The organism is Aurantiacibacter odishensis, assembly GCF_003605195.1.
In the GTDB taxonomy this organism is placed as follows: Bacteria; Pseudomonadota; Alphaproteobacteria; order Sphingomonadales; family Sphingomonadaceae; genus Alteraurantiacibacter; species Alteraurantiacibacter odishensis.
On record NZ_QYOS01000024.1, the window covers coordinates 327,284 to 437,889 of the forward strand.

Genomic DNA, 110,606 nt, shown 5'->3' on the forward strand with positions numbered 1-110,606 from the left:
CCGGACGCCAATGTGCCGGGTAACACCGCAGACGAAAGCGCCTATTCCGGCATCGCGGAAGACGAGGCGATCAGGCTCGTGGGGACGGAGCCGTTCTGGGGCGGGACTGTCGAGCGAGGCAGCTTCACCTACACGACGCCCGAGAACATCGACGGCATTTCCATCGCTGTCACCCGCTTTGCCGGGCGCGGCGGGCTATCGTTCAGCGGAGAGGTTGATGGAGAGGCTGTCGACCTGGCGATCACGCCGGGCGATTGCTCCGATGGCATGAGTGACCGCATCTATCCCTACAACGCCACGCTGCAGATGGGCGCGGAGCAGCGCTATGGCTGCGCGTTCGTTGAAGGGCACGATCTGGGCGGCGAGGGCGAGCCCTAGGGCCCGCCCGAAACACCCAAATACCTCAGTAGACGCCGGGTGCCTCGTGCTCCAGCACGGTAGAGGCGCGCTTGGGCTGCAACAGGTCACGACCGGTGGACTGCGTCGTGGCAGGCCCGCCGGCGATGGGCGTGCAGGTGCGACCGGCAAGGAAATCGAGCGCGGTCGAAAGCATGTCCTCGCGCGGGTCGCCGAAATTGTACCGCAGATCGTCCTGCGCGCGGCAGGTGTTGGGCACCGTGGTCGCCAGGCCGTTGAAGTATTCGCCGTTGCCGTTGGCGTTTTCCAGCTTGATGGTGACAATGCGCAGCCGGTCGTCGCAAGCCGCAAGGTCGAAAGCTGACTGGCCCACCGGCTTGCCGAAGGTGTTTTCGCCCACGATCGCCAGGTCGTCCCCAATGTAGGGCTGCATCCCGTTGATCAGCGCCTCGCTGGCAGAGGCCGAACCGGACGTGGTGATAAAGGCGATCCGCGTGGGCGCGATCGACTGGGGCTGGGCGTTGAAGCGATAGGTCTCGTTGAACTCGCTCTTGCTGTCGCGGAAAGCGATGGTCTCGAACACCTGCCCGTCGAGGTCGCGGCCCAGCATGTCGCCGAAGAACTCGTTCACGTTGATGCCGCCGCCGCCGTTGTAGCGCAGGTCGATCACCAGTTCGGTGACACCTGCCGCGCGGAAATCGGCGAAAGCATCGCGCAGGTCGTCGATGGCCGGGTTGATGAAATTGGTGAGGCGGATGTAGCCCACCTGCTTGCCGCCATCGTTGATGATCTGCGCACCGTAGCGGGGCACCGGATCGAGAGCGTAGTCGGCTTTCGACACGCTTACCTCGCGCGTTACGCCGCTGGCATCGTTGATGCGGAGCACACGGGTGACGCCCGGATCGGACGGGCCCAGCGCGTTGATCACCGCCTGCGCGCCGCCATTGGCGATCAGGCTGTTCACCGTCTGGATGTTGGAGCTGGTCGTGCCGATGCCGAGCAATTCCGTGCCGCGTTCGATATTCGCGCCGAGCGCCGGGGTGTTGTCGAACGTCTCTGCCACGAACACGCGGCGGGCATCGATGTCATAGGCGAGGCGGAAACCGAAACCCGCGCTGGAGCCCTGGTTGAAGAACGCGTTCTCCTCCTCGATCGAGGTGATGTAGCTGAAGAACCTGTCCTTGTTCTCCGCACGGGCCGGAGCGACCAGTGCGTCGATATAGTCCTGTACGGTGCTGAAACTGGCGGCGTTCACGCCCGTCGCCAGCAGGTTCGGGAACAGATACCATTCGTCCAGCACGTCGAACGCAAACTGCTTGCGGTTTTCCAGCGAGCAGGTTGCGGTGGTGGCCGTTGGAGATGGCGTGGGCGTTGGCGCAGGAGTGGTCGCGACGGGAGATGGAGTTGGCGATCCGCCCCCTCCGCAAGAAACTGTCATGCCGAGGCAAGCAAGCGAAAGGGCGATCTTGGACGTGCGCATGAAAATGTCCCGATATTTGAAGCCATTGGCGCGGACGCGCCCAGTGGTTACAGGGCTAACCTGCCCCGGTGCCGGTGGCAAGCGCCGAGCGACGAAGATCAACCGAAATGCTCGCTTCGCGGTTGTCCGTGCAAACCTTCAACAGCCTGGAGAGAGCGTCAGCTTGAAAAGCCCCCCTTGAAATGCTGGGGCGCATTCTGCACATCGCGGCCCTGCGCCGTTGCAAAAATACCAAGGATTACAAGAATGCTCGAAAACGTCCCCGCATGGCTGGGCAAGGCCTTCCGCAATGTGCGCGCCGGTCACGGCAAGCTGATGGTCGCCAAACTCGGCGACGAAGCGCTGGTGGGCAAGTCGGGCTTCGAATTGAAATCGGCCGCTTTCCGCAACGGCGAAGAACTGGACCCCAGCTTCACCGCCGACGAGGAAGACGCCGTCGCCCCGCCGCTGGAATGGTCCGCGCCGCCTTCCGGCACGCAGGAACTGGTGCTGGTGGTGGAAGACCCGGACGCGCCCGCGCCAGAGCCGTTCTGCCACTGGCTGGTCTGGGGCCTTCCTGGCCAGAAGGGCCAGCTGCTGGAAGGCGAGGTGCCGCCGCGCGTGGGGAAGAACTCGTTCGGCAACTCCGAGTGGCTGCTGCCCGATCCGCCGACGGGTCACGAACCGCACGATTACGTGTTCCAGCTGTTCGCGCTGGACCTGCCGCTGGTGCAGATGCCCGGTGCCAGTCGCGAGGAGCTTGAAGGTGCCATGCGCGATCACGTGCTTGGCGTGGCAATTCTGACCGGAACGTACGCCCGCGAAGAAGGCGGGGATTACGACTGGAATGATGAAGACGAAGCCGAATGAAGGGTGCTAACCCCGTTCGGCTATTTTTGAGTGAAAGGATACCAAGGAAATGGCTGCCAAGAACAACGCGCTGAACAAGCCGGTGAACCTCTCGTCGGACCTGGAAGCGGTGGTCGGCAAGGGTCCGATGACCCGTGCCGAGGTGACCAAGAAGGTGTGGGATCACATCAAGGCTAACAACCTGCAGGATTCCAAGGACAAGCGGATGATCAATCCCGACGCCAAGCTGGGCGCGGTGATCGGCAACGATCAGATCTCCATGTTCAAGATGACCGGTGCCGTCTCCAAGCACATGAGCTGAGCGACACCTGTCCATCGAGACAGAACGGGCGGGCGCGCGGCGAGAGTCGTGCGCCCGTTTTGTTTGCGCGGCGAAAACGACAGATCAAGAGGCCCGATTTCAGATATCCGAACTCTTCGCATTTGCGGATTATTGACTTGCCGCAATGCCGCTACACATGGCACAGTATAACCAACGAACGGCAGGCGGCTGCGTGATCCGCCCGAGAGGAAAGGTTTACTGAACATGGCCCAGATCGTCGGCGGCGTCGCCACTTCGCATACCCCCACCATCGCCTTCGCCAAGGACGCGAAAAAGTTCGACGATCCGGTGTGGAAGCCGATCTTCGAAGGCTACGAGCCGGTGCAGGAGTGGTTTCGCGAGAAGAAGCCCGACGTGCTGGTCTATATCTACAACGATCACATGACCTCGTTCTTCGACCACTACAGCCACTTCGCGCTGGGCGTGGGCGAGGAATTCAGGGCAGCGGACGAAGGCGGCGGCCCGCGCGACATTCCGGCGATCAAGGGCGATCCCAAGTTCGCCGAGCACGTGGCCCGCGTGATGGTGGCCAACGAGTTCGACCTGTCGTACTTCCAGGGCAAGGGGTTGGACCACGGCGCTTTCTCGCCGCTGTCCGTGATGGTCGATTACGATGACGACGATGGCTGGGCCTGCAAGCTGCTGCCCATCGTCTGCGGCGTGTTGACAGTGCCGCTGCCCAGCGCGCGCCGGTTCTACAAGTTCGGCAAGAGCCTGCGCCAGGCGATTCTCTCCTACCCCGAGGATATCAAGGTCGCCATCGCGGGCACCGGCGGCCTGTCCCACCAGGTCCACGGCGAAGGCTGCGGCTTCAACAATCCCGAGTGGGATGCCGAGTTCATGGAGCGGCTGGAGAAGGATCCCGAGAGCCTGCTCGACATGACCATTGCCGACCTTGCCAAGCTGGGCGGCTGGGAAGGCGCAGAAGTCGTCATGTGGCTGATGATGCGCGGTGCGCTGGCGGCCGAGGTCGAATGCACGCACAAGACCTATTTCCTGCCCTCCATGTGCTCCATCGCCACGATGATCCTGGAAGAGAAGGGCGAGCAGGCCCCGGTGGAAGACCCCGCCCTGACCCGCGCCCGCGCCGATCACGATTACGAGGGTGCCGAGGGGATGGCGGGCACCTATCCCTTCACCATCGAACGCAGCGTGAAGGGCTTCCGCCTCAACCACTTCCTCCACTCTCTCACCGATCCCACCGTGCGCGGCAAGTTCCGCACCGACGAGGAAGCGGCGATGGAGGAGGCGGGTCTGACCGACGAGGAAAAGCGCCTTGTCCGCGAACGCGACTGGATCGGCATGATCCACTACGGCGTCATCTTCTTCATGCTGGAAAAGCTCGGCGCGGTCACCGGCATCGGCAACATCGATATCTACGCCGCGATGAAGGGCATGACCGTGCCCGAGTTCCAGAAGACCCGGAACGCGCAGATCAATTATGGCGTAGCGGGCAAGGAAGACTAGCCCCACCGCCGGGAAATTTGCGTAGCCCGCGATTGTCAGCAGGGTTGCCCGATATTATCTGGCGCCCGTGACCGTCCGCATGCCCATTCTCAGCCGATCGCGCGCCATTCTCTTGGCGATGCTGTGTGTGATCGGTCTGCATGCGATCCCGACCGGTCCCTTGCCGGGTTATGTCGAGCGCGGCGGTTCGGCATTCAGTGCCAGTACGAGCGAGGTTTCGCTCGTTACGCGCGAGGATGCCGAGATTGTCCTCAAGGTCTTGCCCGAACCGACGCTCGACAAGCTGCCGGTTTCCCTGCCGCTTGCACCGGCGGCCGCAGCGCCTGCCTTTTCCTGGCCGGGAAAATACCAGACGGCCCCTCCGGTGCCCTGGCCGATGCCGCCGGCTGCCAATCCAAGGGGACCTCCCGTCTTGTCCTGAACCCGTGCCGCCTGCTCGCGGGCGGTAAACATATCGCCGTTTTCAGGACATCTTATGACAGATACATCTGCGGGCCATGCCGGCCCGGTTGATCGTTTCGACCGTGCGTCGACGATCCTTGCCGCCTATCCCGATATCACCGATGACGAACTGCTCGAACTCAAGCGGTGGTTCGCCAAAGCCAGCGCGCTCGAGGTCGCCAGCATCGCCAGTACCGATGCGCTTACGCCGAACTATCTCCGATTCAAGGCGGAGCACCTCGAGAAGTTCACGCTAAAGGACTGGCTTTTCGTCATTGCGACGATCCTGGTGATTTGCGGATCGATCGCAGCGCTGGGCATTCTTGCTCCGGGCTAGGGTTCGAAAGGTGAGCAGGCTCGCGTCGGCGACCGTGTCGATGCGGGGCTGCTCACCCCTTTGCCCGCCGGACCACTGGCCAGTCGGTCGCGCGCCCGGTCCACAACGCCAGCCAGATAAGCAGCGGCTGCGCCACCAAGCGCGGGCCGTGATAGGCCATGCCCCATCCGCCGTCCGGCGATGCCATGTCCATCAGCATGTGGTTCACGTTCGCGGGCCAGACGCACAGGGCATAGAGCGCAAGGCCGACACCGCCCGCCTGCCGCAGCTTGAGCGACCACGGCTGGGCCAAGGCCACGGCTCCGGCGATCTCGGCGATGCCGGTCCACAGGATTACGGTTTCGGGCCAGGGCACCCATTCGGGCGTGATCTGGAGGAAGGGGGCAGGTCCCACGATATGCCGGTATCCGGCGTAGGCGTAGAAAAGGGCCAGCAGGTATGTCAGCGCCGTGCGGATCACGGCAATTCGTCTCCCGGTTGCCAGTCCGGCGGGGCAAGGGTGAAACCTTCGAATTCGAACGCCGGGGAGACGATGCACGACACCAGCGTGTAATCGTGCGGCCCCTCCAGCGATCTGGCGGCCTGCCATTCCTCGGGACGGATGACCTGCTGCACGCGCTCGCCTGCCATGATGTCCGGGCCAAGGCGCACCTCGGCGGTGGCGCTGCCGGTGGGATCGGCTAGCGACAGCTCGAGCGGATTGCCAGCGTGCCATAGCCAGATCTCGGTCGCGTCGACCGTATGCCAGTGGGAACTCTCGCCGGTCTTCAGCAGGAACAGGATGGCTGTGGCGCTGCCACGCTCGTCCTCTGCCGCGTCGGCCCGCCAGGTCTCGCGATACCATCCGCCTTCGGGGTGCTGTTTCAGGCCCAGCCTGGCAATCAGGTCTGTAGCTGTCGTCATCGTCGTTCCTCGTCTTGCCTGCCGGTCCGAAAAGCGCATAGTTGCCGCCATGACAAGGACGATCCTCGCTGCCACCCTGCTGGCCACCGCCGCCCTTTCCCCGCCCCTTTCCGCACAGGACGTCCCCGAAGAGGTGGCGCGCGCCGCGCTGGAAGCAGCGCCGGTGTGGGACGGCCACAACGACGTACCGGGGCGCCTGCGCAGTCGCCATAGCAACGTGCTGGCCGATTTCGATTTCCACGACACGCTGGAAGGGGACGAATGGACGGCGGGCGAGATGCATACAGATCTTGCGCGCCTGCGCGAAGGTATGGTGGGCGCGCAGTGGTGGTCGGTCTACGTGCCGGCTTCGCTGGACGAGCCCGAAGCCGTGCGGATGACCATGGAGCAGATCGACATCACAAAACGGCTGATCGCCGCTTATCCGGAAGAGCTCGCGCTGGCGCTGACTGCTGACGATGTCGAGGCCGCCCTAGCCGAAGGGCGGATCGCTTCGCTGATCGGCATGGAGGGCGGTCATTCCATCGGCTCCAGCCTCGCCGTGCTGCGGCAGATGTACGACCTTGGCGCGCGCTACATGACGCTTACCCACAGCCGCAACACGCCGTGGGCAGACAGCGCGACAGACGATCCCGATCACGACGGCCTGACCGAATTCGGCGTGCTTGTTGTGCGAGAGATGGCGCGCCTGGGAATGCTGGTGGACCTCAGCCACGTATCGCCTGCGACGATGCACGATGCGCTCGACGTGGTCGGCGCGCCGGTGATTTTCAGCCACTCCGGCGCCACCGCGGTGAACGGTCATGCGCGCAACGTGCCCGACGATGTTCTTGCGCGCCTGCCGCAGAACGGTGGGATCGTGATGGCGGTGGGTCTGCCCGGCTATCTCAGCGAGACACAGCGCGTGTGGTACGCCGCGCGGCAGGCCGAGCAGGCGCGGCTTGAAGCATGGTGGCAGGGCAGGCCGGACCTTGTGGAAGCGGGCCTCGCCGAATGGGACGAGGCTAATCCGATGCCGGAAGCGACCATCGCCGACTATGCCGACCATATCGACCATATCCGAAACGTTGCTGGCATCGACTACATCGGCATCGGCGGCGACTACGATGGCATGGCAAGTGGCCCTGTGGGCATGGAGGACGTGAAGGGATACCCCGCCTTGTTCGCCGAACTGGCGCGGCGCGGATATTCGAAAGCCGATCTCGAAAAGATTTCCTACCGCAACATGCTGCGCGTGATGCTAGCGGCAGAGGCTTACGCGGCAGGGCAGGCGGGCGAAACGCCGCTGGAAACGCCGGTCGGCTAGATCAAATCCAGCGTCGCCTTGTCGCGGTCGCCGTTGCACATCTGGTCCAGCGCCTGCGCAAAGGGCTTGGGATCATCGGCCACCGCCTCGAAGAGGGTCATCGAGCTGCGGAACTTCATCGTGTCGATTGGGCCTAGGATCTCGACGGGCTTGCGCTGCCCAGCGTGGGCCAGCATGGCCTGTGTGCATTCCAACAAACGCGGGCCGAGCAATTCGTGATCGAGATAGGCGCGTGCCTCCTCGCGCGAGTGAATGGCGTAGGTTCTGGCGTTTGCGCTCTTGCCGAGCCCCTGCATCTGCGGAAAAATGAACCACATCCAGTGCGTTCTTTTTGCGCCTGCGTGCAGTTCTGCCAACGCCGCCCTGTAGATGCCTGCCTGGGCGCGAACGAAGCGGTCCAGACTGCGGTTTACCGTTCGGAGTGCTTCAGTCATTTTTCAACGGGTCATGGCCCCAGTTCATCAGCGAATAGCGCCAGTCGGTTTCCTTCACGTCGCCATCGGGCCGCTGGGAGAGGTGACGGTGCACGTAGCCAATCACTTTTTCCATGTGATCCCACTGGCTTTCGCTCAGGTCATCCTTCTTGGTGCGCTTTATCTCGACGATGCGGCGTCCCGAACGATGCCCGGTGCTTTCGCCACTGTCGCTATCGCCCACCGATCTGGATTCGTCGGTCTCCAGCCACTCCTCCAGTTCCTTTGGCTGCATGTTCACGCAGTCGTAGAATTCGGAGTAAGTCTCGTCGCGATCACCGGAGGCCATCAATCGTCGCCGTCGACCTTGTCGGGCAGGCCTTCGCGGTCGGTGGAGGCATAATCCTCCAGCTCATCCTCGCTCATGGAATCGTACATCTGTTTCGATGCGCCCTGCAGGTCGGACACCTTGGTCTCGCCGCGCTTGGCGGAAAGTGCCGCGCCTGCGGCTTTCTGCTGTGCTTTGGATTTTGCCGGCATCAGTCCTGCGCCTCCAGCTCGCTACCGCGCTTCAGCACCTTGTCGCCGTCTTCCTGCTTGATGAGGTAGGCGGGATTGTCCTCGTCGCCTTTCTTGGTGATTTCGCTGCCTTGCAGGGTGCGCGTAACCTCGCGCTCGAAACGGTCCTCGATCTGGCCGCAGGCGGTGCCGTTGCCCCAGTCCCACTTCACGTACTGGCCAGTCTGAAAGCTGTTTGAATTGCTCATGACTTTCGGTCTCCTTTTATAGGGGCAAGAACGCGTCTTGCCCCGGTTGTGATCCCGAAAGTTTGGCGATTATTCCTCGCTGTAGACGACGGTGGCTTCTTCTTCCGTGTCGTCCTGAGTCAATGCGCCGGTGATCCAGATGATCGAAAGGATAAGGATGGCCGCCAGCAGGCTGATCAGTAGCACCCAGCGCACCACGCCTTCTTTCGAACCGCCCGATGCCTTCTCGTCATCGATATGGATTTCGCCGTTTTGTTCTTCGCTCATGATATTATGCCTTTGCTCCAGTCAGACCCTTAACCGCTTTACGGGCCGAACCGGCAAAGGTTCCATCCCAAGCGGCTTTACAGACCAAAGCATGTAAGCCCCGATTGGCGAAATAATCAATCGCGCAGAAGTTCGTTAATGCCAGTCTTGGAGCGGGTCTGGGCGTCAACCGTCTTCACGATCACGGCGCAGTAAAGGCTCGGGCCCTGCGATCCGTTGGGCAGCGGTTTGCCGGGAAGGCTGCCGGGTACGACCACAGCGTAGGGCGGAACTTCGCCGCGGTAGACTTCGCCGGTTTCGCGATTCACGATCTTGGTCGATGCGCCAAGGTAGACGCCCATCGACAGCACTGCGCCTTCGCCGACGCGAACGCCTTCGGCCACTTCGGCACGCGCACCGATGAATGCGCCGTCGCCGATGATGACGGGATCGGCCTGCAACGGCTCCAGCACGCCGCCGATGCCCGCGCCGCCGGAGATGTGCACGTTCTTGCCGATCTGCGCGCAACTGCCAACGGTGGCCCAGGTGTCCACCATCGTACCTTCATCGACATAAGCACCGATGTTGACGAAGCTGGGCATCAGCACGGTGTTGCGACCGATGAAGCTGCCGCGGCGGGCGACCGCGCCCGGCACGACGCGAAAACCCGCTTCGGCAAATCGCTGCTCGCCCCAGCCGGCGAACTTGTTGGGCACCTTGTCATAGGCGTTGGCCCCGGCGCTGCCGCCTTCCATCACGCGGTTGTCGTTCAGGCGGAAGGAGAGCAGCACGGCCTTCTTCAGCCACTGGTTCACCGTCCAGCCGCCGTTACCATCGGGCTGCGCGACGCGCGCTTCGCCGGAATCGAGCAGTTGCAGGGCCTGGTCCACCGGCGCGCGCACGTCGCTGCTGGCCGGGGTCACCTCGGCGCGGTTTTCCCATGCCTCTTCGATGGATGCGATAAGGTCGGCGGACATGTGCGGTGGCTCCCTGATGGTGTTCTTGCGTGGTGCTGAATCTGCAAAGGCGGCTAGCCCGATGCTACGGGCGATACAAGCACGATGGCAACGTCATTGCCCTATCGCATGCTGGTGTTGGACACACGGGCGCGTTCAGGGCAAGTTACAGAATAAGCCGCATAAGGTTGTCCTCGTGGGTAAGGATGTGATTTGGCACGGATGAAAACACGGCGCTACTGGCGCGACTTGCGAGCGACAGGCATGGCGGCTTCCCTTGCAATGCTGGCAGCGTGCGGAGGCGGCGGTGGGCCAACCGTCTCGGCCCCGCCTCCCGTGACGCCTACGCCCACACCCACGCCAACACCGTCGCCCGCTCCGACGCCTACTCCTACTCCTACTCCTACTCCTACTCCTACCGCCGCCGCGTTCCCCCTGGTGGCGCCCCCGCAAGCGTTCAACACGCAGGAATTCCGTCGATCAGACGGACCGGGCCAGCACAATGCCGCAAGTGCGTGGGACGATGGTTTTACAGGGGACGGGGTAACGATCGCCGTGGTCGACACGGGCATCGATCCCGACAGTCCCGAGTTCGCGGGCCGCCTCTCGCCCGCTTCGACCGATATCTACGGCAGCCGCGGGATTGAGGGGCCTGACGATCACGGCACACTGGTATCGCTGGTGGCGGCGGCTGCGCGCAACGGCACGGGCGTGGTCGGCATGGCCTTCGATTCTACCATCCTTGCCATTCGCGCGGACGAGCCGGGATCGTGCGGGGGCGACAATCCCGAAGATCCGAGTACCGAGTGCGGCTTCCTCGACAGCGCCATTGCCGATTCCATCGATCATGCCGTGGCCAATGATGCGAAAGTCATCAACATCTCGCTGGGCGGGCCGGGCGGCATTACGCAGGCGCTGCAATCGGCGGTGACGAACGCCGTCAATGCGGGCGTGCTCGTCGTGGTCGCTGCCGGGAACGACGGACGCGGTGAACTCACCGCCTTTGCAGAAATGCTTGGCGATGCCGGGAATGGCGGGGTCATCATCGTGGGCTCGGTGGACGAAGACTACGCTATTTCGGATTTCTCCAATCGCGCAGGGGCGAACCCGCAATACTTCCTCGCCGCGCGGGGAGACAGGATTTGCTGCGTTTACGAGGACGGTGAAATCTTCGTCGACGAGGAGGGCTTCGTCTTCCTCTATTCCGGCACCAGCTTCGCCGCGCCTCAAGTGGCGGGGGCGGCCGCACTGCTGGCGCAGGCTTTTCCGCACCTCACAGGCACCCAGATTGCCGAAATCCTGCTGGAAACGGCCTTCGATGCAGGGGCCGCTGGCGACGATTCCATCTACGGCCGCGGCATCCTGAACGTGGCCCGCGCTTTCCAGCCAGTCGGCACGACCCAGATCGCCGGCGAGACGACGGCCATGGCGCTGGCGGACAGCACCGCCGTCGCTTCGCCAGCGATGGGCGATGCGTTCAGTGCCGCCTCCCTCCAGACGCTGGTGACAGACCGCTACCAGCGAGCCTTCTCCACCGATCTGGCGGGCACGCTGCGCGGGGCGGACATTCCGGAGCGCCTCCACGGGGCCGTGGGGCAGGGTACGCGCCACCTTTCCGGCGGGTCTTCGAAGGCGAGCGCTGCCTTCTCCATCGATGCCAGTGGCAGGCAGCCGCCGCGTGCCGAAATACTGCGCTTGCAGTCGGAAGATGCTGATCAGGCCCGCGTGCTGGCGGCGCGCGTAGCCTTGCGATTGTCGCCGGACACGCAACTTGGCTTCACCTATCGCCAGTCCGCCGACGCGCTCGTTGCAGGTATGCAAGGCCGCGATCGCCCGGCCTTCATGATCGCCGCGAGTGGCACGGACGACGATGGAATGTTGGCGATGGCCGACAGTGCAGTGGCGCTTCGCAGGCAGGTCGGAGACTGGGGCTTTACCGTCAGTGCGCAGACCGGCTCCACCATCAGCGCCGCTGCCGAACGGCGCGCCGCGCAGCTTCGCGGGCAGCGGGTGGAGGAGGACCTCGCGAACTTCGCCCTCGCGCTCGACCGGCAATTCGGCGCTTTCGACGTGGCCGCGGGGCTGACCTGGACGGCCGAGGACAGCACGGTGCTGGGCGCGCGCTTCCACGAAGGCTTTGGCCTCGCAGGCAGCGATACGGTGTTCATCGACACCGACCTTGGCTGGCGCATCGCCGACAACTGGCGAGTGGGCGCGGCATATAGGCAGGGATTCACCCGCCTTCGCAGGGCTCCTCTGCTGACCGATGGCTCCGGCCTTTCGAGCAATGCCTGGTCCGTCGATCTGCAGCGATCAGGGGTCTTTGCAGCAGACGACCGACTAGCCCTCCGCCTCTCGCAACCGCTGCGGGTTGCCTCGGGCGGCCTCGACCTCAACCTGCCAACGTCGTTCAGCTACGACACGCTGACCGCACAATACGGCACCCAGCGGCTGTCACTCACTCCTGAGGGGCGCGAAGTAACCGGCGAACTGTCTTGGATCGGGCAGATCTGGGGCGGCAACGCTGCGGCGAGCCTCTTCCTGCGCCGCGAGCCGGGGCATTACGCGAATGCGCCCGACGATGTGGGGGCCGCGCTACGCTGGTCGCGCCGGTTCTGAAGGTTCCTGCATCAGCCAGCGGGTGAAATCGACAAGGCCCGTCTGGCGCGCGCGGCTCATGCGCTCGGCCTCAAGGATGGTCAGCACCTTGTCATAGCAGCCCGCGATATCGTCGTTGACGACCACGTAGTCGTAGCCGTCCCAGTGGCTGATCTCGAACCGGGCACGGTCCATGCGCGCGGCGATCACCTCGTCGCTGTCCGTCCCGCGCGAGCGTAGCCGGTGTTCCAATTCGGCGATGCTGGGCGGCAGCAGGAATACGCGAACCACGTCCGTTTCCATGCGCTGGTAAAGCTGCTGGGTGCCCTGCCAGTCGATATCGAAGAGGAAGTCCTGCCCGGCCTTCAGTCCCGCTTTGATCTGGGCCTTGGGCGTTCCGTAGCAATTGCCGAACACCTTCGCCCATTCCAGGAACTCACCGTTCTCCACCATGGCGTCGAACGTCGCTTGGTCGACGAAGTGGTAGTCCTGGCCCTCGATCTCTCCCGGTCGCATGGGCCGGGTGGTGACGGAAACCGACATGCCGATGCCATCCACTTCGGCCAGCAGCTTGCGCGCGATGGTCGTCTTGCCTGCGCCCGATGGCGAGGACAGGATGAACATGAGGCCGCGGCGGGCGAGCGGTTGCGAGCTGGAAGGGGAAGATTCGGTCATTCACCGCTAATGCGGCGCGGGCGGGACAGGATCAAGCCTGCGGGGCTCAGCTATCCTCGTTCGCCTGCTTGATAAGCTGCGCGTCGCCTTCGCGTTTCTGCGAACGGCGGGCCTTGGAATGGTCGTAGAGCACCTTGCCGAGGATGCCCGTTCCCACGATGGCCGCGCCGGGCACTGATCGCGTCGCAAACTTGGCCACGGCGATCGAACTCAAGGTCCGCCAGATCGAGCGGTTTTCCTTAATATCCCTGACGGTCTCGTCGTCGTAGCGCTTCTTCAGGAAGGCCTTTTCCACCCCGCCGCGCAGGACATAGGAGCCCATGCGCATAACCACGTCGGCCAGCATCAGGTTGGTTGCAGGGTTTTCCGTCGGGCCGGGCACGTTGCCGGCCTTGCCGCGCCGCGCTCTTACAAGCCGGTGGATTTCATCACGGTCGAGATTGTCGCTCATCACTGCCCCTCGTGGGCCCGCGAAAGCCAGGCCCGGTTATTTCTTCCGGCCGAAATCGACCGTGACGACATTGGAGCCGTCCTCACTCTTGGCAACGTCCTCGATGGAGCGGCGTTCCTCGCCATCGGGCGCATCGTTTTCCGCATCGTCGTGCGCTGCGGGTTCCTCGTCCTCGACAGCCGCCTGGAATTGCAGGCCGAAATCCACGGCGGGATCGACGAAAGCGGTAATGGCCGAGAAGGGAATCACCAGTTTGCTGGGGATCTGGTTGAAGCTGAGGCCCACCGAAAAGCCGCGATCAGTAACTTCAAGGTCCCAGAACTTGTTCTGCAGGACGATGGTCATCTCGTCGGGAAAGCGTTCGGTCAGCGTCCTGGGAATATCCACGCCCGGCGCGCCGGTCTTGAACGTGATGTAGAAGTGGTGGCTGCCCGGAAGGGTGCCGCCATCGCGCTCCACCTGGCCAAGCACACGCCCGACCACGGCACGAAGCGCCTCCTGCACGATCTCGTCGTACGGGATCAGACTGTCGGGTGTATCATCGCTCATAGGGGCCTAGGTGACGCTCGCGGGGAGCAAAATCAAGCCGGAATCGGGCGAACATGCCCGCCAATGCGCTTGCGTGCGCGTTGCATCGGCTTATAGGCTCACCCCCATGCGTACAGGGCGAACAGAGCGTAAAACGAAGGAAACCGACATTCTCGTCGAGGTGAATCTCGACGGGACGGGACAATACGACATTTCCACAGGCATCGGCTTTCTCGATCACATGGTGGAGCAATTCAGCCGCCACTCGCTGATCGACGTGACGCTAAAGGTCGATGGCGATCTCCACGTGGACCAGCACCACACCACGGAAGACAGCGCCATCGCGTTGGGCCAGGCGCTGTCAGATGCGCTGGGCGACAAGGCCGGGATCGGCCGTTACGGCGAGGCGCACTCGCCGATGGACGAAACCATGGCCCGCGTCGTGGTGGACATATCGGGCCGCCCCTACCTCGTCTGGAAAGCGCGTTTCACGCAGGAAAAACTTGGTGAGTGGGATACCGAACTGATCGAGCACTGGTTCCACTCCGTCGCCCAGTCCGCCGGGCTGACGCTGCATTGCCAGGTTCTTTACGGCAGCAACAACCACCACATCTGCGAGGCACTTTACAAGGGTTTCGCCCGCGCCATGCGACAGGCGGTCGAGCTCGACGCGCGCAAGGGCGGGGCGGTGCCTTCGACAAAGGGGCAACTCGGTGGCTGATTGTCTGTTTTTCGCACGCCCATCCGGGCGCGCGTCCTCGTTAGACGGCCTCCGCTGCGTTGCGGCCCCGCTGCGGGCGGGCGGTCGCCCTTGCGGTTGCGAGGCAACCGAGGGCTGCAACCTTGGCTGAAGCGATTGCCTTGATTGATTACGGCGCGGGCAACCTTCACTCGGTCTACAACGCGCTGAAAGCGGCGGGGGCGGAGCATGTTGCCGTGACCGACGATCCGAAGCTGGTGCGCGGCGCGCGCCGCATCGTGCTACCGGGCGTGGGCAGTTTCCGCGCCTGTTACGAGGGGCTGACCGGCATCCCCGGCATGGTCGATGCGCTGGAAGACCGCGTGCTGGGGGACCGCAAGCCGTTCCTCGGCATATGCGTCGGGATGCAGCTTCTTGCCGATCGAGGGCTGGAGCATGGCGAATGCCCCGGCCTCGGCTGGATCCCGGGCGAGGTGAAGCTGATCGAGCGCACCGATCCCGCCATCCGCGTGCCGCACATGGGCTGGAACGATGTCGGCCTCACCCCTCATCACGGCGACCACGAACTGCTGGAAGAGGGCGAGGCCTATTTCCTCCACTCCTACCACTTCGTTCCGGAAGACGGGCTGGACGTTGCCGCGATGACCGATCACGGCGGCGGCATCGTGGCCGCGGTCGCGCGCAACAATATCGTCGGCGTCCAATTCCACCCGGAAAAGAGCCAGACCTTCGGTATCGACCTGATGCGCCGTTTTCTCGACTGGAAGCCCGTATGATCGTTTTCCCCGCCATAGACCTGAAGGGCGGCGAAGTGGTTCGTCTGGCCGAAGGCGACATGGACCGCGCCACCGTTTACGGAGACAATCCGGCAGCGCAGGCCTTGATATTTGCCGAGGCAGGTGCCGAGCATCTCCATGTGGTCGATCTCGACGGCAGCTTCGCGGGCCGGGCCGAGAACCGCGAGGCGGTGGAGGCGATAGTGGAGGCCTTTCCAGGCTACGTGCAGCTTGGCGGCGGCATTCGCGATGCCAAGGCGGTGGAGGGCTGGTTCAACCTCGGCGTGGCGCGCGTGGTAATGGGCTCCGCTGCCCTGAAGGACCCCGATTTCGTCAAGGAAATGGCACGCGAATGGGAGAACGGCATCGTCGTTGCCGTCGATGCGCGCGACGGTATGGTGGCGACCGAAGGCTGGGCCGAGGTTTCCAACGTGCCGGTGGTCGATCTGGCCCGCCGGTTCGAGGACGCGGGCGTTGCCAGCCTGCTATTCACTGATATCGGGCGCGACGGGATGCTGAAGGGCTGCAACGTCGATGCCACCGTGGAACTGGCGCGCAGCGTGGATATTCCCGTGATCGCCAGCGGAGGAGTGAAGGGTCTCGATGACATCCACATCCTCTCGCTCCATGCGGACGAGGGAATCGAAGGCGTCATCACGGGGCGCGCGCTCTACGAAGGGCGGCTGGACCTCGCGACCGCGATAGCCATGGCGAACCGGTGAGGCCGGAGGCCAATCCCTATGTCCTGCCCGGTATCGGCGGCGCGATCGTTTCTGCCGCCGTCCGCTATGTATTCGGCGGCACGCAGGTAGCGCTGATCGGGCTGGTGGTATTCACCGTCGTCTACGGCGCGCTCATCCTGCTTGGGCGCGGCATGAAATGGGATGATGCCCCGATCCAGCACGCCGTCGTCGCCGCCATCGCCACGACGGCGGCCTACCTCCTGACCGATCACCAGTCGGCCATGGCAGTCGCCACCCGATGACCATCGCCGATGTCGCCCTCGTCGCATGTCTTGCCATGCTGGCCACCGCCATAATCGACTGGCACCGCGGCGTTACCGGCCTGGGTAAGCTGCGGCTGACGAAGAAGGACGACCCGAACCGATACTGGATGGCCCTCGTGCTCTATTTCAACATGGCCTTCCTCATGTTCTGGCTGTTCGGGCAGGCCCAGACCAAGCCCGATCAGGGCGAAGAAGTGCTGGAAGTCGCGAGCGAAGAACCTCTAATGATGCTCGATATCGAACAGGCGACCCGAGAATGACAGTCCGTATCCGCGTAATTCCCTGCCTCGACGTGGCCGATGGCCGCGTGGTGAAGGGTGTGAACTTCGTCGACCTGAAAGACGCCGGCGATCCGGTGGAGCAGGCGCAGGCCTACGACGCGGCGGGCGCGGACGAGCTGTGCTTCCTCGATATCTCTGCCAGCCACGAAGGGCGCGGCACTCTGCTTGATATCGTCAAACGCACCGCCGAGGTTTGCTTCATGCCGTTGACCGTGGGTGGCGGTGTCTCCAGCGTCGAGGACGCCCGCGCGCTTCTGCTTGCAGGCGCGGACAAGGTGGCGGTCAATTCTGCCGCCGTGCGCCGCCCGGAAATCATGGCCGATATTGCCGATCGCATGGGCAGCCAGTGTGCCGTGGCATCGGTCGATGCGCGGAAGGTGGAGGCCAGACGCTGGGAGATATTCACCCATGGCGGCAGGCGGGAGACCGGAATCGACGCGGTCGAGCACGCGGTGAAACTGGCCGAGCTCGGCGCGGGCGAATTGCTTGTCACGAGCATGGACGGCGACGGGACGCAGAAAGGCTACGATCTCGAACTTACGCGGGCGATTGCCGATGCCGTGTCGGTGCCCGTCGTCGCCAGCGGCGGAGTGGGTACGCTGGACCATCTGGTGGAAGGCGTAACCAAAGGCCATGCCAGCGCCGTGCTGGCGGCCAGCATCTTCCATTTCGGCACCTACACCATTGCCGAGGCGCACAAGGCACTGCGCGATGCGGGCCTGCCCGCACGCGGTTGAGGGTCCGAAAACGGGACGGTCTTGTTGCAGGTATTGCGTGGTGCCGGTGAAAGGTTTTTGCACCGCCGCATGTGGTCACAAATATCGATCGCCGCCGCGATTCTCTTCACTTCAACCCCGGCCGCCGCACAAACTGCGGCGCAGGTCCCCGAAGCTTCGGCCCTGACGCTGTTCGGCCTCGGCATTGCAGGTGTCCTGATCGGTCGTCGCCTGTCGATGAACGACAGGGACAGGGACTAGCGGCGAAGCGGCTTCACCTCTCCGCTTGACCGAGGCCCCGCACTTCGCCCATTGCCGGCGGCGATGGATACATTCGCACGCCTCGAAGCCACGATCGCGCAACGCCGCGCTGCCTCGCCGGACAGCAGCTATGTGGCAAAGCTGAATGCGAAGGGCCTGCCCAAGATCTGCGAGAAGGTGGGCGAGGAAGCGACCGAGACCGTGATCGCGGCGCTGACCGGCTCCGCCGCGGAACTGACCGGTGAGGCTGCCGACTTGATCTTCCACCTGATGGTATTGCTGGGCGCGAAGGACATTCCCCTTGCCGATGTGCTGGCCGAGCTGGACCGGCGCGAAGGCACTTCGGGCCTCGAGGAAAAAGCTTCAAGGAAACCCGACTGATGGCGATCGATCCGACTGCGCCCTACGATCCCGAAAACATTTTCGCCAAGATCCTGCGCGGTGAAATCCCGTGCAACAAGGTCTACGAGGATGACTGGTCGCTGGCTTTCCACGACATCAACCCGCAGGCGGACGTGCATATCCTTGTCATCCCTAAGGGCGAATATGTCAGCTGGGACGATTTCTCCGCAAAGGCATCGACCGATGAAATCGCGGGGTTCGTGCGCGCAGTAGGGCACGTTGCGCGCGAGCAGGGTCTGGTCGTGCGCGGCTATCGCCTACTGGGGAATGTGGGCCGCAATGGCGGGCAGGAAGTGCCGCACTTGCACGTCCACCTGTTTGGCGGCGGACCGCTCGGTCCGATGCTGGCTCGATAGTGCTGGCTCGGTAAGTCTCAAACCAGACTCAATTCGCCGCCAAACGCTAAATCTTCTGCGGCAGACAGGCTGTAAGCCACCATTCATCTAGGGAGAGACAATTGCAGCCACCCTCCGGCAAAATCGAAGGGGCAACGCACTATTACCCGGTGCGGGTGTTTTTCGAGGATACTGACCTGTCCGGCATCGCCTATCACGCCAACTACCTGAAGTGGTGCGAGCGCGCACGCAGTGACCTGTTGCGCGTGCTGGGCATCAACCAGCGTGAGGCGTTCGAGGCGGGCGAGGGCGTTTACGCCGTTTCCGAAGCGCAGATCAAATGGCGTCGCCCGGCCAAGCTGGACGATGAAATGATCGTGGAGACCCGCGCGCTGGAACTGCGTGCCGCCAGCGCGCGTATGGAGCAGAAGGTGATGCGCGGGGAGGAACTGCTGGCTCAGGTGGACATCGTTGCCGCATTCGTTACGCCCGAGGGCAGACCGCGCCGCCAGCCAGAAGAATGGCGCCGCGCATTCGAACAATTTGTCACGAAAGACGACCAATGACCGTGCTGGACATGCTTGCCGTTTCTGCTCCCACCCGGCTCGACCCGATCGAGCTGTTCCTGCAAGCCGATATCGTGGTGCAGCTGGTGATCGTGGGCCTCATCCTCGCCTCGATCTGGACATGGACCATCATCATCGGATTCTCGATGCGGATGGGCCGCACGCGCCGCAACTGCGATGCTTTCGAGGAGGATTTCTGGACTCACGAGGATGTCGACGGCGTGATGGATGCCCGTCGCCGCAAGGATAATCCCTCGGCCCGCGTAGCCGCCGCCGGGATCGCCGAATTTCGCCGCAGCCACAAATCCGGCCTGAAAGACCCGGTCGCCGCGCGCGGCCGGGTGGCGCAGGCACTGGAAGGGCAGGTTGCGCATGAGGCGGACCGGCAGGCGAACCGCCTCAATTTCCTCGCCACCACCGGTTCCGTCGCGCCCTTCGTTGGTCTGTTCGGCACCGTCTGGGGCATCATGAACAGCTTTTTCCAGATCGGATTGCAGCAGAACTCATCGCTCGCCGTCGTGGCTCCTGGCATTGCGGAGGCGCTGTTCGCCACCGCCATCGGCCTGTTCGCTGCCATTCCTGCGGTGATCGCCTACAACCGCCTGTCGAACACCGTGAACGGCTTTGAGGCGCGCCTGCAACGCTTTGCCGACCGCGTGCACGCGCAGATCAGCCGCGAGATGGAGGTCTAGGCCATGGGCATGGGCGTCATGTCCTCCAGCCGCAGGGGCCGCTCCAGCCGCCGCGCACCGATGGCGGAAATCAACGTCACGCCGTTCGTGGACGTGATGCTGGTGCTGCTCATCATCTTCATGGTCACCGCTCCGCTGCTGGCCAGCGGCGTCCCAGTGGAACTGCCCGAAAGCCGCGCCAACCCGATGGACCAGGACCCCGAGCAGGTGACCATCGCGCTCGACCGCGAAGGCTTCATCTACATCGACGACGTGCTGGTGGAAGCCGGCGCGCTGGAGCAGGCGCTGGATGCCATTTCTGGCCCTGCCGGGGCGGAAAAGCCGCTGATCGCCCTGCGCGCCGACACGGGCCTCGACTATGGCCGGGTGATGGCGGTGATGGGTGAGCTGAATCGTGCAGGTTTCAACTCCATCTCGCTGGTCACCACCAGTTCAGCCGACGCGCCATAGCCTGACCTGCTGATGGCAATGTTCGCCGATCTTTCCCGCGAAGAACGCATCGGTCTGGGTGCCGCCGTCGTCGCGCACGCCGCGCTGGCCGTGGCCCTGGCCGTTCACGCCACGCGCGATCCGCCGCCGTTCGTGCCAACGGAGCGCATCGATGTGAGCCTGGCCACCGAAGTCAGCCTGGAAAGCACTGCGCCCAATCCCAGCGCGGAGCCTGCCGCGGCAATGGCTCCCGAAGTCGCCGACATGCCGCAGGAAGCTCAGGAAATGGTCGAGGCTCCGACGCCCGAGGTGATAGAACGTCCCGTCACCACGCCGCCGCGCCCGACCACGCAGCCGCGCACCCCTGCACCCACTCCCACGCCGCAGCAGACGCGTCGTGCCGAGCCTCGCCCGACGCCTGCGCCAACACCGCGGGCGACAGCCAGCCAGCGCGCACAGGGCAGCCGTCTGAATGACGATTTTCTGCGGGGTACCAGCGACGCAAGCGGCGACAGCGGATCGCCCGCACAAACGGTCGGGCCGGCCCAGCAGGCATCCATCGCCCAGGCTATCATCCGCGCCCTGCGCCCGCACTGGCAGCCGCCTTCTGGCGTAGAGGTCGAATCGCTTGTGACGGTGGTTCGCTTCCGCCTGAACCGTGACGGCACGCTCGCCGGTGCGCCGGAGGTGTTGCGTACCACCGGGCAAACCGATGCAAACCGCACGCAGGTAAGTCGGCACCAGGAACAGGCCGTGCGCGCCGTGCGGCTTGCAGCGCCCTTCGATTTGCCCGAACAGTATTACTCTGGATGGCGTGTCATCACGTCCAACTTCGACAATAGGCTAGCCCAATGATCCGTTTTTCCCTCTTCGCCTCGCTGACTGGTGTCGCCCTTTCGCTTTCGGCCACGCCTGCCCTCGCGCAGAACGATGATCTGATGACGGATCTCGACCCGGCAAGCATCGGCGCGCAGGATGTGGAAGAAACGACAGTGGAGGGCGATGGCGACGGGGAAGGTATTTCCGTCACGGTGACGGCCGATGCCTGGCAGGACCTCGGCATTGCCATAGCCAGCTTCGCCACCAACCGCGACGTATCCACGCCCGCGAACTCGCAGGGGACCGCCGCACTCGGCCTTGAACTGGCGCGCGTGGTTTACAGCGACCTGCGCTTCAACGGCCTGTTCCGCCCGGTCGGCCCCGATGCCCTGCCGCGCCCGAGCTATCCGGAAATCACCGATCCCGCCTGGAACACCTGGCGCGGCCGCAGTGCAGAAATGCTGGTGCACGGCTATGTGCGTGCCAACGACGACGGGCGCCTGACGGTCGGCTGCTACCTCTACGACGTGGCCCTGCAGAGCGAACTGGTACGTGAGGGGTGGGTGGTGAATCCCAGTGAGTGGCGCCGTGCCGCGCACAAATGTGCCGACCTCGTCTATTCCCGTCTTTCGGGGGAAGACCCGTTCTTCGACAGCCGTATCGCCTATATCGCCGAGACCGGCCCCAAGGATAACCGCATCAAGCGCCTTGCGATCATGGACAGCGACGGGGCGAACCACCGCTTCATCACCAATGGCCAATCCACCGCGCTAACGCCGCGCTATTCGCCCGACTATTCCAAGATCGCCTACCTCTCCTACGTGGACGGCAATCCGCGCATCTATGTCTACGATATCGGCAGCGGGCGGCAGACGCTGGTGACGCAGAGCGCCAACCCGACCTTCGCCCCGCGGTGGAGCCCGGATGGCCGCTACATCCTTTATTCGATGGCCGTGGGCGGCAACACCGACATCTACCGCGTTTCCGCGGCAGGCGGCGGCACGCCGCAGCGCCTCACCTCCGGCCCGGCGATCGAAGTGGGCGGTTCCTACTCTCCCGACGGCAGCCAGATCGTGTTCGAAAGCGACCAATCGGGCGCGCAGCAGTGCTACGTGATGAACTCCGACGGTTCGAACCAGCGCCGGATCAGCTTCTTCGGCGGGCGCTGCGCCAGCCCCGAGTGGAGCCCGCGCGGCGACCAGATCGCTTTCACCCACATCGTGGGCGATTTCCATATCGGGGTGATGAACCCGCAGGGCCGCAACATGCGCACCCTGACGAACGGGTGGCAGGACGAGGGCCCGACTTGGGCCCCGAACGGCCGCATCATCCAGTTCTTCCGCACCGAGCGTAATTCCGGCGACACGTCGATCTGGCAGGTGGACCTGACCGGGGAAAACGAGCGTCGGCTGCGTACGCCGGTAGGAGCGTCAGACCCGGCATGGGGACCGGTTTTGCCGTAAGTGCGTTAGTTCCCCAACGGGGTCGCAAAAACAACAAACCCGTTTTCACTACGGTTCAAGGAGAGCCAGAAAATGAATCGCCTGATTATCGCCGTCACTCTTTCCAGCGCGCTGGCACTCGGTGCCTGCAAGAAGGAACCGCCCGTCGTCACGCCCGATGCGCCGCAGGATACTGTGACGCAGCCCACGCCGACGCCTGCGCCCACCTCTACCGCGCCGCAGCCCGGTTCGCAGTCGCACTTCTCCAGCGCGATGGCAGGGGCCGATACCATCTACTTCGATACCGATCGCTACAACATCGATAACGAAGACATGATCGCCCTGCGCCGCCAGGCCGAATATCTGCTGCAGTACACCGGCGCCCGCGCAACCGTGGAAGGCCACGCCGACGAACGCGGCACGCGCGATTACAATCTCGCCCTGGGTGAGCGCCGCGCCAATGCGGCGAAGAACTACCTCGTCAGCCTGGGCGTGCCGGAAAGCCGCCTGCGCACGGTCAGCTATGGTGAGGAACGTCCCGTGGCCACCGGCTCGAACGAGCAGGCCTGGGCCCGCAACCGCCGCGCCGTCACGGTGATGATCGAGCGGTAAGCTAGCCGATCAGCGAAGACAGGGCCGGGAACACCCGGTCCGCAGCGGGCGCGGTGGCATGGGCTGCCGCGCCCGTTTGCATTGCCGCCTCGCTACCGATGCCGGGGCCCGTCGAAGGGCTGGCGAACAGCGCGAATGCCGCCATGGTCATGACGGAAAAGGCAATGGAAATGGCGAGCTGCCTGCTCATGCGGAGTTCTCTAATCTGACGTGTTGTTGACTTTGTCCAACCGCCATACCGGACGGACGGGCTATATTGCAATGCAGCAATTGCACCAAAATGTATCAACTGTGTGAATCGTTCCCGTGCTAATTACCCGCAAAGGGCTCGGTTCACTTGTCGGGCATTGCGCCCTATATGGGCCGGGATGTTGCTTGCGATCACCTTTTCCTGATGGCCCGTTCACGGCGTTCCAACGACTGGGGCTTTCCCCGCTGGCGTGGCTATGACGAGGGCCGCGAAGCCGTGGAGGTGCGCATCTGCGACCGTCACGGCTGCGACCAGCCCGGCGATTGCCCCGCGCCCAAGTCTCCAAACAGCCCCGACCGCTGGTACTTCTGCGAGAAGCACGCGGCGGAATACAACAAGGGGTGGGACTATTTCCAGGGTCTCGACAAGGAAGAAGCGGCAGAACGCGCCAAAGCCGAGCAGGCGGAAAGCGCGGGTTATGCCGAAAGCCAGCACTACGGCTGGAGCGGCAGCGGCGACGGATCGCGCAGCGCCGACGAGATGCGCGCGCTGGAAGTGCTGGAGTTGGAAGCCGATGCCGATTTCCAGGCCATCAAGCGCGAATGGCGCGCGCGGGCGAAGAAGGTGCATCCGGACGTGAAGCCCGGCGACAAGGAAGCGGCCGAGGAGTTCCAGAAGCTGCAACTAGCTTACGAAGTGCTGAAAGCCGCCGAGGAGCGGCGTGAGTGGAAAGGTTGATCCGGCAGTGACGCGCAAGGTCCTGGCATTCGCCGCCAGCAATTCCTCGGTTTCGATCAATCGTATGCTGGTCGCCTACGCCGCCAGCCTGCTGCATGAGGCCAAGGTCGAGTTCCTCGACATTCACGATTACGAGATGCCGATCTACCGGCACGACCGGGAGCAGGCGGATGGGATCCCGGCACCCGCCCACGCATTTCTTGCCGAGATCGGCTCGGCAGATGCGCTGCTGATCTCGTTTGCCGAACACAACGGTCTCTATTCCGCAGCCTTCAAGAACCTGTTCGACTGGTGCAGCCGGGTTGATCGCAATGTCTGGCAGGGCAAGCCGATGGTGCTGTTGTCCGCCTCGCCCGGACCGGGCGGAGCCGCACGCGTGCTCGCGCTGGCCGAAACGGCGGCACCGCATTTTGGCGGCGAGGTGAGGGCGACGCTGTCCGTTCCCAAATTCGGCGAGGCATTCGACGCGGAAAACGGCGTGCTGCGCGATCCCGAGATGGTAGTCCGGTTGCAGGCCGCGCTGACAAAGCTCTAGGCTCCTACCGCTCCACCGTATCGTTCACCCATTCCGCCGGATCGTCTACCGGCGCGGCATCTTCGCCCACGTAGCGGGGGCTGGTGGTGGTGATGTAGCCGCGGATGGTGGTGTTGCCTTCGTGGCAGCCGTATTCGAACATCTCGTAGCTGTCGTCACGGCTCCAGGGGAAGGCGAGGGTGTAGGGCTGCGTGAGCACCACCGGATCGCGCACTTCCGCTTCGTAGAATATGGTATCCGGCCCCACCATGGTGAGGCGTTCGGTCATCGTCTGCTGGTCGCTTGTGGGGATCGGCTTGTTGCCCGGCCCGACAATGTTCATCGGCGTCTCGCCCGTCAGGTTGGTCGTCTCGATCACCAGCGTATCGCCGTCCCAATGGCCCACTGAGGTCCCGAGGAACTGGCGGATTTCATCCGGCACCGGCTCCCCGCGGATGGGAATTATGCGGGTTTCGTGGATCATTTCCAACTGGATGACCACGTAGCCGGGGGACTGGAACACGCGCACGCCGTTATTGTATGGAAACGGTGTCATCGAGCTGGGCAGCCCGCGCGACAGGCACCGGTCCAGCGAGTTGAAATCGGAAAGCCTGTCGAACTGCGTCACGTTCCAGCTCGATCGCATGGCCGCGCTCATCGCCTCGCCTTCCTCGGTCAGCGGGGGCAGGCGGCCGTTGGCAGGAGCCATGATGAGGGAGACCTGTTTCAGCGGCGTGCCCCATTCGAACCAGTGACCGCTGCCGATTTCATCGTTCGCGTCCTCCTGCTCGTAGCCTGCCGCGATTTCCTCGCTGCGGGCGAGGGCGGCGGCATATTCCTCTTCCGTGTAATAGGCGCGTGTGCCGAATTCGTGGGCGCGTTCGGTCGAGGTGCGGCCCACCACGTCCAGGGGCCAGATGCCGGTAAGGTCGGGATCGCCCCACGGCGTACGCGGCACCTGCCAGCTTTCGTCCGCCACCTCGGCCCCGGCCAGCCGCGCCAGTTCGCGCGCGGGCAGCGAAAGGTCGGCCTCCTGCGCGGCTGATGGCGCAGCGAACAAGGCCAAGGCAGCGGTGGCAATGGAAAGCTTGCGGATCATGCAGTTCCTCCCCGAACACGTTTGCCGGGAAGGTAACTGTGATATCGGACGGGCCGCAAGCGCCCGCCGACGTTCTATCCTTAACGCCTGCCGATGAAGCTGCCGACGAAGCGGCGATCGTCATCCTCGTCCACATCACCGTCGTCATCGGCATCGGTGGTGCCGGAGATGGAGAACAGGATGAAGATTTCCTCCCGGTTCGGGCCGCTCAGCGCGCCGGCAAAAGTGCCTGCGAACTGATTCGTCTCGTCGGTGAGGATGCCGGAGAAGGAGCTGGCGGAATTGAGAACACCACCGGTTACGGTGCCGGACGAGTCCGTCGTCCGTTCGAACACCAGCGTAGCCACCAGTTCGGGTGTACCGTTGTTGTCGCGATAGATCTCGATCGTGCCGTTCACGCTGTCGTCGGCTTCGGAAATGGTGAAGGTTACGTCCGGGGCCGAAATGGCGCTCGAAAGCGTCTGAGTCGGGTCGCCGCCGACGACCTCGACACTGCCGGTATAATTCAGGTCCGCAGCAATATCCTCATCCGTGGTGACCCGGTTGAAGAACAGCGAGGTCCGCTCGCCGCGCAAGGTGCCATCCGTGGCGTCACGGGTGAAATCGACCTGCGATTCGTAGCTGACACGCAAAACGTGCTCGAACGGCAGTTCCAGCACCAGTTTCTCGTCCCCGCGCGCGTAGGAGCGCACCGTGGCGGAGGCGCCGGTCAGTTCGGTGGCCCCGAACGTCACGGGGTCGTCCATGTCGGGGAAGCCGAACTGCACCTGCTCGGGTGAAAGCGCGAGGCTGATGGTGGCAAGACCGTTCAGGCGAGAGGCACCGCTGAAAGTCTCTGCCCCGCCTGCATCGGGCGTGAAATAGGCGAAGGCGTAGTTCGCATTCGTGCTCTCGGCCGTAAATTCGTCCTGCAGGTCGAAGTCGACGGCCGGAGCCGGCGTGGGCGTCGGTGTCGGGGTGGCCGTTCCGGTGGCAGTCGGCGAGGGCGTCGGTGTGCCGGTATCGTCACCTCCGCAAGAGGTGACCAGGGCGCCAAGAGCGGCGACGCCGACGAAGAGGGCATATTTGCGAAGCACGTGTTTTCCCGTCCGTTCCGAAATGGTTTCCCGCCCTAGGCGGCTCGACCTTTCCCTTAGCTGTCCAATGCCTTGGGGGGCAAGCCGCCTCTGGCAAGGATTACACCGCTTCCAGCGCCTGCTCGAAATCGGCGACCAGGTCGTCCGCATCCTCGATACCGATGGAAATGCGCACGAGGTTGTCCGAAATGCCCAGTTCGGTGCGGCGGCCTTCGGGCACGGAGAGGTGCGTCATGCTGGCCGGGTGGCTGGCCAGCGTCTCTGTGCCGCCGAGACTGACGGCCAGCTTCGCCACTTTCAGCGCATCGAGGAAGCGGAAGCATTCCGCCTCGCCGCCCTTGATGAACACCGAGAAAGTGGAGCCTGCCCCGAGACAGTGCCGGTCGTAGATGTCCTGCTGCCGTTCGTCCTCGATCATGCCGAGATAGCCGAGGCCTTCCACCTTCGGGTGGTTCTTCAGCATGGCGCAGACCTTGGCGGCGTTCTCTCCCGCGCGCTGCATCCGCAGTTCGACCGTCTCGAGGCTGCGCAGCAGCATCCAGGCGGTGTTGGGATCGGCAATGCCGCCCATCGTGTTGCGCAGGGCACGGATGGCATCGATCCACTTCTTGCCGCCCGCCACGCTTCCGGCCACGAGGTCCGAGTGCCCGCCCACGTACTTGGTGAGCGAATAGACCACGAGGTCCGCCCCGTGCTCCAGCGGGCGCTGCCACAGCGGGCCGAGGAAGGTGTTGTCGATGGCGATGGGGCACCGTTCCGGGTCGAAATGCGCATCACGCGCTTCCTTCACCGCCTCGATGTCCACCAGTGCATTGGTGGGGTTGCCGGGGCTTTCGAGGTAGATCAACGGCACTTCGCCGCCCTGTTCCTCCGCCTTGGCCTTTGCCTCGCGCATCACTTCGTCCAGCTTCTCCGGGCTCGCGCCCGCAGGGAAGGCGATGTAGGTGACGCCGTACTTCGCCATCACCTTGGCAACGAAACCTTCCGACGCGGCATAAAGCGGGCCGGAGTGCACGATCACGTCGCCCGCATTGCAGGCGGCGAGGATCAGAACGGCGATCGCGGTCATGCCGCTGGAGAAGCACAAGGCGTCCTCCGCATCGTCCCAGATGGCGAGGCGATCTTCGAGGATTTCCTGGTTAGGTCCGTTGAAGCGGGAATAGACCAGGCCTTCTGCACCGCCTTCGCGCTTGCCGGTAATGCCCTCGAAGTGCCGCTTTCCGGCAGAGGCGCTTTCGAACGCGAACGTGCTGGTGAGGAAGATCGGTGCCTTCAGCGAACCTTCGGAGAGAGCCGGGTCGTATCCATGGCCCATCATCAGGGTGGAAGGCTTCAGCTTCTGCCCATCGATACGGGTGACTTCGGGCTTGGGTTTGCGGCGCGGTGTGGGGGTGTCCACTGCGCCCAGCGGGTCGTCACTGTTGGTATCTTTCGGGTCGGCCATAGGGGAGGCTCCTTCCTGCTCTTACCCCTAGGAAGGCAGGGGCAGGTAAACGGTTCCGGGCCACCCGTTCCTAACCTCCGCAGGAACGCTTCTCCCAGAAATCCGGTTTCATGTGCAATTATCTGGACAAGTGAGGATTCGCAAGGCCAGTCAGGTGACAAGGGGTGCGAGGGCGAAGACCACACCTACGATCAGGAAAATCCCGGCTACATCCAGCGCGAAACCGGCCTTGACCAGCCGGGGAAGGGCGATGCGTCCCGTCGCCCAGGCGATGGCATTGGGTCCTGTGCCCGCAGGCAGGATGAAGCCCCAGCTCGCCGCCAGCGCCACGGGCATCGCCAGCAGCAGCGGGTCGCCGCCCAGCGCCACGGCAAGCGCGGCGACAACGGGCATGATGCCGCTGGCGGTCGCCACGTTGCTGGCGAATTCGGTTATCAGCACCACCATCGCCACAAGCGCCAGCGCGACGACGATCATCGGCACGTCCGAGAGGAACAGCAGCGCCTCGCCGAGCCAGTCGGCGAGGCCGGTGCGCATCATCCCGCCCGCCAGCGCGAGCCCGCCACCGAACATCAGCAGCACGTCCCAGGGCGCGCGGTTCGCCTCGTGCCATTCCAGCAGGCGGCGGCCCGCCCCGTCGGGCAGCACGAACAGGGCGAGGCTGGCGGCGATGGCCACCGTGCCGTCGGTCAGCGAGCCTTCGGGAAAATATGGCGCGACCCAGCCGCGCAGCATCCAGGCGACGAAGGTGAGAACGATGACCGGTACCAGCCGCCGCTCCGCCTGCGTCCAAGGTCCGTGCGGATCGATGGCGTCGCGCGCGGCCTGCATGTCGAAGGGATGGCGCGATACCTCCTGCACCCGGCCGATGATCCACGCGGCGATGGGGATGCCCAGCAGCACGATGGGCACGCCGAATGCCGCCCACATGGCAAAGGTGATCTCCACCCCCGATATGTCGCGCAGCAGGGCAACGCCGATGGCATTCGTGGGCGAGCCGATGATCGTTCCCAGCCCGCCAACGCTTGCGGCAAAGGCCAGCCCCATCGGCAAGGCGCCGTAGATGCCGTCCTGCGGCACCACGCCGCCTTCCTGTACGACTTTTCCGCCCGCCAGCACCGCCAGCGCCATCGGCATCATGATCAGTGTGGTGGAGGTGTTGGAAATGATGTTCGAAAGGATCGCGGCGGCGATCATGAAGCCCAGCAGCAGCCCGAAGGTGCCGCCGCGCCCGCCGATCCGGTCGAGGATGAACGTCGCCAGCCGCTTGTGCAGGCCAGTGCGCTCGATGGCAAGAGCGAGGAACGCGCCGCCCAGCAGCAGGAAGATGATCGGCGAGTAGTAGTCGCCCGCCACCTCGCCCGCCGTACCCCCGCCGCTGAAAGGCAGCACCACGAACGGCAGCAGGCCTGTGACGGTGAGCGGCACGGCCTGCGTCATCCACCATGCGGCCATCCAGCACACGAGGCCTGCCACGCGCCACGCCTCTGCGGTCATGCCTTCGGGCGCGGGCAGCAGCACGGTAAGCGCAAACAACACCGGCCCAAGCCAGAAGCCGATGCCCTTGGCATTCATGCTGTGGTATACTCCCTGCCCATGGGGCAATCGTGGCGCAGCGGCGCGGGCGAGGCAAGGAGGGTTGCATGGCAGAGGGCAAGGTTCTGGGGATTGGCGGGCTGTTCATTCGCTCACCCGATCCGGCGGCGCTGGCGGCATGGTACCGCGACCACCTGGGCATCGCGGCGACCGAGAGCGGCCAGCCTACGCCCGATGGCGAATGGGTGTGGATGCAGCAGACAGGGCCGACGGTGTTCGCAGGCTTTGCGGCAGACAGCGATTACTGGCGGGCAGACCGCCAGGTGATGCTGAACCTGCGCGTGGAAGGGCTGGACGCGCTTCTCGCCCGGCTGGAGGCCGCAGGGGTGCCGATTTCGCACCGCGAAGGCATGGAAGGCGTCGGCAATTTCGCGCGTATTCAAGACCTTGACGGCAACCCCGTGGAGCTGTGGGAACAGGCCTAAAGTTAAATTTGACGGCCCCCTAGAAACCGTGCGTTTTGCGGCCCTCGCGAAGGACCCATCTGCCCGGCTCCATGACCCGTGCATCCGCATCGGGAAAGCCATATCGCAGATACCAGAGGTCCTCCCATGCCCACTTCCCCCATGCGCATTGCCGCGCTCGCCAGCGCCGCTCTCATCGCCACTCTCGCCAGCAATCCCGCGCAGGCGACCGACGGCTATTTCCTCAACGGCGTGGGGGCCAAGGGCAAGGGCATGGGCGGCGCGGGCATCGCCTATCCGCAGGATGGCATGGCCGCGGTCAACAACCCGGCCAGCATCTCCGGCATGGAATCGCGCCTCGATCTTGGCGTGGAGATCTTCGTGCCCGACCGCGGGGCGGAGATTACCGGCAACGGTGCGGGCCTGAACGGTAGCTATGACGGCAATGGATCGAATCCGTTCATCCTGCCGGAATTCGCCTATGTCCGCCCGCTGAGCGACGACCTGACCTTTGCCCTTACGATCAACGGCAACGGCGGGATGAACACCGATTACGAGACCAACCCCTTCGCCAGTTTCGGCGCGCAGGGGGACGCGGGCGTGGACCTGAAACAGGTCTTCATCAGCCCCACGCTGGCCTATGAATTTACCGAAGGGCATTCGGTCGGCGTGTCCGCCATCGGGCTGGTGCAGGGCTTCCGCGCGAGCGGCATCCAGCCCTTCACTGCAGCATCGAGCGATCCCGCCAACTTCACCGATCGCGGCACGGACGCTTCCTTCGGTGCGGGCTTCCGTGTCGGCTACTATGGCGAGCTGAACGATGTCGTCTCGATCGGCGCATTCTACCAGTCGACCATCTGGGCAGGCGAATTCGACAAGTATGCCGGACTGTTCGCCGACCAGGGCGGGTTCGACGTGCCCACCTCCTACGGCGCGGGCATCGCCCTGCACCCGACCGACCGCCTGAGCATCGCCGCCGACGTGAAGCGGATCGAGTATTCCGACGTGGGTTCGGTGGGCAATCCGCTTGCCCCGCTGTTCTCCGGCGTGCCGTTCGGCGCGACCGACGGCCCCGGCTTCGGCTGGGACGATGTGACCGTGTTCAAGGTGGGCGCAGATTATGACGTGAGCGACCGTCTCACCGTGCGCGCCGGTTATGGCCGTTCGGAAAACCCCGTGCCGCAGTCGGAAACCTTTCTCAACATCCTCGCCCCCGGCGTGGTGCAGGACCATTTCACCGTGGGTGCGACCTGGCGCGCAAGCGACAGCATAGAGATCACCGGCTTCGCCATGCGCGCGCCGCGCAACACGGTGGAAGGCAGCGGATCGATCCCCATGAACTACGGCGGCGGGGAAACGGATATCTACCTCGCCGAAACATCCTTCGGTTTCGGTTTCGGACTGGAATTGTAATCCGCATAGCTATGCCCTCTGGTCATGGCGGCACCGCGCGGCCATGAATGGGGGCATGGCTGTGAAAACCGTGGCAATGCTGACCGCCGGGGGCCTTGCGCCCTGCCTCTCCTCCGCCCTGGCGGGGCTGATCGAGCGGTATACCGAGGTTGCGCCCGGCGTGCGCCTGATCGCCTACCGCAACGGCTACGCTGGGCTGCTGACGGGTGACCATGTCGAAGTTTCGGACGCGGTGCGCGCAAGCGCGGGGCAACTCCATGCGTTCGGCGGCAGTCCCATCGGCAACAGCCGGGTGAAGCTGGCCAACGTCGCCGACTGCGTGAAACGCGGCCTGGTGGCGAAGGGCGACGATCCCCTGCGTGTCGCGGCCGAGCAGTTGACGCGGGACGGTGTGGACGTGCTGCACACCATCGGCGGAGACGATACCAACACCGCCGCCGCCGATCTCGCCGCTTTCCTGCGCGCCAACGATTACGACCTGACGGTGGTGGGCCTGCCCAAGACCATCGACAACGACGTGATCCCCATTCGCCAGACGCTGGGCGCCCACACGGCGGCGGAGCAAGGGGCGATCTTCGCGCGCAACATCATCGCTGAACACACGGCCAATCCCCGGATGCTGACGGTGCACGAGGTCATGGGCAGGCACTGCGGCTGGCTGACCGCCGCGACCGCGCGCGAGCATCACGACTGGGTGAAGCAGGCTCGCTTCATCGAGTGGGAAGAGAACGCCGCCGCCCGCTGGGACGTGCACGGCGTCTACGTGCCCGAGCGCAGGTTCGATCCTGCCGCGGAAAGCCGGCGCCTGCGCGCCATCATGGACGAGCATGACGGGGTGAACCTGTTCATCTCCGAAGGGGCCGGTGTCGAGGAAATCGTTTCCGCAATGGAAGCGGCAGGAGAGGACATCCCGCGCGACGCCTTCGGCCACGTGAAGCTGGACGCGATCAACCCCGGCCATTGGTTCGCGAAGAAACTCGCCGCCGATATCGGCGCGGAAAAGGTGCTGGTGCAGAAGAGCGGCTATTTCTCCCGATCCGCTCCTGCCAACGCAGCCGACCTCGCCCTCATCCGCGCCTGCACCCACCACGCGGTCGACGCGGCGCTGCGCGGGACAAGCGGGGTCGTGGGGCAAGACGAGGAGCGCGGCGACGAGTTGCGCGCCATCGAGTTCGAGCGGATCAGGGGCGGCAAGCACTTCGATGTAAGCACGGATTGGTTCGTGGACCTGCTGCGAGATATCGGCCAAGCCTGAACGGCGCGTCGCAGGTAAATTCAGCGTGTTGTCAGCCACAGCTGACTAGTCTGCAACCATGAAACGTCGCAGCTTTCTTCTTTCAGCACCTGCTTTCGGTGCCTTGCTTGCTGCCCCCTCGGTGGCGAATGCCCAGAGCGGTGGCTGGGTGCGCGAATGGCAGATCGGTCCGCTGATCGGGGGACGCAACTACTCGGTCAACATGCCGCCGCACCCCGAATGGAGCCGCGAAGGCTGGTATTTCGATTTTCCCGGCCCGCGCCGCCGCGACGGCCACGTGCACTACCTGACGCGCGCAACCGGCCCACTGGACCGCGCGCGCGGCATTCGCTTGCGCTATCGCATCGATGCACGGCCCGGCGCGCGCTTCGTCTCGCAGCAACACCCGGACCGGCAGCCGCTGCTCTCGCTCTATATCCAGCGCGCGGGCGACGATTGGCGCGCCGATGGCCGTACCCGCTACCACCGCTGGTATTCGCCCAACTCCCGCGTCGCGCCGCTGCGCCCGGGCGAGCACGAGGTGACGATCATGTTTGACGAGAACTGGATTTCGGTCATGGGATCGGACCGCGAACGCTCCCCGCGTGAATTCGCCGCTGCCCTGAGGGATGCTGCGCGCATTGGCTTTACCCTCGGCACGCAGGGAGGCCGCGGGCACGGCGTCTACGCCACGGCCCCGGCGCGTTTCACGGTGCTGGATTTTTCGATCCTGCGCTAGCTTCCAAGCCCGCTTTGCCGCGCGTCGTTCCTGTGCGATGAACCAGGTCCAGATTCACGGAAGGCACTTGATATGACTGGAACAATTCGCCTGCTGCTGTCGGCCAGCGCCCTTGCCATTTCCTTTCCGATGGCCACCGCGCCAGCAACTGCGCAGAATACCGAGGCGGAGGCACCTTCGCGAACCTATTCGGCGGAAGAGTTCTACACCTCCACGACCTTTGGCACCGTTTCGGGGCAGGGCCACGCCTGCTCTCCCGATGGCAGCGCGGTGCTGGTCACCAGTGACGAGAGCGGTGTGCGTAACGCCTACTGGCAGCCGCTGGACGGCGGCGAGCGGATGCAGCTGACTTCGTCCCAAAGCGATGCCTATAACGCCGTCAGCGCCTTTCCCGGCGACGGACGCATCCTGTTCAGTGCCAACAGCGGCGGTAACGAGATCAACCACCTCTTCGTGCGCGAGGAAGACGGCACGATCCGCGACCTGACCCCGGGCGAAGAAACCCGCGCCGGGTTCTCCGGCTGGACCGCCGACGGCTCCGGCTTTTACGTCGAGACGAACGAGCGCGATGCCTCCTCGTCTGACCTCTACCTGTTCGACGCGGGCGACTATTCGCGCGAACCCATATTCCAGAATCCGGGCGGCTACTGGCTCGGCAGCGTATCGCCCAACGGGCGCTGGCTGGTGCTGACCAAGGAAGAAACGAACACCAATTCGGACCTGTATCTGGTGGATTTGCAGGGTGACGGCGAGCCGGTGCTCGTCACGCCGGGCGATGCCGAGGTGACCCACGGCGCGGAAGGGTTCACCCCCGACAGCGCGAAGCTGGTCTACACCACCAACGAATTCGGCGAATTCCGCCAGGCCTGGACCTACGACATTGCCACCGGCGAACGAGACCTGTTGGCCGAGGACGAATGGGACGTGTCCTTCGTCGATTATTCGCCTTCCGGCCGCTATCGCGTAACCGCGTTCAACCGCGACGGGGCGACCGATGTCACCGTGTTCGACACGGTGGAAGGCGAGGAGATCGATGTCGGAATGGAAGTTGCCAACATGGGCGGCTTCCGCTTCTCGCCCGATGAAAGCATGGCGATGTTCGCCGCCAACACCGATACGTCGCCAACCGATATCTACCACCTCGATCTCGCCAGCGAGCAGGTGTCCCGGCTGACCAGCGCGCTCAATCCCGCGATTGTCGAGAGTGACCTCGTCACCTCCACGGTCGCGCGTTTCGCCAGCTACGACGGGGTGGAGATTCCCGGCATTCTCTATCGCCCGAAAGGTGCCGGTGCGGGAAACCCCGCGCCCGCGGTGGTCTATGTCCACGGCGGTCCGGGCGGGCAGAGCAGGCAGGGGTACAGCCCTGTCATCCAGCATCTGGTGAACCACGGCTACGCGGTCTACGCGATCAACAATCGCGGCTCGTCAGGCTATGGCACCACGTTCTTTCATATGGACGACCTGAAGCACGGCGATGCCGATCTGCGCGATGTGGTCGCCTCCAAGGATTTCCTGCAGGGCATGGACTGGATCGCCGACGATCGCATCGCGGTGATGGGCGGTTCCTACGGCGGATACATGACGGCGGCGGCGCTGGCCTTCCATCCGGAAGTGTTCGATGCGGGCATCAACATCTTCGGCGTCACCAACTGGCTACGCACGCTGGAATCGATCCCCGCCTGGTGGGGCCCGCAGCGTGATGCGCTGTTCGACGAGCTGGGCGATCCGGCGACGGACAGCGAACGGCTGCGCGCCATCTCGCCGCTGTTGCATGCCGACCGGATCGTGAAGCCGATGCTGGTGGTGCAGGGTGCCAACGATCCACGCGTGTTGCAGGTGGAAAGCGACGAGCTGGTGGAAGCCGCGCGGGCCAATGGCGCGCCGGTGGAATACGTGCTGTTCCCTGACGAGGGGCACGGTTTCACCCGTCGCGATAACCGTATCACTGCCTCAAAAGCCTACCTCGCCTTCCTGAACGAGCACGTCGGCACGGAGTAACCAGTCGCGCGCCGGGTCAGTGCGTCCAGTCCAGCCTGACCTCTTCGATGTGCCAGCGCAACTGTTCGGCAGTTGCGCTGGCACATCGTTCACGCGCCTCAGCACCGCCTCGCCCTCGTATCGCACGGGGCGGCCTTCGGTATCGTTTGCGGTGATGGTGACGGGCGCGGTGTAATAGGATGATCCTGCCGCGCCTTCCATCTTGCCGGAGGGGACGGAGACGGTAATCTCGTCCAGCCCTGCGAACTGCGATGCAAAATCCGTGCGGCTCCACTTCGCCCCGTCGCTTTCGGAAAGCATGGCCCAGGCCTGGTCGAATTCCTCCAGCTCGATTGCCCGCGCCCAGTTGAGCAGCACGCTGCGCGCGCCGGTTTCGGCGCGCTCGGCCTCTGGCGTGAGGCGCGGAGGGGACATGTCCGGATAACCGTCATTCGGCTCGTCCTGCGCGCCATCGGGGCGCGGCGGGTCCGGCACCGGATTACCGGGCTGCCCTTCCAAGTCTGCGGTGGTGATTTCGTCATCCTGCCCGTCCACGGCGGGCTGGCCGCAGCCGGACAGCAGCAGGATGGCGGAAAGGGAAGGAAGGAGCGGGCGGATCATGTCGCAAGAAACGCGATACGACCCGCTGCCGTTCCTGCCCTACTTGGGCGCCAGCACCATCAGCATCTGACGGCCTTCAAGGCGCGGATAGGCTTCGACCTTGGCATCTTCCTGCATGTCGTCCTGCACGCGCTTGAGCAGGTCCATGCCCAGGTGCTGGTGCGCCATTTCGCGGCCACGGAAGCGCAGGGTGACTTTCACCTTGTCGCCGTTGTCGATGAACTTGTGCATCGCCTTCATCTTCACGTCGTAATCGTGATCGTCGATGTTGGGACGCATCTTGATTTCCTTGATATCCTGCGTCTTCTGCGTCTTGCGCGCCGCATTGGCCTTTTTCTGGGCTTCGTAGCGGTACTTGCCGACATCGAGGAACTTGCACACCGGCGGGTTCGCATTGGGCGAGACTTCCACGAGATTCAGGCCCGCGTCCTGGGCCTGTTCGATCGCTTCGCGGGTGTACATCACGCCGAGATTCTCGCCGTCGCCATCGATGACGCGGACCTTCTCGGCCTGGATAAACTGGTCGTATTTCGGGCCGGATTTGACCGGCGGTGCCATGTTGCGGCGGGGTGGACGAGGTATGTTGTGCTCCTGATTCTGCTTTGGTTGAACCGCCTATGTAATGACGAACGCTTTCGAACGCTAGGGGATAGAAACGGGCGCTCTCAACCGCGCCTTCTCATTCGCGCCACAGCGGGAACCGCGCCAGCCGCTTGCCTGCCGGAACCACCGCGTCGATGGCACTGGCGGGTTGCAGCGCTTTCAGGATCGCCGGATCGGCTGCGTCCATCCCGCCGGTCAGCGCCCCGAAGGCTGGCAGGATCATGCGCCCGCAGGTCGCATCGCCGTTGTGGCTGACGACCGCGCAGGGGCGGCGGATGTGGCGGTGGTGGATCTTCACCTGCACGCGCGGGTGGAAATGGCCGGAAAGCTCGGGCCGCGTCTCCCCCTTCTTCGCCATGTGCCGCAGTACCATGCCGGCGACTTCCAGTTCCTCGGCAATCGTGCCGCCTGACTTCGCCTCCCCCATAGTGCTTCTCAGGGCGGGGTCGTGGTTGCCGGTGATCCACACCCAGTCGGTGGCGCGGGTGAGGGCGGCCAGCATCCCTTCGGCATAAGGCTCCAGCCGCTGCGAGCCGTCCGAATCGTGGAAATTGTCGCCCAGCGTGTAGACCCGTCGCGCGCCCGTCTCGCGCAGCGCCTCCGCCAGCCGCTCCAGCGTCTCGCGGCTGTCGTAAGGCGGCAGCAACTGGCCGTGCTTGGCGTAGAAGCTGGCTTTCTCCAGGTGCAGGTCCGCAACCAGCAGCGCGTTTTCGCGCGGCCAGAAGAGCGCGCGGCCCTTGGTGAGGACGAATTCGTCCCCGCAGAAAGGGAATGCGAACGAAACGGGAACCATGGATGCCACTTGCCGCCTGCCGCGCGCTTTGGCAAGACCGAACCCATGGAGTGGACACAACAGACCCAGCAAGCGCGCGAATGGTTCGAAACCTTGCGCGATCGTATCTGCGCCGAGTTTGAGGCGATCGAGCGCGAGGCGGGCTCTGATGCCAGTTTCGAGTACACGCCGTGGGACCGCGAGACCGAGGACGAATCGGAAGGCGGCGGCGGTGTGCGCGGGGTGATGAAGGGCAAGGTGTTCGAGAAGGTGGGCGTCAACGTCTCCACCGTCTCCGGCGAATTCTCGCCCAAGTTCGCAGGCCAGGTGAACGGCGCGAGCGAGGAGCATCCAGAATTCACCGCCACCGGCATTTCGCTGGTCGCGCACATGGCCAACCCGCACGTGCCCGCCGTGCATATGAACACCCGTTTCCTCACCACGCAGGCGGCGTGGTTCGGCGGCGGTGCGGACCTCAATCCGCCCATCGAATATGCCGAGGATACCGACGCTTTCCACGCCCGCCTGCGCGCGGCTTGCAGTGCCCATAACCCGACCTATTACGACCGTTTCAAGAAGTGGGCGGACGACTATTTCTTCATTCCCCATCGCGGCGTGGCACGCGGGGTGGGCGGCATTTTCTACGACCACCTCGAATGCGACGACCTGCCTGCGTTCGAGCGCAATTTTGCCTTTACTCGCGACGTTGGCGAGGCCTTTCTCGACGCTTTCCCGACCATCGTGCGCAAGCGCATGGGCATGGAATGGAGCGAAGAAGAGAAGGCCGCGCAAAGGGAGTGGCGCGGGCGCTACGTCGAGTTCAACCTCGTCTACGACCGCGGCACCCTGTTCGGCCTGAAGACCGGCGGCAATATCGACGCCATCCTGATGAGCCTGCCGCCCGAGGTGACCTGGAACTAAACGTCTCATCGACGGTATCGTGTCGATGAAATCCCTGCGCGATCCGATCCGGCTGATCCCGGTTCTGTTCCTTGGCGCGATTGCGATCGGCACCGTCTTGCTCTGGTTGCCGCTCGCCACCGCGGATGGCTCGCAGGCCCCACTCTTGACAGCTCTGTTCACGTCGGCGTCGGCTGTCGCGGTCACTGGCCTCATTGTCGTGGACACCGCGACCTACTGGTCCGGCTTCGGGCAGGTGGTGATCCTCCTCCTGTTCCAGATCGGCGGTTTTGGCATCATGACCGCGGCCACGCTGTTCGGACTGATGGCAGGACGCGGCTTCGGCCTGCGCGACCGGATGGCAACGCAGGTGGAGCGAAGCCGCCTTGACGTGGGGGACGCGGGATCGGTGCTACGGCTGGTTTTTGCCATTACCATCGTCGTGGAAGCTGTCGTCGCAACCGTTCTCGCCATGCGGCTTGTGTTCTTTTACGATCATTCGCCCGGAGAAGCCGCGTGGCACGGTTTGTTTCATGCGGTCAGCGCCTTCAACAATGCCGGGTTCTCCAGCTATTCCGACAGCGTGATGGGTTTCCAGTCGGACCCCGTTATGCTCCTGCCGATCATGGCTGCCGTCATCCTGACGGCTCTGGGCTTTCCGGTCATGCAGGATTTGCGCGCTAACGGCCTTTCCTGGCGAAAGTGGACTCTGCATACCAAGATCACGGTTGGAGGCACTTTGGCCCTGCTTGTTGGGGGGTTCGTCGCAATCCTGGCGATGGAGTGGGACAATGCCGCGACGCTCGGCCCCATGGCGATGGGCGACAAGGTGCTGAACGCTGCCTTCCACTCGGTCATGCCGCGAACGGCGGGGTTCAACAGCCTTGATGTCGGTGCCTTCCGCGACGAGACGCTGATGACCAACTACTTCCTGATGTTCATCGGTGGCGGCAGCGCCGGAACGGCCGGCGGTATCAAGATCACCACCTTTGCCGTTCTCGTTGCAGTCGTCCTGTCGGAAGTCCTGCGCCGCCGCGATGCCGGCCTGTTCCATCGCCGGTTCGGCCACGCGATAGAACGGCAGGCGCTGACGGTGATCGTGCTGGCCGGAAGCCTGATCTTCGCCGCCACCACCTATCTTTCCATCATCACCCCCCTGCCGTTCGAGGCCCTGCTTTTCGAGACGATCTCGGCCTTCTCGACCGTGGGCCTTTCCACCGGCATCACCGCCGACCTGCCGCCTGCGGGCCAGCTTGTTATCATCGCCCTGATGTTCGTCGGCCGTGTCGGCACGATTACCGTGGCGACGGCCCTTGCCCTGGGCGGTGAACCGAGGCCCTATCGCTACCCTGAGGAGAACCCCATTGTCGGCTGACAAACGCAACCCCGTGCTGGTTATCGGTCTTGGTCGCTTCGGCGGGGCCGTTGCGCGAACGCTGGAGCGCATGGGTCACGAGGTGCTTGGCGCGGACAAGGACGCGCACACGGTGCAGGAATATGCCCGCGACCTGACGCAGGTTGTCGAGGCGGACGGCACCGATCTCGATTGCCTGCGCAAGCTTGGCGCGGCCAGCTTTTCCTCTGCCGTGGTGGGTATCGGGACGGATATCGAGGCCAGCGTCCTTGCCGTCCTCGCCCTGTCCGACATCGGCGTCGAGAACATCTGGGCCAAGGCGACGAACGACCGCCACGGCCGTATCCTGGAGCGCACGGGCGCGCACCACGTGGTCTTTCCCGAAGAGCGCATGGGCGAACGCGTGGCGCGGCTGCTGAACGGCAAGCTGCTGGATTTCATCAGCTACGACGATGGTTTTGCCATTGCCAAGCTGGAAGCGCCCACGCCCATTGTCGGCATTCCGTTGATGACCAGCGAATGCCGGCGTCACCACGGCGTGACGGTGATCGGGGTGAAGCGGGAAGGCGAGGATTTTATCCACGCCGTGCCTGATACGCTTATCCTTCCCGGCGACCTGCTGGTGGTGTCGGGCAGGGTGGACAGGATCGAGGCCTTCTCCGCGTTCGAGGAAAACTAGCGCGGGCCGTAGACCCGCACCCAGTCCACTTCCATGGCGATGTCGCCTGCCTCGATCCGGTCTGCCGTTTCCTGCGGCATGCCCTTGTACGGCTCCTCGATACCGTTGATCTTGTAGGGGTAGATACCGCCCACGGCGAAGTTCAGCACCACGAACTGCGGGTTGTCGAACACCCATTCGCCGAAGAATTCGGCATTGGTACGCGGGATGCGGAAAGTCAGGCGGTCGTCGACGTAGAATTCGATCACGTCGGGTTTCCATTCGGCGGCGTAGACGTGCCAGTCGGTTACGTCGGTACCCTCGGGGAAATACTGCCGGTCGGCGATGCCCATGTCGCCGGAATAGCCGGGGCCATGGATGGCAACGCCGGTCCAGTCGGCATAGCCCACGTATTCCATGATATCGATTTCACCCTCGCTCGGCCATTCGGCATCGGCCAGCAGCCAGAACGCTGGCCACACGCCCATCGCATCGGGCATGCGGATGCGCGCTTCGGCCCGGCCATAGGTGAATTCGAAATTGCCCTTGGTGTTGACGCGGCCGGAGATGAAATCGGCGTCGCGTTCCTCATTGGTGTCCTGTCCCGGACGATAGACCGGGCGCAGCACCAGTGCGCCGCCGTCTGCGCCTTCCAGGCCCTGCACGAACTGAATCGTGTCGGGCGAATCGAGGTAGGCCTGCTCTTCCTCGTTCACCCAGAAATCCATGCCGACCACGTTCCACTTGGTGGGGTCGAGGGTGTCGCCGGAGAACTCGTCGGAGAAGATCAGCTGGCGGGCGGCGGCTTCTCCGCCGGAGCCGTCGGCCTGCGCCTGCGCGGCATCGACTTCGGCCTCGGTCGGCGGGCCGGTCTCGCCAGATTGCCCGCAAGCGGCAAGGGCGAGCGTGAGTAGAGGGGCGGCGAGGGCTGTTGTGATCGTTCTCATACGGCGCAGCCTAATGCCCTGCGGCGCGCCTGTCACCTAGTCGTCTGCGCCCGGCCGCTGGCGTTCCATCAGGCGGCCCACGTCGCGCAGCGCGACCTGGCTCGGCGTGTTGGCCTGGGCCCGGTAGAGGCTGGTGAGGTAGGCTTCGTCGAAAGAGGTCAGACGGAAGGGCGGAGCCTCCACGTCCGGCTCGAACAGCTCGAGAATCGTGCCCAGCCGGGTTGCCCCTTCGGGCACGCGGGTCTGGGCGAGGGCGCGCATCGTCACGTAATCGGCGATGGCCACGGTATCCATTCCGGCAATCGCGTCGCGCGCGATCAGCACGACCGAGATGCCGATATCCTCGCGCACGCCAAGTTCCAGCCGGCTGATCGCAGTGCTCTCGAACGTCGGCGGACGCCCGTTCGAGCCGATCCCGTCGCGCGACATCGTGGCGGAGACGTTCCACGCGCGCACCGGGCCTTCCTGTTCGCGGACCCGCTTCGCATCCCAGAAGTCGAGGCCGCTTACGGTGTAGTGCCGGGCATCGCGCAAGTGCTCGAACTCGTCCGCCGGGTCATCGACGAAGGCGACGATCACGTTGGCCGCGCACTCTTCCCCGCGGATGACACGGTGGCCGATACGTTCGGTGTTGGAGCGAATGCGGCCGATGATCTCGTAGGCGGTTTGCGTTTCGGCACCGAAGACACCGGGGCAGACAGGCTCCTCCATTCGCGCGAGCGGGGCCTGTACCGATCCGCTGCGCGGCGTGATCTCGCGCACCTGTTCGCGCGCCTGTACGTGGATTTCGCTGCGCTCGCCCGAGACGATGATGTCCTGCCCGCCCTCTACCTGTGTATCGAGCGTTTCTTCCACCTGCGATGCGGCGTCCTGCGCCGCCAGAGGGAAGGGCAGCGCGCTGGAGGCAAGGGCGGCGGCAAGCAGGAGGGTGCGCATGATCGGTCTCTTCAACGGGCGATTTCGTGCGTAACACCAACAGCATGGCAACGACAATTGCCAGCCCGGTTCCATCAAGGGCTGACTCGCCTCGACGATTTGCTATGGTTGCGGGCGAAACGAATACGGGAACCGGCCTGCTCACCCGGCTTTCTGCGATAAACTGGAGAATTCATGCGCTTTCTTGCCTTTGCCTCTTGCCTGGCCCTGCCATTCCTCGCCGCTGCCTGCACGGCAGACGACCTGCCCGACGAGGAGCGCACCGTCGCCCCGATCCTGACGAGCGCGCAGGCGCAGGACGAGTTCACCTATGCCCGCCCGTTGGAAGCGCGCGTCACGCACGTCGCGCTGGACCTCGATCTCGATTTCGAGGGCAAGAGAGTGGAAGGCACGGCCACGCTGGACGTGGACGCGGCGGACGATGCGACCGAGATCGTGCTTGATTCCAACGGCCTCGTCATCGGCGGCATCACCGATGGCAACGGCAACGAACTCGATTACGAGATTGGCGAGGCCGATCCGGACAATGCCGAAAAGGGTGAGCCGATCACCGTGCAGCTTGGCGAAATGACCGGGCCTGCACTGCAACAGATCGTTATCAACTACGCCAGCGGCCCCGAGGCCGAGGCGCTGCAATGGCTGGAGCCGGAGCAGACGGCGGGCGGCGAATACCCGTTCGTTTTCAGCCAGGGGCAGGCGATCCTCAACCGCACCTGGATCCCGACACAGGACAGCCCCGGCATCCGCCAGACTTGGGAAGCGCGTATCACTGCGCCAAAGCCGCTGAACGTGGTGATGAGCGGCATCAGCCGCGGCGATCCCGAAGATGTCGGCGAAAACCGCCGCGCCTTCGAATTCACGATGGAAAACTCCGTGCCGCCCTACCTGATCGCGATTGCCGCCGGGAATATCGAATTCGCCGAACTCGGCCCGCGTTCAGGTGTCTGGGCAGAGCCTGAAGTGCTGGAAGAGGCCGCAGCCGAACTGGTCGATACCGAAGCCATGATCGATGCCGCCGAAGAGATTTACGGCGAATACCGCTGGGGCCGCTACGACATGATCGTGCTGCCGCCTGCCTTCCCCTACGGTGGCATGGAAAACCCGGTGATGACCTTCCTCACGCCCACGTTCATCGCAGGAGACCGCAGCAATACCGGCCTTGTCGCACACGAACTGGCGCACAGCTGGTCGGGCAACCTCGTCACCTATTCCAGCTGGCGCGACGGCTGGCTGAACGAAGGCGTCACTTCCTATTTCGAAAGCCGCATTTCCGAGGCCGTCTTCGGAGAGCAGCGCGCGAACCAGGAATATGCGCTGAGCTACAACAGCCTGGTGGAAGCCATCGAGGAAGAGGGCGCAGACAATCCCAACACCGCCATGCGTACGCCCGACGGCATCAGTCCGTTCGACACCATCGGCCCTGCCATCTACGACAAGGGAACGGTGTTCCTGCGCACGATGGAGACGATCATCGGGCGCGAGCGCTTCGATGAATTCATGCGCGGCTGGTTCGACCGGCACGCCTTCCAGCCCGCCACCAGCGAGATGTTCCTCGCCGAACTGCGCGAATACGTGGTCGACGGGGACGAGGCGCTGGAAGAGGAGCTGATGCTGGACGAATGGGTCTACGGCACCGGCCTGCCGGAAAACGCCGTGGTTCCCGATGCGGAGGCCTTCGCCGAAGTCGACAGTGCTGCCGAGGCCTATGCTGCAGGCGGCACGCTGCCGGCCACCGAGGCGTGGACCGGCTGGACCGGCGCCGAACAGCAACGCTTCCTCCAGGAATTGCCGGAAGAGCTTTCCGCCGACGAGCTGGCCGCGCTGAACGAGCAGCTTGCCCTGTCCGACAGCGGCAACAACGAGGTGCTGTTCCTCTGGCTGGAAGCGGCCCTGCGCAACGAGTACCAGCCCGCCGTGGCGCAGGCCGAGGAATTCCTGGCCGAAGTGGGGCGCAACAAGTTCGTGGCGCCGCTGTTCACCGCGCTTTGGGAAACCGGCAGCTGGGGCCAGCCGATTGCCACGCGCATCTACAACAAGACGCGCGGCGGCTATCACAGCTATACCCGCGGCAACGTGGATCAGATCGTAGGCTACGAAGGCTGATCGCCTTAATCGACGCGCGGCACGGAAATATCTCGCGCCGCGCGCGATACCCCTTGCCCAAAGCCGTGCTGCAACGCACATTCGTTTCACGATGCTGCGCCAGTACGAACTTGTTGAACGGGTAAAGGAATACGACCCCGACGCCGACGAGGCGATGCTGAACCGCGCCTACGTCTACACCGTGCAGAAGCATGGCAGCCAGAAGCGCGCCAGCGGCGATCCCTATTTCAGCCATCCGGTGGAAGTCGCAGGGCTGATGACCGACCTGAAGCTGGACCAGCAGACGATCATCACCGCGCTGCTGCACGATACCGTGGAAGATACCCTCGCCACGATCGAGGACATCGAGGAACGCTTCGGCCCCGACGTCGCCCGGCTGGTGGACGGCGTGACCAAGCTTTCCAAGATCGAGGCCATGCCCGAGAACGAGCGGGCGGCGGAAAACCTGCGCAAGTTCCTGCTGGCGATGAGCGAGGACCTGCGCGTGCTGCTGGTGAAGCTGGCGGACCGGCTGCACAACATGCGCACGCTGCACCACATCAACAATCCGGACAAACGCCGGCGCATCGCGCGCGAGACGATGGATATCTACGCCCCGCTGGCGGAGCGGGTGGGCATGTACGAGTACATGCGCGAGATGCAGCTACTGGCTTTCGAGCAGTTGGAGCCCGAGGCCTACAAGACCATCACCAACCGGCTGGATCAGTTGCGCCAGTCCGACGCGGGACAGGTTGACCGCATCGCCCTCGACATCAAGCACGCGCTGAGCGAAGCGGACCTGGAAGTAGAGGTGTGGGGGCGTGAGAAGCATCCCTATTCGATCTGGCGCAAGATGGCCGAGCGCCACCTGCCGTTCGAGCAGGTGAGCGACATCATGGCCTTCCGCGTGCTGACCGACAACGTGGAGGACTGCTACGCTGCCCTCGGCGTATTGCACCGCACATTCCAGTTCGTGCCGGGCCGGTTCAAGGATTATATCTCCACGCCGAAGAACAACGGCTACCGCTCGCTCCACACCACCGTTTTTTACGACAAGTCGATGCGCGTTGAAGTGCAGATTCGCACGCGCGAGATGCATCGCACCAACGGCTTCGGCCTTGCCGCGCACTGGGCTTACAAGCAGGGTGGACAGGTGGATGGGGAGGTCGGCTGGCTGCGCGACCTCATCGAAATCGTCGATGCCAGCCACGACAGCGAGGAATTGCTCGAGCACACCAAGCTGGCGATCTACCAGGACCGCATCTTCGCCTTCACGCCCAAGGGCGCTCTGTTCCAGTTGCCCAAGGGCGCGACGGCGGTGGACTTCGCCTTCGCCGTGCACACCGATCTCGGTGCGCAGACCGTGGGCGCGAAGATTAACGGGCGGCACATGCCGCTGCGCACCCCGCTGGGCAACGGCGACGTGGTGGAGATCATCAAGGGCAAGAATGCAGAGCCGCAACTGTCGTGGCTCGCCTTCGTCGTCACCGGCAAGGCCCGCGCCTCCATCCGCCGCGCGGTGCGCGCGAAGGAACACGCCGAGATCGCCGAGATCGGCGCGAAGCTGTTCGACGAGATCGCCGAGCGCCTGCCCACCAAGGTCGGCAAGAAGGCGATCAAGCTGGCGGCAGAGCGGCTGGAATTCGAGGATACTGAAGACCTGATGTATGCCATTGGCGCTGGCAAGGTGTCGGACCGGGACGTGATGGAAGCCGTCGTCCCCGGCAGCACGGCCGACATGCCGGAGGAACAGCAGCAGGAACGCGCCATTTCGATCAAGGGGCTGACGGCAGGGGTCGGATTCGACCTTGCCGAATGCTGCCACCCGGTGCCGGGGGACCGGATCGTTGGCCTGCGCCGTCCGGGCAAGACCGTGGAAGTGCACGCCATCGACTGCCTCGAACTGGCGAACGGGGTGGATGCCGACTGGGTGGACCTTTCGTGGGGCGAACGCTCGCAGGGTGCCGTGGGGCGCCTGAATGTCGTGCTTTACAACCGGCCCGGCACGCTGGCGGAAATGGCCGGCATGTTCGCGCGCAACAATGCCAACGTGATGAACCTCGAACTGGTCCAGCGCGACGATGTGTTCCACACGTACGGGGTGGACCTGGAAGTGCAGGACCTGGCGCACCTCACCCGCATCATGAGCGCTCTGCGCGCGACCGATGCCGTGGCGCAGGTGGAGCGGGTCTAGCGCTGCGCTTTCCTACCGGGCGGGATCGGACATAGGGCGAGGGCCGCTCTTTCCTATCGTCGAAGACCCCTTGCGGACGTTTTGTAAGACACCGCGTCACCCGTTCCATGATCTTGCCGACATGATTCCGGAATTGGCTCAAAACTGCCGGTTTCGCGCACTGCCGGGCCAATTTCCGGAAAGTTACAGGTACACCTCCTGTTGGTGCCGGACTACTCGCTCACCCGCCGCACCGGCACCTGCACGCTGCACACGTCCACGCCGCCAGCGGGCACGGTGTAGAAAGCATCGTCGCGATTGGCGCGCACTTCCACGTACCGGGCAAAGCTCTCGCTGTCGGATGCCAGATACTCGTAAGCCGGAGGCTCCGGCAGTTCGCTGGCCAATCGGACCGAGATGATCGGCGTCCTCAGGTCCGCCTCGTCCTGCGTGTAGAAGCCCACTTCACCGGTGCCGCGCGGCAGGCTGGAGAGGTGCTCCATCCCCTCAATCACGCGTCCCACCACGGCCAGGTTGCGATCCATGTGCCGCTGGGGCTGGCCGATGATGGTGTAAAGCTCCGCACCGGTCCCGGTATCCGGCGCGTAATCGCGAGCGACGCCGATATAGCCGTAGCAGTGGATGGGCCAGGCCGTCATGTCGCCCAATGCCAGAGGCCAGCCCCGCACGAACAGTTCCTCCGATGCATAAGCAGAAGGAGATGGATTGGAAATGACAGGTGAAACCATGGCTTCGAGGTTGGCATCGAAATCGGCAACTGCGGCGATACTCAGCGCAAAGCTTGTCGATGGCGAAACCACCCCCTCCGGCAACGCCCTCTCCTCGGTCTCATCGCCCCATTGCGCGACGTAGTTGTCCTGCACCCGGTAAACGCTGGTCCCGTCCCACCAGTGCGCCTCGGCCAGTGCGCGCACGTTATCCACCCACGGCTGGCTGAACGGCGGGGACATGAGCTGGATGACCACGGTTCGCTCGTTCCCGCGAGCATCTGGTGCCAGTTCCATGACCAAGATGTCTTCAGGCGAAATCGTGACCCACTCGTCGGCGCTGGCAGAGGCAACGACGGAGGCCGGCGTGACTGGCTCGCGAGCTTCCTGGGCAGCGGCAGGTAAGGCAAAGGCGAGGGTCGCAATGACGGGAAGATGCTTCATGTGCGGTATCCTGACACCGCCCGGCCAGTTGGCAAGCCCTAGAGGACCTGGTCCTCCAGCGCGTGCATGTCATCATCCGAAAGGCCAAAGTGATGGCCGATCTCGTGCACAAGGACGTGGCCGACCAGGTGCTCGAACGTCTCGTCACCGCGCTCGCACCACTCCAGCAGGATGGGCAGGCGGAACAGGCGGATGCGGTCGGGCATGGTGCCCGAATGCTCGATGCTGCGCTCTGTGAGCGGCAGACCCTCGTAGACGCCGGTGAGTTCGAACGGGCTTTCGATCTCCATGTCGGCCAGCAACTCGTCCTCGGCGAAATCCTGGACCTGGATCACCACGTCGCCCAGGTGCTCGGCAAAGGCCGGCGGGATGCGGGAGAAGGCAGCGCGGGCGGCCGCTTCCATGTCTGCGATGCTGGGCGCAATTCCGAATGTGCGTGTCATGTTGGCCGAATTAGGGAATGTGCATCGCGAAGTCATTACGCAGCTTGTTTTTGCCAGATAGCTTCGCTAGGTGCCCGCCTTCTGCCAGATCAGGCATGCGGAGCGGTGGCCGAGTGGTCGAAGGCGCACGCCTGGAAAGTGTGTATACGGTAACCCCGTATCGAGGGTTCGAATCCCTCCCGCTCCGCCACTCATAAACTATTGATATAGAAGAATTTTTCTTTTCCGCGAAACCCGCGCGGTTCTGCGCGATTTCGTGTTCAGACGGTCTGCCGGAGAGGTTTCCCGGTGCCGCAATACGAGAGATTCTACCCGCTTTCTGTGGGCGACATTTCGCCGAGACCACCTTTCATGTTCGCCACGCAGCATCCGCGAACGGAAAAAGGCGGCGCCGAGGTGCTGCCCCGAAATCATCCGGGATGATGATCCAGTTGATATTGAGCAGTTGTTTCGGCGCTGACCATTCGAGTGGGTGGTCGTCTCACGGCAACGCATCGCTGGGCGCGCTTGGCTATGCGGAGAAGATCTACGCTCGCCCGCAGAGCTGATACCCGCAGGTGTCGGCGGAGTTCTAAGACCTCCTGCTTGGCAAGAACACGAGAGAGCCGCTGCGGCTCCGCTCTGCTGTATCCGACAGTCCATGCCCCTGCGCGCTGATTACATCGTCACGATGACAAAATTCTATTTCGATTTTCGTCAGGTTTGCGGTTGATCGTGAGTAATCAACCTTGCACAGAACAATAAAGATTGCGCGATGACGCGCGGGCACGAGGATTCGGATGGGTCAGTACGATTTCGTTATAGTGGGCGCAGGCTCATCGGGCTGCGTGCTGGCCGCGCGCCTCTCCGAAGATCCCGCCAACTCGGTGCTGCTTCTGGAAGCGGGCAAGCGGGAGCGCGATCCCCTGCTTTCGATCCCTATCGCCTTTCCCATCGTCATGGGAAAACGCCAGTACAACTGGAATTACGAAGGCGAGGAGGAGCCGTTCGCGGACAACCGCCGTATCCGCCAGCCGCGCGGCAAGGCGCTGGGCGGTTCATCCATGATCAACGGGATGCTCTATGCGCGCGGCCATGCGCGCGATTATGATGAATGGCGGCAGCTCGGGCTGGAGGGTTGGGGCTACGACGACGTGCTGCCCTATTTCAAGAAGTCGGAAAACCATTGGGGCGAGGCTGACGAATACCACGCCAAAAGTGGCCCTCTTTCCGTCACCAAGCATGTTCCCGACGATGTCCTGTTCCCGCGCTTCATCGAGGCAGCGCAAAGCCGAGGCTACAAGGTGCAGGATGATCACCACGGCCCGGATCAGGAAGGCTGGGGATCGCCGGATATCTCCATTCACCAGGGCCGGCGCGGATCGACGGCGGCACGCTTTCTCTACCCGGCAATGAAGCGTCCAAATCTCATTGTCGTGTCTGGCGCCCATGCGACCCGGATCGAGGTGGGAGAGGGCCGCGCGGTGGCAGTGCATTATCGGCAGGATGGCGAAGACAAGCGGGTGGAGGCGCGGCGCGAGATCGTGCTGAGCGGCGGCACCTACAACTCACCGCAATTGCTGATGCTTTCCGGGATCGGCCCTGCCAAGGACTTGCGCGAACATGGGATTGAGGTGGTGCACGACCTGCCCGGAGTGGGGCGCAACCTGCAGGACCATCCCTCGGTCGCGATGATCTGGAACGCGAAGCGGGAGGCGACGCTCAATCCCGATCTCAGGATGGACCGGATCGCCCTGCAGGGCATCAAGTGGCTACTCACGGGCAAGGGGCGGCTGGCCAACATGCCGGTCACCGCCAACGGCTGGATAAAGACGCGGCCCGATCTGGAACGTCCCGATGCACAGTGCCTGTTCCAGCCAACCACGATTTTCGCGCGGCCGTGGTTTCCCGGCATCCAGTCGCCCGCTCCGGACGTGGTAGCGATGGCCTGCGTCCTCCTGCGGCCAGAGGGGCGGGGCTGGGTGAAACTGCGCAGCAACGACCCGTTCGATGCTCCGCGCATCCTCAACAACGTCCTGAAGGAGGAGAACGACCGTGCCTTCTTCCATCGCCTGATTCCGCAAATCCGCGAACTGCTGGAGACAGAGCCGCTATGCGAGGTCATTACGGGAGAGGTCGCACCCGGCCCGGATGTGCAGACCAAGGACGAGATTGATGGATGGCTGCGTCAGGCAACCAACACCGCGCTTCATCCCACCAGCACCTGCGCCATGGGCACAGGGCCCGATGCCGTGTGCGATGCGCAATTGCGGGTGCGCGGGATAGAGGGGCTGCGCGTCGCCGATGCCTCGGTCATGCCGCGCATCGTTGGCGGCAACACCAATGCCGCTGCAATCATGATCGGCGAAAAGGCGGCAGACATGATCCTGGGGAAAGCCGCATGACCTATGACTATATCATCGTGGGTGCAGGCTCCGCCGGATGCGTGCTGGCCAACCGTCTGACCGAGGACCCGGAAAACAAGGTCCTGCTGGTCGAGGCGGGCGGGGACCACAGGCATTTCCTCCTCGACATGCCGCTCGGCATGATGCGCGCCCTGTTCAAGCCGGAATTCACCTGGCGCTACATGTCCATGCCGGAGCCGCACCTCAACGGTCGGCGCATCATGCTGCCGCGCGGGCGCGTGCTGGGCGGGTCTTCCAGCATCAACGGTATGTTCTACATGCGCGGTCATTCCACCGATTTCGACGGCTGGGCGCAGCAAGGCTGCTCCGGCTGGAGCTACGACGAGGTGCTACCCTACTTCAAGCGGATGGAAACGCACTGGAGCGATGACACCCGCTGGCACGGCAAGGACGGCCCGCTGCAGGTGGTGCCGGTGCAGACCGAAGGCCGCTTGCATCAGCCGCTGATGGAAACCGCAGAGGCCGCCGGTTTCTCCACCAGCGAAAACCTGAACGCCGAACAGGAGGAAGGTTTTGCCCGAGGGGAGCTGACGATCGACGCGAACGGCCGACGGGCCAGCACCGCGCGGGCTTATCTCGATCCGGCCATGTCGCGCCCCAATCTCACGGTGGTGACAGGTGCGCTTACGCAAAAGGTGGTGTTCGAGGGTAAACGCGCGACCGGCATCGAATACCTGCGCGATGGCGAGCGCCACCGCGTCCATGCGCGTAAGGAGGTGATCCTCAGCGGCGGAAGCTATAATTCGCCGCAACTGCTTATGCTCTCCGGCATCGGACCTGCGGCGCATTTGCAGGACAAGGGTATCTCCGTTCTGCATGACCTGCCCGGCGTGGGGCGCAACCTGTCGGAGCATCCGCGCGTGCCGGTGCACTTCGGACTGCAGAAGCCGGTCAGTTTCCTCAATGAACTGCGAGCGGACAAGGTGGCGAAATCGGTGCTGCAATGGCGGCTATTCGGCACGGGTGCCTTCGCCAGCCAGCTCAACAGTTGTAACATCGTGATCCGTACCCGGCCCGAACTGGCGCGGCCCGATATCCAGTTGTGGTCCAACCCGGTGCGCATGGATGCAAAGGTCTGGTTTCCGTTATTCCGGAAGCGCCAGGAAGACAGGATTACCGCCGACGTCATCCTGCTGCACCCGCATAGCCGCGGCTGGCTGGAACTGGCCTCCGCCGACCCGGCGGACTTCCCGCAGATCACACTCAACAACTTCTCCGACCCCGCCGACCTTCGCACGGCCCGCGACGGCATCCGGCTGGCGCGAAAGATTTACCGAACAGAGCCTCAAGCAAGCCTCACCGGGGAGGAGGTGCTACCCGGCGAAGACTTGCAGAGCGACGAGGAACTCGACAGCCACATCCGCGCAACCGCGGAAGTGACGCAGCATCCCGTCGGCACGTGCAGCATGGGCAGTGGGTCCAGCAGCGTGGTCGATGCGCAGTTGCGCGTCCACGGCGTGGAGGGGCTGCGCGTTGTCGATGCCTCGATCATGCCGACCGTGCCGGGAGGAAACACCAATGCGCCGACGATCATGGTCGCGGAAAAGGCCGCCGACATGATCCTCGGCAAGCCGGCCCTGACGGCCGAACACCACCGAACCGAACAAGCAGCCTGAACAGGAAGAACAGCCATGTCACCGCCCCCCTTGCCCGTCGATACGTCGATCCTGCCCAACCTGAAGCAGGACCTCGCTGCCAAGCCGCGCGAGCTTTTCATTGGCGGCAAGTTCGTTCCCGCCAAGTCCGGCGAGACTTTGGAGGTGATCGATCCGGCCACCGGCAAGGTTTTCGCCCATGCCGCATCGGGTGGAGCGGAGGATATCGACCTTGCAGTGCAGGCCGCGCGGAAGTGCTTCGATACAGGCGCGTGGCCTGCCATGCCGCCCGCACAGCGCGCCCGCATCATGATGAAGCTGGCCGAACTGATCGAGGCGAACGGCAGCCGCATTGCGCTCACCGAAACGCTCGACAACGGCATGCCGTTGATGATGGGCTATTTCGGCGCAGTCATGGCCGCATCCGAAGCGCTGCGATACAACGCCGGTTGGGCCACCAAGATCAATGGCGAGACATTCACGCCGTCGCACCCCGGCGAATTCCATGCGTTCACCCAGCGCGAGCCGGTGGGCGTGGTTGGCGGGATCGTGCCATGGAACTTCCCCTTCGTGATGAGCGTGGCCAAGATGGCGCAGGCACTGGCAGCTGGCTGCACCATCGTGCTCAAACCCGCGGAACAAACGCCGCTGAGCGCCGCGGTCCTGGGTGAACTGGTGGCGGAGGCGGGCTTCCCCGAAGGTGCGGTGAACGTCGTGACAGGCTTCGGCAAGACTGCGGGTGCCGCCCTCGTAGAGCATCCGCTGGTCGACAAGATCTCCTTCACCGGCTCCACCGACACGGGCAAGCAGATCGTCAAGGCGTGCACCGGCAACCTGAAGCGCGTGACGCTGGAACTGGGGGGCAAGTCTCCCGTCATCATCTTCGACGATGCCGACCTTTCGAAGGCCATTCCCAGCGCGGCCATGGGTATCTTCGGCAACGCCGGGCAGGTGTGCGCTGCCGGATCGCGCCTGTTCGTGCACGAGAAGGTGCGGGACCAGGTTCTGGAAGGCGTGACCGCGATGGCCAAGTCGCTCAAGGTCGGCTCCGGCCTCGATCCCGAAACGCGAATGGGCCCGCTGGTCAGCGATACGCAGTTCGCGCGCGTCACTGGCTACATCGAAAGTGCGCTCAGTGAAGGAGCGAAGGTGCACACCGGCGGTGACAAGGCAGACGTCGAGGGTGCGGAAGGCGGCTATTTCGTCCAGCCGACCGTGCTGACCGATACCGTTGCAGGCATGAAAGCGGTGGAGGAGGAAATCTTCGGCCCCGTGCTCGCCACGATGACATTCGGCGACGACGACCTGGAAACCATCGCGGCCGCAGCCAACAACACGCAGTATGGCCTTAACGCATCGGTTTTCACGCAGGACATCACCCGCGGCCTGAAAATGGCGCGCCGGATCAAGTCCGGTATGGTCAACATCAATGGCGCAGGCGGCGGGCCGGACCCGGCAATGCCGCTGGGAGGTTTCAAGCAATCGGGCTGGGGCCGCGAGAACGGCCGGGCCGGGGTGGAAGCTTTCACCGAGATCAAATCGGTGACGGTCAACCTTGGCTGACGGACAACACGGAGAGAGCGCATGACACAGACAGACGCGGTGCAATACGCCGCCGACAAGGCTGCGATCGAGGACCTGATGGCGCGTTACCTGTTCGCGCTGGACTGGAACGATTTCGACACCTTCGCCGCCACGCTTACCGAGGATGCCGTGTTCGAATACGCGCGCGGCACGTTGGTGGGACGCGACAACATCGTTGAGGCGATCAGGGGCTTCAAGGAGCGGATCGTGGAGATCTACTGCGACGTGGATGGCAACCCGGGCGTGCTGCGCCACGTGCTTGGGCAAACGGTGATCCGGGTCGAGGGGGACAGGGCCTGGACCCGTGCCTTCTGGTGGGAGGTGTCGAACGGCGGTCCGCGCAACGAGGCCGGTCGCCTGACGCCGGAGGTCGGCAGCTTCGGCATCTACGAAGACGAACTGGTGAGACAGGATGGCGAGTGGCTGTTTGCCAAGCGCTGCATTCTCAACGAATTCCTGCCGGGGCGCGAATCCAATGCGGAGAATCCGGTTCTCGCAATGGACCGCGCAGCCAGGGACGCTGCGAAGAACTAGGAGGAGAAGCGGGGCGGCAAGACCGTCCCGCCCTTCGCGTTATTCCGGGATGATCGGTGCCAGCAGGTGCGAATCGTAGCGGCCGCCGGTATGGATCACGTGGTGTCCGCTATTGCGCAGGTTCTCGTGGCGCGCGAACGGCAGGTTCGGCTTGCTGTCCGTGTAGATGTCCGATCCCTGCACCACGATGCGAAGAGTCTCTCCGGCGCGGAACCGCGTGGACGAGGGCCAGAGTTCGATATCAACAGGGACCGCCTCTCCCGGCGTCAGCAAGTCCTCTTGCGTATGCGTGTGGACAGGGCGCCAGTCCTCGCTGCGCTGCGGGTCCAGCTGCCGGTGACTGGCGCGCAGCCAGCCCAGCGCGACGGGGCCGTTCTCGTAAAAGGCGTAGAACGTGAAGCCGGTGTGCTGCCCGTCAGCATCCAGTTTTTGCGCCGCTACGAACAGGTCGGCGTCTTCGCCTTCCTCGATTTCTACCCAGAGACGCAGCTTCATGTGCCCGGTGATTTCCGTGTCTTCATCGAAGACGATGTCGAAGGTGGCGCGGCCACTTTCGGACTCGTAGCGGGCCTCGCTTTCACCTGAGGGTTTGTCGCGCGAGAGCGTGCCGCGCCCCGCATCGAGCCAGAGCGGCGTGTACTCGGTCCGCTCCAGCGGCCAATTTCCTTCGGCACGCTCCGTCGCGCTGCCTGCCTGGTCGCGCACCTCGATGCGAACGGGCGGCCACTGGTTCACCTGTGTTGTCTTGCCCTTCAGGTAATGATCGAAAAAGGCGAGGCGCCGCTCCCGGCTTTGATCCATGTAGTAGTGCGCCCACTTCTTCTGGCCATGCACGTCGAGCCACTTCTCGGCCGAACCCATGCGCCGCCATGCCTCGATCGTGCCGCGCAGGTGCAGTCCCTGGTCAGACCAGCTCGCCACGACGTAAGCGGGGATATCGATTTCCTCGAGGGGAATGTCTTTCGACCGCCAGTAGTCGTCTATCAGCGGGTGCGCCTGCACATTTGCCCAGGTGTCCTCGGTGCGACCCAAGGAAAAGCGGATGTTGTCGCTGGCGCGCGGGATGAATCCGGTTTCGGGAATGCCGCCGTGATAGGCGAACTCACGGTACCAGTCCGAAAATGCTTCCCAGGGGTTGATCGCCACCAGCGCTGGCGGCTTGAGCGGAGCCACGTAATACTGGATTGCCGCGAGGTAGGAGACGCCCGTCATCCCGACCTTGCCGTTCGACCACGCCTGGTCGGCGAACCACTGAATCGCGTCGAAACAATCTTCCGCTTCCTGCAACCCGTTGTGATGGAAATCGCCTTCCGATTGCCATGCCCCACGAGGATCGACCACGGCGACAGCATATCCGCGATAACCCCACCAGACCGGGTCCGGCCCTTCGAACGGCGTCAGGGTCGAAAGCAATTCCGGATTGACGCCGGACAGCGGCCAGAAAACCTGGTTGGTAAGCCCATGCTTCCCATACGGTCCCCAGGCCAGCAGCAGAGGCAGATCCGCCTCTCCGGCTGCGCCTTGGGGTCTGTACAGGTCGGCATAGATCGTGGTGCCGTCGCGCAAAGGCACGCCGATATTGCGTTCTATGACTAGACCTTGCTCCTCTCGCCGGTCGTACTTCAGCGGTGGAAGGGGCGGCTTGTTGGGAGCGCTTGCCGGGTCGACGCCTGGACGCATGATCGGCTCGAAGGTCGTAAAGCTGGCCATGTAACCTTGACTAATCAACTAATTTGCCCTTGGCAAGATTCGGCAGCGAGGATAACTTTGGCGAACGGCAAAGGGAGGTTTGAAAAATAGCAAAGATTCCAGAGACCTGGCCTCTTCTCGGCCCGGAGCATATCCCTTATCGACTGGTCCTGCTGTCTCGCTTCATCGACCGTCAAACGAGCCGCCAGTTACGCGAAAGCACAGGTCTTACCGCCGCAGAGTGGCGGGTCCTCGCGCACATCGTGGTGCTGGGGGAGTCGAGTTCAAGCCGTATCGCCGACGCCGCCGCTTCGGACGGGGCGGAGGTCAGTCGCGCTGCCAAGGAACTGGAGCGCAAGGGACTGATCACACGGCGCAAGAACCCTGAAAATCGCACCAAACTCATCCTTGCGATCACGAAAAAGGGGCAAGCTCTTTACGACCGGGCGCGAAATTCCCGGCTCGAGTATTTCCAGTGGCTCCTGCAGGATCTCGATTCCGCTGAAAAGGCGGCGCTCGACGCGGCCTTGCTGAAGCTCGTGCAGCGCGTCGACATTCCCTGAAATCCCGCTTCTCCAGGCGAAAAAACGCGACTCCGCAACAGCTCTTCGCGATCTTCTTGACAAATCAAGAATAGCTACTGACAATCGCACCCAAGTTCAGTTGCCCCGGCATTGTGAGGGTGCCGGGTCGGTATGGGCCAACGCCCCTTCCGGCTCGAACCAGCCAGGGGAGCGACAAGAGAACCTGTGAAAAGCAGGTGGGAGAGGAAAAATGAGAGCCAGTTTCAGCAGCAAGTTCCGGCGCACGACCTGCATGAGCGCAATCGCGCTCGCCATCCTGATGGGCGCCTCGCCTGCCCATGCGCAGGATGCGGATGACGACGATGGCGAGGAAATGACGCTGCCCGGCAATGCGGGCACCACAAACGACCTCAACACCGGCGGCGAACCCATTGTCGTGACCGGCTCTCGCATCGCGCGGGACGGGTTCGCACAGCCTACGCCCGTGACAGTCGTCGGGAACGAGCAGATCGAGCGTCAGGGCGTAAGCAACGTTGCCCAGGTGCTGAACGAAATTCCCGCTTTCAGGCCACAGAGCACCCCGGCCACCACCGCGATCTTCCAGAATAACATCGGCGCGAACACCGCCGACCTTCGCGGGCTTGGCGCCAACCGGACGCTGGTCCTCATCGATGGGCGCCGGGTGGTTCCTGCCACCGTGCAGGGCAGCTCGTTTGCCCCTGCGGGTGCGGTGGACCTCAACATGATCCCCACATCGCTGCTGGAGCGGGTGGAAGTCGTAACCGGCGGCGCTTCTGCTGCCTACGGCTCGGACGCTGTCGCCGGCGTCGTGAATCTTATCATCAACACGGACCTCGAAGGCATTCGCGCCAACGTGCAGTACGGCATTGCCGATGCAGGGGATGACGTGGAGCTTATCTATTCGCTGGCCGGCGGAACAAGTTTCGCAAATGGTCGCGGACATTTCGTGGGCGGGATCGAGTACATTCACGACGAGGGGACAGGAGACTGCTATTCTCGTGATTGGTGTGCACTCAGCTACAACACGGTCAGCAACCCGCTCATCAACCCGGCCGACCCCTCGCTGGGACGCGTGTCGCAGGGTGATCCGGCTGTTCTCGTCCTGCCCGATATCAGCGTGGCGCTGGGCACGTTCAACGGGATATTCATTGCCGGGCCTTTCCGCGGGCTGGAAGTGCTGCCTGGCGGCGAGACGCGCCAGCACGACTACGGCACCTATTTCGGCGCCGGCATCTTCCAGAGCGGCGGCGGGGCGAACCGGGATCAGGAACTGGCCTTCTACCAGAACTTCCCGATCTCCAGCCCCAGCGACCGGATCAATTCCTACGCCCGTGTCGAGTATGACGTGACCGACGCGGTGACGGCATTCCTCGAAGGCTCTTACGGACGCGTCGAGGCAAGCACGATCGGCGCCCAGCGTCGCGATATCGCAACGATCGCGGGCCAGCCGATCTTCCGCGACAATGCCTTCCTTCCCGACAGCGTGCGCGCGCGTTTCGACCAGTTCAATATTGCCGCGCTGCCTTACGGTCGCATGTGGAACGACATCGGGCCGCAAGTTGGCAATGTCACGCGAGAAACCTATCGCATTGCCACCGGCTTCAGCGCCGATCTCGGCTCCAGTTGGACGCTGGACGCCTATTACCAGTACGGGCGGACCAACTACTCGCAGATTGGCCGGAACACCACGATCACCCCGCGTGTGGCCTTTGCCATCGATTCCGTGATCGACCCCGAAACCAACCTGCCGGTGTGCCGGGCGGTGCTGCAGGGCAATCCCGATGCCGCCGGCTGCGTACCGCTCAATCCGTTTGGAGAAGGCAGCCCATCCCGTGCAGCGATCGACTATGTGACCGGCACCGTGATGCAGGACACCAAGCTTACCCAGCACGTAGCCTCCCTGGCGGCGCAAGGGGACTTGGTGGACCTGTGGGCAGGGCCGTTGGCAGTGGCTACCGGCGTGGAATTTCGCCGGGACATTGCCAACGGCACTGCCGATCCGATTTCGCGCGCCCTGCAGTTCTACACCGGGCCAGGCTCCCCGATCGAGGGCGACGTCGATGTGTGGGAAGGCTTTGTCGAGGCGGCCTTGCCACTCACTTCGACGGCGGAACTCAACGGCGCCGTTCGCCTGACCGACTACAGTAACTCGGGCACTGTAACGACGTGGAAGGTCGGTGCGGACTGGGCGCCTCTCGAGTGGGTTCGCCTTCGGGCCACACGCTCGCGTGACATTCGCGCGCCCAATGTGTTCGAGCTTTTCGGCCCGCTGCAATCATCTTTCCAGTCGGTGAACGATCCGGAATTCGGCAACACCCAGTTCCTGTCTCCGGTGCTCTTGGGCGGCAACGCGATGCTGGAGCCAGAAGTTGCCGACACCTGGACGGCAGGTATCGTGCTTCAGCCCCAGATCGGGCCCGGCACGCTGCGTTTTGCCTTCGACTATTACGATATCACGCTCGACAATGCCGTATCCACGCTTGGTGCGCAGGTTATTGTTTCGGGCTGTTCCAACGATGCTCCGGAGTATTGCCAGTTCATCGACCGCGATCCCGACACGAACGAGATCACCCGGATTCGCAATTTCAATCTCAACCTGAACACCTTCATCACGCGGGGCTTCGACGTCGAGTTCCAGTATTCGGTGCCGACTTACGACTTGTTCGGTTCGGGTGAGGGCGATGTTTCGCTGCGGGTGCTCAGCACCATCGTGGATGACCTGATCACCGAAGACGCCGGCGGGATCGTGGACCGCGCGGGAATGAACGGTTCACCCGTCTCGCAGCCTTCGGGCGTGCCGCGCTACATTATCAACGGCTATCTCAGTTACACCGGCGCGCCTTTCGAAGCGCAGGTACAGGTCCGGCACATTTCGGGCGGCGTCTACAACGCCTCGCTGGTGGGGCCAGGGCAGGAAGGATACGATCCGCTGCTGAACAACTCGATCAGCGACAACTCCGTGGGTGCTTGGACTTATGTGAACCTCAACGCCAGCTACGACCTCTGGAGCGACGGCGACCGAAGCCTCGAGATCTACGGCGTCGTCAACAACTTGTTCGACAAGGATCCGCCGGTCGATCTGCCGTCCAGCTTCGGCCCGACGAACAACGTTTTGTACGATGTGGTAGGCCGAACCTACCGCGTTGGCGCGCGGCTGCGTTTCTAAGAAGAACTTCGCGGCTAACGAATTGGGCCGGTGCTTGACATCGGCCCATTCTATTTTCGGCATTCGTCAGCCCGAGAAAGGGCAGTCAGCGCACCGCGTAGTAGCTGAAAACCGAGTGGTCCGGGGCCGTACAACGGATCCCCGCACCGACGAACACCGTGCGGGCAAGCCAGCCGTGCGGTCCCTCTGGCACGGTGAACGTCGGAGTGAAGCGGAAATAGGTCGGCTGGCGCACGCCGCCGATTACTTCGCCTTCACCCTCTTTCGCCGGCACCAGATAGCCGCGGTTACGGATATAGATGTTGGTGCCGTCATCGGCGCGCAGCAGGTAATGCGAATTGATGACAACCGTGCCGTCGGGCCGCACATCGGCGAAGTCGGCACCGCTATCCGGCACGACTTCACCGGTCAGTGACGGACCCGTAATCTCTCCGCCGATGCAGGGCGTGTAGCCTTGGTGATGCCCGCCGGGCACCGGGCCGAATATGCAGCGGTCGGATCGGAAGAAAACCTTCGTCTCGAAAGCGAACTCCAGGCTGGCAGGTACATGTCCCTCAGTACTGCCCATCACAGCACCATGAAGTAATGGATGCGGTTGGCTTTGGGTATCTTCTCCGCAACGCCGATGAAGATGTGCTTGGCAAGCCAGTCGTGTGGACCTTCGGGCACGTCGAACTTCGGGCTGACACGCATGTAATATTCGTGCGGCTCGACAGGCTCGTTGCGGGCCATCTTGTCCATCGCATCGCCCTCGGCCCAGCGATAGCCGCGGCTTTGCAGGTAGATCGGCGTCCCGTCGTCGGCCTCGAGGAAATAGCGCGCGTCGAAGTCGATCACGCCGTTGGGGCGGACGAGGGGGAAATCCCCGCCGCTCATTGGCAAGACGCGGCCCTTGATGCGTGGACCTTCGAAGCTGCCGCTGGCGGCCCAGACACCGGCGCGCGTTGCGCCCTGGCTGGACGGCTCGACCCAGATCGGCGGCGTGAGTTCGATCGCGACCGTGAAAGCGAATTCCAGCTTCGGGGTGAACGGATGTGGTGGGCTTTCGTCGTGCGTCATGGTCTTGTCCTTCCCTCGAAATCATCGGGTGCGCTTGCGGTCGCCGAGCGGATCGGTGCCGCTCCGCCTTTCCCTCCTGCCAACTTGTCCCCGTTCTTCATTGAGGAATCAAGAGCATTGCTTGATTAGTCAAGCTCCGTTAGCTTGGCCGCGAACAAGATGGTGGACCGTCCGCAGTCGTGACAGGCATCACCACGAACAATCGGGATGGGAGAAGAAATGGCAGATTGGACAATCACCTCGGAAGACCGCTGGGAAATCCAGGACCTGTACGCGCGATATGCGTGGGGCATCGATCTGGCCGATGCCGACATGGCCCTGTCGGCCTTCTCGAAGGATGCCTATTTCGACCATCTGTGGCAGGGCCGGGTGCAAGGTCACGATGCGATCCGCAAGAACCTGGAGTCACTGTGGTATGACCGGCAAAGCTGGTGGTACGGGCGCCAGCACACGATGAACACGCACCTGATGACGCCGCGCGATGACGGCAAGATCGACTGCCGGTGCTTCTTCCAGATCCTGCAATTCAACGTGCAGTACAACACCAATTTCGTGTTCGGCATTGGCACGCGGCAGGATGTCATCGTGAAGGAAGGCGGCAAGTGGCTGTTCGAGCAGCTCCACGTCAACGCCTGGACCGACATGAACCAGGTTCCCTGGCAGGGCGAACTCACGATAAAGACCAAGACTGGCGAACTGGCCAGTAAGGAAGCCGCGCAATGAATCTCCAGTCGGTGACCGGACGCGATAATCACCGGGGCGCACGGTAGGCAACATGACGGCCACCAGCCATGCGGGCGGCGGACGCGAGAGTTTCGGGCCGCTCTACCGGGGGTGGTTGCTCACCCTGGTGCTGCTGACGGCGGCTTTCGGGTATATTGACCGCGTTATCGTGCAGACGCTGGCGCAGCCGATCAAGGAAGACCTCGGCCTGTCCGATTTCCAGCTCGGCATGTTGTCGGGGCTTGGTTTTGCAATTCTCTATTCCACGCTCGGCCTGCCGATTGCGCGGCTGGCTGAACGCCGCAGCCGGGTCACCATCATCTCGGTATCGGTAGCCCTGTTTTCGGGTTTCACCGTGCTGTGCGGATTGGCGAGCAACTTCGTGCAGTTGTTCCTCTGCCGCATCGGTGTTGGCATCGGCGAGGCCGGGGTGCAGTCGCCCAGCGTTTCGCTGCTGGCCGACCATTTCCCGGCCGAGAAGCGTGGCCGCGCGATGACGATCATGAAGCTCGGCTCGCCCGTAGGCTCTTTCTGCGGTGCGCTGGCGGCGGGCTACATCGCGCAGGAATACGGATGGCGCACGGCCATCATGGTCGTTGCCGGGCCGGGCATCCTGGTCGCCATCCTGTTTAAGCTCACCCTGCGTGAGCCGAAGCGGGGGATGTGCGACGAGACGCCGCCCGACGAGAATGAAGCGCCGCCACCCCTTGGCGACGTGCTGCGGATGATGTGGGACAGGCCAGAGTTCCGCCACATGATCATCGCGCTTGCGTTGGTGACGATGGGCCTGTTCGGCGGCGGCGCGTTCGTTGCACCTTTCTTCATGCGCGTTCACGGCCTCCCGTTGAGCGAGGCGTCCGTCTACATTGCCATCCTTACAGGCATCGCCGCTTCCAGCGGGTTCGCCTTCGGCGGCTTCACCATCGATTTCATCGGTCAACGCTCGGCCCGGTGGTACGGCCTGCTCCCGGCGATCGGTGTCGCCATGTCGGTGCCGTTCTACCTGCTGGGTTACGGACTGGACGATCCGCGCATCGGCCTTGCCTTCCAGATCTGCGGTGGGGCGAGCCTGTTCTTTCACCAGATACCCACACTCGTCGCGTTCCAGAACATGGTGACCGCCCGGATGCGTGCGACGGCGGCCTTCGTGTTCTTCTTCGTCTCCTCGCTCTTGGGGATCGGACTCGGCCCGCCGATCATGGGCTTCGTCAGTGATGTCTATGCGTCGGTGGTGTTCGGCGGAGACTTCGGCGCGGCGTGTTCGGCAGAGAATATGTCGCCCGAATGTGCGCGGGCCTCTGCCCAGGGAGTGCGATATGCGCTGATGTCGGGCATGGCGCTTTATGTCTGGGCGGCGATCCACTTCTATCTCGCTTCGCGCCGCATGGCACCAGCGCAGAGTTCGTAGCCATCCACGGGAGAGAGACAAGATGACGAAGGAAGAATGGCTCGAGAATTATATCGGTGCATTCAATCGCGGCGATTTCGATGCCTTCACCGCATTCTACGCCGAGGACGTGGAGTTCGACCTGGGCGGGCGACACTTCATCAAGGGCAGGCAAGGCATCCGCGACTTCTACACCGAGGTTTTTGCGCGGGTGAAGGAAACGCTCACCGTCAAGCAGGTCGTCCTCGACGACGAAGGACTAGCCTGTATCATCGATACCGAGTTCGAGGCGCTGGAGGACTGGCCCGATTTCATGGTCGGCCCGATGGAGAAAGGAGACAAGTTCTTCATCGAGAGCTTCATCTTCTACACCATCGGCCCCGATGGGAAATTCACCCACATCCGCACGACCCGCTCCAGAGGCTGACCGCCCCGTCCGGTTCAAAGGCGGGCGAAACGAGCCGACCGGATGCGCGTGAAAAGGCCGTTCGCGATATCGTAGAAAGCGAAGTTGATGCTCTGTCTGCGGTCGCCTTTCACAAAAGAACCGGTGGGAAAATCGGGCCAGTCCTTCCGGGCAATGAGTGTCGTCCTGATCTCGGCAGCAGCGAGCGAGGGCGAGCCTACGTAGCCCAGCAGGTCGATCCTCTCGTCCAGCCTGCCGTGCACCTCGCGATAGAAACGCACCACCGCATCGCGCCCGCTCAGCTTCGCCGCTTGGCCGTGGAAGCTGACATTGTCGGCATAGTAGGCCCCGAACCCGTCGTAGTCGCAGGCGTTGAAAGCCGCGAGATATCCCTCGAACCACGCCCTGGAGCCGGGACCGGTCAAGCTGCGGCCCGCATCTCAGTAAAGCGTTCGGCGTAGCTTGTCCTGCCAAGCAGGAAAACGAGTATCGCCACCACCAGCGGTACGAGGGCGATGCAGCCCAAGGTAAATTCCAGCGAATAGTTCTGCGCGATGGCCAACCCGCCGAACAGGGGCGAGATCACGCCGCCGATCCTGCCCGCACCGCCGGACCAGCCTAATGCGGTGGAGCGCATTCGTGGCGGGTAGACCTGGGTGATGAGGGTGTTGAGCCCGCCCTGCGCGCCGGTTTGGGTGAAGCTCCACAACAGCAGGATCGCAATGAACAGCGGCGCTTCGAACGGCACGCGGGCCATCATCAGGATGGCCATGGAAAGGCCGACGAAATAAATGGGGATCAGGGTAGTCGCGCGGATGCGGTCCATCAGCCAGCCGATGGTGAGCGTGCCCACCACCCCCCCGATATAGGCAATCATCGCGACGATCGCGAATTCCTGGATCGGCACTCCGGCCATTTCCTGGAAAAAGGTGGGCAGCCAGGCGGCAAGCAGGGCGATGTTGGCCATGCTGAGCATGCAAGCAGCCCACAGGATGCCGGTCATCCAGGCACGGCCGTCGAGGAATACATCCAGAAGCCGCGCCTTCTTCGCCTTCGCCTCGTTCTCGCCCAACGTGAAGAGTTCATCACCCGAGAGCGATGCGGTTGGGTCCAGGCGCGTGATCGTGTCGGCGATGCGAGGATCGGAAGGATTGCGCTCCGTGCGATATTTCAGCGATTCCGGAACGAGTAACAGCAGTAGCGGCACGCACAGCAGGGGCACGATCCCGCCAATCCAGAAACCGCTCTGCCAGCCGTAGATATCAATCAGCCACGCCGCCACCGCACCGCTGGCCGCGCTGCCGCTGGAATAGCCCGCAAGCGCGATGGCGATGAAAGTTGAGCGCCGCTTCTTGGGAGTGGATTCGGAAATCAGGGCCAGGGCCATGGGAAGCCCTGCCGACATGAAGACACCGGCGATGCCGCGCATGATGGAAAGCTGGAACAGGGTTTGCGCATAGACGCTGGCGAGGGTGATCAGCCCGAAGGTGGCGCAGGCGAAGACCAGCATGTTGCGCCTGCCGAACCTGTCTGCCAGCGGAGCGACCAGGAATGCGCCGACGGCAAGTCCTATCTGCTGGCACAGGAACAGGAAGGTCATCGCTTCGGATGGCTCGCCAAAGCCGTCTGCAATGGCGGGCGCGATCTTGCCGACCATGAAGATATCGAAGCCATCGATGAAGCACACCAGCAGGCAGACCAGAAGGACGGTTATCTGCGGCCTGCCGATCGATTGCCGATCAATGAAGGCCTCGACATCAAATCGCGGCATCGCACCTCTCCACCCTGCCGCGCCATGCGCCGACACTCAGGTGTCAGAGTCTAGCGGCAAGCTCGTTGCGAAATCAAGGAATGTGCTGTCTCTCGTCGCTTTTCGCAGGGCAAGGCGCGGGACGCAGGTCCGCAGGTCGTCAGACCGCTGCGGCGGCCCTGCCGATCCTTTCACGCAACCAGGTGAGGCCGGGATCCGCTTCGCGCGTGGCGTGGAATTGCATCATCTCCCGCATCGGCGGCAGGTCGAAGGGCATCTCGAGGACGCGAAGCGGGAGGCGTTTTGCCATCAGCCGCGCCAGCCGCTCGTGCATCACGCAAAGCAGGTTCGTGTCCGGCACCAGATAGGGCGCCTGGATGAACGAGGGCGCGCGCACCACGATGCGCCGTTCGATACCCTGGCTCTTGAACCACTGCTCAGCGAAAGTGAATTGTCGACCGACGCTGACCGCAACGTGTCCGGCATCCTCGAACGCCTGCCGTGACAGAGGGGCATCGACCACCGGATTGCCGGTCCAGCCTACAGTCACATGGTGTTCCTCGAACACAAGTTCGCACGGATGGTCCGGATGAACGAACGCTTCGGGTGTCAGCAGCAGGTCCAGTTCCCCGTTGGCGAGGGCAACCTGCTGCGCCGGGCCGGGAAGCTCGAAACTGAAGCCAATGCGCGGCGCTTCCGACAGGAGTTCGGTAACCAGCGGCGCAAGCAGCACAGTGGTCACGTAATCCGAGGCGGCGATGCGGAAATGGCGCTCGGAACGACCGGGATCGAAACGGCCCTGGCGGGCAATCAGGGCACGCAGTTCGAAAATCTTTCCCGAGATCTCTGGCTGCAGGGCCAGTGCGAACGGCGTGGGGATCAGCTTCTTGCCGTGTTGCGACAGGATATCGTCCTGAAAACTCTCGCGCAGGCGCTTGAGCGAAGCGCTCATCGCCGATTGCGTGACGTTCAGCCGGTTGGCGGCCCGTGTGACGCTCTGTTCCTGCATCAGGACATCGAAGGCTACGAGCAGGTTCAGGTCAAAGTTGTCAAGCCGCATGATGCATCGATATCAGTGATGGTTTTTGATGAAAACAAAAAATTGGACTAAATGACCGCTCAGGTGAGAAACGTCCGCAACGAGCTGCCTCGAAGCAGCCCAAGCGGGAGAGAACCATGCTGAAATTTCTTGTCGCCACATCGGCGATAGCCATCGCCCTTTCGAGCCAGACGGCATCTGCCCAAGACTCGCAGGACGAGAGCACGCAGGCGGAGCGTCCCAGCGGCCTCAACGTCATCACCGTGACCGCGCAGCGCCGCGAGGAAAGCCTGCAGGACGCGGCGATTCCCATCAACGCCGTCAGCGGCGAGGAACTGGAGCGGACGGGCGTTGTCGACGTGACGCAGCTGAACAAGGTCGCGCCCGCGCTCTACGTGCCGGAATCGGGCGGCGCCAATGTCGGCTATTTCATTCGCGGCGTCGGCAACTTCGCCAACAACGGCTACACGAACCCCGCTGTCGCCTTCAACCTGGACGGGGTCTATATCGGTCGCCCGTCATCGACCGTGGCGTCGTTCCTCGACGTAAACCGGGTCGAAGTGCTCAAGGGGCCGCAGGGCACCCTATACGGCCGCAACGCGACGGGCGGCGCGGTCAACGTCATTCCCAACGCGCCGCGCCTCGGCGTGCTGGAGGGCAGCGTCAGCGCGCAATACGGCAACTACGATGCGATCGAGACGACCGGCGTCATCAACTTGCCGGTGGGCGACCGCGTGGCCGCGAGGCTGGCGGGCACCTATTCGGAGCGCGACGGATATTACGACGACGGCACTGGCGCGAAGGAAGACCTGGCCCTGCGCGGACAGCTCTTCTTCGAGATCTCGCCTGCCGCCGATATTCGTCTCTCGGCCGACTATTCCACGCAGAAGGGCACCGGTCCGGGCCTCGATGTGGACGGTATCTACACCTTCGCGCCCTTCACGCCCGATGCCACGGTTCCCAACTGGCAGTTCATCGCCGCGCCTGAATCAGTGAGCGATCCGTTCACCGGCCTCTTCGCACCGCAGTCGCTGGAATTCATCGAGGACAACGCCACGGCTGCGCCGCTCTATTCCCCGGTGGTGGGATACGATTATCCCTACAGGGATGACGAATACTGGGGCGTGAACGCCGAGTTCAATCTCGATCTTGGCGCTGCCGATCTGGTCGTCATCCCGGCCTATCGCCGCTCCGAACTGGACAACCAGTTCAACGGCGCGCCGTTCAAGGCCGGCATCAACCAGGATACCGCAGAACAGTTCAGCATCGAGGGCCGCCTGTCAGGCGATACCGGCCCGCTCGAGTGGCTGCTGGGCGCATACTATTTCGACGAGAGCGTGGAAGGGCTGAATTCCTACAACCAGTTCTCGACCGTCTCCTTCCAGGATTTTGCCACCGATACCGAATCCGTCGCCGTGTTCGCGCGCGCCAGCTTCAGCGTTACCGAGGATTTGCGTATTGTCGGCGGCATTCGCTACACCGACGAGAGCCGTTCCATCGATGCGCTGTCGATCAGCACGACCGGCGTTTGCCTGATAGAGCCGCAATTCGGACCGCCCAGCTGTCCGCAGGTGCCCACCATCCCGGTCGGCCTGACCTTGCAGGAAACGCTGGCGCAGCTTGATCCGTCGCTGTTTCCTGCTGGTTCTCCGCTGGATGGACCCGTACCCTATGGCGCATTCCCCTACGGACCCTTCGGCGCGATGGGCCCGCAGGCGCTGCTCATCAACACGCCTACTCAGATCGTGCGCACCTCGGGTGACGACGAGATTACGTGGCGCGCCGCGCTGGAATACGACGCGACGCCCGATAACCTGCTCTACGCCAGCTTCGAGACGGGCTTCCGCGCGGGCGGTTTCAACCTCACCTTCGGGCAGGAAGAATACGATCCGGAATATATCGACGCCTACACCATCGGTTCGAAGAACAGCTTCTTCGACAATCGTCTGCAGCTGAACTTCGAGGCGTTCTATTGGGATTACCGCGGGCAGCAGCTTGCCGCGCTGGGCGTCGACGATCGCGGCAACAACTCCTTCTACACCCGCAACGTGGGGCAATCGTCCATCAAGGGTGCGGAGATCGATTTCCAGGCACTGGTGACGGAGACGACCCTGCTGCGCGGCGGCGTGCAGTACCTCGATGCGACGTACGATTCCTTCATCTACGACCAGGTCGATCTTTCGGACGATACCGATCCGCCCAACTTCCTGACGCCGATCACGGGCTGCGATTACACGCAGAACCTTGGCGCGCAGCGCAGCTTCACCATCGATTGTTCGGGCAAGCCCGCGCTCAACGCGCCGGACTGGACGATCAACTTCGGGGTGCAGCAGAGTTTCGAGATGCGCGATTACGAGGTGATCGCTACGCTCGACGGGCGCTACCGCAGCGAGAGGGTGGTCGGTTTCAACTACCTTCCGACGGGCAACGCGGGGGACGACGTGACGATCGACGCGAGCATTTCGCTGGTGCCTTACGACAAGGGCTTCACGGCCAGCGTGTTCGTGCGCAACCTGACGAACGAGGCCATGCGCTCGCTTTACCAGCTAGGCGCGGCGAACGTGGCTTCCTCGAAATTCGAACCGCCGCGCACCTTTGGTGTCCGGGTCGGATCCGCGTTCTGACGATGAGGGCTCTCGCATCCATATTTGCGGCAACCGCCTACCTGTCGCTGTCGGCCATTCCGGCGACAGCGCAGGATGGCGCGCGGGACGGCGAAGGGACGTGGATCACGTTGGGTACGGGAGCAGGCCCGGTGACCAGCTCGACCCGTTCCCAGCCAGCGAACCTGCTTCGCTTTGGGGGGCACGATTATCTCGTCGATGTCGGCGACGGGACGGCGGGACAGAGCGGCAAGGCGGGAGTGCAGACGAAGGCGATCGACGCGATCTTCATCTCCCACCTGCATTTCGATCACACCGCCGGGCTGACGGGTATCCTCGGCCTTCGCTTCCAGACCAGCGCAGGCGATCCGCTGACGATCTACGGGCCGCCGGAGACGCAGCAGCTGGTCGACGGTATTCTTGCCGGAATGGAGCCGGGGGCAACGGCGAACTACGGCGTCGCTGGCGCGGCGCCGGTCGATCATCGTTCAGGGATTCGCGTGGTCGAAATGCGAGACGGGGACAGTGTCGATGTCGATGGCATGACGGTGACCGTCCGCGAGAACTCACATTACAGCTTTCCTGTGGGAAGCGAGCTAGCCGCGCGCTTCGAGTCGCTATCCTATCGTTTCGACCTGCCGGGCCGATCCATTGTCTATACGGGCGACACGGGGCCGAGCGATGCGGTGGAAGAACTTGCGAGCGGAGCCGACCTGCTCGTGGTCGAAATGATGGACATCCCGCTCACCATCGAACGGATGATCGCTGCCAATCCCGGCATTCCGGAAGCGGTTTCGCAGGCGATGCAGTCGCATCTCTCCGAACATCATCTCTCGCCCACACAGGTTGGCGAACTGGCCACGCGCGCCGGTGTCGGTTCGGTTGTGGTCACGCACTTCTCGGGTTGGGAAAAGAACCAGCCAGGTCACATGCGCTATCTCCAAGAGATTGCGGCGGCCTACGACGGCCCGTTCCTGATAGCCGATGACATGGATTCATTCTGAAATGAAAAACCTCAACATACTCGTGATCGGCGGCGGCATCGGGGGGATGACTTCGGCCATCGCGCTGCGCCGTGACGGTCACTCCGTTACCGTGATCGAGAAGGACCCCGAATGGGCCGTCTATGGCGTGGGCATCATCCAGCAGGGCAATGTCCTTAGGGCGATGAAGGAACTCGGCCTGCTCGACGATTACATGGATGCAGCGGTCGGCTTCGATTTCGTCGCGGTCCATGCGCCCGATGGGACGCAGGTTGCCAAGGTGCCGAGCCCGCGGCTGGTGGAGGGCTATCCCGCCAACGTGGGCATCGGTCGCCCTGCGCTGCACAAGGTGCTGGGCGATCGCACGATCGCGGCAGGCGCCGACGTGCGCCTTGGCGTCACGGCGGATTCAATCGAGGACGACGGCGAGGGCGTGACGGTCCGCTTTTCCGACGGCAGCGAGGGACGCTACGATATCGTGATCGGTGCGGACGGGGTTTATTCAGACACCCGCGAGAAGATCATGCCGGATGCCGACAAGCCGGAATACACGGGGCAAGCGGTGTGGCGCTACAATCTGCCGCGTCCGGACGACCTGGATGCGCTGCACGTCTACAACGGCCCGACCGGGGTCGGTCTGGTGCCGATCAGTGCGGACCTCATGTACATGTATGTCACCACACCCGAGCCCGGCAATCCCTGGTACGACAAGCAGGGTCTGGCAAAAGCCATGCGCGAGAAGCTGGCGAACACGCCGCCGCAGATCCGCGAAGTGGCAGAAGCGATCACCGACGATGAGGGCGTGGTCTACCGTCCGCTGGAAGCGATGATGCTCTACGGCCCGTGGCACGAAGGCCGCGTGGTGCTGCTGGGGGATGCCGTTCACGCCACGACGCCGCACCTTGGACAGGGCGCGGGCATGGCGATCGAGGACAGCATCGTGCTGGCCGAGGAACTGGCGAAGGCGGACACGCCACAGAAGGCCTTCGAAGCTTACCGCGAGCGCCGCTTCGAACGCTGCAAGTACATCGTCGAGAGTTCGCTTGCCATCTGCCATGGGCAGCTGGGCAAGGGCCCGGCGGTCGACAATCACAAGGCCACCGCGGAGATGTTCGAAATCACCGCGCAGCCGATTTGAATTCAGCTTTTTGAGGGACAAGCAAATGAGCCGAGTAACCGAAATCCGCTATGTCGGGTATGGCGTCGAAGACTTCGATGCCGAGCGTAAATTCTACGCCGAGGACTGGGGCCTCGTCGAAGTCGCCGATGCAGACGGCATGGCCTGGTTCAAGACCCACGGGCACGACGAACACCACGTGGTGCGCCTGCACGATACCGGCACCAACTGCATCGAGGTGATCGCGCTGGCGGCGGACAGCCGCGAGGACGTTGACAACCTGCACGCCAAGGTTGCCCAAGCGGGGTGCAAGATCATCCACGAGCCGCGCGATATCGACGCGCCGGGCGGCGGCTACGGTTTCCGTTTCTTCTCGCCCGATGGCCTGCCGTTCGAAATCTCCGCCGATGTCGAGAAGCTCGACAAGCGGGCGATGGAGCGTTGGGAAGGCCTGCCGGTGAAGATCAGCCACATCGTGCTGCATTCGCCGGACCACCAGGCGGCGGTTAAATTCTTCACCGACGTGCTGGGCTTCAAGGTCAGCGACTGGCTGGGCGACTTCATGTGCTTCCTGCGCTGCAACAGCGCACACCACCGCCTCGCCCTGCTGCCGGGTCCGCCCTGCCTCAATCACGTCGCCTTCGACATGCTGAGCGCGGATGACATGCTGCGCGGCGTCTCCCGCCTCAAGCAGCGCGACATCGACATCAAGTGGGGACCGGGCCGCCACACGGCGGGCGACAACACTTTCAGCTATTTCTGCACGCCCAGCGGCTTCGCGGTGGAATATACCGCCGAACTGGAGGAAGTGGATTTCGAGACCTGGGAGCCGACCGTCTACGAGCCAGCGCCCCGGATCATGGATCAGTGGGGCATCGGCGTGGGCGGTCCGCAGACCATGCCCAAGGCCGCACCCGATCCCTGCCTGTTCAAGCCGGCGGAGGTCTGAGCGCGTGTCACTCTATTCTCCTTTCAAGAACTACATCTGGAACCTCAGCGTCGCCATCGCGATGGAAAGCGGCGGGCGCATCGGCGAGATTGTCGACATGTGTCAGCCCATCCTCGATGCCGCCGAAAACGGTGACGATGCCGGCACGCCAGAGTTCATGCGCGCCTGGGCGGCAATGGGTCACAAGCTGCTGCAACTGGCGGGCGAGGACGAGGCCAAGGGCCGCGCCTTCTCCGCTTCGGAAAAGATGGAGCGCGCCGCGCTCTACCTGCTGGTGGCAGAACGGATGCAGGGCCACGGCACCAAGGGGCGCGAGGAAACCTACGCGCTGGCCCGCGAGACGTTCGACAAGTCGACACGGCTCGGCAAGATCAATCGCGAGCGCGTGGAAATCCCGCTTGAGAAGGGCACGATGTCGGCGCTCTACACCCGCGCGCCGGGCGAGGGGGAACGGCCTTGCGTGGTCTATTGCAACGGCCTCGATAGCTGCAAGGAGATGCTCTACTGGTCGCGCCTGCCCGAAGCGCTGGCGCGCCGGGGTGTCTCCACCCTTTGCGTCGATCAGCCGGGCACCGGAGAGGCGCTGCGCCTGCAGAACCTGCCGGTCGATCCGCATTCGGAAAGCTGGGCCAGCAAGGCGGTCGATTGGCTGGAAGCGCAGCCGGATGTCGACAACGCCCGCATCGGCATGACCGGCATCTCGCTGGGCGGACATTTCGCCCCGCGCGCCGTCGCCTACGAGCCGCGCTTTGCCAGCGGCGCCGTGTGGGGCGCGAACCACAACTGGCGCGAGGTGCAGGACAAGCGGATGGAACGAGAAGGGGAGAACCCCGTCCCGCACTACTGGGCGCACGTGCACTGGGCTTTCGGCGCGAAGGACCAGGACGATTTCCTGGAGAAATCGACCGACATGAACCTCAACGGTCACATGGACCGTATCAAGGTGCCCTTCCTCGTCACCCACGGCGCGCATGATCGGCAGATCAGCGTGGGCTATGCCGACGACCTCTACGACCAGCTCGTCAACTCCCCGCGCCGCGAGAAGGTGATCTTCACCGAGCGCGAGGGCGGTGTGGAGCACGTAGGGGCCGACAACATGAGCTACGGCCGAGATCTGATCGCGGACTGGTTTGCCGAAACGCTTGGCGGCCATACCGCGTAGCGGAATGGCTGGGAGAGGACATTAGGGCATGATCGAGAAACAGGAGGCGCGGGAGGCTGGCAAGCCCCAGGGTTTCATTCTCCTTGCAACAGCAGTGCTGCCGATCATGGCGATCGTCTCGCTGATCCCGGTCCTGCCATTGCTGCTCGGCGAATTCGCAGGCGTGCCGGGCAGCGAGTTCCTGGTGCCGATGGCGCTCACCATACCGGCGCTGTGCGTCGCCCTGTTCTCGCCTGTGGCGGGCTGGCTCAGCGACAGGATCGGGCGCAAACAGATGATGATCTGGTCGCTGGTGCTCTACGCCGCGTTCGGTATCCTGCCGTGGTTTCTCGACGATCTGTTCCAGATCATCGCCGCCCGTTTCGCACTGGGCGTAGTGGAAGCCGTGATCATGACTCTCGCCACCGTCCTTATCGGCGACTATTTCGCCGGGGAGCGGCGGGAAAGATGGATCGCCCTGCAGATCGCGGTCGGCAGCGTTGCGGCCATAGTACTGATCGCCATCGGCGGTGTGCTAGGCGAACTGCTCGGATCGAGAGGCCCGTTCCTGCTCTACCTGCTGGCCCTGCCGATCGCGCTGATCGCGGCGATTGGCCTGTTCGAACCGGCGAGGGCGGCGGCGGAGCCTGCCCTCGCAAAGCAGGCATTTCCCTTCCGTGTGATCCTGCCGCTCGCCGCGATCACGTTCGGCGTCGGGATAATTTTCTATACCGTGACTGTGCAACTGGGGCCGATTCTGGAGGCTTCCGGGCCGGTGTCTCCAGCGCAAATCGGCCTGTTCGGCGCCCTGTGCAATGTCGCGGTCGCGATCGGCTCCTTTGCCTTTCACCGGAGCAGCAAGAGCGCCGGGCCGAAACTGCTGTCAGTCGGGCTGGCGGTTGCGAGCCTTGGTTATGCGGGCGTCGTCCTTGCGCCGGGTCTCTTCGCCAAGGCCGGCTTTGCCGCGCTTGTTTGCTTTGGGAGCGGCCTGATGCTGCCTAACATGCTCGCCTGGGCCATGCGTTCGCTTCCGGCGGCCATGCGTGGCCGGGGAATGGGTCTATGGACGGGTTCCTTCTTCCTGGCCCAGTTCCTTGCTCCGCTGGTTCTCGCTGCCTTTTCCGGTCTTGCCGGTAGCCTTAGCCAGGCGCTGATGATCTATGCCTTCGCCGCCGGGATCGGCGCGGTGCTGGCGATGTTCTCGGCCAGGTCGAAGCCGAGGCTGGCGACGTGAGCAGCAAGTTTGTTCTCTGGTTCGCCCCGCAGACCTGCGCCCGCGTGACGCTGACGGCGCTGGAGGAAATCGGCGAGCCGTTCGAGACACGGCTGATTGCTTTCATGGCGGGCGAACATCGCCAGCCGGAATTCCTGTCCGTCAATCCCTCGGGCAAGGTTCCAGCGCTGGAAACGGCGGACGGCGTAATCGTGCAGAACGGCGCGATCCTGAGCTATCTTGCCGATAGCTACCCAGAGGCAGGCCTGTTGCCCCGGCCGAGAGATGCGGCGGGGCGGGCACGGATACTGGCCGAACTGTTCCGCTGCTCCAGCGACCTGCACCCGCTGGTGACGCGCTTCGTCATGGCACCGATGATCTCCACCGAGGCCGAAGATGCGCCGCGTATCCGCGCAAGGGCGGTCGAGGGGCTGGCGCAGCAACTCGCTCCGCTGGAAAGCAGGCTGAGCGAGCAGCCGTGGATGCTGGGGCAGAACTGGTCGATCCTCGATGCCTATCTCGCCTGGATCTGGTTTCGCATCACCGGCGTCGGCTTCCGGCAAGCCGACCACCCGGCGTTACAACGGCACTATGCGAAGGCAAGCAAGCGCCCGAGCGCGATAGCGGCACTGCAGCACGAAGAGCGGGCGCAAGACGAACTCAAGGCGCGCGGGCTGTTCTTCCAGCCCCCGATGCCCGGCAAGACCTAGTGAGGACAAGACAATGACAAAGCTGACAGGACCGACCCGGCGCATCGTCACCGGACACAATTCCAGCGGACAGGCGATCATCCAGGATGATGGCCCGGTGCCGCGCTACCAGCGGATTGGTGGCCAGAGTGGCCCGATGTTCCACGAGGTCTGGAATACCACCGAAACGCCCGTCCGCATCGATGCGGCAAGCTCAGAGCCGCCTGAAGAGGGCATCAAGCTGGCTCCGCCGAAGAACGGCACGCGCATTCGCGTGCTCGACATCCCGCCCGATGGCGACAAGCTGGACCACGTGACCCCCGAAGAGGCACGCGCCCACTTCGCCGAAGTGGGCGCGGGTGATGCCTCCTCGCACACCGGCGCAGGATCGAAACACGCGCACATGCACCGCACGCAAACCATCGACTATGGCATCGTGCTGGAAGGCGAACTTGTGCTGATCGTGGACGAGGGTGAAACCGTCTGCCGGGCAGGCGACATCATCATCCAGCGCGGCACCAACCACGGCTGGGCCAACCGAACGGACAAGAACTGTCGCATCGCCTTCATTCTGATCGACGGCACGTTCGAAGAGGGCCTCGCCTGATGAGGTTGGCGACAAGAGCGAACGGCAAGCCCGACGGCGAATTGGTGGTTGTCTCCGCCGAGGGCTCGCGCTGTCTGGCGGCGGGGCCGCAACTGCCCAGCCTGCTTGCGGCCATGGACGACTGGGCAGCTGCCGAACCAAAGCTCAAGGATCTGGCGCAGCGACTGGAGCAGGGGGAGGGCGATAGGCTCGATACCGCGGCGTTGCTGGCTCCCATGCCGCGAAGCTGGCAGTGGCTCGACGGGTCGGCATTCCAGACGCACGCGGACCTCATGCAGGTCGCTTTCAACACCGATCCGCTCAATCCCGAACGGCCCCTGATGTACCAGGGTATTTCCGACCGTTTCCTGGGGGCGCGCGAGGATGCGGTATTCGCAGCCGAGGACGGCGGTATCGACTTCGAAGGCGAGTTCGGCGTGATCGTCGATGCCGTGCCGATGGGCGTCAGTCCGGAAGAGGCGATGAAGCACATCCGGCTTGTGGTGCAGATCAACGACTGGTCGCTGCGCGCCTATGCTGTGCCGGAAATGAAGACGGGGTTCGGCTTCATCCTTGCCAAGCCCGCCTGCTCCGTCGCGCCGTTTGCCGTGACGCCGGATGGGCTGGGCGATGGATGGCGGGACGGACGCGTGTGCCTCGATCTGCACATCGACTGGAACGGGGAGCGGTTCGGCAAGGCCAATGGTCGCGAAATGTCTGTCGGCTTCCACGAGCTGGTCTCGCACGCGGCGACCACGCGCAATCTGGTGGCGGGCACGGTCATCGGTTCGGGCACGGTCGCCAATCGCGACTACGCGCAAGTCGGCTCAAGCTGCATTTCCGAACGCCGCGCCATCGAGATCATCGCCGACGGCAACCCATCGACCGGCTTCATGCGCTTCGGCGATCGCGTGCGAATGCAGGCAGTTGATGCAGGCGGAGCCTCTCCATTTGGGGCGATCGACCAGAAGGTGGTCCGGGCGGCCTGAACGGGGCCGACGCAAGGTTAGCTATGTTGCCTTTTGTCGCCGTTACCGGCAGTCGCAACCGCGACTTGCAGGAGCGGAGATCGCCATGGCCGAAGCTTACATCGTGGACGCAGTCCGCACCCCCGGAGGCCGCGCGCGCAAGGGAGGGCTGGTGAGCGTCCATCCCGCCGACCTTGGCGCGACGGCGCTCGATGCGCTGGTGGACCGCTCCGGCATCGACCCACAGGCGATAGAGGATGTGATCCTGGGCTGCGTCACCCAAGCGGGCGAGCAAGCTTTCGCTTTCGGACGCAATTGCGTGCTGGCATCCAAGCTGCCTGAGACCACGCCCGCCGTGACGATCGACCGCCAGTGCGGTTCCTCGCAACAGGCTCTGCAATTCGCGGCGCAGGCGGTGATGTCTGGCACGCAGGACGTGGTCATCGCGGCCGGCGCGGAAAGCATGACGCGCGTTCCAATGGGTTCGAACTTCCAGTTGCACGCGCGAGAGGGCATCGGCACCGGTCCATGGCCGCCGTCGATCCAGCAGCGTTTCGGGGTAAGGGAATTCAGCCAGTTCCACGGCGCGCAGGCCATCGCGGACAAGTATGGCTTTACGCGCGAGGCAATGGATGCCTTCGCTCTCGAAAGCCACGCCAAGGCAGCGGCGGCAATCGACAACGGGGCTTTCGCGGCAGAGATCGTCCCGGTCCATACGGATACCGGCGTGGTCGACACCGACGAAGGTGTACGCCGCGGTGCTACGATGGAGAAGATGGCGGAGATCAATCCGCTCACCGAAGGCGGCTCCATCACGGCGGCGAATGCCAGCCAGATGACCGATGGCGCTTCGGCCATTCTGGTGGTGAGCGAACAGGCGCTCAAGCGCCACGGCCTCACGCCGCTGGCGCGGCTGCACCACTTCTCGGTTAGCGCGGGCGACCCGGTCATCATGCTGGAAGAACCGATCCCCGCGACGCGCAAAGCGCTGGCGAAGACGGGTATGACCCTGGACGATATCGACCTGTTCGAAGTGAACGAGGCGTTCGCCTCCGTGCCTATGGCTTGGCAACAGGCGTTGGATGCCGATCCGGCGAAGCTGAACGTGAACGGCGGTGCCATTGCGTTGGGCCATCCGCTGGGCGCGACCGGCACGAAACTGATGGCCACGCTGGTTCATGCGCTGAGGGCGCGGGGTGGACGCTACGGCCTGCAAACAATGTGCGAAGGTGGCGGTATCGCCAACGTCACGATAGTAGAGGTGCTCTGATTTCTGGCGAAGAGGGTTCGAGGATAAATGGCAGGCAAGTTTTTCGACAAATGGCAGGTGGGAGAGACGATTACCCACGAAATCCGTCGCACGGTGACGGAGACGGACAACCTGCTGTTTTCCACCATGACTCACAATCCGCAGCCGCTCCACCTCGACGCCCAGGCAGCGAGCGAGAGCGAGTTCGGCCAGATTCTCGTCAACGGCACTTTCACCTTCGCGCTGATGGTGGGGCTGAGCGTGGGTGACACGACGCTGGGCACGCTGGTGGCCAACCTCGGCTACGACAAGCTGGTGCATCCCAAGCCGACATTCATCGGCGACACGCTGCGCGCCGAAACCGAAGTGGTGGACAAGCGCGACAGTAAATCGCGCCCCGGATCGGGCATCGTCACGTTCAAACACCGCTTGCTCAACCAGCGCGACGAGGTGGTGTGCGAATGCCTGCGCATGGCGCTGATCAAGGGCAGCAAGGCATGAGGCTGCGTAGCCTGCTGTTCGTGCCCGCCGACCGGCCCGAACGCTTCGCCAAGGCGGCCGCGAGCGGGGCCGATGCGATCATTATAGACCTTGAAGATTCGGTCGCTCCGGCCAGTAAGCCGAAGGGCAGGGAGGCCGTGGCCGAATTCCTGCAATCGCCGTGCGACGTAACGGTGATCGTGCGGGTCAATCCGCTTGGCAGCGGGGAGACGGAAGGCGACCTCGCCGCCATCCTGCCGACCCCTCCCGCGGGCCTGATGCTGCCGAAAGCCGAGGGTGCGAAAAGCGTCGTGCGACTGGTGCAGTTGATGGACGGCGCTGTCATCCCGGTGCTGCCCATCGCGACCGAAACGCCCGCAGCAATTTTCGAACTCGGTTCCTACCGGGAAGTCAAAACGCCGCTGATGGGCCTCACCTGGGGCGCGGAAGACCTGCCTGCCGCTATCGGCGCGGCCACTTCGCGCGAGGACGATGGCAGCTATACCCCGCCATACGAGATGGCGCGCAGCCTCACGTTGCTGGGCGCGCACGCGGCCGGGATTCCCGCGATCGAAACGGTCTATCCCGACATCCGGGACGCCGAGGGTCTAGCTGCCTATGCCGCGCGCGGGCGGCGCGATGGATTTACCGGCATGATGGCTATCCATCCCGCACAGGTGCCCATAATCAACGATGCCTTCGAGCCGAGCGAAGCGGAAATCGCTCATGCGCGGGCCATCGTCGGTGCATTCGCCGAACAACCGGATGCGGGCGCGCTGCAACTGGATGGAAAGATGATCGACAGACCACACCTGATGCAGGCCAGGCGCTTGCTGGATCGTGCGGGCAAAGCCTCCTGAAGCCTCTGCCAACAGGCGCTTCACTTTCCTGCCACATGTTCGCTATAGCGGGCAGGAATGAACACGAAACTCCCAGCATTATTGCTACTTTCACTCCTCGGCCTGTCCTCCCCCGCACAGGCGTGGGGGCCGATAGGTCACCGGATCAGTGCCGAGATCGCCGAAGACAACATCAGCGGGAAGACCCGCGCCGAGATCGAGAAGATTCTCGCGAACGAGAGCCTGCCAGAGGCGAGCACCTGGCCTGACGAGGAACGGTCGAATCCCTCGCCGTTCTGGCAGGAAACAGCCTCGCCGTTCCACTACGTCACGCTCCCGCCGGGTAGCGATGTCGAAACCTTGGTCCACCCGCCAGAAGGCGACGCGTTGACCGCGCTCGAAGGATTTGCGGCGACCCTGCGCGACGAAACGGCCTCTCAGGAGGAGCGCGCGCTGGCGCTGCGCTTCATCGTGCACATCGTCTCCGATCTGCACCAGCCTTTGCATGCCGGGAACGGCAGCGATCGCGGCGGCAACGACTTCATCGTCGACTGGTTCGACATGCAGACGAACCTTCACTGGGTCTGGGACGAGGGAATGATCCTTCGTCAGCAGCTTTCCTACACGGAATATGCCGAGCGTCTCGAACGCCGCATCGGTTCGCAGGAAATCCTCGACTGGTGGGATGCCGATCCTGCAACGTGGATTGCCGAAAGCACCGCGCTGCGGGACGAGATATACCCCGCGACAGGCGAAGAAGCAGGCATGGGCACGTTCGAAGCGCCCGCGATGCTTCGCTATCGCTACCAGTGGGACTGGATCGGGCCTGTCGAGCAGCGACTGACGCAATCGGGCGTGCGCCTTGCAGCCTTCCTCGACCGGGTGTTTGCCGAGGATTCGGCCGACGCTTCCGCGCAACCCGGTTCGTGAAGGGAGAACGCGCATGACGACCACCCTTGAACAGATCGACGGCATTCTCGACGAGCTCGAAGCCGTTTATGACAGGTCGCGGCAGAATCTCGTCTCCGCGCTGCGCACTTACGGCAAGACCCGCGAAGCGCCTGACCCGGCGGAGCGCACGGCGGGCATCTTCGCCTATCCGCAACTCACGCTGCACTTCGCAAGCGACGAAGGCATTGCCTACCCGGCAAGGTCCTATGCCCGGTTGAACCAGGCCGGCACCTACTCCAGCTCGATCGCCGAACCGCGCATTTTCAGGCCCTACCTGAAGAACCAGTTGCAGCATCTCGTCAGCGATTACGATGTCGAATTGCAGGTCAGCCGGTCGGCGCAGGAGATACCCTACCAGTATGTGCTGGATGGCCTCGCGCCGGACTTGAACCAGGCCAGCAGCACGGAGCTTACGCGGCATTTTCCTGCGTCGGACCTCGTCAGCATCGGCGACGAGGTAATCGACGGCACGTGGATACAGCCCGACGATGGCAGCCGCCCGCTCTCGCTGTTCGATGCTCTGCGCACCGATTTCAGCCTCGCGCGCCTGCGCCACTACACCGGCACGCCTGCGGGACATTTCCAGCGTTACGTGCTGTTCACCAACTATATCCGCTATGTCGAGGAATTCATCGACTTCGCACTGGCGGAGCTTGCCGATCCAGAGAGCCGCTTCGAACGCTTCTCCGCCCCCGGCGTGGTGATCGAACGCGATGACCTCGAGGGCGCCCGCGACAGGGTGACGGGCGGCACGTGGCGCAGGCACCAGATGCCCGCCTACCACCTTATCGGGAAGGACAATTCGGGCATCACGCTGGTTAACATCGGCGTCGGTCCTTCGAACGCCAAGACGATCTGCGATCACATCGCCGTGCTGCGGCCCGAAGTGTGGCTGATGATCGGCCACTGCGGCGGCTTGCGGCCCAGCCAGACCATCGGCGACTACGTGCTGGCACACGCCTACCTGCGGGACGACAACGTGCTCGACAGCGCGCTGCCGCCGGAGATCCCCGTGCCGCCGATTGCCGAAGTGCAGACTGCCATGTTCGAGGCCGCCCGGCGCATTACCGGGGACAGCGACGAGCAATTGAAGCGCCGCTTGCGCACCGGCACCGTGGTGACGACGGACGACCGCAACTGGGAACTGCATTTCACCCGCTCCGCGCTCAGGTTCAACCAGAGCAGGGCGGTGGCCATCGACATGGAATCCGCGACCGTGGCGACGCAGGGCTACAGGTTCCGCGTGCCATACGGCACGCTGCTTTGCGTGTCGGACAAGCCGCTGCACGGCGAGATCAAGCTGCCGGGGCAGGCCAATGCTTTCTACGAGAAGTCGATCAGCCAGCACCTGCGCATCGGGATCGAGACGCTGGCCCTGCTGAGCAAGGAAGCGGGCAGCTTCCACAGCCGCAAGCTGCGCAGTTTCGACGAGCCGCCGCTGCGCTAGCCGCGCGATTCACTTTTCTAACGGCCAAAAAAAGGCGGCGGCACTCTTTCGAATGCCGCCGCCCTTTTTGTTTCAGACTGGCTGAGGCTTAGAAGCCGACCAGCAGCGAGACGCTGGCAGCGCGCGGTGCGCCGATCTGTGCGAAGCCGAAGCCGTCCAGCGAACCGCCGAAGAACCCGATGTAGTATTCATCGAAGATGTTCGTCACGTTCAACTGCAGGGCAGCGGTCTGGCCGTTGTCGAACTCTGCCAGGTTGATGCGCAGGTCGAGGTCGACCAGCGTGTAGCCCGGAGCTTCCAGTTCGTTGACGTCGTTGATCCAGCGCGGGCCGGTGTACTTGGCCTGGATGCCGAGTTCCGCCGGGCCGAGGTTGGCCTGCGCGCGGCCACCGAAGCTGTAGGACGGCGTGCCCGATTCCGAGTTGCCGCCGACCGGCACGATGTACTGCTCACCCTGGTTGGCAAGCGTACAGCCGTACTGAGCGGGCGAGGGGTTGCCGTCCCGGTCAAGACCGCAGTTGCCGCCGATCACGTCGTCCTGAATTTCCGATTCGTTGATCGAGCCGAAAACGTAGAGTAGCGTGTTGTCGGTAGGCGCGAAGGACACAGAAGCGTCCACGCCGTACTTGTCCACTCGGCCCAGGTTACGGAACACCACGGCACCTTCGCCGTTGCGCGCCGTCGGATCGAAGGCGGATGCCAGGCGATCGTTGTAGCGGGTGTACCAACCGGCGATCTGCGCCTGAACGCGGCCGCTGGTGAAACGCAGGCCCAGGTCGAAGCTGTCCGTGGTTTCCGGAACCGGCTGTGCACGACCGGCTTCGGGGACGTAGAGCGAGTCGTACAGCGGATCGGTGCCGGGCACCGAAAGACCCTTGTTATAGTTCGCGAAGGCCGACACTTCACCGGTGAAGTTGTAGACCAGACCGAACGACGGCAGGATCTTGTCGTAATTGTACTCACGCGACAGCGGGGCGACATAGTCGGGGTTCGCTGCTTCGTAAGCGGTCAGATCCTGGCCCGGCGTCGGGCAATCGACGAAGCCATCTTCCGAGGTGGTGTAGCAGTTCTGGTTCAGCTCGCGGCTGAAGAACGGCACACGCAGGCCGGCGTTCACGTAGAGATCGCCGAAGTTACCGGCGTACTCGGCCGAAAGCTGGTGCAGGATCGCGTAGGACAGACGGTCACGCTTGTTCACTTCGTTGCCATAGACATCCAGCAGCGGGCTATCGATGGCGTAAATGTCGCGAATTTCGCCGTTGGCCATCATCGTGGTGATTTCGCCGGTCTGACGGTGACGTGCGTGATCCAGCGTGTAGGCGGCACGAACGGTGTGGTCAGGGGTGATATCGTAGATGAGGTTGGCAACCAGGCCGAACCGGTCGGTGCGGGTCTGGCTGGGGTCGTTACCGGCAATACGGTCCAGCATGTCGCCGTCGCCGTTGAGGTCACGACCGAAGTAGTAGCCGCCGTTGAAAGCACCGGTCAGATCGGACGTGGTGCCGCGCGGACGGAAGAAACCTTCACGCAGATCGTCGGGGCCGCCACCATTGGCCTTCACGTACTGATAGCTGGCGTCCATCGCGAAAGTCAGCTTGTCGGTCAGGGTGAACAGCGAGTTCGCACGCAGGTTGCCCGTGCGCGACGGGTTGTAGCGACGGTAGAAAGCAGCACCGCAACCGTTACGATCGTCGTAACGCTCGGATTCGCCGTTCTCGCCGCCGCCGCCGATCAGCACGTTGCTGGGCACGGTGCAGGGGAATTCGCCGCTGAAGCGATAAAGTTCGAAACGTGCCTCGCCAACCGAAAGGCCGGTTTCTTCTTCGAGGGCGTCCTGAACGTCGCCGTCGGACAGAGCCACGAGAGCGCCGAGGCTTTCGGAACCCGCGAAGTTGTTGACGTTCTCGTTCCAGTGGCCGGTCAGCGAGATGAAGTCGCCGTTGTCACCGATGTCCTGCCAGATACGGGCGTTGAACTGCGTCTTGTCGATTTCGCCGTACGGATTGTAGGGCACGCCGTAGTTGGTGTAGCTCAGCGAGGCGAAAGCCTTCAGGCCATTGCCGGTGATGTCGCCGGTGTCGAACATCGCGAAACCGCGATAGTAATCGGTGTTTTCCGAATTGCTGGCAAGCACCTGGCCATAGGTGGCCGTGGCGGTGACGGCGGCGAAATCCGAAGGTTCGCGGGTGCGGATGTTGATCGTGCCGCCGGCGGCCGAAGCAGTCGGGCTGTCGACGTCGGTGGTGCCGAGGTTGACGTTGATCGAGGACAGCACCTCGGTGTCGACCTGCTGGTTGGTGTAGAGGGCGTAGTTGCCGCTGTCGTTCAGCGGAATACCGTCCAGCGTCTGCGACACGCGGTCCGCGCCGAATCCGCGGATGGTGAAACCACCGCCCGAGGAACCCCAAGGGTCGTTGTTCTGGAAGCTGACGCCCGGAACCAGGTTCACGATGTCGTTGAGCGACTGGCCGGGGCGCTGGCGACGGATCAGTTCCTCGTCGATCACCTGCTTGGCACGCGACGTTTCGGGAATGCTGATCCCGCCCACGTCGATGTCGCGCGCACCGGTGACGATGATGGTGTTATCTTCGAAATCGGTCGAACCGGTCGACTGCGCATGGGCAGGCGCGGCAATGCCGAGCGCGATGCTGGGCATACTCACCGCAAGAAGCAGGCGGAGTTTCATTACAGTTTCCTCACAAGGGTTAACGATCCCGGACCCTTCGTCCAGACAGGCGTCCACAACCCCAGTGCCATGACAGTGTAGTGACAATGGAGTCAGTTTATTGCAACGCAGCATATTCGTGCAGAATTGTTGCTGCGGCGCAACACCGTCGCATCTGAAACCACTGCGCTTTCGCGGTCGCCGCCGCGGGCTGCAACCTGCTGGGGATCAGGCCAAACCGATCTCGCGCAGCCTCTGCATCAGGTAGTCATGCGCCAGGATCGGCGGCTCCGGCGTCTCGCCCGGCTCCACGCATTGCGGTAGCGGCTCGATCAGGAAGTCGGGCCGGAAGTGCAGGAAGAACGGCATCGAGTAGCGTGAGCGACGTGCAGCTTCGCCCGAGGGGTTCACGACGCGGTGCGTGGTCGACCGCAGCTTGCTGTTCGTCAGCCGGTCCAGCATGTCGCCCACGTTCACCGCCAACGCGCCGGGCGGTGGCGATACGGGCATCCATTCGCCCTGCTTGTTGAGCAGTTCGAGCCCGGCTTCCTCGGCCCCCAGCAGCAGGGTGATGGTGTTGATGTCGCCGTGCGCCGCTGCCCGGATGGCGCCCTCGGGCGCGTCGGCGGGGAGGGGCGGGTAATGCAGCAGGCGCATCACCGAGTTACCGTCCTTCACGGTTGGCGTGAACCAGTCCTCTTCGAGGCCAAGGTGCAGCGCGATGGCGCTGAGAATGCGCGCGCCGGTGGCCTCGAACGCGCTGAAGAGTTCCTCGAAAGTCTCGCGGAATTCGGGCAGTTCGGCAGGCCAGAGGTTGGGCTGCATCACGTCCGACAAGGGGTGGCCCTCAGGCAGGCTGCGGCCCACGTGCCAGAATTCCTTCAGGTCGTGGACCTTTGCATCCTTGGCGATTTCGGTGCCGAACGGGGTGTAACCTCGCGCACCGCCGCCGCCAGTTACGTGGTAGGCGCGCTTGGTCTCCGATGGCAGGTCGAAGAAGCGGCGCGCCATCGTCTCGGCGCGGTCGATCAGGTCCTGCTCGATGTCGTGGTCGCGCACGATGGCGAAACCGTATTCGGCGAAGCTGCGACCAAGGTCGTCGGCAATCTGGGCGACGGGACGGGACAGGGAAATGGTGGCGATATTATCCATGACGGGAACCTAGAGAGGGAGGAACAGCCCGGCCAGCGCCGCGCTCATCAGGTTGGCGAGCGAACCGGCGGCCAGCGCTTTGATGCCAAGCTTGGCGATGACGGGGCGCTGGTTCGGCGCCAGCCCGCCGGTCACGGCCATCTGGATGGCGATGGAGCTGAAATTCGCGAAACCGCACAGGGCGAAGGTGACGATGGCCGCGGTGCGCGGGGCGAGGGTGCCGTCTTCCAGCGCCCCCAGATCGATGAAGGCGACAAATTCGTTGAGCACGATCTTGGTACCGAACAGGCCGCCCGCCGTCCCGGCTTCTGCCCAGGGCACGCCGATCAGGAACATGATCGGGGCGAAAACCCAGCCGAGGATTTGCTGGAACGAGAGGTCCGGCATTCCGAACCAGCCGCCGATACCGCCAAGGATGCCGTTGGCGAGAGCGATCAGCGCAACAAAGGTAAGCACCATCGCGCCCACGGCAACGGCGAGCCTTAGGCCGGTCTGGGCACCTTGTGCTGCCGCCTCGATGATGTTGGCCGCGCGGCCATGCTCATCGAAATGGGCTGCGGCTTCCACTTCGTGCGGCACCTCGCCTTCGGTCAGGGCCGCCGGCCCCTCCGAGCTTATGCGGCCTTGGGGCAAGGTCAGCTCGCCTTCGGCTTCGGGGGAAGGTTCGCCGGTATCGGGCATGACGATCTTCGCCATCAGGATGCCGCCGGGTGCCGACATGAAGGCAGCGGCAAGCAGGACGGGAAGGTAAGCAGGGCCAAGCAATCCGGCATAGGCGGCAAGGATCGTGCCTGCGACACCGGCCATGCCGACGGTCATCAGCGTGAACAGGCGCGAGGGTGACAGTGCGGCCAGATAGGGGCGCACCACCAGAGGGCTTTCCGACTGACCGACGAAAATGTTCGCTGCTGATCCCAGCGATTCGACCTTTGAGATACCGGTGATCCAGCCGATCGCGCCGCCCAGCCACCGGACCAGTCGCTGCATCACGCCGACATGATAGAGGATCGACACCAGCGAGGCGAAGAACACGATTACCGGCAGCGCGCCAAGCGCGAACGTATTGGAGAGCGGGTTGGCCTCATTGCTGCCAAACAGGAACTGCGTGCCCGCATCTGCGTATGACAGCAGGGCGGCCACGCCGTCAGCCATGGTGCGGATCACCGCCGCGCCCCAGTCGGTCCGCAAGACCAGCGCAGCAATCGCAGCCTGAAGCGCAAAGGCAGAGCCGACGATGCGCAGGCTGATCTGGCGCTTGGCGTTCGAAAGCAGAAAGGCGAGCAGGAGGATCACTGCGATCCCCGCAAGCGAGATCAATTGGGGAGGCACGGCTTCTCCTGAATTTTGGTGCAGGTGCACACATTGCCCGCCAGCCACGATCCTTTCAATTGAAATTTCCTGCCTGTGAATATCTTGCCAGGCTCTTCCATTTGCGCGGTGGGTTGAATAGCCACCTGCCATGGATCGTCACTCATCGCCTGACTCGCCCCCGGTATCGCCCACCGATTCGCAACCGCGATCGTTCTTCGTGCTCTCGCTGCTCTACGGCGGGATGACCGTGATTGCGGGGGTTCTCGCCTACAAGCAGTTCGCCATCGGCCCGTTGGTGGTGGAAAGCGGCATCCTCGCATTCCTGCTGCTGGTCGTGATTTCCAGCGCGGTATCGCAGCTCCACGGCAAGGCCGCGGCGGATCGGCTGGTGCTGTGGGGCTTCCTGCCGCTGGCGTTCTCAGTCGCGCTGATTGGCCTCGTCCTGCTGCTGCCCGCCTCGCCAGATATGCCGGCGGAAAACCTCGCCGCGTTCGAGCGGGTACACGGACAGACGCCGCGCATCATGGCGGCGGGGCCGGTGGCTTACGGCGTATCGCTGCTGCTGAACGTGTGGATTTTCGACAAGCTTCGCGGGAAGGGCCGGCAAGGGGGCGGCATGGGCCTGATGGTGCGCGGGGCGGTGGCTTCCGCCATCAGCCAGGCAGTCGACACGCTAATCTTCATCACTCTCGCTTTCTACGGCGAGTTTCCCATCGGCAGCCTGCTGGTGGGACAGGCCATTGCCAAGATCGTGCTGTCTTTCGTGCTGGTGCCGTTCCTGATCCTGGGCGCAGTTGCCCTGGCCCGGCGGCTGGACGCTCCGCGAGCAGGCCACGCGGCATGAGCGGGAAACTGATCGAAGCGGCCATCGAGGCGCGCGCCAAGGCCCATGCTCCCTATTCGGATTTCCTTGTCGGTTGCGCTGTCGAAAGCGAAGACGGCGAGATTGCACAGGGCGCCAACATGGAGAACGGCTGTTATCGGCTGGGCGTCTGCGCGGAGCAATCCGCGCTAGCCGCGGCGCAGGTCGCTTTCGGCCTCGGCAAGGTCGCGCGTATCGTCGTTGTCGGCGGCCCACGCCATGCGAAGGACGGGGAGGCGGGCGAAGCGGTGATGCCCTGCGGCGGGTGCCGTCAGGCCATCCAGGAGGCGGCGAGCCTATCCGGCCGCGACATCGAAATAGTGTGCTGCGATCACGCCGGTGGCAACGCCGTCACCACCACGATCGGCGCGCTGCTGCCCGCCGCCTTCGTTTTCGACAAGGACTGATCAGGCTTCGGTCAGAGACTCCGGCCTGCCGTTCTCGACCGTCATCGTCATCCGGGTGCGCATTTCGCCGCCGCGATCGGTCACGGTATCAATGGTCCGGAACTGGGTGGTCCAGAGATCGGGCGTGACCTCGCACATCACGTAGCCGCGCTGGGCATTGTGCCACTTGAGTTGCGGGTTTTCCTGCTGAATCGCCACTGTGTCGCCGCGCTGGTCTATGCCGTTGCCGCCCGAAGTGATGGAGGTGGAAACGAACTCCGTCGCAATCGGGCGCGGGCCGGGTGCCTTGCCGTCAATGTGCAGTTCGCCAGCGTAGTTCTGGTGCTCATCGCCCGTCAGCACCACGACGTTGCCACGGCTCTGTTCGCGCACGGCCTCCAGCACGCGGCGGCGCGGTTCACGGTAGCCTGCCCAGCTATCGAGATTCTCCGTGCGCGGTTCGCCGGGCGTGCGGTCAAGGTCCATCATCATGATCTGCTGCGCCAGCACCTGCCACCGAGCGTTCGACGCGCGCAGGCGGCCCATCAGCCATTCCTCCTGCGTGCCGCCCAGCACGGCGGCATCGCGCCTGTCGATGGCCTCGCAGGGCACGCCCCAGCGATCGTTACAGGGCTGATCCGACCGGTACTGGCGCGTGTCGAGCAGGTTCAAGTCCAGCAAATCGCCGTAGCGCGCCTGCCGGTAAAGCTGCATCCGCGTGCCCGCAGGCATCGACGACGCGCGCAGCGGCATGTTTTCATAATACGCCTGCATCGCAGACTGCTTGCGCAGGGCGAAGATCGCGGGCGGCGTGCCGTCCTGGTCGATATCGCCGACCCAGTTGTTGTCGATCTCGTGATCGTCCCAGGTCATGAACCACGGCGCAGCCGCGTGGGCTGCTTGGAGGTCTGTATCCATCTTCGTCTGGGCGTAACGCCGACGGTAGTCGCCCAGGGTGTAAAGCTCGTCGCCCTCGTACTGGCGCACGTTTTCCAGCGGACCCATTTCCCCGCCGTTCCACACGCGGTTGGAGCGGCCTTCGTAGAGGTAGTCGCCGTAGCAGAAGACGAAATCGGGTTCTTCGGCGGCGAGATGGCGGTGCGCGGTGTAGTAGCCCTGCTCGTAATGCTGGCACCCGGCGATGCCGAAACGTACGCGGTCCAGCGGCTGGCCCGGCGCGGGCAGGGTCATCGCGCGGCCCCACAGGCTGCGCTCTCGCCCGCTGGTAAAGCGATACCAGTAGGGACGGTTGGGTTGCAGCCCGGCGACTTCCACGTGCACGCTATGGCCGAGTTCGGGCCGTGCGAGAGCCGTGCCGGTCTGCACGACGTCGCGGAAGCGTTCGTCAGCGGCCACTTCCCAGTTCACCTCGATCGCGGCGGCGGGCATGCCGTAATCGATCTCCAGCGGTTGCGTCGCCAGCCGGGTCCAGATCACGAAACCGTCCGGCGCGGGATCGCCGGCGGCAACGCCAAGCTGGAAGGGATAATCGCGGAAAACCGGCGCGGCGAGCACGCGGGCGGCGGGCAGGAAGCCGAAGGCCGTCACGGCAGCAGCGCCGAAGCCGCGCAGCAGGGTGCGGCGGGTGGTTTCCATCAACTTTTCATTCCGATGAGTCACGCGGTCGATCCCGTCAGTTGGCTATGCCTTGGCCATTGGCAGCAACACGTTGCGAATTGAAGTCTCTTGCGGCAAGCGACATCGGTCCCTCGCATTTTCGCATCGCTCCCGATTGCAGTTGTATCCGCGCAGCCCGGATGCGAGAGGCGCGAAGCTTTCTATCAAACGGAATCACTCCATGACCAAGCTCGTAAAACTCGCCGCTTCGCTGGTCTGCCTCGGCCTTGCCGCCTGCGCGCATACCGGCGGTATGACGCCCGTGGCCGAACTGAAGCCGGGCACCGCCTGGGTGCTGAACTCCGACGACTGGGCGAGCGAAGCGCGAGAAGTCTTCGCAGAGGCCACCCAGCACGTCGACGCGCTGGAGAGCGCACGGCCCGACGGTAGCTGGTACGTGGTTCTCGACCTTGACGAGACGGTGATGAACAACGTCGCCTACCAGGTCGAGCTGGACAGGACCGGCGCCAGCTATCAAACCGAGACCTGGTTCGACTGGACCCAGCAGGAAGCGGCAACCCCCGTGCCCGGCTCCATCGAATTCGTGAACCACGTCAATCGCGCCGGTGGACACGTCGTTTTCGTCACCAACAGGCTCGACAGGGAACAACTGGCAACCGAGTCCAATCTGGCAAAGCTTGGTTTGCTGCGGGGACGCGACTTCAGGGTGCTGCTGACGAGGGCCTCCCCCGAAGGAACGAGCTCGAAAGAAGGGCGCTTCGCGCTGGTGCCGGAAATGCTCCGGGTGCAGGGCTATCCGTCCACGGTCTCGCTGGCCTACGTGGGCGATGCCAAGGGAGACCGGCCTGCGGATTGGGACGCCGACGCTTTCTTCTGCATCGACAACGGCGCGATGTACGGCGATCCATGTGCAAGCGTCCCGCTCAGCGGCCGCTGAAGAGTCTTCGCCCCACCGTTTATGCGGAACAGGCCTGTTTTCCTGCCGACAAGAGCAGTCGCAGGTCGAAGTTCATTTCCATTGCGAAGAAAAGGGTGCAGGGTGGACCAACGTCGGGATTGCCGGCGTGAAACTATAAGGGCACTCAATGCTGGGAAGAGCGTTGGTTTGTCGCTGCCCGACCGAAGGCGGTTCATAAAAGGGGAGAATTCTTTGATGAAGTCCTTTTCGCATCTTGCACTTGTTGGCGTATCCCTGGCAATGCTTTCCGCCTGTGGCGGCGGCGGGGATGAGCCACCGCCACCGCCCGCAGCAGAGACCGAGGCGGCGACGCCTGAGCCGGCCGCTGCTGCCACGACGGCAGAAGCTCCCCCGCCAGAATCGACCGACACCATCGACGGCACCGTACTTGCGGATTTCACCGGTGATGCGGAAGCTGGCAGCACCGTGTTCCTGCAGTGCGGATCATGCCACGTCGGCGATCCGGGCGTGAACCGCATCGGTCCGTCGCTGGCGGGTATCGTGGGCCGCGAGGCCGGTACGGTCGAGGGCTATCAATACACAGAGGCGAATGCCAACAGCGGCATCACCTGGACGCCCGAGAAGCTGTTCCAGTATCTGGAAAATCCGCAACGCGTGGTGCCGGGCACGAAGATGGCCTTTGCCGGCCTCTCCGATCCGCAGGACCGGGCAGACGTGATCGCGCACTTGCAGACCTTCAGCCAGTAATCTTCGCGATCTCGCTGGAAACGAAAAAGGGCGCCGGATCAGTTCCGGCGCCCTTTTTGTATGGCCACGAATACTGATCAGGCGGCGACAGCACCCCTGGCCAGTTCGCACTGCGACCAGATGTCACTCAGCGCGTCGATCAGACGGTCGATATCGCCGTCGCTGTGAACCGGTGAGGGGGTGAGGCGCAAACGCTCTGTCCCGCGGGGAACAGTCGGGTAATTGATCGGCTGCACGTAGATGCCGTGGTTGTCCATCAGCCAGTCGCTGATGCGTTTGCACTTGTGTGCATCGCCCACCATCACGGGAATGATGTGGCTCGGGTTTATAAGGTGCGGGATACCCAGCATGTCGAGCTTGCGCCGTACGGTCGCAACCCGGTCGCGCTGCCGAACGCGCTCGACCTCGCTCTGTTTCAGGTGGCGAATACTGGCGCAGGCCCCGGCGGCGACGGCGGGGGGCAGGGCTGTGCTGAAGATGAAGCCGCTGGCGAAGCTGCGCACGAAATCGACAAGGTTTGCCGACGCCGCGATGTAGCCCCCCATCACGCCGAACGCCTTGCCAAGCGTGCCCTCGATCACGGTAATGCGGTCCATCAGCCCCTCGCGCTCGGCCACTCCGCCACCGCGCGGGCCGTAGAGGCCGACGGCGTGGACTTCGTCGATATAGCTCATCGCGCCGTGCTTCTCGCAGACGTCGAGGATCGCAGCGATCGGCGCGATATCGCCGTCCATCGAATAAACGCTTTCGAACGCGACCAGCTTGGGCACTTCCGGTCCGTATGCTGACAGCATCCGGTCGAGGTCTTCGGGATCGTTGTGCGCCCAGATCTTGTATGGCGCGCGGCTGTGGCGAATACCCTCGATCATGCTGGCGTGGTTGAGCGCGTCGGAAAAGACCACGCAGCCGGGTATGCGACTGGCGAGCGTGCCGAGGCCCGCCCAGTTGGAGACATAGCCGCTGGTGAACAACAGTGCGGACTCCTTGCCGTGCAGATCGGCCAGTTCCTGTTCCAGCAGCACGTGATGATGGTTGGTGCCCGAGATATTGCGCGTGCCGCCCGCGCCCGCGCCGCATTCGTCCAGCACGCGGTGCATCGCCTCTATCACGACGGGATGCTGGCCCATGCCGAGGTAGTCGTTCGAACACCAGACGGTGACATCCTGCGTGCCGCCGCCGACGTAGCGCGTGGCATTGGGGAAGGCGCCGCGGTGCCGCTCGATCTCGGTGAAGACGCGGTAGCGCCCTTCCTGCCGTACAGCGTCCAGTTCGTTGCTGAAGAATCCTTCGAAGTCCATGTACGGTTCCCCCCCGTTCAAAAGGTCTGCGTATCGTGGCCGCGCGCCGGGATGGCCCACTTCCACAAGGCCCCATCGCGGAACGGCAGGGCGAGAAAAAGGTGCTCGAGCGCGCCGAGCGCCGCGAGTGCGAACAGCAGGCTGGCACCGGCTGCCTCTGCGCTACCCGGCGCGGCCTGTAGTGCGGCCAGTCCCAGCCAGGTCGCCAGCGCCACATTGCCGATCACAGAGGCGACAAGCAGCGGGTGCAGCCGGCGCGGGCCGAAATAGCTTTGCAGGTAGGCAAGGTGCGGCGGGATGATCTCGGTGCTCATGTTCGGCACGCCGACAAAGATGTTGAGCTTCGTGCTCAGGCGCAGGACGAACAGCAGCAGGAACACCATGGCGCCGACCTGATTGGGGGCGGACCAGGTGAGCGCAATCAGCACGAGCGCGGTTAGCGCTAGTGCGATCTCATGCCAGGCCATCGCCGCGCTGGCATGGCCGAAGCGGTCCCACCCCCTCGCATCGGGCGGGCAGGGTTCCCTTCGCGGCCCGGCGATGGCACCTGTGAGGAAGCCGATCTCGTGCCAGGCCCAGATCAGGATCGCCCCTGCAAAGGACAGGTAGACCGCGCCGAGCGATACCGTGTGCATGGAGGCAACGACAGCCACCAGGCCTGCAACACCCGCCACGCCTGCCCAGGCGAGGCTGCGCGGGAAAGTGGCCCGCTCTCGGTTGTCGAGCCAAGCGATAAGCCCCGTGGCGAAGAACCACATCGCAATCGTCGCCACCACCGGCAGGATATGGCCGGACCAGCTTACCATGCAGGCTGGAGCCGGATCGTTTCGGGAAGTTCGTTCTTCCGGGCGCGGTGGAAATACATCGACGCAAAAGCCGCGCCTGCACCGGCCATGCCGCCGACACGTTGCAGCGCGCCGAGCAAGCCGCCGCGTTCCTTGCCAGCTTCGATCCGCTGGTTGGCAGCCAGCAGGCGTTCCATCTTGCGGCGGAAGCGCGGATCGTCGATATCCAGTTCCACCGGGAAGACCTGCTTGCAGATCTGGTTGCAGATCGAGAAGACCTTGTAGTCGTAGTCTGTCGGATCGATCCCCAGCGCGGCGTGAAAGACCGGGCGGTTGTGATCGCGCACGTACATCGTCGCGTAGACGGACAGGATGAAGAACCGCACCCACAGCTTGTTATGGCCGCGCAGCAGCTTCGGGTCGGCGCGCATCAGCATGGCAAAGGCCTCGCCGTGGCGAAACTCGTCGTTGCACCATTCCTCGAACCAGTTGAAGATCGGGTGGATGCGCTTGTCGGGGTTGGCTGCCAGGTGCCGGTAGATCGTGATGTAACGTGAATAGCCAATCTTTTCCGACAGGTAGACCGCGTACCAGATGAATTTCGGCTTGAAGAAGGTGTATTTCTTCGTGCGCGTCAGGAAGCCGAGATCGATGCCGATCCCTGCGTCCTTCAGCGATTCATTGATAAAACCGGCGTGGCGGCTTTCATCGCGGGCAAGCAGCTTGAACAGCTGCTTCACGTCGGGGTTCTTCGTGCGCCGGGCAATCTCGGCATAGAGGACGCAGCCGGAAAATTCCGCCGTCAAAGAGCTGACGAGGAAATCGATGAACTCGGCGCGCAGTTCAGGCTCCAGCCGGTCGATCGCGCCCTTGAAGCTGTCGTCTTTCCTGAAGTGCTTCTTGTTCGGATCGCCGATCATCTCTTCGATCAGGGCATCCCATTCTGCGCGCACGGGGCTTACGTCGATGGCGTCCAGTGCATCGAAATCCGTGGTGTAGAAGCGGGGCGAGAGCACGGTTTCGTGCGTTGCCATCGCCATCGTGTCGGCGCTGGATGTGGGCGTGGGAAACTTCGTTTGTGCGTTCATCGCACCCTCCCTGGGTTGAAGCTGACTTCGTAGAGTTCCTTGAGGTCGAAATAGGCGGCAAGGCGGGTCCAGGCGCGGCCCAACGTCCCGGCGCGGGTGACGGTTGCCATGCGTTCGAACACCGCCGTTTCCCCGAAGGCGATCTGGATGGGGGCGCCATGAACGCGAACCCGGTCGCCGGGCGCGATGGCCACTTCGCCGGCCAGTTCCACGTGGGCGTGGAAATGCTCTTCGCTCTGTTCCACCGCGATGCGGCAGGGGATATCGAAGGTGCGCGGGCTCATTGCTGCGTTCCTTCCGGAAGCAGGGCGGCAAAGGTTGCGCGATTGTCCGGCCCGAAAGCGCCGAGCTCGACACTGCGGCCTGTGGCCTCGTCAGTCAGGGAAAGCGATCCGTCCTCCCAATAAGTCAAAGCGAACGGTGGCGCGGCGCCGATGCCTCGCATGCGCCGGTCGCGTGCGAGGCCCCGCAAGACACCGCGAACGAAGCCGCCGCCAGGCGTTTCGCTGGCGAAGATAGCCACTTCTTTCCTGGTTCCGGCGTCGGCAATGCGCACGCTGCCATCGGAAAGATCCGCAAAGGTCAGATGGCGGATAGCGACAGGCTCGATGTTCGCTTCAGCCCTTGCGACAGCAGGCACGGCCTCACGATCCAACACGCCTGCCGATACCAGAGCCGTCATCGTGATAGATGCGAATACCAGGCCACCTGCAAGGAACAGCGCCGGGCGCGGCACTGTGTTCTCGTGGCTGTGGCCATGCCCATTATGATGCGCGGCGTGGGTCATGCGGCAGCTTCCCTTGGCGGAGTTGCCATGCCGCCGCGCTGCTGAGGCGCGGTTTCGCCCGTCGCGTTCGGCACGACGTCGGCGCAGGTCCGGCGCAGGATAGCGGCAACTTCAGCCGCATTCGGCAGCGCCCGCAGCATCGGCTGGGGATCACGCAGCCGCACTGGCCGCGCGTGAGGCCAGAGTACGGCATAGCCGAGCCGGTGCTTGCCGGTCAGTTGCAAAGCGATGTCGCCGTTCTCTCCGCCGTGCTCTCGCAGGCTCGCAGAGCCGATCAGCGAAAGGGGCAGGTTGATGCACTTGTTCAGCGCCACGCCGATGCGCAGCACGACCCGGCGGTTGGTAATGGTGTAGACCGTCGTCTTGCCGACACCCCAGGCGAACAGGTTGAGCAGGCCAAGAACCACCGCCCCGCTGATCGCGGTCATCCCCGCTCCGCCCACGCTGCCGCTGACCAGCGCCAGCGCGGCAAGCAGGGTGAAGTAGAAGGCGATCCAGCGGGTGTAGAGCGCGCTGCGGGCGAAGACCCGCCAGTCCGGCGCGCCCTGCCACACGATATGCTCGCCTTCTGGCAGGTGACCCGGTAGCCCGCGGATCGGCTCGTTCTCGTATTCGGTTACAGCCACGGTTCCTGCCTTCCCTGGTTGGCATAGAGGTAGCCGCCGCCGAAGTAGGCGACGATGCGTTCTTCCTCGTAGCGGGTGATGCTGTCTGTCGCGGCAAGACCGGGCACGCCGGTGAAGTGCGCGGCGTTGATGGCATCGATGGAAACGTGATCGCGCCGCACCAGCGCCATGGCCATCGGCGCAAGGGCCGTGCCTGCACCGGTGTCGATGGCAAGGTAGCGGATGCAGTGTTCGGCCCGGTCCACCCACAGGTCCGTCACGGTGCCAGCCTTCATGCCATCGGCGGCCATCACCGGCAGGCCGCGCGGATCGGTGCTGAGCGGGGCGATGGCGAAATCGGGTAGCGTCGACATGGGCACGATGCGGGGCAGTCCGTGGGCGTCGATATCGGGAACACGGGCGCGTTCGGCGTAGGCGGCAGGGCCGATGCCGTCGTCCAGCGGGTTGCCGGTGGGCGTGTAGGGCGCGCCGCCGAAATTCTCGCGCCGCTTGGCAGCAATGTCCACCTTCTCGCGGCCCTGCGTGGGGGCAGTCACCGTTCCGCGGCCGTGCGGCAGCTTGAACGACTTGGTAGACGCGGTGGAGAGCGGTCCGCCGGGCGACTCCACTGCGCCGGTCAGCTCGTCCTCGAGGGGGTAGCCCTCTCGTCGATCCTCGCGCCGGAGGTAGAAAATGAGTGCGATGAAGAACAGCACGAAGGCGTAAAACGCCATCTCCGCCACGTCGATCGATCCGACAATATTCTCGTTCATTGTTCTTTCCTTTCCCGCAGGGTCACGTGGGGAACTCGGTCAGCCCGAAACGGGGCTGCTGGGTGTGGTCGGCGTTGCTGCGGTCGCGTCCCACCAGGGGGCCGATCACCACCAGGGCAATCAGCAGGAGGGCGATTTCGATGGTGTAGACAGTGGCGTAGCCGGTCGCCCGGTCGCCCACGGCGGCACCAAGGCCGTCCGCCACTGCAAAGGTAGAAAACACGTCCCGCAGGATGCCGCCTGCGGCGATGGCGAGGCCCGCACAGGTCGCCTGCACCGCGCCCCACGCGCCAAGCGCGACGCCGCCGGTCCCTCTGGAGGAAAGCGCCATGGCCGCAACCAGCGTGCCGACCGAGAACAGGCCGACGCCGAAGCCGATACCAATGGCCCCAGTGGCCAGCATTCCCGGAACGTCGAACGGCGCGGCAAAGATCACCAGCAGGAAGGCGGCGATCCCGGCCGTTATCCCGTATCCGGCCATGCGCAGCGGATCGGCGCCGTCGTTCATCCGCCGCGCGGTAAAGGCGAAGCCTGCCAGCGCGCCGAAGGCCCATGCGCCCGTCAATCCGGTGGTGGCGCCGACCGTGAGGCCCAGCACTTCGCCACCGTAAGGTTCCAGCAGGGCGTCCTGCATGGCGAACGCCGCAGCGCCAAGGCCGATGGCCGTCAGCAGTCGGCGCGTATCAGGCTCTGCCGTGAAGGCAGCCCAGACTTCGGCAAAGGGAGGGCGCGGGGTATCGCGAGACGCGACAGCGGCGCTGCGTCCCTCCTGCTTCCACAGCGCGGTCATGTTCAGCACCAGGGCCAGCACGGCCGCGCCCTGGATAACCTGCACGAGGCGGGTGGGCGTGAAATTTGCAAGGATGGTGCCGATCACCAGCGCGGCCAGCATCATGCCCGCCAGCAGCATGACGTAAAGCAGCGCGACGACGCGGGGCCGTTTTTCCGGCGGGGCGAGGTCGCTGGCGAGAGCCAGCCCGGCCGTCTGCGTCGTGTGAAGGCCGGCTCCGGCGAGTAGGAATGCGAGGATGCTCGCGGCAAGTCCGAGAGAGAAGTTCTCGGGACGGCCCAGCAGCAGCAGCGCGAACGGCATGATCGCTAGGCCGCCGAACTGCATCAGCGTGCCGAACCAGATATAGGGAACGCGCCGCCAGCCCAACACGGACCGATGCGTGTCCGAACGGTGGCCGATGGCGACGCGGAACGGGGCGAGCAGCAGGGGCAGCGCGATCAGTCCGGCGACCAGCCAGGCGGGCGTGCCCAGTTCCACGATCATCACGCGGTTCAGCGTGCCGTTGAGCAGCACCATGGTCATGCCCACGCTCACCTGGAACAGCGAGAGGCGCAGCAGTCGGGGCAGACGAAGATCGGCGCTCGCCGCATCGGCAAAGGGAAGCCAGGCCACAGCGACCCTGCTCCATCGTGCCGAAAGGGGAGCGCCCTGGTTCATCAGCGGCGCACCAGTTCGAGAGCGTGCGACTTATAGAAGCCGCTGGAAACGCGGTGGCTGCGGCCAATCTGCCAGTCGTTGAGACAGGCCAGTCGCTGGCGGAGGTCGTCTTCGGCAATGGGCACGATGGCGGGGGAGCGATCCGAGCGGGGGAACAATTTGCCCACGCGGTGCATCGCGCCGAGCATCGGAGTGTAGGGCGCAAAGGTGAACAGCAGTGAGCGGCGGCAGTTGGCGGCCAGCGCGGCGACAGCATCCACAATGTCGGCAGGCGAATAGTGGATCAGCGAATCCATCGCCACGACGTGATCGAATTCGCCCAGCGCGGGATCGAGCATATCGCCAACGCGCCAGTCGATGCGGCCATGACCGAGGAAGGTGCCGGACCGCTTGCGCGCGATTTCAACCAGCCCGCCCGCGACGTCGATCGCGGTGATTTCCGCGCCCCGGCAGGCCGCGTCCATGCTGAGCGCGCCGGTGCCGCATCCGGCATCGAGCAGGCGTGCGCGGCGCAGGTCTGCGGGGAGCCAGCCAAGCAGGGTGCCGCGCATTTCGTCACGCCCGGCGCGCACGGTGGCGCGAATGCCGCTGACCTTGGCGTCCGACGTCAGGTCGATCCACGCCTTCTGCGCCGTGCCGTCGAAGTAGGCGGCGAGCTTCTCGCGCTGCGTATCGTACCGGGAGGGAGCCTGCGTTGCCATTATTCGAACCCCAGGAAATCGAAGATGTCGCGGTCCTTCATCGGCTTCGCTTCCACCGGATCGACCCCGGCCCAAAGCAATGCCGCCAGCCGCAGGTATTCGTCCTGCGCAGCCTGCACTTCGGGGGAGTCTTCCATTTCGAAAAGCGTGCATTTCTTCAGGCGCGAACGGCGGATGGCGTCGAGGTCCCGGAAATGGGCCAGCCGCTTCATGTTGATGGCATCGGAGAATCGGTCGATTTCGTCGGTCTGGGCGGAGCGGTTGGCGATCACGCCTGCGAGGCGCACCTCGTAGTTCTTCGCCTTCGCGCCAATGGCGGCAACGATGCGGTTCATGGCGAAGATGCTGTCGAAATCGTTGGCGGCCACCACAAGCGCGCGTTCGGCATGTTGCAGCGGCGCGGCAAACCCGCCGCACACCACGTCGCCCAGCACGTCGAAGATCACCACGTCGGTGTCTTCCAGCAGATGGTGCTGCTTCAGCAGTTTAACCGTCTGGCCGACCACGTATCCGCCGCAGCCCGTGCCTGCAGGTGGGCCGCCTGCTTCCACGCACATCACGCCGTTGTAGCCTTCAAACATGTAGTCTTCGGGCCGCAATTCCTCGCTGTGAAATTCGACCGTTTCCAGCACGTCGATCACCGTCGGCATCAGCTTCTTGGTGAGGGTGAACGTGGAATCGTGCTTGGGGTCGCAGCCGATCTGCAGAACGCGGTGGCCCAGTTTGGAGAACGCGGCGGAAAGGTTGGACGACGTGGTCGATTTGCCGATCCCGCCCTTGCCGTAGACCGCGAACACCTTCGCGCCCTTGATCTGGTCGCGCGGGTCGAGGCCGACCTGCACCGACCCCTCGCCATCGGGCGGGGAGAACTTCGCTTTGGGGTCGAGCAGGTTCATTGGAAATTCCTCATTATTCTGCCGCTATGCCTTCCATCCGGTCCTCGAGGTCGTCGGAAGCGGCCTGCAAGGCGGCGAGCGTTTCCTCGTCCGGCCGCCACAGGTCGCGCTCGCACGCTTCCAGCAGGCGTCCGGCGACGCGGGCGGATGACTTGGGATTGAGTTCGGCGAGGCGGCGGCGCATCGCCTCGTCCAGCACGAAGGTTTCGCTGATCTGCTGGTAGACCCACGGCGCAACTTCGCCGGTGGTGGCGGACCAGCCCATGGTGTTGGTGACGTGCCCCTCGATATGCCGAACGCCTTCGTATCCGTGCTTCAGCATGCCTTCGAACCACTTGGGGTTGAGCGTGCGGGTGCGCGTTTCCAGTGCGATCTGTTCGGCGAGCGTGCGAACCTTGGCGGCGCCTTGCGTAGCATCGAGGATATAGACAGGCGCATCCTTGCCGCGCGCGCGGGAAATGGAACGGCTGATGCCGCCAAGCCCGTCAACGTACTGGTCGAGATCGGTGATCCCGACTTCGACGCTCTCGAGGTTCTGGTAGGTAAACTCCACGTCGGCCAATGCGCTGCGGAGCAAGTCGCGCTGCTGTACCGGGGTGCCGTTTACACCATAGGCGAAGCCCTTGTGTACCTCGAAGGCATCGGCCAGCTCGTCCGGGTCGGCCCAGACGCCGCCCTCGATCATCAAGTTCACGTTGGCGCCATATGCGCCCTCGTTGTTGGAGAACACGCGCAGGGCTGCGGTTTCCAGGTCGCAGGCGTGGGCGGCCATGTGCGCCAGCGTATGCTTGCGCACGAAGTTCATCTCGGCGGGTTCGTCGGCTTGGCTCGCCAGCAAGGCGGCCTCGGCCAGCATTCGGGTTTGCAGGGGGAGAAGATCGCGGAAGATGCCGGAAAGCGTCATCACCACGTCCACCCTGGGGCGACCGAGTTCTTCGAGCGGGATCAGTTCCGCGCCTGCCAGCCTGCCATAGCTGTCGAGGCGTGGGCGCGCGCCGATCAGCGTCAGAGCCTGGGCGATCTGCACGCCCTCGCTCTTCATGTTGTCGGTGCCCCACAGCACCATGGCGAGGCTTTCGGGAAAATCCGCTCCGCTGGCGCAATGCCGGGCAAGCACGCCCTCGGCCTGCATGCGCCCCTGTTCGCAGGCGAAGCGGCTGGGGATGCGGAAAGGATCGAAACCGTGGATGTTGCGCCCGGTGGGCAGCACTTCCGGGTTCGCGAGCAGGTCACCGCCGGGAGCAGGCTGTACGTAGCCGCCGTCGAGGGCGTGGATGAGCGCGGAAAGCTCGTCGCAGCTATCCAGCGCGGCGGCAAACTCGTTGGCGTCCGCGTCAGGGTTGGCTTCTGCAAAGGCGGCGAGAAGATCGCCGTGCTCCTCGCCTTGGGGCGCTTTCCCAAGAACGTGAAGGCCGTGCGGGATGAGAGTGCGTTCGAGTTCGTAGAGGTCGCCGGCAAGTGTCTCGATCTCGTGGCAATCGATGTCGAGCGCGGCGCATTGATCGGCGATCAATGCCTCCAGCGCATCGCGTTCCTCCCCTTCTTCGGAGCCGCGCCAGCGCTCCACGCTCGCCTTGAGCTCGGCAAAGCCATTGTAGAGGCCCGCCTGCGCGAGGGACGGCGTGAGGTAGCTGACCAGCGTGGCACCCGAACGGCGCTTCGCGAGAATGCCCTCGGAAGGGTTGTTGGACGCATAGAGGTAGTAGTTGGGCAGGTCGCCCAGCAGCCGCTCCGGCCAGCAATCGCCGGAAAGGCCGGTCTGCTTGCCGGGCATGAATTCCAGCGCACCGTGGGTGCCGAAATGCAGGATCGAATGCGCGCCGAAATCATCGCGGATCCAGCGGTAGAATGCGGCAAAGGCATGGGTCGGCGCGAAGTCGCCTTCGAACAGCAGCCGCATCGGATCGCCCTCGTAACCGAAGGCGGGCTGGATGCCGACGAAGACATTGCCGAACTGTGCGCCCAGCACATGGATGTGTGAGCCGTCGCTTTGCTGCCGTCCGGGGGCCGGGCCCCACTGTGCCTCGATCTGCGCCAGATGCGGCTCGCGGCGAACGTGGTCGTCCGCCGAAACGCGGGCCGCGACATTGGCATCGGCACCGAACCGCGCGGCATTGCCTTCCAGCACGGCAGCGCGAAGCGCATCCACGCTTTCGGGCACGTCCAGCGAATATCCCTCGTTTGCAAGTCGCTGAAGAGTCGCATGCAGCGATTCCCAGACGGCCAGGTGGGCAGCAGTGCCGGTGGCCCCGGCGTTGGGCGGGAAATTGAACAGGGCGATTGCAAGCTTGCGGTCTGCCCGCTCGGACCGGCGCAGCGCAATCAGGCGAACGACCTTGTCGGCCAGCGCTTTCGCCCGTTCGGGATCGCATTGCATGGCGCGCACGCGGCCTTCCGCCGCATCGCTGCGACCGCCGAAGACGCTGGGCGCGATGGCACCGTCGAGTTCCGGTAGCGCGACCATCATCGTCGCCTCCAGCGGCAGCAGGCCCTGCTTGCGCTCGTGCCATTCCTCCAGCGTCTGGAATTCGATGGCGTGGGCGGCGAGGTACGGCAGGTCCAGCCCGGTGAGGGTCTCCACCGCCGCTTCGGTATCGCTGTAGGCAGGGCCGCCCACCAGAGAGAATCCCGTGAGGTTTACTATGGCATCAACAGTCGGCCTGCCTTCGCGAACGAAGAACTTTTCGATTGCCGGACGCGAATCCAGACCGCTGGCAAAGGCGGGGACGACGCGCAGCCCGGCGGCTTCCATTGCGGCGATCGCGCCATCGTAGTGGCCGGCATCGTTGCTGAGCAAGTAGGACCGCAGCAGCAATAGGCCGACCGTGCCGTTCTCGCCCTTGCGGCGCGGCAGCAGGCGTAGGCTTTCGGAAAGCTTCTGCTCCGTGCGGGGATGATAGACGCCGACTTCGGGATATTCGCGCGGGGCATCGTGCGGCGTCATGCCGCGCCGGGTCAGCCGGTCTCCCGCCGCATAGCGATCCACCAGCGCGCGGACCATGGAGACGACATTCGTCTCCGATCCCGAAAGCCAGTATTGCAGGGTGAGGAAATAGGAACGCACGTCCTGCGCGGTGCCGGGGATGAAGCGCAGGATCTTGGGCAGGCGGCGCAGCATCTTCATCTGCCCGGCGCCCGAACTGCCGCCACCCTTGCCGTTCTTTCCCGCCTGGCCGCGCAGCTTCTTCAATAGCGCGAGCGGACCCTTGGCAGGCTTGTCCATGCGATAGTTGCCGAGCCGCGTCAGCTTCACGATTTCGCCAGCGGACATGAGGCCCAGCATGGCATCGCATTGCTCGCGCCGTTCCTGCAGTGCGGGCATGATGGCGCGCACGTGATCGTCGAGGAACAACATCGTGGCGATCACGATGTCGGCTTTCGCGACATCCTCCTTCGCCCGGTCCAGCGATGCGGGTTCGCGGTCCCAGTCGGCGGCGGCGTGGAGCGAGAGGTGGATGTTGTCCATCGCCAGCTCGTCACCAGCACGTTCCGCCGCACCCTTCAGGTGCTTGTCCAGCGTCACGATGGTGACGCGAACCCTGGGGCGGCCGCTACCGGGCATAGTGGGCCTTGGCGTCGTAGAGTGTGGTGATATCGATCGGCGCGCGATCGTTCTCGGCGGCGAAAGCTTCGGTGTTGCGCCGCGCCTTTCCGCGCACGAAGAACGGGATTTTCTTCAGTTCGCGCTCGGCCTCGTCGGTCCAGAGCGAACCGATGGCGGGCTCGTCTTGCCCCGTTACCGTTTGCTCTTTCGGCGCTCCGGCGTGCAGGTGGGAGGCCCCTGCATGGTCGGAAAATTCGAAATCCTCGCGGAACATCGTCAGCAGGTGCTCTTCCAGCCCCATCACCAGCGGATGCACCCAGCTGTCGAAGATCACGTTCGCGCCCTCGAAACCCATCTGCGGGCTGTGGCGGGCGGGAAAGTCCTGCACGTGGACGGGCGAGGAAATCACCGCACAGGGCAGGCGCAGGCGCTTGGCGATGTGCCGCTCCATCTGCGTGCCCAGCACCAGTTCGGGAGAGGCCGCGGCGATGGCGTCTTCCACGGCGAGGTGATCGTCGGTGATCAGCGGCTCCACGCCGTGCTCTGCCGCCGCTTCGCGCAGTTCGCGGGCGAATTCGCGGTTGTAGCAGCCGAGTCCGCAGACCTCGAAACCCAGTTCGTCCCGCGCAATGCGGGCGGCGGCGATGGCGTGGGTGGCATCGCCGAAGATGAAGACCCGCTTGCCGGTAAGGTATGTCGAATCGACAGAGCGGCTCCACCACGGCAGGCGAGAGCCGTCACCGTCAAGCGCAGGGGAGGGGTCGACTCCGGCCAGCGCCGCCACCTCGCGCACGAATTCGCGGGTTGCGCCAACGCCGATGGGCACTGTGCGGACAGTCGGCTGGCGGAAGGTCCGCTCCAGCCAGCGCGCCGCTTCCATGCCCGTTTCGGGATAGAGCACCACGTTGAAATCGGCGGCTCCCAGCCGGGCGATGTCGGCAGGCGAGGCACCCAGCGGGGCTACGCAGTTCACCTCGACGCCCAGCGCATCGAGTATCCGCCGCACTTCGATCACGTCGTCGCGGTGGCGAAAGCCAAGGGCAGTAGGGCCGAGGATATTGGCGAGCTTGCGCTGGCCCCCGCGCGGCGTGATCGACGGGTCCGCAAGGTGGCGCACCACCTGGTAGAAGGTTTCCGCCGCGCCCCAGTTCTCCTTGCGCTGGTAGCTGGGCAGCTCCAGCGGGATGACCGGGCAGGGCAGGTCCATCGCCTCGCACAGGCCGGCGGGATCATCCTGGATCAGTTCCGCCGTGCAGCTGGCGCCCACCATCACGGCCTGCGGCTGGAACCGCTCGATCGCGTCGCGGGCGGCATCCTGGAAAAGCTGGGCCGTATCCTTGCCGAGATCGCGCGCCTGGAAGGTGGTGTAGGTGACGGGCGGGCGCTTGCCGCGCCGCTCGATCATGGTGAACAGAAGGTCGGCGTAGGTATCCCCCTGCGGCGCATGGAGCACGTAGTGCATCCCCTCCATCGCGGTGGCAACGCGCATGGCCCCAACATGGGGCGGTCCTTCGTATGTCCAGACAGATAGCTGCATCGCCCTATACCCTCAGCACGTCGCGCCGCCTGAGCGGGCGTGCGAAAAGTTCGGCGAGGTCGCCTGCCTGGTCGAAACCGTGGATGGGAGAGAAGACGAGCTCGATCGCCCACTTCGTGCTCAGACCCTCCGCCTCCAGCGGATTGGCAAGGCCGAGGCCGCAGACGGTGAGATCGGGCCGGTCGGCGCGCACGCGGTCCAGCTGGCGCTCGACGTGCTGGCCTTCCGATATGCGAGCCGTTTCAGGCAGCAGTTCCAGTTCGCGGCCCAAGATCCGGCGGTTGAGATAGGGCGTGCCGACTTCCACCGGGACCATGCCAAGTTCCGTCGCCAGGAACCGCGCCAGCGGCACTTCCAGCTGCGAGTCCGGAAGGAAGGTGATGCGCTTTCCTTCCAGCCGTTCGCGGCTGTGCGCGATGGCGCGCTTCGCGCGTTCGCGGCCGGGCGCGATCACGCGGTTGAAATGCATCTCGTCGATGCCGAACGCCTCTGCGGCGGCGCGCAGCCAGTCGGTCGTTCCCTCTGCGCCGAAGGGCAGCAGGGCATCGAGTTGGCGGGCACCGCGCCCTTCCAGCGCCATCGCCGTTTCGGTGAGGAAAGGTTGGGCTAGCAGGAAACGGGTATCGGGCCCCACTGCGGGCAGGTCTGCCGCGTTGCGGGCGGGCAACACGCCGACCCGCGTAATGCCAAGCTCGCCAAACAGGCGCAGGAACTGGTCCTCCACCACGTCGGGAAGGGTGCCCACCACCAGCAATTCGGCAGGCGATCCTGCGGGGAGGGCAGGCATTTCCGGCACGAGCGCGGCAAGGCAGGCATCCTCGCCCTCGGTGAACGTCGTCTCGATGCCGCTGCCCGAATAGTTCAGGATTTTCACCTGCGGCGCATAGTGCGCGCCCAGTCGCTCCGCCGCCTTCGCAAGGTCCAGCTTGATGACTTCCGAAGGGCATGAACCGACGAGAAACAGCGTGCGGATTTCCGGACGGCGCTCCAGCAGGCGGGTGACCACACGGTCCAGCTCCTCGTGGCAATCGGCCATGCCGGCAAGGTCGCGTTCCTCGATGATGGCGGTGGCAAAGCGCGGCTCTGCAAAGATCATCACCCCGGCGGCGGATTGCAGCAGGTGGGCGCAGGTGCGCGATCCCACGACGAGGAAGAAGGCGTCCTGCATCTTGCGATGCAGCCAGACGATCCCGGTCAGCCCGCAGAACACCTCGCGTTGTCCGCGCTCGCGCAGCGCAGGTGCGCAATCGGCGCCGCCAACCGTGGCCGGGGCGGGAGAGAGAGGGACAGCGCCGATGCTCATGCCGTTACCGCAATCGGCTTGGCAGCCTGCAAGCGCGCAGTGCGCAGCTTGAGCAGGAATTGCGCGGCGTTGATGACGTAGGTGGCATAGGCGGCGAGCGCCACCATCATGCGCTGCTCCACCGTTCCCAGCGCGCCGACCAGCATCACCAGGTAGGCGGTGTGCAGCGCCAGCACGAGCATGGAGAAAACGTCTTCCCAGAAGAACGGGCGGGCAAACAGCCAGCGGCCGAACACCACCTTCTCCCAGATCGAGCCAGTGATCATGATGGTATAGAGCGCGGCGGTCTTGGCGACGATGGAAAGATCTGCCGCCCACTCGCTGGTCCCTGTGGAAAGGAATCGCAGTACGACGACCAGGCTGACAGCAAAGATCAGGAACTGGACCGGGGCGAGAACGCCTTGAACGATGGTCCAGGGGGAATCGTCGCGCCGCCGCCGCTCTTCCGCGGTGTAGAGCGCCCCGCCTTTCTTCGCGATGCCGCGATCCGAAATCGCCGCCCGCGCCTTGGCATCATTCCCCGTCATACCATGCGTTACCTCCGCTGGTCTGAAAGGAACCTACGACTCTGAAGGTCCGAGTGTCAATCTTTCTTGACGACAATAAGAGTTGACAGTTTGTTGTTTGCAAGCCGACAAGATGAGGCGTAGGGTTTGATATCCGCGACGAGTCGATGCGTGAGATGTCGAACGGCCGGAACGACGCTATTTTGCGCCGCACGAGACCGGGAGAGGTCCATGGCATCAGCGTACAGGACAGGAACTGCGAGGACCTCCAAGGCAAGGGTTGCTAGCCCTGCACGGGGGGTGACTAAAGACACCGGATGCACCTGCTCCTCACCCGAACCAGGTCGCGAACTCGATCTGAACAAGCTGGTGTCCAGCACAATCATTCCGCACCTGTTGCTGCTTCAGCCAGAAACGCCTGCACAGTCAGGTGCGCCGCAGGATGATGTCATTGATCCGCACGAGGTGCAGCAATTCCCAGACCTCGCTCTTACTCTCGAGGCCAACGAGTTACTCGGTCTGGTCGAGGCATTTCTCGCTCGCGGCGTTAGTGTGGAAAGCATCTTCATCGAATTGCTTGCCCCCACCGCCCGCAGGCTGGGCGAGATGTGGGAAGAGGATACCTGCGATTTCGTCGACGTGACGATGGGCCTCTGGCGCTTGCAGGAAATCCTGCGCAGTGTCGCGCAAAGCTCTCCCGCGCTCATCGACAACGCGCTTGCTCCGCGCTCCATCCTCATCTCTCCAATGCCGGGCGACCAGCATTCGTTCGGGGCGCTGATGGTGGAGGAAGTCTTTGCCCGCGCTGGCTGGGCCAGCGAGGTCCTGCTCGAGCCAAAACGCCGTGAATTGCTCGCATATGTGAACGAACAGGCGTTCGATATCGTCGGATTGACGCTTAGCAACGATTGCCCTAGCGACACGCTCTCTGAATTCATCACCTGTCTGCGAAGTGTCTCCAAGAACCCAAATCTGATCGTACTGCTCGGTGGACGCCTGGTTAATTCCCAGCCAGCGATCGCCACGAAGGCAGGAGCCGACGGCACCGCGACGGATGCCCGGTCCGCGCTTCATCTGGCGGAACAACTTTTGGCAACAGTGAGGCCTTTGGCAACGGCAAGCAACTAGGCTGGCGAACCATGCTTTCGCGTAAGAACAGCATCGAGAAGCGACGCCCGTTCGGCGATCCTGCTCCGTTCGAGGGGCTGCAGGGCGACGCCGTGATGCAACTTGCAATGGCCGGGGGCGACATAACCCTCGTGCTGGACGACAAGGGGCAGATCCTCGATGCCTCCGCCAATGCAGAGGATTTTCCCGGCTTCGAGGAATGGATCGGCAACGAGTGGTTCGACACTGTCACGGTGGAGAGCCAGGCCAAGCTGATGGAAATGCTCGCCAGCGCCCGCAAGGGACAGGTCCAGCGCTGGCGGCAGGTCAACCATACCGCCGACGACGGCGATATTCCGGTGTCCTACGTGGTCATCAACACTGGCGACAGCGGACGATTCATTGCCATTGGCCGCAACATGCGCGAGGCGGCATCGCTCCAACAACGTCTGCTGCAAGCGCAACAGGCGCTGGAGCGCGATTACATTCGCTTGCGGCAGAACCAGACGCGCTATCGCTTGCTGCTGGAAAAATCGCCCGACGCGGTGCTGGTGATCGAGCACGACAACTATCGGATCCGCGAGGCGAACCCTGCGGCCGACAGGCTGCTGGGCGAGAAGAGGGGCGCGCTTGTCGGCAACAAGCTGCTGCCGCTGTTCGCGCCTTCGGAGCGTGAGGCCCTGATCGAGTTCATGGGCTCAGCGATGACGTCCGATTCCGTTTCGCCGCGCATGTTTGACTTGCGCGAGGGCGAAGCCCGCATCTCGATTACGGCCAGCGGTTTCCGCCAGCAGGGGGGGCGCTGGTTGTTGCTGCATCTGGCTCCGGCCGAAGGGGCGAAGGCCTCGCTCGATGGCCCGGTTCACGACGTTGTGGAGGCCATGCCCGATGCTTTCGTGCTGGCCGACGAAGACATGCGCGTGGTTGCTGCCAACCTTGCCTTCGTCGAGCTGATCGGCGCTGCAAGCATCGACCAGATCCGCGGCAAGGCGCTGGACGAATTCGTCGGCCGTCCTGGTATCGATCTCGATCTTATTCGCGGCCAATTGGCCAAGAGCGGTTATGCCAGCAACGTCATGACCGTCGTCGGCGAACAGGACGATGGCGAAGGCGAGCCGGTGGAGCTGTCGGCGGTTCAGACCGGCGGAAGCTACCCCCATGTCGGTTTCGTCCTGCGCTCGGTAGGGCGGCGCTTGCGCGACCTGCCGCCGTCCTCGCATGATCTCCCGCGCTCGGTGGAGCAGCTGACAGAACTGGTGGGTCGCATGTCGCTGAAGGATATCGTGCGCGAGAGCACGGACCTGATCGAGCGTCTGTGTATCGAAGCGGCGCTGACCTACACGTCGGACAACCGCGCGTCGGCTGCGGAGATTCTCGGTCTTAGTCGGCAGAGCCTCTATTCCAAGCTCAACCGCTACGGTTTTTCGACAAGCGTCGCCAAGACCGACTGATCTGCCTTACATTTCTGGTGTCAAAACGAATTGACGTTGAGTGTGTGCGAGCCTAGCCTCGCACAATGGCCCGCTCGGTTTCCAGCATCCCTTCGGCGCCGCTTCCAGCGGCCCGGGATGTGTTGGAACTGCTGAAACCCGTCACCTGGTTTCCGCCCATGTGGGCCTTCATGTGCGGTGTCGTTTCTTCGGGCGTCGCGATAGACGGGCGCTGGGGGTTCCTGCTTGCCGGTATCGTGCTGACGGGGCCGCTGGTGTGCGGCAACAGCCAGGCGATCAACGATTGGTTTGACCGGCACGTGGACGCGATCAACCAGCCGGACAGGCCGATCCCGTCGGGCCGCATTGCGGGAACATGGGGGCTGAAGATCGCAGTGGTCGGCAGCCTGCTGTCCCTTGGGGCGGCGTGGCTGATCGGTCCGTGGGTTTTTGCCGCGACGGTCTTAGGCGTCGCCTGCGCCTGGGCCTACAGCGCGCCGCCTTTCCGCCTCAAGTCGAGCGGCTGGCTGGGCCCGGCCGTGGTCGCGCTGACTTACGAGGGGCTGACCTGGTTCACAGGCGCCAGCGTGATGGCGGGGACCCTGCCTTCCGGCCAGATCCTCGCCGTCCTGCTGCTCTACAGCGTAGGCGCCTTCGGCATCATGACATTGAATGATTTCAAGGCCGTGGCGGGCGACCGGACAACAGGCCTGCGCTCCTTGCCGGTCACGCTTGGCATCGCCAACGCGGCGCGCTTCGCCTGCCTCGTGATCGCAGTGGCCCAGGCGATGGTTATCGTGCTGCTGTGGCGCTGGGGACTGACATGGTCCTGCGTCGCTGTATCAGTCTTGCTGCTGGCGCAATGCGCGCTGATGCCGCGATTGCTTTCGGACCCGGTGCGCCATGCCCCTTGGTATGCCGCGCTGGGCGTGACGCTTTACGTGCTCGGCATGCTGGCCGCAGCGCTTGGCCTTGGGGGATATCTGGGATGACGCGGCGATGAGTCAGGTGCGCGCGATGCAGGGTTTCGGCTGGCTGGCGATTGTCCGGCTGGGCGCGGTGCAGGCCTCCATCGGGGCCATCGTCATGCTGGCAACATCGCTGCTCAACCGCCTGATGGTGGTGGAGTACGGCCTGCTGGCGGCAATCCCTGCGGGCCTCGTCGCCTGGCACTACGCGGTGCAGCTGACGCGGCCGGTGTGGGGGCAAGGGTCCGACAAGGGCCGGAAGCGGACACCGTGGATACTGTTCGGAATGGCGTTGCTGGGGCTTGGTGCGCTGGTGGCGGTGAACGCGACCATCCTGCTTGCATCCGCGCCCATCGGCGGCCTGCTGCTGGCCATACTCGCTTTCACGATGATCGGCGGCGGCGTGGGCGCCGCGGGCACTTCGCTGCTGGCCTTGCTGGCATCGGGCGTGGCTCCGCAGCGCCGGGCAGCGGCGGCGGCGACGACGTGGATCATGATGGTGGCAGGGATCGTGGTGGCCGCGGGCGTAGCCGGGGCCTTGATCGATCCCTTCTCCGAAGCCCGCCTCGCGCTGGTGGCCAGCGGCGTGGTGGCAAGTGCGCTGGTGGTGACGGCGCTGGCGACCTGGCGTCTGGAAGCACAGGCCCTGCCGATGCAGGCCGCACGCCGCGATAGCCCGGTCCCCGATTTCCGCGAGGCGCTGCGCGAGATCCTGCAGGAGCGGACGGCGCGCCGCTTTACCCTGTTCATTTTCGTCTCGATGCTGGCCTATTCGATGCAGGACCTGATCCTTGAGCCCTTCGCGGGCCTCGTCTTCGGCATGACACCGGGCCAGTCGACACAGCTTTCCGGGATGCAGCACGGGGGCGTGCTGCTGGGCATGATCGCGG

114 protein-coding genes and 1 tRNA gene (2 of these 115 running past the window's edge) are annotated in these 110,606 nt (G+C 63.9%); 67 read left to right on the plus strand and 48 right to left on the minus strand.

All coding sequences use genetic code 11. The features are described from left to right. Positions 1 to 378 carry the 3' portion of a COG3650 family protein gene (locus tag D4Q51_RS10855; RefSeq protein ID WP_240624683.1) on the plus strand. The gene continues 48 nt to the left of window position 1, outside the view, so 378 of the gene's 426 nt are visible here — the last part of the coding sequence; its start codon lies off the left edge, out of view; the stop codon is at positions 376 to 378. A 25-nt stretch (positions 379 to 403) separates the two neighbouring features. On the opposite strand, the gene D4Q51_RS10860 is transcribed toward D4Q51_RS10855, so the two are convergent. Next, on the minus strand, positions 404 to 1,837 hold the full coding sequence (locus D4Q51_RS10860; protein ID WP_120077769.1) for a S41 family peptidase: 1,434 nt from the start codon (positions 1,835 to 1,837) through the stop codon (positions 404 to 406). A gap of 246 nt (positions 1,838 to 2,083) precedes the next feature. On the opposite strand from D4Q51_RS10860, the gene D4Q51_RS10865 reads away from it, so the two are divergent. The 5 genes from D4Q51_RS10865 to D4Q51_RS10885 all read left to right on the plus strand — a co-directional run bounded on the left by D4Q51_RS10865 (position 2,084) and on the right by D4Q51_RS10885 (position 5,253). Continuing rightward, entirely contained in the window at positions 2,084 to 2,686 is a 603-nt protein-coding gene (locus D4Q51_RS10865) for a YbhB/YbcL family Raf kinase inhibitor-like protein (RefSeq protein WP_120077770.1), read from the plus strand. A 49-nt stretch (positions 2,687 to 2,735) separates the two neighbouring features. Beyond that, complete coding sequence (locus tag D4Q51_RS10870; protein ID WP_119586923.1) at positions 2,736 to 2,987, plus strand: SWIB/MDM2 domain-containing protein; 252 nt, start codon at positions 2,736 to 2,738, stop codon at positions 2,985 to 2,987. A gap of 225 nt (positions 2,988 to 3,212) precedes the next feature. Beyond that, positions 3,213 to 4,475, plus strand: a complete 1,263-nt coding sequence (locus D4Q51_RS10875; protein ID WP_120077771.1) for a gallate dioxygenase — start codon at positions 3,213 to 3,215, stop codon at positions 4,473 to 4,475. Positions 4,476 to 4,542: 67 nt separating this feature from the next. After that, the gene (locus D4Q51_RS15765; protein ID WP_205689487.1) at positions 4,543 to 4,896 is read left to right on the plus strand and encodes a hypothetical protein; all 354 of its coding nucleotides are present in this window, start codon (positions 4,543 to 4,545) and stop codon (positions 4,894 to 4,896) included. 54 nt (positions 4,897 to 4,950) lie between these two features. Further along, a complete protein-coding gene (locus tag D4Q51_RS10885; RefSeq protein ID WP_120077773.1) occupies positions 4,951 to 5,253 on the plus strand; it encodes a hypothetical protein in 303 nt (100 codons plus the stop codon). Between the two features lie 52 nt (positions 5,254 to 5,305). Here D4Q51_RS10885 and D4Q51_RS10890 read toward each other — a convergent pair whose 3' ends face one another. After that, the gene (locus tag D4Q51_RS10890; protein WP_120077774.1) at positions 5,306 to 5,713 is read right to left on the minus strand and encodes a DoxX family protein; all 408 of its coding nucleotides are present in this window, start codon (positions 5,711 to 5,713) and stop codon (positions 5,306 to 5,308) included. Then, positions 5,710 to 6,156 carry a cupin domain-containing protein gene (locus D4Q51_RS10895; protein ID WP_120077775.1) on the minus strand — a complete coding sequence of 149 codons (447 nt, stop codon included), beginning with the start codon at positions 6,154 to 6,156 and terminating at the stop codon, positions 5,710 to 5,712. Before D4Q51_RS10895 ends, D4Q51_RS10890 begins: the two co-directional genes overlap by 4 nt. Before the next feature lie 49 nt (positions 6,157 to 6,205). On the opposite strand from D4Q51_RS10895, the gene D4Q51_RS10900 reads away from it, so the two are divergent. Continuing rightward, complete coding sequence (locus tag D4Q51_RS10900; protein WP_120077776.1) at positions 6,206 to 7,462, plus strand: dipeptidase; 1,257 nt, start codon at positions 6,206 to 6,208, stop codon at positions 7,460 to 7,462. Here the strand turns inward: D4Q51_RS10900 and D4Q51_RS10905 are convergent. The 6 genes from D4Q51_RS10905 to dapD all read right to left on the minus strand — a co-directional run bounded on the left by D4Q51_RS10905 (position 7,459) and on the right by dapD (position 9,865). Continuing rightward, on the minus strand, positions 7,459 to 7,896 hold the full coding sequence (locus D4Q51_RS10905; RefSeq protein WP_120077777.1) for a DUF1810 domain-containing protein: 438 nt from the start codon (positions 7,894 to 7,896) through the stop codon (positions 7,459 to 7,461). The genes D4Q51_RS10900 and D4Q51_RS10905 overlap by 4 nt on opposite strands. After that, positions 7,889 to 8,224 (minus strand): DUF3140 domain-containing protein, encoded by a 336-nt coding sequence (locus tag D4Q51_RS10910; protein WP_120077778.1) that lies wholly within the window; start codon positions 8,222 to 8,224, stop codon positions 7,889 to 7,891. The genes D4Q51_RS10905 and D4Q51_RS10910 overlap by 8 nt, the downstream gene beginning before the upstream one ends. Then, a complete protein-coding gene (locus D4Q51_RS10915; RefSeq protein ID WP_120077779.1) occupies positions 8,224 to 8,415 on the minus strand; it encodes a DUF3008 family protein in 192 nt (63 codons plus the stop codon). The genes D4Q51_RS10910 and D4Q51_RS10915 overlap by 1 nt, the downstream gene beginning before the upstream one ends. After that, a complete protein-coding gene (locus D4Q51_RS10920; protein ID WP_120077780.1) occupies positions 8,415 to 8,642 on the minus strand; it encodes a hypervirulence associated TUDOR domain-containing protein in 228 nt (75 codons plus the stop codon). Before D4Q51_RS10920 ends, D4Q51_RS10915 begins: the two co-directional genes overlap by 1 nt. A 69-nt stretch (positions 8,643 to 8,711) precedes the next feature. Further along, on the minus strand, positions 8,712 to 8,909 hold the full coding sequence (locus D4Q51_RS10925; RefSeq protein ID WP_120077781.1) for a hypothetical protein: 198 nt from the start codon (positions 8,907 to 8,909) through the stop codon (positions 8,712 to 8,714). Between the two features lie 116 nt (positions 8,910 to 9,025). Beyond that, positions 9,026 to 9,865, minus strand: a complete 840-nt coding sequence (gene dapD, locus D4Q51_RS10930) for a 2,3,4,5-tetrahydropyridine-2,6-dicarboxylate N-succinyltransferase (RefSeq protein ID WP_120077782.1) — start codon at positions 9,863 to 9,865, stop codon at positions 9,026 to 9,028. Between the two features lie 417 nt (positions 9,866 to 10,282). On the opposite strand from dapD, the gene D4Q51_RS10935 reads away from it, so the two are divergent. Further along, on the plus strand, positions 10,283 to 12,463 hold the full coding sequence (locus tag D4Q51_RS10935; RefSeq protein ID WP_240624684.1) for a S8 family peptidase: 2,181 nt from the start codon (positions 10,283 to 10,285) through the stop codon (positions 12,461 to 12,463). Here D4Q51_RS10935 and gmk read toward each other — a convergent pair. From gmk to D4Q51_RS10950, 3 genes are read right to left on the minus strand one after another with little or no spacing between them, the layout of a single operon-like run. Next, complete coding sequence (gene gmk / locus D4Q51_RS10940; protein ID WP_120077784.1) at positions 12,440 to 13,117, minus strand: guanylate kinase; 678 nt, start codon at positions 13,115 to 13,117, stop codon at positions 12,440 to 12,442. The genes D4Q51_RS10935 and gmk overlap by 24 nt on opposite strands. Before the next feature lie 46 nt (positions 13,118 to 13,163). Further along, the gene (locus D4Q51_RS10945) at positions 13,164 to 13,568 is read right to left on the minus strand and encodes a hypothetical protein (RefSeq protein ID WP_120077785.1); all 405 of its coding nucleotides are present in this window, start codon (positions 13,566 to 13,568) and stop codon (positions 13,164 to 13,166) included. 36 nt (positions 13,569 to 13,604) lie between these two features. After that, positions 13,605 to 14,117: an SspB family protein gene (locus D4Q51_RS10950; RefSeq protein WP_120077786.1), complete on the minus strand. Its 513-nt coding sequence runs from the start codon at positions 14,115 to 14,117 to the stop codon at positions 13,605 to 13,607. A gap of 106 nt (positions 14,118 to 14,223) precedes the next feature. Between D4Q51_RS10950 and hisB the strand changes: the two genes are divergently transcribed. The 15 genes from hisB to pal all read left to right on the plus strand — a co-directional run bounded on the left by hisB (position 14,224) and on the right by pal (position 23,133). After that, complete coding sequence (gene hisB, locus D4Q51_RS10955; RefSeq protein ID WP_120077787.1) at positions 14,224 to 14,817, plus strand: imidazoleglycerol-phosphate dehydratase HisB; 594 nt, start codon at positions 14,224 to 14,226, stop codon at positions 14,815 to 14,817. 122 nt (positions 14,818 to 14,939) lie between these two features. Further along, a complete protein-coding gene (gene hisH / locus D4Q51_RS10960) occupies positions 14,940 to 15,572 on the plus strand; it encodes an imidazole glycerol phosphate synthase subunit HisH (RefSeq protein WP_120077788.1) in 633 nt (210 codons plus the stop codon). Next, on the plus strand, positions 15,569 to 16,294 hold the full coding sequence (gene hisA / locus D4Q51_RS10965) for a 1-(5-phosphoribosyl)-5-[(5-phosphoribosylamino)methylideneamino]imidazole-4-carboxamide isomerase (protein WP_120077789.1): 726 nt from the start codon (positions 15,569 to 15,571) through the stop codon (positions 16,292 to 16,294). Before hisH ends, hisA begins: the two co-directional genes overlap by 4 nt. Further along, entirely contained in the window at positions 16,291 to 16,557 is a 267-nt protein-coding gene (locus D4Q51_RS10970) for a hypothetical protein (RefSeq protein ID WP_120077790.1), read from the plus strand. Before hisA ends, D4Q51_RS10970 begins: the two co-directional genes overlap by 4 nt. Then, positions 16,554 to 16,838: a hypothetical protein gene (locus D4Q51_RS10975; RefSeq protein WP_120077791.1), complete on the plus strand. Its 285-nt coding sequence runs from the start codon at positions 16,554 to 16,556 to the stop codon at positions 16,836 to 16,838. Before D4Q51_RS10970 ends, D4Q51_RS10975 begins: the two co-directional genes overlap by 4 nt. Continuing rightward, positions 16,835 to 17,596, plus strand: coding sequence for an imidazole glycerol phosphate synthase subunit HisF (gene hisF / locus D4Q51_RS10980; protein ID WP_120077792.1), 762 nt, complete (start codon positions 16,835 to 16,837; stop codon positions 17,594 to 17,596). Before D4Q51_RS10975 ends, hisF begins: the two co-directional genes overlap by 4 nt. 69 nt (positions 17,597 to 17,665) lie before the next feature. After that, positions 17,666 to 17,836, plus strand: coding sequence for a PEP-CTERM sorting domain-containing protein (locus D4Q51_RS10985; RefSeq protein WP_120077793.1), 171 nt, complete (start codon positions 17,666 to 17,668; stop codon positions 17,834 to 17,836). 63 nt (positions 17,837 to 17,899) lie between these two features. Further along, positions 17,900 to 18,217, plus strand: a complete 318-nt coding sequence (locus tag D4Q51_RS10990; RefSeq protein ID WP_120077794.1) for a phosphoribosyl-ATP diphosphatase — start codon at positions 17,900 to 17,902, stop codon at positions 18,215 to 18,217. Then, a complete protein-coding gene (locus tag D4Q51_RS10995) occupies positions 18,217 to 18,594 on the plus strand; it encodes a histidine triad nucleotide-binding protein (protein ID WP_120077795.1) in 378 nt (125 codons plus the stop codon). Before D4Q51_RS10990 ends, D4Q51_RS10995 begins: the two co-directional genes overlap by 1 nt. Before the next feature lie 101 nt (positions 18,595 to 18,695). Next, the gene (locus D4Q51_RS11000) at positions 18,696 to 19,139 is read left to right on the plus strand and encodes a YbgC/FadM family acyl-CoA thioesterase (RefSeq protein ID WP_120077796.1); all 444 of its coding nucleotides are present in this window, start codon (positions 18,696 to 18,698) and stop codon (positions 19,137 to 19,139) included. Then, on the plus strand, positions 19,136 to 19,831 hold the full coding sequence (tolQ, locus tag D4Q51_RS11005) for a protein TolQ (protein WP_120077797.1): 696 nt from the start codon (positions 19,136 to 19,138) through the stop codon (positions 19,829 to 19,831). Before D4Q51_RS11000 ends, tolQ begins: the two co-directional genes overlap by 4 nt. 3 nt (positions 19,832 to 19,834) lie before the next feature. Then, the gene (locus tag D4Q51_RS11010; protein ID WP_120077798.1) at positions 19,835 to 20,281 is read left to right on the plus strand and encodes an ExbD/TolR family protein; all 447 of its coding nucleotides are present in this window, start codon (positions 19,835 to 19,837) and stop codon (positions 20,279 to 20,281) included. A gap of 18 nt (positions 20,282 to 20,299) precedes the next feature. Continuing rightward, entirely contained in the window at positions 20,300 to 21,115 is an 816-nt protein-coding gene (locus D4Q51_RS11015) for a TonB C-terminal domain-containing protein (RefSeq protein ID WP_240624685.1), read from the plus strand. Next, positions 21,112 to 22,542 (plus strand): Tol-Pal system beta propeller repeat protein TolB, encoded by a 1,431-nt coding sequence (gene tolB, locus D4Q51_RS11020; RefSeq protein WP_240624686.1) that lies wholly within the window; start codon positions 21,112 to 21,114, stop codon positions 22,540 to 22,542. The genes D4Q51_RS11015 and tolB overlap by 4 nt, the downstream gene beginning before the upstream one ends. Positions 22,543 to 22,614: 72 nt before the next feature. After that, entirely contained in the window at positions 22,615 to 23,133 is a 519-nt protein-coding gene (gene pal / locus D4Q51_RS11025) for a peptidoglycan-associated lipoprotein Pal (protein ID WP_120077800.1), read from the plus strand. Position 23,134: 1 nt separating this feature from the next. On the opposite strand, the gene D4Q51_RS11030 is transcribed toward pal, so the two are convergent. Next, positions 23,135 to 23,323 (minus strand): hypothetical protein, encoded by a 189-nt coding sequence (locus D4Q51_RS11030; protein ID WP_120077801.1) that lies wholly within the window; start codon positions 23,321 to 23,323, stop codon positions 23,135 to 23,137. A gap of 204 nt (positions 23,324 to 23,527) precedes the next feature. Between D4Q51_RS11030 and D4Q51_RS11035 the strand changes: the two genes are divergently transcribed. Both D4Q51_RS11035 and D4Q51_RS11040 read left to right on the plus strand, forming a co-directional pair. Then, positions 23,528 to 24,061 carry a J domain-containing protein gene (locus D4Q51_RS11035; protein WP_120077975.1) on the plus strand — a complete coding sequence of 178 codons (534 nt, stop codon included), beginning with the start codon at positions 23,528 to 23,530 and terminating at the stop codon, positions 24,059 to 24,061. Beyond that, positions 24,045 to 24,596, plus strand: a complete 552-nt coding sequence (locus D4Q51_RS11040) for an NADPH-dependent FMN reductase (protein ID WP_205689488.1) — start codon at positions 24,045 to 24,047, stop codon at positions 24,594 to 24,596. The genes D4Q51_RS11035 and D4Q51_RS11040 overlap by 17 nt, the downstream gene beginning before the upstream one ends. A gap of 4 nt (positions 24,597 to 24,600) precedes the next feature. Here the strand turns inward: D4Q51_RS11040 and D4Q51_RS11045 are convergent, their stop codons facing one another. From D4Q51_RS11045 to D4Q51_RS11060, 4 genes are all read right to left on the minus strand, one after another. Continuing rightward, positions 24,601 to 25,674 (minus strand): hypothetical protein, encoded by a 1,074-nt coding sequence (locus D4Q51_RS11045; RefSeq protein WP_120077803.1) that lies wholly within the window; start codon positions 25,672 to 25,674, stop codon positions 24,601 to 24,603. An 80-nt stretch (positions 25,675 to 25,754) separates the two neighbouring features. Beyond that, positions 25,755 to 26,750: a hypothetical protein gene (locus tag D4Q51_RS11050; RefSeq protein WP_120077804.1), complete on the minus strand. Its 996-nt coding sequence runs from the start codon at positions 26,748 to 26,750 to the stop codon at positions 25,755 to 25,757. 100 nt (positions 26,751 to 26,850) lie between these two features. After that, positions 26,851 to 28,194, minus strand: coding sequence for a cystathionine gamma-synthase family protein (locus tag D4Q51_RS11055; RefSeq protein WP_120077805.1), 1,344 nt, complete (start codon positions 28,192 to 28,194; stop codon positions 26,851 to 26,853). 150 nt (positions 28,195 to 28,344) lie between these two features. After that, on the minus strand, positions 28,345 to 29,769 hold the full coding sequence (locus tag D4Q51_RS11060) for an SLC13 family permease (protein WP_120077806.1): 1,425 nt from the start codon (positions 29,767 to 29,769) through the stop codon (positions 28,345 to 28,347). A 68-nt stretch (positions 29,770 to 29,837) separates the two neighbouring features. Between D4Q51_RS11060 and D4Q51_RS11065 the strand changes: the two genes are divergently transcribed. The 5 genes from D4Q51_RS11065 to D4Q51_RS11085 all read left to right on the plus strand — a co-directional run bounded on the left by D4Q51_RS11065 (position 29,838) and on the right by D4Q51_RS11085 (position 35,581). Then, positions 29,838 to 30,215 carry a VOC family protein gene (locus tag D4Q51_RS11065; protein ID WP_120077807.1) on the plus strand — a complete coding sequence of 126 codons (378 nt, stop codon included), beginning with the start codon at positions 29,838 to 29,840 and terminating at the stop codon, positions 30,213 to 30,215. A gap of 126 nt (positions 30,216 to 30,341) precedes the next feature. Next, entirely contained in the window at positions 30,342 to 31,607 is a 1,266-nt protein-coding gene (locus D4Q51_RS11070; RefSeq protein WP_240624687.1) for an OmpP1/FadL family transporter, read from the plus strand. A 55-nt stretch (positions 31,608 to 31,662) separates the two neighbouring features. After that, positions 31,663 to 32,862, plus strand: coding sequence for a pyrophosphate--fructose-6-phosphate 1-phosphotransferase (locus tag D4Q51_RS11075; RefSeq protein WP_120077808.1), 1,200 nt, complete (start codon positions 31,663 to 31,665; stop codon positions 32,860 to 32,862). Positions 32,863 to 32,920: 58 nt separating this feature from the next. Next, positions 32,921 to 33,580: a hypothetical protein gene (locus D4Q51_RS11080; RefSeq protein ID WP_120077809.1), complete on the plus strand. Its 660-nt coding sequence runs from the start codon at positions 32,921 to 32,923 to the stop codon at positions 33,578 to 33,580. A 72-nt stretch (positions 33,581 to 33,652) separates the two neighbouring features. Beyond that, positions 33,653 to 35,581: a S9 family peptidase gene (locus D4Q51_RS11085; RefSeq protein WP_120077810.1), complete on the plus strand. Its 1,929-nt coding sequence runs from the start codon at positions 33,653 to 33,655 to the stop codon at positions 35,579 to 35,581. On the opposite strand, the gene D4Q51_RS11090 is transcribed toward D4Q51_RS11085, so the two are convergent. From D4Q51_RS11090 to pdeM, 3 genes are all read right to left on the minus strand, one after another. Beyond that, positions 35,534 to 36,181, minus strand: a complete 648-nt coding sequence (locus tag D4Q51_RS11090; protein ID WP_120077811.1) for a hypothetical protein — start codon at positions 36,179 to 36,181, stop codon at positions 35,534 to 35,536. The two genes, D4Q51_RS11085 and D4Q51_RS11090, sit on opposite strands and share 48 nt — an antisense overlap. Before the next feature lie 39 nt (positions 36,182 to 36,220). Then, positions 36,221 to 36,739 (minus strand): translation initiation factor IF-3, encoded by a 519-nt coding sequence (gene infC / locus D4Q51_RS11095; protein ID WP_120077812.1) that lies wholly within the window; start codon positions 36,737 to 36,739, stop codon positions 36,221 to 36,223. Positions 36,740 to 36,860: 121 nt separating this feature from the next. After that, positions 36,861 to 37,577: a ligase-associated DNA damage response endonuclease PdeM gene (gene pdeM / locus D4Q51_RS11100; RefSeq protein ID WP_120077813.1), complete on the minus strand. Its 717-nt coding sequence runs from the start codon at positions 37,575 to 37,577 to the stop codon at positions 36,861 to 36,863. Between the two features lie 45 nt (positions 37,578 to 37,622). On the opposite strand from pdeM, the gene hemF reads away from it, so the two are divergent. The 3 genes from hemF to D4Q51_RS11115 are packed head-to-tail and all read left to right on the plus strand — an operon-like array spanning position 37,623 to position 40,489. Then, on the plus strand, positions 37,623 to 38,477 hold the full coding sequence (gene hemF, locus D4Q51_RS11105) for an oxygen-dependent coproporphyrinogen oxidase (RefSeq protein WP_120077977.1): 855 nt from the start codon (positions 37,623 to 37,625) through the stop codon (positions 38,475 to 38,477). A gap of 25 nt (positions 38,478 to 38,502) precedes the next feature. Next, positions 38,503 to 39,831, plus strand: coding sequence for a TrkH family potassium uptake protein (locus tag D4Q51_RS11110; protein ID WP_120077814.1), 1,329 nt, complete (start codon positions 38,503 to 38,505; stop codon positions 39,829 to 39,831). Beyond that, entirely contained in the window at positions 39,821 to 40,489 is a 669-nt protein-coding gene (locus D4Q51_RS11115; protein WP_120077815.1) for a potassium channel family protein, read from the plus strand. The genes D4Q51_RS11110 and D4Q51_RS11115 overlap by 11 nt, the downstream gene beginning before the upstream one ends. On the opposite strand, the gene D4Q51_RS11120 is transcribed toward D4Q51_RS11115, so the two are convergent. Continuing rightward, on the minus strand, positions 40,486 to 41,415 hold the full coding sequence (locus D4Q51_RS11120; RefSeq protein ID WP_120077816.1) for a glycoside hydrolase family 16 protein: 930 nt from the start codon (positions 41,413 to 41,415) through the stop codon (positions 40,486 to 40,488). The genes D4Q51_RS11115 and D4Q51_RS11120 overlap by 4 nt on opposite strands. A gap of 36 nt (positions 41,416 to 41,451) precedes the next feature. Next, a complete protein-coding gene (locus D4Q51_RS11125) occupies positions 41,452 to 42,351 on the minus strand; it encodes a hypothetical protein (RefSeq protein WP_120077817.1) in 900 nt (299 codons plus the stop codon). 174 nt (positions 42,352 to 42,525) lie between these two features. Here D4Q51_RS11125 and D4Q51_RS11130 point away from each other — a divergent pair, with 174 nt between their 5' ends. Next, on the plus strand, positions 42,526 to 44,454 hold the full coding sequence (locus tag D4Q51_RS11130; protein ID WP_120077818.1) for a M1 family metallopeptidase: 1,929 nt from the start codon (positions 42,526 to 42,528) through the stop codon (positions 44,452 to 44,454). A gap of 91 nt (positions 44,455 to 44,545) precedes the next feature. Beyond that, positions 44,546 to 46,627, plus strand: coding sequence for a RelA/SpoT family protein (locus D4Q51_RS11135; RefSeq protein ID WP_120077819.1), 2,082 nt, complete (start codon positions 44,546 to 44,548; stop codon positions 46,625 to 46,627). A 212-nt stretch (positions 46,628 to 46,839) separates the two neighbouring features. On the opposite strand, the gene D4Q51_RS11140 is transcribed toward D4Q51_RS11135, so the two are convergent. Continuing rightward, entirely contained in the window at positions 46,840 to 47,778 is a 939-nt protein-coding gene (locus tag D4Q51_RS11140; RefSeq protein WP_120077820.1) for a peptidylprolyl isomerase, read from the minus strand. A gap of 38 nt (positions 47,779 to 47,816) precedes the next feature. After that, positions 47,817 to 48,221, minus strand: a complete 405-nt coding sequence (locus tag D4Q51_RS11145) for a metallopeptidase family protein (protein ID WP_120077821.1) — start codon at positions 48,219 to 48,221, stop codon at positions 47,817 to 47,819. Between the two features lie 99 nt (positions 48,222 to 48,320). Between D4Q51_RS11145 and D4Q51_RS11150 the strand changes: the two genes are divergently transcribed. The 5 genes from D4Q51_RS11150 (at position 48,321) to D4Q51_RS11170 (ending at position 54,339) form a co-directional block, all read left to right on the plus strand. Further along, positions 48,321 to 48,411, plus strand: a tRNA-Ser gene (locus tag D4Q51_RS11150). Positions 48,412 to 49,000: 589 nt separating this feature from the next. Beyond that, a complete protein-coding gene (locus D4Q51_RS11155) occupies positions 49,001 to 50,605 on the plus strand; it encodes a GMC family oxidoreductase (RefSeq protein WP_120077822.1) in 1,605 nt (534 codons plus the stop codon). Next, on the plus strand, positions 50,602 to 52,242 hold the full coding sequence (locus tag D4Q51_RS11160; protein WP_120077823.1) for a GMC family oxidoreductase: 1,641 nt from the start codon (positions 50,602 to 50,604) through the stop codon (positions 52,240 to 52,242). Before D4Q51_RS11155 ends, D4Q51_RS11160 begins: the two co-directional genes overlap by 4 nt. A 15-nt stretch (positions 52,243 to 52,257) precedes the next feature. Continuing rightward, on the plus strand, positions 52,258 to 53,784 hold the full coding sequence (locus tag D4Q51_RS11165; protein ID WP_120077824.1) for an aldehyde dehydrogenase family protein: 1,527 nt from the start codon (positions 52,258 to 52,260) through the stop codon (positions 53,782 to 53,784). 21 nt (positions 53,785 to 53,805) lie between these two features. Continuing rightward, entirely contained in the window at positions 53,806 to 54,339 is a 534-nt protein-coding gene (locus D4Q51_RS11170; protein WP_120077825.1) for a nuclear transport factor 2 family protein, read from the plus strand. A gap of 39 nt (positions 54,340 to 54,378) precedes the next feature. Here D4Q51_RS11170 and D4Q51_RS11175 read toward each other — a convergent pair whose 3' ends face one another. Beyond that, the gene (locus D4Q51_RS11175; RefSeq protein ID WP_120077826.1) at positions 54,379 to 56,049 is read right to left on the minus strand and encodes a CocE/NonD family hydrolase; all 1,671 of its coding nucleotides are present in this window, start codon (positions 56,047 to 56,049) and stop codon (positions 54,379 to 54,381) included. A 164-nt stretch (positions 56,050 to 56,213) separates the two neighbouring features. Between D4Q51_RS11175 and D4Q51_RS11180 the strand changes: the two genes are divergently transcribed. Together D4Q51_RS11180 and D4Q51_RS11185 are read left to right on the plus strand one after the other, a co-directional pair. Next, entirely contained in the window at positions 56,214 to 56,591 is a 378-nt protein-coding gene (locus tag D4Q51_RS11180; RefSeq protein ID WP_276309492.1) for a MarR family winged helix-turn-helix transcriptional regulator, read from the plus strand. 211 nt (positions 56,592 to 56,802) lie between these two features. Beyond that, complete coding sequence (locus tag D4Q51_RS11185) at positions 56,803 to 59,739, plus strand: TonB-dependent receptor domain-containing protein (protein WP_120077828.1); 2,937 nt, start codon at positions 56,803 to 56,805, stop codon at positions 59,737 to 59,739. Between the two features lie 85 nt (positions 59,740 to 59,824). On the opposite strand, the gene D4Q51_RS11190 is transcribed toward D4Q51_RS11185, so the two are convergent. After that, entirely contained in the window at positions 59,825 to 60,307 is a 483-nt protein-coding gene (locus tag D4Q51_RS11190) for a DUF3237 domain-containing protein (protein WP_120077829.1), read from the minus strand. Continuing rightward, a complete protein-coding gene (locus D4Q51_RS11195) occupies positions 60,307 to 60,798 on the minus strand; it encodes a DUF3237 family protein (RefSeq protein ID WP_120077830.1) in 492 nt (163 codons plus the stop codon). Before D4Q51_RS11195 ends, D4Q51_RS11190 begins: the two co-directional genes overlap by 1 nt. Before the next feature lie 219 nt (positions 60,799 to 61,017). Between D4Q51_RS11195 and D4Q51_RS11200 the strand changes: the two genes are divergently transcribed. Genes D4Q51_RS11200 through D4Q51_RS11210 form a run of 3 tightly spaced genes read left to right on the plus strand, consistent with a single transcriptional unit; the run spans position 61,018 to position 63,335 of the window. Then, complete coding sequence (locus D4Q51_RS11200) at positions 61,018 to 61,521, plus strand: nuclear transport factor 2 family protein (protein ID WP_162925302.1); 504 nt, start codon at positions 61,018 to 61,020, stop codon at positions 61,519 to 61,521. 52 nt (positions 61,522 to 61,573) lie between these two features. After that, positions 61,574 to 62,929, plus strand: a complete 1,356-nt coding sequence (locus D4Q51_RS11205) for a spinster family MFS transporter (protein WP_120077832.1) — start codon at positions 61,574 to 61,576, stop codon at positions 62,927 to 62,929. Between the two features lie 22 nt (positions 62,930 to 62,951). Beyond that, complete coding sequence (locus D4Q51_RS11210; RefSeq protein WP_162925303.1) at positions 62,952 to 63,335, plus strand: YybH family protein; 384 nt, start codon at positions 62,952 to 62,954, stop codon at positions 63,333 to 63,335. Positions 63,336 to 63,349: 14 nt separating this feature from the next. On the opposite strand, the gene D4Q51_RS11215 is transcribed toward D4Q51_RS11210, so the two are convergent. The 3 genes from D4Q51_RS11215 to D4Q51_RS11225 form a co-directional block, all read right to left on the minus strand. Beyond that, positions 63,350 to 63,739, minus strand: a complete 390-nt coding sequence (locus tag D4Q51_RS11215) for a nuclear transport factor 2 family protein (RefSeq protein WP_120077834.1) — start codon at positions 63,737 to 63,739, stop codon at positions 63,350 to 63,352. Then, entirely contained in the window at positions 63,736 to 65,085 is a 1,350-nt protein-coding gene (locus D4Q51_RS11220; RefSeq protein ID WP_120077835.1) for an MFS transporter, read from the minus strand. The genes D4Q51_RS11215 and D4Q51_RS11220 overlap by 4 nt, the downstream gene beginning before the upstream one ends. A gap of 139 nt (positions 65,086 to 65,224) precedes the next feature. After that, positions 65,225 to 66,124 (minus strand): LysR family transcriptional regulator, encoded by a 900-nt coding sequence (locus tag D4Q51_RS11225; protein WP_120077836.1) that lies wholly within the window; start codon positions 66,122 to 66,124, stop codon positions 65,225 to 65,227. A gap of 116 nt (positions 66,125 to 66,240) precedes the next feature. Between D4Q51_RS11225 and D4Q51_RS11230 the strand changes: the two genes are divergently transcribed. The 14 genes from D4Q51_RS11230 to D4Q51_RS11295 all read left to right on the plus strand — a co-directional run bounded on the left by D4Q51_RS11230 (position 66,241) and on the right by D4Q51_RS11295 (position 81,318). Continuing rightward, complete coding sequence (locus D4Q51_RS11230) at positions 66,241 to 68,727, plus strand: TonB-dependent receptor (RefSeq protein WP_120077837.1); 2,487 nt, start codon at positions 66,241 to 66,243, stop codon at positions 68,725 to 68,727. 2 nt (positions 68,728 to 68,729) lie between these two features. Continuing rightward, positions 68,730 to 69,710, plus strand: a complete 981-nt coding sequence (locus D4Q51_RS11235; protein WP_120077838.1) for an MBL fold metallo-hydrolase — start codon at positions 68,730 to 68,732, stop codon at positions 69,708 to 69,710. A gap of 1 nt (position 69,711) precedes the next feature. Beyond that, positions 69,712 to 70,827: an FAD-dependent oxidoreductase gene (locus tag D4Q51_RS11240; RefSeq protein ID WP_120077839.1), complete on the plus strand. Its 1,116-nt coding sequence runs from the start codon at positions 69,712 to 69,714 to the stop codon at positions 70,825 to 70,827. A gap of 25 nt (positions 70,828 to 70,852) precedes the next feature. Continuing rightward, on the plus strand, positions 70,853 to 71,755 hold the full coding sequence (locus D4Q51_RS11245) for a VOC family protein (RefSeq protein WP_120077840.1): 903 nt from the start codon (positions 70,853 to 70,855) through the stop codon (positions 71,753 to 71,755). A gap of 61 nt (positions 71,756 to 71,816) precedes the next feature. Then, positions 71,817 to 72,917 carry an alpha/beta hydrolase family protein gene (locus D4Q51_RS11250; protein WP_420807541.1) on the plus strand — a complete coding sequence of 367 codons (1,101 nt, stop codon included), beginning with the start codon at positions 71,817 to 71,819 and terminating at the stop codon, positions 72,915 to 72,917. Between the two features lie 28 nt (positions 72,918 to 72,945). Then, positions 72,946 to 74,130, plus strand: a complete 1,185-nt coding sequence (locus tag D4Q51_RS11255; RefSeq protein WP_120077842.1) for an MFS transporter — start codon at positions 72,946 to 72,948, stop codon at positions 74,128 to 74,130. Beyond that, a complete protein-coding gene (locus D4Q51_RS11260; RefSeq protein WP_120077843.1) occupies positions 74,127 to 74,819 on the plus strand; it encodes a glutathione S-transferase family protein in 693 nt (230 codons plus the stop codon). The genes D4Q51_RS11255 and D4Q51_RS11260 overlap by 4 nt, the downstream gene beginning before the upstream one ends. Before the next feature lie 13 nt (positions 74,820 to 74,832). Next, the gene (locus tag D4Q51_RS11265) at positions 74,833 to 75,405 is read left to right on the plus strand and encodes a cupin domain-containing protein (RefSeq protein WP_120077844.1); all 573 of its coding nucleotides are present in this window, start codon (positions 74,833 to 74,835) and stop codon (positions 75,403 to 75,405) included. Next, on the plus strand, positions 75,405 to 76,373 hold the full coding sequence (locus D4Q51_RS11270) for a fumarylacetoacetate hydrolase family protein (RefSeq protein ID WP_120077845.1): 969 nt from the start codon (positions 75,405 to 75,407) through the stop codon (positions 76,371 to 76,373). The genes D4Q51_RS11265 and D4Q51_RS11270 overlap by 1 nt, the downstream gene beginning before the upstream one ends. 85 nt (positions 76,374 to 76,458) lie before the next feature. Then, positions 76,459 to 77,622 carry an acetyl-CoA C-acetyltransferase gene (locus D4Q51_RS11275; protein WP_120077846.1) on the plus strand — a complete coding sequence of 388 codons (1,164 nt, stop codon included), beginning with the start codon at positions 76,459 to 76,461 and terminating at the stop codon, positions 77,620 to 77,622. Positions 77,623 to 77,649: 27 nt separating this feature from the next. Beyond that, entirely contained in the window at positions 77,650 to 78,102 is a 453-nt protein-coding gene (locus D4Q51_RS11280) for a MaoC family dehydratase (RefSeq protein WP_120077847.1), read from the plus strand. After that, positions 78,099 to 78,941 carry an HpcH/HpaI aldolase/citrate lyase family protein gene (locus D4Q51_RS11285; RefSeq protein WP_120077848.1) on the plus strand — a complete coding sequence of 281 codons (843 nt, stop codon included), beginning with the start codon at positions 78,099 to 78,101 and terminating at the stop codon, positions 78,939 to 78,941. The genes D4Q51_RS11280 and D4Q51_RS11285 overlap by 4 nt, the downstream gene beginning before the upstream one ends. An 81-nt stretch (positions 78,942 to 79,022) precedes the next feature. Then, the gene (locus D4Q51_RS11290; protein WP_240624688.1) at positions 79,023 to 79,850 is read left to right on the plus strand and encodes a S1/P1 nuclease; all 828 of its coding nucleotides are present in this window, start codon (positions 79,023 to 79,025) and stop codon (positions 79,848 to 79,850) included. 13 nt (positions 79,851 to 79,863) lie between these two features. Continuing rightward, positions 79,864 to 81,318: an AMP nucleosidase gene (locus D4Q51_RS11295; protein ID WP_120077850.1), complete on the plus strand. Its 1,455-nt coding sequence runs from the start codon at positions 79,864 to 79,866 to the stop codon at positions 81,316 to 81,318. Between the two features lie 88 nt (positions 81,319 to 81,406). Here D4Q51_RS11295 and D4Q51_RS11300 read toward each other — a convergent pair whose 3' ends face one another. The 3 genes from D4Q51_RS11300 to D4Q51_RS11310 form a co-directional block, all read right to left on the minus strand. Continuing rightward, complete coding sequence (locus D4Q51_RS11300) at positions 81,407 to 84,004, minus strand: TonB-dependent receptor (RefSeq protein ID WP_240624689.1); 2,598 nt, start codon at positions 84,002 to 84,004, stop codon at positions 81,407 to 81,409. Positions 84,005 to 84,211: 207 nt separating this feature from the next. Beyond that, positions 84,212 to 85,135 carry an isopenicillin N synthase family dioxygenase gene (locus D4Q51_RS11305; RefSeq protein ID WP_120077851.1) on the minus strand — a complete coding sequence of 308 codons (924 nt, stop codon included), beginning with the start codon at positions 85,133 to 85,135 and terminating at the stop codon, positions 84,212 to 84,214. Positions 85,136 to 85,144: 9 nt separating this feature from the next. Continuing rightward, positions 85,145 to 86,464 carry a NupC/NupG family nucleoside CNT transporter gene (locus tag D4Q51_RS11310; RefSeq protein WP_240624690.1) on the minus strand — a complete coding sequence of 440 codons (1,320 nt, stop codon included), beginning with the start codon at positions 86,462 to 86,464 and terminating at the stop codon, positions 85,145 to 85,147. Positions 86,465 to 86,594: 130 nt separating this feature from the next. Between D4Q51_RS11310 and D4Q51_RS11315 the strand changes: the two genes are divergently transcribed. Next, positions 86,595 to 87,290: a queuosine precursor transporter gene (locus D4Q51_RS11315; protein ID WP_120077853.1), complete on the plus strand. Its 696-nt coding sequence runs from the start codon at positions 86,595 to 86,597 to the stop codon at positions 87,288 to 87,290. Then, positions 87,287 to 87,715 (plus strand): cytidine deaminase, encoded by a 429-nt coding sequence (locus D4Q51_RS11320; RefSeq protein ID WP_120077854.1) that lies wholly within the window; start codon positions 87,287 to 87,289, stop codon positions 87,713 to 87,715. Before D4Q51_RS11315 ends, D4Q51_RS11320 begins: the two co-directional genes overlap by 4 nt. On the opposite strand, the gene D4Q51_RS11325 is transcribed toward D4Q51_RS11320, so the two are convergent. Continuing rightward, complete coding sequence (locus D4Q51_RS11325) at positions 87,716 to 89,290, minus strand: alkaline phosphatase D family protein (RefSeq protein ID WP_120077855.1); 1,575 nt, start codon at positions 89,288 to 89,290, stop codon at positions 87,716 to 87,718. 202 nt (positions 89,291 to 89,492) lie between these two features. On the opposite strand from D4Q51_RS11325, the gene D4Q51_RS11330 reads away from it, so the two are divergent. Next, positions 89,493 to 90,209 carry an HAD family acid phosphatase gene (locus D4Q51_RS11330; protein WP_120077856.1) on the plus strand — a complete coding sequence of 239 codons (717 nt, stop codon included), beginning with the start codon at positions 89,493 to 89,495 and terminating at the stop codon, positions 90,207 to 90,209. A 216-nt stretch (positions 90,210 to 90,425) separates the two neighbouring features. Next, the gene (locus D4Q51_RS11335; RefSeq protein WP_120077857.1) at positions 90,426 to 90,938 is read left to right on the plus strand and encodes a c-type cytochrome; all 513 of its coding nucleotides are present in this window, start codon (positions 90,426 to 90,428) and stop codon (positions 90,936 to 90,938) included. A 77-nt stretch (positions 90,939 to 91,015) separates the two neighbouring features. On the opposite strand, the gene hemA is transcribed toward D4Q51_RS11335, so the two are convergent. The 14 genes from hemA to bchF are packed head-to-tail and all read right to left on the minus strand — an operon-like array spanning position 91,016 to position 106,232. Next, on the minus strand, positions 91,016 to 92,236 hold the full coding sequence (gene hemA, locus D4Q51_RS11340; protein ID WP_120077858.1) for a 5-aminolevulinate synthase: 1,221 nt from the start codon (positions 92,234 to 92,236) through the stop codon (positions 91,016 to 91,018). 17 nt (positions 92,237 to 92,253) lie between these two features. Beyond that, positions 92,254 to 93,042: a putative photosynthetic complex assembly protein PuhE gene (gene puhE / locus D4Q51_RS11345; RefSeq protein ID WP_120077859.1), complete on the minus strand. Its 789-nt coding sequence runs from the start codon at positions 93,040 to 93,042 to the stop codon at positions 92,254 to 92,256. Then, positions 93,036 to 94,109, minus strand: coding sequence for a magnesium-protoporphyrin IX monomethyl ester (oxidative) cyclase (acsF, locus tag D4Q51_RS11350; RefSeq protein WP_120077860.1), 1,074 nt, complete (start codon positions 94,107 to 94,109; stop codon positions 93,036 to 93,038). Before acsF ends, puhE begins: the two co-directional genes overlap by 7 nt. Beyond that, the gene (locus tag D4Q51_RS11355) at positions 94,106 to 94,393 is read right to left on the minus strand and encodes a hypothetical protein (protein ID WP_120077861.1); all 288 of its coding nucleotides are present in this window, start codon (positions 94,391 to 94,393) and stop codon (positions 94,106 to 94,108) included. Before D4Q51_RS11355 ends, acsF begins: the two co-directional genes overlap by 4 nt. Beyond that, positions 94,390 to 94,896 (minus strand): photosynthetic complex assembly protein PuhC, encoded by a 507-nt coding sequence (gene puhC / locus D4Q51_RS11360; protein ID WP_120077862.1) that lies wholly within the window; start codon positions 94,894 to 94,896, stop codon positions 94,390 to 94,392. Before puhC ends, D4Q51_RS11355 begins: the two co-directional genes overlap by 4 nt. Further along, positions 94,893 to 95,522, minus strand: a complete 630-nt coding sequence (puhB, locus tag D4Q51_RS11365) for a photosynthetic complex putative assembly protein PuhB (RefSeq protein WP_120077863.1) — start codon at positions 95,520 to 95,522, stop codon at positions 94,893 to 94,895. The genes puhC and puhB overlap by 4 nt, the downstream gene beginning before the upstream one ends. Beyond that, positions 95,513 to 96,274, minus strand: a complete 762-nt coding sequence (gene puhA / locus D4Q51_RS11370) for a photosynthetic reaction center subunit H (protein WP_120077864.1) — start codon at positions 96,272 to 96,274, stop codon at positions 95,513 to 95,515. Before puhA ends, puhB begins: the two co-directional genes overlap by 10 nt. A 22-nt stretch (positions 96,275 to 96,296) precedes the next feature. After that, positions 96,297 to 97,679, minus strand: a complete 1,383-nt coding sequence (locus D4Q51_RS11375; protein ID WP_338068472.1) for a BCD family MFS transporter — start codon at positions 97,677 to 97,679, stop codon at positions 96,297 to 96,299. 44 nt (positions 97,680 to 97,723) lie between these two features. Beyond that, positions 97,724 to 98,425: a magnesium protoporphyrin IX methyltransferase gene (bchM, locus tag D4Q51_RS11380; protein ID WP_120077866.1), complete on the minus strand. Its 702-nt coding sequence runs from the start codon at positions 98,423 to 98,425 to the stop codon at positions 97,724 to 97,726. Beyond that, positions 98,425 to 99,321, minus strand: coding sequence for a ferredoxin:protochlorophyllide reductase (ATP-dependent) iron-sulfur ATP-binding protein (gene bchL / locus D4Q51_RS11385; RefSeq protein WP_120077867.1), 897 nt, complete (start codon positions 99,319 to 99,321; stop codon positions 98,425 to 98,427). The genes bchM and bchL overlap by 1 nt, the downstream gene beginning before the upstream one ends. Positions 99,322 to 99,334: 13 nt before the next feature. Beyond that, positions 99,335 to 102,883, minus strand: a complete 3,549-nt coding sequence (locus D4Q51_RS11390) for a magnesium chelatase subunit H (protein WP_120077868.1) — start codon at positions 102,881 to 102,883, stop codon at positions 99,335 to 99,337. Continuing rightward, positions 102,873 to 104,402, minus strand: a complete 1,530-nt coding sequence (gene bchB / locus D4Q51_RS11395; RefSeq protein WP_120077869.1) for a ferredoxin:protochlorophyllide reductase (ATP-dependent) subunit B — start codon at positions 104,400 to 104,402, stop codon at positions 102,873 to 102,875. Before bchB ends, D4Q51_RS11390 begins: the two co-directional genes overlap by 11 nt. A gap of 4 nt (positions 104,403 to 104,406) precedes the next feature. Further along, complete coding sequence (locus tag D4Q51_RS11400) at positions 104,407 to 105,705, minus strand: ferredoxin:protochlorophyllide reductase (ATP-dependent) subunit N (protein WP_120077870.1); 1,299 nt, start codon at positions 105,703 to 105,705, stop codon at positions 104,407 to 104,409. Beyond that, positions 105,702 to 106,232 (minus strand): 2-vinyl bacteriochlorophyllide hydratase, encoded by a 531-nt coding sequence (gene bchF, locus D4Q51_RS11405; RefSeq protein WP_120077871.1) that lies wholly within the window; start codon positions 106,230 to 106,232, stop codon positions 105,702 to 105,704. The genes D4Q51_RS11400 and bchF overlap by 4 nt, the downstream gene beginning before the upstream one ends. A gap of 279 nt (positions 106,233 to 106,511) precedes the next feature. Here bchF and D4Q51_RS11410 point away from each other — a divergent pair, with 279 nt between their 5' ends. From D4Q51_RS11410 to D4Q51_RS11425, 4 genes are all read left to right on the plus strand, one after another. Further along, the gene (locus D4Q51_RS11410; protein ID WP_162925304.1) at positions 106,512 to 107,339 is read left to right on the plus strand and encodes a cobalamin B12-binding domain-containing protein; all 828 of its coding nucleotides are present in this window, start codon (positions 106,512 to 106,514) and stop codon (positions 107,337 to 107,339) included. Between the two features lie 11 nt (positions 107,340 to 107,350). Beyond that, positions 107,351 to 108,769, plus strand: coding sequence for a transcriptional regulator PpsR (gene ppsR / locus D4Q51_RS11415; RefSeq protein WP_120077873.1), 1,419 nt, complete (start codon positions 107,351 to 107,353; stop codon positions 108,767 to 108,769). A gap of 65 nt (positions 108,770 to 108,834) precedes the next feature. Next, a complete protein-coding gene (gene chlG, locus D4Q51_RS11420) occupies positions 108,835 to 109,740 on the plus strand; it encodes a chlorophyll synthase ChlG (protein WP_120077874.1) in 906 nt (301 codons plus the stop codon). A gap of 7 nt (positions 109,741 to 109,747) precedes the next feature. Next, positions 109,748 to 110,606 carry the 5' portion of a BCD family MFS transporter gene (locus D4Q51_RS11425; RefSeq protein ID WP_120077875.1) on the plus strand. It continues 467 nt past the right edge of the window, so only the first 859 of its 1,326 coding nucleotides appear in the window; the start codon lies at positions 109,748 to 109,750; the stop codon falls past the right edge of the window.

Excerpts from the sequence above, each read along its gene's own strand:
- D4Q51_RS10910 (WP_120077778.1), bottom strand. The coding sequence starts at position 8,224 with ATGGCCTCCGGTGATCGCGACGAGACTTACTCCGAATTCTACGACTGC.
- D4Q51_RS10900 (WP_120077776.1), top strand. The coding sequence starts at position 6,206 with ATGACAAGGACGATCCTCGCTGCCACCCTGCTGGCCACCGCCGCCCTT.
- hisB (WP_120077787.1), top strand. The coding sequence starts at position 14,224 with ATGCGTACAGGGCGAACAGAGCGTAAAACGAAGGAAACCGACATTCTC.
- D4Q51_RS11330 (WP_120077856.1), top strand. The coding sequence starts at position 89,493 with ATGACCAAGCTCGTAAAACTCGCCGCTTCGCTGGTCTGCCTCGGCCTT.
- D4Q51_RS11130 (WP_120077818.1), top strand. The coding sequence starts at position 42,526 with ATGCGCTTTCTTGCCTTTGCCTCTTGCCTGGCCCTGCCATTCCTCGCC.
- ppsR (WP_120077873.1), top strand. The coding sequence starts at position 107,351 with ATGCTTTCGCGTAAGAACAGCATCGAGAAGCGACGCCCGTTCGGCGAT.
- puhC (WP_120077862.1), bottom strand. The coding sequence starts at position 94,896 with ATGACCCACGCCGCGCATCATAATGGGCATGGCCACAGCCACGAGAAC.
- D4Q51_RS11195 (WP_120077830.1), bottom strand. The coding sequence starts at position 60,798 with ATGACGCACGACGAAAGCCCACCACATCCGTTCACCCCGAAGCTGGAA.
- D4Q51_RS11300 (WP_240624689.1), bottom strand. The coding sequence starts at position 84,004 with ATGAAACTCCGCCTGCTTCTTGCGGTGAGTATGCCCAGCATCGCGCTC.
- hisA (WP_120077789.1), top strand. The coding sequence starts at position 15,569 with ATGATCGTTTTCCCCGCCATAGACCTGAAGGGCGGCGAAGTGGTTCGT.
- D4Q51_RS11030 (WP_120077801.1), bottom strand. The coding sequence starts at position 23,323 with ATGAGCAGGCAGCTCGCCATTTCCATTGCCTTTTCCGTCATGACCATG.
- D4Q51_RS11035 (WP_120077975.1), top strand. The coding sequence starts at position 23,528 with ATGGCCCGTTCACGGCGTTCCAACGACTGGGGCTTTCCCCGCTGGCGT.
- D4Q51_RS11200 (WP_162925302.1), top strand. The coding sequence starts at position 61,018 with ATGGCAGATTGGACAATCACCTCGGAAGACCGCTGGGAAATCCAGGAC.
- D4Q51_RS11270 (WP_120077845.1), top strand. The coding sequence starts at position 75,405 with ATGAGGTTGGCGACAAGAGCGAACGGCAAGCCCGACGGCGAATTGGTG.
- D4Q51_RS11205 (WP_120077832.1), top strand. The coding sequence starts at position 61,574 with ATGACGGCCACCAGCCATGCGGGCGGCGGACGCGAGAGTTTCGGGCCG.
- acsF (WP_120077860.1), bottom strand. The coding sequence starts at position 94,109 with ATGAACGCACAAACGAAGTTTCCCACGCCCACATCCAGCGCCGACACG.
- puhE (WP_120077859.1), bottom strand. The coding sequence starts at position 93,042 with ATGGTAAGCTGGTCCGGCCATATCCTGCCGGTGGTGGCGACGATTGCG.
- D4Q51_RS11390 (WP_120077868.1), bottom strand. The coding sequence starts at position 102,883 with ATGCCCGGTAGCGGCCGCCCCAGGGTTCGCGTCACCATCGTGACGCTG.
- D4Q51_RS11320 (WP_120077854.1), top strand. The coding sequence starts at position 87,287 with ATGAGCGGGAAACTGATCGAAGCGGCCATCGAGGCGCGCGCCAAGGCC.
- D4Q51_RS11315 (WP_120077853.1), top strand. The coding sequence starts at position 86,595 with ATGGATCGTCACTCATCGCCTGACTCGCCCCCGGTATCGCCCACCGAT.
- D4Q51_RS11240 (WP_120077839.1), top strand. The coding sequence starts at position 69,712 with ATGAAAAACCTCAACATACTCGTGATCGGCGGCGGCATCGGGGGGATG.
- D4Q51_RS11285 (WP_120077848.1), top strand. The coding sequence starts at position 78,099 with ATGAGGCTGCGTAGCCTGCTGTTCGTGCCCGCCGACCGGCCCGAACGC.
- D4Q51_RS11190 (WP_120077829.1), bottom strand. The coding sequence starts at position 60,307 with ATGGGCAGTACTGAGGGACATGTACCTGCCAGCCTGGAGTTCGCTTTC.
- D4Q51_RS11305 (WP_120077851.1), bottom strand. The coding sequence starts at position 85,135 with ATGGATAATATCGCCACCATTTCCCTGTCCCGTCCCGTCGCCCAGATT.
- D4Q51_RS11045 (WP_120077803.1), bottom strand. The coding sequence starts at position 25,674 with ATGATCCGCAAGCTTTCCATTGCCACCGCTGCCTTGGCCTTGTTCGCT.
- D4Q51_RS10860 (WP_120077769.1), bottom strand. The coding sequence starts at position 1,837 with ATGCGCACGTCCAAGATCGCCCTTTCGCTTGCTTGCCTCGGCATGACA.
- dapD (WP_120077782.1), bottom strand. The coding sequence starts at position 9,865 with ATGTCCGCCGACCTTATCGCATCCATCGAAGAGGCATGGGAAAACCGC.
- D4Q51_RS10975 (WP_120077791.1), top strand. The coding sequence starts at position 16,554 with ATGACCATCGCCGATGTCGCCCTCGTCGCATGTCTTGCCATGCTGGCC.
- bchL (WP_120077867.1), bottom strand. The coding sequence starts at position 99,321 with ATGAACCTGCTCGACCCCAAAGCGAAGTTCTCCCCGCCCGATGGCGAG.
- tolB (WP_240624686.1), top strand. The coding sequence starts at position 21,112 with ATGATCCGTTTTTCCCTCTTCGCCTCGCTGACTGGTGTCGCCCTTTCG.
- D4Q51_RS11165 (WP_120077824.1), top strand. The coding sequence starts at position 52,258 with ATGTCACCGCCCCCCTTGCCCGTCGATACGTCGATCCTGCCCAACCTG.
- D4Q51_RS11235 (WP_120077838.1), top strand. The coding sequence starts at position 68,730 with ATGAGGGCTCTCGCATCCATATTTGCGGCAACCGCCTACCTGTCGCTG.
- bchB (WP_120077869.1), bottom strand. The coding sequence starts at position 104,402 with ATGCAGCTATCTGTCTGGACATACGAAGGACCGCCCCATGTTGGGGCC.
- D4Q51_RS11110 (WP_120077814.1), top strand. The coding sequence starts at position 38,503 with ATGAAATCCCTGCGCGATCCGATCCGGCTGATCCCGGTTCTGTTCCTT.
- D4Q51_RS11125 (WP_120077817.1), bottom strand. The coding sequence starts at position 42,351 with ATGCGCACCCTCCTGCTTGCCGCCGCCCTTGCCTCCAGCGCGCTGCCC.
- D4Q51_RS10870 (WP_119586923.1), top strand. The coding sequence starts at position 2,736 with ATGGCTGCCAAGAACAACGCGCTGAACAAGCCGGTGAACCTCTCGTCG.
- D4Q51_RS11055 (WP_120077805.1), bottom strand. The coding sequence starts at position 28,194 with ATGGCCGACCCGAAAGATACCAACAGTGACGACCCGCTGGGCGCAGTG.
- hisF (WP_120077792.1), top strand. The coding sequence starts at position 16,835 with ATGACAGTCCGTATCCGCGTAATTCCCTGCCTCGACGTGGCCGATGGC.
- D4Q51_RS10995 (WP_120077795.1), top strand. The coding sequence starts at position 18,217 with ATGGCGATCGATCCGACTGCGCCCTACGATCCCGAAAACATTTTCGCC.
- D4Q51_RS11060 (WP_120077806.1), bottom strand. The coding sequence starts at position 29,769 with ATGAATGCCAAGGGCATCGGCTTCTGGCTTGGGCCGGTGTTGTTTGCG.
- D4Q51_RS10895 (WP_120077775.1), bottom strand. The coding sequence starts at position 6,156 with ATGACGACAGCTACAGACCTGATTGCCAGGCTGGGCCTGAAACAGCAC.
- D4Q51_RS10915 (WP_120077779.1), bottom strand. The coding sequence starts at position 8,415 with ATGCCGGCAAAATCCAAAGCACAGCAGAAAGCCGCAGGCGCGGCACTT.
- D4Q51_RS11135 (WP_120077819.1), top strand. The coding sequence starts at position 44,546 with ATGCTGCGCCAGTACGAACTTGTTGAACGGGTAAAGGAATACGACCCC.
- D4Q51_RS11245 (WP_120077840.1), top strand. The coding sequence starts at position 70,853 with ATGAGCCGAGTAACCGAAATCCGCTATGTCGGGTATGGCGTCGAAGAC.
- D4Q51_RS10925 (WP_120077781.1), bottom strand. The coding sequence starts at position 8,909 with ATGAGCGAAGAACAAAACGGCGAAATCCATATCGATGACGAGAAGGCA.
- D4Q51_RS11170 (WP_120077825.1), top strand. The coding sequence starts at position 53,806 with ATGACACAGACAGACGCGGTGCAATACGCCGCCGACAAGGCTGCGATC.
- D4Q51_RS11090 (WP_120077811.1), bottom strand. The coding sequence starts at position 36,181 with ATGATCCGCCCGCTCCTTCCTTCCCTTTCCGCCATCCTGCTGCTGTCC.
- D4Q51_RS11075 (WP_120077808.1), top strand. The coding sequence starts at position 31,663 with ATGGCTGTGAAAACCGTGGCAATGCTGACCGCCGGGGGCCTTGCGCCC.
- puhA (WP_120077864.1), bottom strand. The coding sequence starts at position 96,274 with ATGAACGAGAATATTGTCGGATCGATCGACGTGGCGGAGATGGCGTTT.
- D4Q51_RS11155 (WP_120077822.1), top strand. The coding sequence starts at position 49,001 with ATGGGTCAGTACGATTTCGTTATAGTGGGCGCAGGCTCATCGGGCTGC.
- D4Q51_RS11230 (WP_120077837.1), top strand. The coding sequence starts at position 66,241 with ATGCTGAAATTTCTTGTCGCCACATCGGCGATAGCCATCGCCCTTTCG.
- D4Q51_RS10885 (WP_120077773.1), top strand. The coding sequence starts at position 4,951 with ATGACAGATACATCTGCGGGCCATGCCGGCCCGGTTGATCGTTTCGAC.
- chlG (WP_120077874.1), top strand. The coding sequence starts at position 108,835 with ATGGCCCGCTCGGTTTCCAGCATCCCTTCGGCGCCGCTTCCAGCGGCC.
- D4Q51_RS11335 (WP_120077857.1), top strand. The coding sequence starts at position 90,426 with ATGAAGTCCTTTTCGCATCTTGCACTTGTTGGCGTATCCCTGGCAATG.
- D4Q51_RS10875 (WP_120077771.1), top strand. The coding sequence starts at position 3,213 with ATGGCCCAGATCGTCGGCGGCGTCGCCACTTCGCATACCCCCACCATC.
- infC (WP_120077812.1), bottom strand. The coding sequence starts at position 36,739 with ATGGCACCGCCGGTCAAATCCGGCCCGAAATACGACCAGTTTATCCAG.
- D4Q51_RS11080 (WP_120077809.1), top strand. The coding sequence starts at position 32,921 with ATGAAACGTCGCAGCTTTCTTCTTTCAGCACCTGCTTTCGGTGCCTTG.
- D4Q51_RS10920 (WP_120077780.1), bottom strand. The coding sequence starts at position 8,642 with ATGAGCAATTCAAACAGCTTTCAGACTGGCCAGTACGTGAAGTGGGAC.
- hemA (WP_120077858.1), bottom strand. The coding sequence starts at position 92,236 with ATGGACTTCGAAGGATTCTTCAGCAACGAACTGGACGCTGTACGGCAG.
- pdeM (WP_120077813.1), bottom strand. The coding sequence starts at position 37,577 with ATGGTTCCCGTTTCGTTCGCATTCCCTTTCTGCGGGGACGAATTCGTC.
- gmk (WP_120077784.1), bottom strand. The coding sequence starts at position 13,117 with ATGACCGAATCTTCCCCTTCCAGCTCGCAACCGCTCGCCCGCCGCGGC.
- D4Q51_RS10865 (WP_120077770.1), top strand. The coding sequence starts at position 2,084 with ATGCTCGAAAACGTCCCCGCATGGCTGGGCAAGGCCTTCCGCAATGTG.
- bchF (WP_120077871.1), bottom strand. The coding sequence starts at position 106,232 with ATGACGGGGAATGATGCCAAGGCGCGGGCGGCGATTTCGGATCGCGGC.
- D4Q51_RS10945 (WP_120077785.1), bottom strand. The coding sequence starts at position 13,568 with ATGAGCGACAATCTCGACCGTGATGAAATCCACCGGCTTGTAAGAGCG.
- D4Q51_RS11070 (WP_240624687.1), top strand. The coding sequence starts at position 30,342 with ATGCCCACTTCCCCCATGCGCATTGCCGCGCTCGCCAGCGCCGCTCTC.
- D4Q51_RS11015 (WP_240624685.1), top strand. The coding sequence starts at position 20,300 with ATGTTCGCCGATCTTTCCCGCGAAGAACGCATCGGTCTGGGTGCCGCC.
- D4Q51_RS11210 (WP_162925303.1), top strand. The coding sequence starts at position 62,952 with ATGACGAAGGAAGAATGGCTCGAGAATTATATCGGTGCATTCAATCGC.
- D4Q51_RS11400 (WP_120077870.1), bottom strand. The coding sequence starts at position 105,705 with ATGAGCATCGGCGCTGTCCCTCTCTCTCCCGCCCCGGCCACGGTTGGC.
- D4Q51_RS11250 (WP_420807541.1), top strand. The coding sequence starts at position 71,817 with ATGGAAAGCGGCGGGCGCATCGGCGAGATTGTCGACATGTGTCAGCCC.
- D4Q51_RS10905 (WP_120077777.1), bottom strand. The coding sequence starts at position 7,896 with ATGACTGAAGCACTCCGAACGGTAAACCGCAGTCTGGACCGCTTCGTT.
- pal (WP_120077800.1), top strand. The coding sequence starts at position 22,615 with ATGAATCGCCTGATTATCGCCGTCACTCTTTCCAGCGCGCTGGCACTC.
- D4Q51_RS11160 (WP_120077823.1), top strand. The coding sequence starts at position 50,602 with ATGACCTATGACTATATCATCGTGGGTGCAGGCTCCGCCGGATGCGTG.
- bchM (WP_120077866.1), bottom strand. The coding sequence starts at position 98,425 with ATGGCAACGCAGGCTCCCTCCCGGTACGATACGCAGCGCGAGAAGCTC.
- D4Q51_RS10950 (WP_120077786.1), bottom strand. The coding sequence starts at position 14,117 with ATGAGCGATGATACACCCGACAGTCTGATCCCGTACGACGAGATCGTG.
- D4Q51_RS11140 (WP_120077820.1), bottom strand. The coding sequence starts at position 47,778 with ATGAAGCATCTTCCCGTCATTGCGACCCTCGCCTTTGCCTTACCTGCC.
- tolQ (WP_120077797.1), top strand. The coding sequence starts at position 19,136 with ATGACCGTGCTGGACATGCTTGCCGTTTCTGCTCCCACCCGGCTCGAC.
- D4Q51_RS11220 (WP_120077835.1), bottom strand. The coding sequence starts at position 65,085 with ATGCCGCGATTTGATGTCGAGGCCTTCATTGATCGGCAATCGATCGGC.
- D4Q51_RS11255 (WP_120077842.1), top strand. The coding sequence starts at position 72,946 with ATGATCGAGAAACAGGAGGCGCGGGAGGCTGGCAAGCCCCAGGGTTTC.
- D4Q51_RS11185 (WP_120077828.1), top strand. The coding sequence starts at position 56,803 with ATGAGAGCCAGTTTCAGCAGCAAGTTCCGGCGCACGACCTGCATGAGC.
- hemF (WP_120077977.1), top strand. The coding sequence starts at position 37,623 with ATGGAGTGGACACAACAGACCCAGCAAGCGCGCGAATGGTTCGAAACC.
- D4Q51_RS10990 (WP_120077794.1), top strand. The coding sequence starts at position 17,900 with ATGGATACATTCGCACGCCTCGAAGCCACGATCGCGCAACGCCGCGCT.
- D4Q51_RS11225 (WP_120077836.1), bottom strand. The coding sequence starts at position 66,124 with ATGCGGCTTGACAACTTTGACCTGAACCTGCTCGTAGCCTTCGATGTC.
- D4Q51_RS11295 (WP_120077850.1), top strand. The coding sequence starts at position 79,864 with ATGACGACCACCCTTGAACAGATCGACGGCATTCTCGACGAGCTCGAA.
- D4Q51_RS11325 (WP_120077855.1), bottom strand. The coding sequence starts at position 89,290 with ATGGAAACCACCCGCCGCACCCTGCTGCGCGGCTTCGGCGCTGCTGCC.
- D4Q51_RS11065 (WP_120077807.1), top strand. The coding sequence starts at position 29,838 with ATGGCAGAGGGCAAGGTTCTGGGGATTGGCGGGCTGTTCATTCGCTCA.
- D4Q51_RS11085 (WP_120077810.1), top strand. The coding sequence starts at position 33,653 with ATGACTGGAACAATTCGCCTGCTGCTGTCGGCCAGCGCCCTTGCCATT.
- D4Q51_RS11010 (WP_120077798.1), top strand. The coding sequence starts at position 19,835 with ATGGGCATGGGCGTCATGTCCTCCAGCCGCAGGGGCCGCTCCAGCCGC.
- D4Q51_RS11175 (WP_120077826.1), bottom strand. The coding sequence starts at position 56,049 with ATGGCCAGCTTTACGACCTTCGAGCCGATCATGCGTCCAGGCGTCGAC.
- D4Q51_RS11355 (WP_120077861.1), bottom strand. The coding sequence starts at position 94,393 with ATGAGCCCGCGCACCTTCGATATCCCCTGCCGCATCGCGGTGGAACAG.
- D4Q51_RS11145 (WP_120077821.1), bottom strand. The coding sequence starts at position 48,221 with ATGACACGCACATTCGGAATTGCGCCCAGCATCGCAGACATGGAAGCG.
- D4Q51_RS11275 (WP_120077846.1), top strand. The coding sequence starts at position 76,459 with ATGGCCGAAGCTTACATCGTGGACGCAGTCCGCACCCCCGGAGGCCGC.
- D4Q51_RS10985 (WP_120077793.1), top strand. The coding sequence starts at position 17,666 with ATGTGGTCACAAATATCGATCGCCGCCGCGATTCTCTTCACTTCAACC.
- D4Q51_RS11280 (WP_120077847.1), top strand. The coding sequence starts at position 77,650 with ATGGCAGGCAAGTTTTTCGACAAATGGCAGGTGGGAGAGACGATTACC.
- D4Q51_RS11120 (WP_120077816.1), bottom strand. The coding sequence starts at position 41,415 with ATGAGAACGATCACAACAGCCCTCGCCGCCCCTCTACTCACGCTCGCC.
- D4Q51_RS11265 (WP_120077844.1), top strand. The coding sequence starts at position 74,833 with ATGACAAAGCTGACAGGACCGACCCGGCGCATCGTCACCGGACACAAT.